Below are 113905 nucleotides of genomic sequence, written 5' to 3'. Positions count from 1 at the left end.
GACCGCTCCCGCCCACGAGGCTTGACCCTTGGGGTGGGGGGACCTAGTGTTTCCCACATCTAGTAGTTACACGGCTGTGGTTCGTCCACAGGTAGTGGTTGTTGGTCCACATGTCATCCACAGGCTGTCCACAGTCCGGCACCGGAGGGAGATCGCGATGCACTGTCCGTACTGCCGTCACACCGACTCCCGGGTGCTTGATTCGCGGGTCAGTGAGGATGGCTCGAGCATCCGTCGCCGGCGACAGTGCCAGAGCTGCGAGCGCCGTTTCACCACCCTGGAACAGATCCAGCTCATGGTGGTCAAGAAGAGTGGTGCCATCGAGCCGTTCAACCGTGAGAAGGTCATCGCCGGCGTCCGCAAAGCCTGCAAAGGCCGACCGGTCACTGACGCCGACCTGGCCAAGCTGGGCCAGAGCGTGGAGGATGCACTGCGCGCCAGCGGAGTCTCCGAAATCCCCGCGCAGGACGTGGGGGTCGCCATCCTCGGCCCGCTGGGCGAACTGGACGCCGTCGCCTACCTCCGCTTCGCGTCCGTCTACAACCACTACCAGTCCGTCGATGACTTCATCGCCGAGATCCAACGCCTGCAAGAAATGTCAGACCCTGCGGGCAGCATCTGACCAGCGTCCTGATTGCTCACCGAGCAGTCGGACGCCACTGACACCAGCACCAGACCCATCACGAAATATGCCATCACCACATGAGGGGACAGCCATGACCGAGACAACGCGGACGGCGCGCCGCACCAGCAACCGCAAGCGCGGAGGGCTGACGATCGAGCGAGTGTTCACCACCCCCGGCGTGCACCCCTATGACGAGATCAGCTGGGAGAAGCGCGACGTCGTCCAGACCAACTGGAAGTCCGGTGAGACCGTCTTCGAGCAGCGTGGCGTCGAGTTCCCCGACTTCTGGAGCCTCAATGCCTCCACCATCGTCACCACCAAGTACTTCCGTGGCGCGGTGGGCACCCCCGCGCGTGAGGACAGCCTGAAGACCCTGATTGACCGCGTCGTCAAGACCTACACCCGCGCCGGGGTGGAGCACGGCTACTTCGCCACCGACGAGGATGCGGAGATCTTCGAGCACGAACTGACCTGGATGCTCGCCCACCAGTACTTCAGCTTCAACTCCCCGGTGTGGTTCAACGTGGGAACCCAGAGCCCCCAGCAGGTTTCGGCCTGCTTCATCCTGTCGGTGGATGACTCGATGGACTCGATCCTGAACTGGTACAAGGAGGAGGGCTTCATCTTCAAGGGCGGGTCTGGTGCCGGCCTCAACCTGTCCCGGATCCGCTCCTCCAAGGAACTCCTGAGCTCCGGGGGCACCGCCTCCGGCCCCGTGTCCTTCATGCGTGGCGCCGACGCCTCGGCCGGCACCATCAAGTCCGGTGGCGCCACCCGCCGCGCGGCCAAGATGGTCGTCCTCGACGTCGACCACCCCGACATCGAGGAGTTCGTCCAGACCAAGGCGCGCGAGGAGGACAAGATCCGCGCCCTGCGCGATGCCGGCTTCGACATGGACCTCGGCGGCAAGGACATCACCTCGGTCCAGTACCAGAACGCCAACAACTCGGTCCGGGTGTCGGATGAGTTCATGAAGGCCGTCGAGGACGACACCACCTTCGGCCTCACCTCGCGCACCGACGGCTCGGTCATCGAGGAGATCCAGGCCAAGGACCTGTTCACCAAGATCGCCACGGCCGCCTGGGAGTGCGCCGACCCCGGACTGCAGTACGACAGCACCATCAACGACTGGCACACCAACCCCGAGACTGGCCGCATCACCGCGTCCAACCCCTGCTCGGAGTACATGAGCCTGGACAACTCCTCCTGCAACCTGGCAAGCCTGAACCTGCTGAAGTTCCTCAACGACGACGACACCTTCGACGTCGAGCGCTTCACCAAGGCCGTCGAACTGATCATCACCGCGATGGACATCTCCATCTGCTTCGCCGACTTCCCGACCGAGTCGATCACCCAGACCACCCGTGACTACCGCCAGCTCGGCATCGGTTACGCCAACCTCGGTGCCCTGCTGATGGCCCTGGGCAAGGGCTACGACTCCGAGGGTGGTCAGGTCCTGGCTGCGGCCATCACCTCCCTGATGACCGGCGCCGCCTACCGTCGCTCGGCCGAGCTCGCCGCTGTCGTCGGTCCCTACGCCGGCTACGCCCGCAATGCTGACGCCCACAAGCGCGTCATGCGCATGCACCGGGACGCCAACGGTGGAGTGAACACCCTCAACGATCTGGACAGCGGAATCCTGGATGCCGCCAAGCAGGAATGGGACAAGGTGGTCGAGCTGGGGGAGGAGAACGGCTTCCGCAACGCCCAGGCATCCCTGCTCGCCCCCACCGGAACCATCGGCTTCATGATGGACTGCGACACCACCGGCATTGAGCCGGACTTCTCGCTGGTCAAGTTCAAGAAGCTGGTCGGCGGCGGCTCCATGCAGATCGTCAACCAGACCGTTCCACGCGCCCTGAAGAACCTCGGTTACGCCACCGAAACCGCTGAGGCGATCGTGGCCTACATCGCCGAGCACGGACACGTCGTGGACGCGCCCGGACTCAAGCCCGAGCACTACGAGGTCTTCGACACCGCCATGGGTCGTCGTTTCATCGCCCCGATGGGGCACGTCCGCATGATGGCCGCCGTGCAGCCCTTCCTGTCCGGTGCGATCTCCAAGACCGTCAACCTGCCCGAGACCGCCACGGTGGAGGACATCGCCGACGTCTACATGCAGGGCTGGAAGATGGGCCTGAAGGCCTTGGCCGTCTACCGCGACAATTGCAAGGTCGGCCAGCCACTGTCCGATGGCAAGAAGACAACCGGGGACAAGCCTGCCGAGCAGGCCGCTTCGCCCGCGCCGACTCCTGAGGTGCGCATCGAGTACCGTCCTCGCCGCCGCCGCCTGCCCAAGTCGCGTTCCTCCCGCACGACCTCCTTCTCCGTGGGCGGGGCCGAGGGTTACCTGACCTCGTCCAGCTACGAGAACGGTGACATCGGTGAGATCTTCCTCAAGCTCGGCAAGCAGGGTTCCACCCTGGCCGGGGTCATGGACGCCTTCTCCCTGGCGATCTCGGTCGCACTGCAGTACGGCGTGCCGCTGGAGACCTATGTCCAAAAGTTCACCAACATGAAGTTCGAGCCGGCCGGTATGACTGATGACGCGGACATCCGCATCGCCCAGTCGCTGATCGACTACGTCTTCCGACGCCTTGCCCTCGACTACCTGTCCTTTGACGAGCGGTCCGAACTCGGCATCTACACCGCCGCCGAGCGTGCCCGCTACGTCGAGACCGGCCGCTACCTCTCCGAGGAGGACGAGGCCCAGATGCCGGAGGCTGAGCAACTCAAGAACGACGAGGTCGACAACCGCAATTTCGACCAGGCCGGGCCTCAGCAGCCCGCCCTGGTGGACGCTGCCCCGGTCGACGGCCCGGCCGCACCCCATAAGTCCGAGGCCCACACCAGCGCCGAACTCATGGAGGAGCTGACCGGAATGTCGGTCGACGCCCCGCTGTGCATGACCTGCGGGACCAAGATGCGCCCCTCGGGCTCCTGCTACGCCTGCGAGGGCTGCGGAGCCACCAGTGGCTGCAGCTGAAGCAAGTTCTCACTGAAAAGTCGCCAGAATCTCACCAAATGTCAGTGGATTCTCACGTAAATGTCAGTGGATTCTCACTTCACGACAGGGTGAAACCCGTTGTGGGAGAAGGGTTCACCGGCCTGGGCGGCTGGTGAGAACTGGAACGACAACTGGACGACAACTTCCCCGGTCCGCTTCGTGCGGGCCGGGGTGTTGCCGTCTATGGGGTCAGTCGATCGTCAGGCAGTAGCGGGTGTCGTTGGTGAGGGCCGCGCGATGGTTGGGGGTCGGCGGTTGGAGTGCTCCGCGGTTGACGAGCATGCCGACTTGGACTCGGTCGTTGTTGCCGAGCTCGCGGGTGGAGAGCGTGTCGGCGTAGGCACGGTAGAGGGTGCGTGTTGCGCTGACGTTCAGGTCCGCTTCGGCGTCACGAAGGAAGGCGAGGCGTTTTGCGGCGTCGTCGGCGTTGGGGTCTTTCCCTCGGTTGAGGATGACGCTGCAGTCTTCGGTGTGGATCAGGCGGAACCCGAGCGCAGCGAGAGGCGCTGCGAGGGTGTCGAGATCCGCTCGAATGTCCGCGATGGTGACACCGAAAACGACAGCGAGATGGTCTAGGGACACGGCCCCTTTGCTGGTGGTGATGAGGCGTGCGAGGGCTGCTTGCCGGTCGGTCGGGTCCAGGTAGACGGTTGGTGTTTCCGGTTGCGGGTCATCGAGCAGGTCGCCCCAGGTGAGGCCGAGTTCGTTGATGAATCGTCGGACGCGGGCGAGGGACGTGGTGGCGTGAATATGCCCGTTCAGGAGGACGCTGCGGGTCGCGCCCGCGCCGAGTCCGGCGCGGCGTTGCAGTTCGCGTTCGGTTAGCCCGAGCCGATGGTAGGCGTCACGGATCTTGTCCACGTTCACGCGCTGAACGGATCGGCTCATGGGGTATCACGTCCGGCAAGGGGCAGCACGCCTATGCGGAGTTTGTCCTGCCATGTGTTGTCCACCGGGCGGCGTTGGTTCTGGATGCCGGGCAGGTTCAGGTCGATCTTCACGCGACGGAACGCTTCCGCGATAGCGGTGGAGTCTTGGGTGAGGAACCGATCATCTGGTCCGGCTCCTTCAAGGATGCGCAGGTGGCGTTGGGCGCGGAGAAGCACGCGGGCTCCGTCTGGGACGCCGCGATTCAGGCCACGCTGGGTGTAACGGCCTTCTTCGTCGACGTTGCGGAGCTTCATGTTCTTCATGTTGAGGAACTCCAACTCCATGTTGCGGACCACTGCGGCTACCGGAATCCACGGTTCCCGGTAGGCACGCATCGCCTTCAGCTCTGCTGGGGTGGCGGGCCGGTGTTCATCGTCACGGACCGCGCGCAGCAACGGATCGATGTGAACGCGTAGCCGCAGCCCTCGTGTGAACAACGCCGCCTGCGCCGCGCGAACGAACGTGTATGCCTGCCCTGCGCACGTGAACGACGCCGCAGAGGCGACGATCTGCGCCCCTACCCTGTCCGCTGTCGGGTCGGGCATGTCAGGAAGAGGGTGAAAGCTTCCCGGTACAGGGCGTCGACTTGCTCGAACTCGTTCACGGGGAGCAGGTCGCGGCAGCGGGCACGGAACAGGTAGAACGCGGCCTGCGGCAGCAACACAGGGAAGTCGTCCGTGTCGTTGGGAGGGCCAACGTCCGGTTCGGTCACGGGGTGCGGGGCGGATGCGGGCAGGAGCGCTTGTAGGTCGTTGACGTCGCCGCTGATCCCCTCAACGGAGTCCAGCCACGCGGCTATGCGAGCAGGGTCGATGTCGTCGTCACAGACGAGTGCGAGGACCGCCCCAGCGGCTTCCACCGCGTCGGTGACAGGGCCGAACCATTGCGGCATGGGGATCATGTCCGCGTGCGCGACAACGACCAGCCGGATGCGGTGGGCGACGATCCATGACTGGAGCAGCATGAGTTCACGTTCCGGGCCGGGCTTCTTCGACGCGCAGAACACGTCATCACGTGCGCCCAAACCAGCCAGCAGATCCATGTGCAGGGCGTACTGGTTGCGGTGCGGCCTGGCGGTGATGATGAGCAGCCCGTCGTCAGGGCCACGCCTGTCACGCGCCAGCGCAGACGTAACCTCATTCGGGACGAGGAACAAGCGGGCGCTCATGCTGCATCACCTGCGCTGATCGCCGCCCGGACAGCCGCCAGATCCTCCGCTGTGACAGTCCGGTCGTTCACGCCCAACGCCCGCAACCACGTCGCCGTTGTAGCCCAGTCACGCATGAGACCGTGAGCGAACAACGCGTCATGGCGGTGAATCTCCCGACCGGGCGTGCCCACCAATCCGGGGTGCAGGTGGCGGGCTGCGGTGAGCACGTGGTCGCCTTTGAGGCGTTCAAACGTGGCGAACGCCATGACCCGTGAACGCAGTTGCGGGTACTGATGCAACGCGGCGTGCACGCCTGAACCGACGACCACGAGCGTGAACGCGCCTTGGGTTGTCTCATGCAACCAGACGAGCTCTTGAAGGGCGTTGGCCTTGCAGTTCTGCAACTCGTCAATGACGAGGATGCCCTTCCAGTCGGCGAGCAGGTCACGCACTTCGTTCCCGAGCGCGTAATGGCTTCCCTCTGGGGCTGGTCCGCCTGCCACGGCCTGGTAGGTGTAGCGGAGCACGTCCAACGGCGCGGGCCGGTGGGTCATGGTGACGACAGCCGCCGGGACCTTCTCCACGTCAGCGGTGTAGACCGCGCATGTGGACTTGCCAGTGCCTGGCTGTCCGTCGATCGCCATGATCCGGCGTGACGCGGCGACGGCGCGCATCTTCACGTGCGCTGCCGCGAACGACGGGGTACTCGTCGGTGTGCCGGGCAGCAGCGCTGACAGGGGTATCTGGGCTCGGTTCGTGAGTGCCATAACAGGTGTCCTTTCTTGCTACCCGCCGGGGAGCGTGTCACCGAACATTTCGGTGAGCGCCCCCAAGTCGAGGGAGTCGGTCAAGGCAGGCTCCGTAGCCTTCGCGGTGTTGTCCTTGCCCGTGTTGGGCTTGGTGCGGCGTTTGCGGCCACGCTTGGGTGCGGGGACCGGATCGGGGAGCACCACGTCGTCCGTGTCGGTGTCCAGGTCGGGGCCGCCTGCGAGGGTGTCGAGGCGTTTCGCGGACGCTGCGACGCGGTTGCGGAAGTGGACAGCGCCAGCGGTGATCGCGCGGTTCTCCCGCTCCACCTCCGAGCGGGCGTCCATGAACGCGCGATGCTCCTGCTCGGAGAGACGATCCACCCGCCATGCCCGACCGACGTATTCGTCGTCCTTGGTGAACACCTCAATGAAGTCGCGGCCCGCGGGCAGATGCCGAATGCGGTACCGCTTGCCGACGTGCGCGCCAGGTAAGACGTAGTGGGCTTTGCCGAACTGGATGCCGCTCTTGGTGACCATGTACGTGTGCTTGCTGGGGCTGAGCATCGCGTCCCGCAGTTCAGCTTCGGAGACGAAACGCTGCTCGGTCGGGTCTGCGGCGTACGCCTCCAACCGGGTCATCCCGCCCAGCCGCTCAACACGAATGGTCGTGTTGATTTCGTCTACCACTTCGGTGAGCGCGGCCTGCAGCGTTGCCATGCTCCACATGCGTTCCGGGTCCGCGTCCTTGCGAAGGTTCGCCACAACCGGCGCTGCCGTTCACGGGTGACGCCGCCGTGCAGGTAACCGGGCGCTCGCGCTGAGAGGCGGTCGTTGACGAGCTGGACGGCGCGTTCGGCTTTCCCGTTCATCCACGAGCTATACGGCGCGGAGGGACTGATGATCCAGCCGAGCTTCTTGGCGGCGTCGGTAACAACACCAGCAAGGTTCTCCCCGCCGTTGTCCACGACCAACTGTTCGGGCACACCGCCGAGCGTGATCCCGTGGTAGTCGTGCTTCGCGGCGGTTTCGATCAGGGCGGCGGCGACCATTTCTCCGGTCGGGCGGGTCGGCCACAGGAACGCGTGAATCAGGCCGGAGTAACCGTCTGTGGTGACGGTCAGGCCCGGCCTGATGGGGGTGCTGCTGCGATGGTCAGCGATGACCCACACGTCAGCGTCGGTGTGGTCGGCGTGAAGGGTGTGGTTGCGGTGCGGGGCGACACGGCGCAGGTACTGACGGTTCCGCACCAGCCCTTGGTAGCCCTCAAGGGCTCCGGCGACACGGGCGGGGTCAGTGCGCTGGATGGCGCGCATGAACGTGGGGTAGGACACGTCAACGATTCCTTTCCGGGTGAGCAGGCTCCATGTGGTGTGCGCGTCTCGGCAGTGGGCGTAGACGGCCAAGTGGAGGGTGTCGATCTCGAAACGGGACCGGCGAGGCGGGACACTGATCGGTTCGGGTTCGCCGTGCCCGTGGATGAGTTCGTCCACGGTTTCCGCGTCGTCCACAGGGGCGGCGGCCTGGTCGTCAGTGGTGTTGGCGGGGCGGGCGGCGAGCCAGCGGTAGACGGTGCGTTCGGTCACGCCGTGACGTTCCGCGACTTGCTTCACATGGTCGGTGAACGTGGCTGATCCGATGCCGAGACGGACGAGCTGGTCTACTGCCGCTTCCACGGAGTCGGTGGCTACATGCGCGGTCACAGGCCACCCCCAACGCTGGAGTTCGTCCCGTGCTCGGTTGTCAGGTTGGCGGGGTCGAGTTCGGAGCCGAACAATGGCGCGACTTCGCCGGTCGGGCGGATGATCCGCGACTCGGAACGTTGACCCAAGGTGATGAGCCGGACACCCGTGAACGAGTCCCCGAAGCAGTCAATGCCTGCGTCGACATACCGGTCCACTTGGGCGAGCACGGCAGCGGTGAGCGGATCATGCCCTTGGGTGGTTTTCAGTTCGTCGTAGAACCAGCCCGCGACGGGGTGGGACCAGAGCAGGTCAGCGCGGCCACCCCGTGCGGGCACCTCAGATCCTTGGAACGAGGCTGTGTGGGGCAGGTAGAGGCGCAGGTATTGGCGGACGAGCCCGGACACGCGGATGCGGGCACGACGCAGGTTCCCGTTCTCGCGACCGGCGACGAACACGGCCACGGCGGCTTCGATGAGGTCGTCGTCCTCCCCGGTGTAGGGGATGAGGGGCGCGAGCCTGGCGATGGTCGCGTGAACTTGCCGGCCTTGCCGTGTCGCGGTCCGGGCGGACGCTTGCGCTGGGGTGGGTTGGTTGTCCCAGATGGGGTAGGGGATGCCGAGGTCGTACAGGGACCCGTTCATGGCTGTTCCGTCGTCGGGTGGACCATGCAGGGTGAGTAGTTCTTGTGGATCGTGTACGAGGCTGACGGGCATCCAAAACCTCCCATAGTGTCCGAGATATAGGACACCCTCCCGTCCCGTCTCCTCCGGACGCAAGTCCCAACATGAACGGACGGGCCACCTCGTCCGCCCACCTCCGTAAGGTGGTCCACGTGAGTGAGCAGACCAACGCGTCGACGCCACGGGAGAGAACCCTCCCGCTGCGTGCCGCGCCCAACGACGGCCTGCCGAACTGGCCCGAAGGGGTCAGTCCAGACCCCGCTGCGGAGAAGGTCCGCCAGCTCGCCGCCACGCTCACAACGGTCATGGCCGAACGTGGGCTGTCCGCTCGTGCGGTCGCGAAACTCGCCGGCATTGGCGTCGGTACCGTCCAAGTGATCCAGCACGGGAACCGTTGGCCGGACACCCGCGCCGTTGCCCGCCTGGAAGTCGCGCTCAACACCGCCCTCTGGCCCGGACACAACCCCACCAACTAGGCGCATCGGCTGACCGCCTGGTGTGCGGTTCCTCCTGTTGAAGTTCTGCGTGTTCGTCATGCCATCGACGATCGCGAACCGGACGGACAGCTCGATGGCGACAAAATGACGACATGCGCGAACCCTTGACGCTTCGTGTCGGTTAGCGGTAGGTATCGGGTTGTCAGGAGCGTCAAACCAAGGGTGAACCCATGCCCCACACGAAAGTCATGTCGTCACTTTGTCGCCACCAGCGAGTGCCGTGACGTACCCCGATGGGGGCCGCTGCCCCGACTGCCGCGACACCGGAATGCCGAACGTCTGGCCCGCACCTGGCAGCACGTACTGCGCCGCGCACACCCGCGCCCGGCGTGCCCACCAGAAACGCCACCATAAACGCGTCGAACGCGCCCGCAAGGACGGGAAACCCCTCCCCGTGCCCGAGCCGTACGAGCCGCGCCCTGCCGCGTTCTACCCCGGTGCGTACCTCACCCCCAACCAAGTCAAGGAAGTCGCTGCTGCCCTCGCCACCGTCCGCAAAGCCGAGGACGCCGTACGGGACGCAATCCGTGCGAACGACCTACGCCGTCTCGGGCTCGCCGCCGATGAACTCCTTGACGCGGGCGGGGCGCTCCGTCAAACCCTCCGCCCGGTCGAGAGAGCGAACACACCGCGCGGCCCATCCCGGTACAACCCCAACCGAGGACGCACCCGCCGACCCCAGACCTAACCCAACCCCGGTCCGCGGTCACGGCCTGTGCGGCTGGCCGTCCGTGAATGTCGGTCCCGGCCGATACGTTCACGGTCGATAGCCTGACCTACGTGAACGGGAACACCATGACGATCACCCTGCCCGAGCTCGAAACACGGCTCTGGGCCGCAGCGAACGCGCTCCGCGGGCCGGTCGAACCAGCAGACTTCAAGACCTACGTGTTCCCCATGCTGTTCTGGAAGTGGATCAGCGACACGTACACGTGGGAACGCAACCAAGCAGTCGCCGAGTACGGCCCGGACGTGGACCCCGAAGTCGAAGCCGACTTCCACCGCTTCACCGTCCCTGACGGCACCCACTGGGACCAGGTGACCAAAGCGACCAGCAACCTTGGCGCGAAGATCAACACCGCGCTCGGCCGCATCCAGCAAGCCAACCCTGACACGCTCGCGGGCATCTTCGGAGACGCATCCTGGGGCAACAAGGACCGGCTCCCCGAGCACGCGCTCGTGAACCTCATCAGCGCGTTCGACGGGCTCGTCCTCAACCCCGACGAAGTCACCCACGACATGCTCGGCCAAGCCTACGAATACCTGCTGAAGAACTTCGCAGACCAGTCCGGTGTGAAAGCGGGCGAGTTCTTCACCCCACGCCAGGTCGTGAAACTTCTCGTCCGCTTGCTTGACCCGCAACCCGGCGAGTCCGTGTACGACCCCGCCTGCGGGACCGGCGGGATGCTCGTGGAGACGATCAACACCGTCCGTGAGGACGGCGGGGACACCCGCACGCTGCGCCTGTACGGGCAAGAGGTGAACCTCACCACGTCCGCGATCGCGCGCATGAACCTGTTCCTGCACGACATTGAGGACTTCAAAATCGCCCGCGGCGACACCCTCCGCCAACCCGCGCTCCGCAACCCTGACGGGTCGCTCAGCCAGTTCGATGTGGTCATCGCCAACCCGCCCTTTTCCCTCACGAACTGGGGTCACGAGACATGGGCGTCGGACCCTCGTGCGTTCTGCGGGGTACCACCCGCAGGCTTTGGTGACTGGGCGTGGATTCAGCACATGCTGGCGTCAACGTCGCGAGACCGCGGTCGAGTGGGCGTGGTGATGCCGCACGGCGTGCTCTTCCGCCAAGCGGAGGCTGCCATACGCACCTGCATCGTGAAGCAGGACATGTTGGAAGCGGTAATCGTCCTGGCGCCCAACCTCTTCTACTCAACGACGATCCCCGCCTGCCTTCTGCTGTTCCGCGCCGATAAATCGACGGAGGACGCTGGTCACGTCCTGTTCGTTGATGCCGCATCGCTGTACGAAAGGGGCAGGAACCAGAACCAACTGTCCGACCAGAACGTCGACGACGTGCTGAAAGCGTTCGGACAACGTGGGGAGGCGCAACAGGTTCGAAGTCGCGTTGTTCCGTTAGCGGAGATTCTGGCGAATGGTTGCGACCTCAACCCTGGACGGTACTTGGAGAGAGCGGAAGATGAAGTCCCATCGGTGGAGGAGGCGCTTGCCGAATACTCGATCGCTCGTGAAGTCCGTGTCGACACAGACGCCCACCTTCAGGCCGTCCTGAGCGCGTACGGGACGAAATGAGCTGTGCAAGCGAAGCCGTCTCGATCGCAGACATGGCTGAACTCGTCTCAGCGAAACGGTCCGATCCTCCGACCGACGCGCCGTATCTGGGCTTGGAGCACCTGGCGTCCAAGTTGGACGTTCCCGCGGCCTGGGGCGAGGCGCGCGACACAACGGGGACCGTCGTTCCCTTCGAGGCTGGCGACGTGCTGTTCGGGCGGCTGAGGCCCTACCTGCGCAAGGTGGCAGTTGCCGACAGGGCGGGGTTCTGTTCTCCCGAGATTCTGGTGTTTCGACCTCGACAGGGCGTTTCCAGCCGCTTCCTGCACACCCTGCTCAGCTCGGACCATGTAATCCAGCACGCGGTGGCGGTCAGCACAGGCAGCAGGATGCCCCGCACTGCTGCACGCGACATTCTCACGATCCGTCTGCGAGCGCCTGAGACCGAGGAAATCGCGAAGCTCGGTGCTCGCCTGGACGCTGTGAGTGAGCACCAAGCCACCCTGTCTGACGAGAGCAGTCACTTAGCCAAACTCCGCAGGTCGCTCGTAGCATCCCAATCGGCGGGGTGCGACCGGATACCGCTCGGCTCCTTGGCATCCGTCACGCAGGGCAAGAGTCTCCCAAAGGCTGTGCAAGGGCGCCGCACCGGCTCGGTATCTTGGTTCAAGATTGCGGACATGACCACGGCCAAGAACTTGTTCGGGTACACCGCTGCCGCCACTCAACTGGATTCCACGGAGATTGTTCGGCTCGGCGGGCGTGTAGCCCCGCTCGGCTCGGTTGTCTTTCCCCGCGTCGGGGCTGCGGTGCTCACGGAGAAAAAACGCATCCTCGACGTTGACGCGGCGGTGGACGAGAACCACATCGTGGTTACACCTCGCCCCGGCGTCTCACCGGAGGAGTTGTTGGCCTGCTTGGAGGTTCTATACCTCAGTGACTACGTGCAATCCGGCGCGGTTCCTTCCCTGAATCTCAAGCTCGTTGGAAGCATGTCAATGCCCTCATGGCTGACGGCAGGCGACGTTCTTGAGGGCGCCCTGGCGGCAACGCGTCAGCACGCGCGCGCTCTGTTTGCAGAACGTGAGGCGCTGGGCCGCGTTAGAGAGGCCATCGTCAGCGCGACTCTGGCGCCCGGATGGGGAACCGACCAAGGAGCAGCATGAGCAAGGGATTCTCAGAGGTACGCACCGTGCAGGCGTGGCTTGTGGAGCGGCTGGTTGAGCTGGGGTGGACGTACGTGCCGGGGGACAAGCTCGCTCGTGAGCGCACGGACGTGATCGTGGAGGACACGCTCATTGAAGCGTTGGAGGTCCTGAACAACGACCTGCACGGGTTCCCCGAACGTGTGGATGAGGTGCTGCCGGAGATCCGCGCACGGGTGCTCGCGGCGGCGACGGATGGGCTGGTGCCTGCGAACGAGGCGATGGTGACCCTGTTGCGTGGGGATCACACGGTCAAGTACGTCGGCACGGACAAGTACGTTCCGTTGCGGCTGATCGACTTCGAGAAGCTGGGCGAGAACGACTTTGTGGTCTCCGATGAGGTGACGTTCGGGCCGCCCGGTCGGGAGCGTCGCTATGACGTGGTGTTGTGGGTGAACGGCATCCCGCTGGTCGTGATCGAGACGAAGACCCCGGTGAACTCGTCGGTGTCGTGGTTGAACGGGGCACGGGACATTGCGAACGTGTACAGCGTGGAGGGGCCGACGTTCTTCGCTCCGAACGTGCTGTGCGCGGCGACGGACGGGAAGGAGTTCCATTACGGCGCGGTCGGGCAACCGGGCGAGCATTGGCTCATGTGGGGGTCCACACAGGACCCGTACTACTTGGACGGGATGCCGCGGGTCAGACGCTCCGTGGAGTTGCTGTTGACGCCAGCGCGGGTGTTGTCGATCCTGCGGGACTTCACGCTGTTTGAGGCAACCCCGGACGGTGGGAAGCGCAAGCTCATCCCCAGGTACCCGCAAGTGGAGGCCGCGGAGGCGATCCACCAGCGCGTGCTCGACGGGGGCCAGAAGGGCCTCATCTGGCACTACCAGGGCACGGGTAAGACCCTGCTCATGGGGTTCGCGGCGCTCATGCTCCTCAACGACGACAACGTGGGCGGGCCGACCGTGCTGGTCGTGCTCGACCGGCTCGACTTGGTCGAGCAGGTGGAGCGGCAGTTCCGCACCGTGGGCCTGCCCCGGCTCACGGTCGCGGGGTCGAAGGCGGAGCTCACGAAAGCGCTCACCGACGACAAACGCGGGATTGTGGTGACCACGATCTTCCGGTTCGAGGACGCCGGTGTCCTGAACGACCGGGACAACATCATCGTCATGGTTGACGAGGCGCACCGCACCCAAGAAGGCCAGCTCGGGGATCTCATGCGGGCCGCTCTCCCGAACGCCCGGTTCTTCGGCCTGACAGGTACGCCTATCTCGGACAAGGACAAGAACACGTTCAAACTGTTCGGTCACGAGGCCGACCCCGGCAGCGTGTTGAACACGTACAGCATGGAGCGTTCCATCGTGGACGGCGCATCCGTGCCTGTGCATGTGGAAACCCGCCTGATCAACTGGCATTTGGACAAGGACGCGCTCGACCAAGCGTTCGATGAGTTCGCGAACGAGGAGAACCTCACCGACGAGGAACGCGACGTGCTCGCCGGTCGGGCAGCACACGTGAAAACGCTCCTGCTCAACCCGGACCGGGTCGCCGCTGTGTGTGGCGACATTCTCGACCACTACGAAGCGAAGGTCGCCCCGCTCGGCATGAAAGGCCAAGTCGTCGCCTACGACCGTGAACTCGTTGTCGCGTACGAGACCGAACTGAACCGGCTCATCGGCGAGCGCGGCCTGCCATACGGGACAGCGGTGGTAATGACCGCGGGCGGGAAGGACGACCCTGCCGAGTGGGCCAAGTATGCGTTGACGCGGCAGCAGGAAGCGGACATCAAAGCCCGGTTCAACAAACCCGCAGTGGAGCCGACGCTGCTGGTCGTGACCGCGAAACTGCTCACCGGGTTCGACGCACCGATTGAGCAGGTCCTGTATCTGGATAAGCCGTTGCGTCGGCACACGCTGTTCCAAGCGATCACCCGCACGAACCGCAGGTACACGAACCCGGTCACGGGGCAGGAGAAGAACAACGGCCTGGTCGTGGACTACATCGGTGTGGGCAACCAGATCGCGCAAGCGTTGAAGGCCGCGGACCCGGAAGCGGGCGGGAAACGACCCGTGGACGTGAACACCCTCGCAGCGGAGTTCACCACGAAACTCGCCGCGTGTCTGGCCCGGTTCGACGGGATCGACCGGACCGACCATTCCTACGACGCGCTGTCCGCCGCGCTTGAACGCGTGAAAGACACAACTCAGCGGGACGCGTACGCACGCGAGTTCACCGCCGTGCAAACCCTGTGGGAGTTCCTGTGGCCCCATGACGACCTGAAACCGCACGAGGCCGACTACAAATGGCTCGCCCAAGTCTATGAGGCGTCCCGCCCGTCGAAGGTCTCCGACGCGTTGCTTTGGCACAGGTTGGGCGCGAAAACACTCGCGCTCGTGCACGGGCACATCACCAACGTCGCCGTCACCGGCACCGGGCTGGAGGAAGTGATCGTTGACCCGGACAGCATCGACGCGCTCCGCAAACTCGCTGAGCAAGGCACCCTTGACCTTGACCCCGACCGGGACTACGCGAAGCAGCCGATCACGCTGGACGAGGTGCTGGACACGATCGACGCGCGCATCAAGAAACGCCTCCACGCCTCCAACGGGCACCCCGTCTACGGCACCCTCGCAGAACAGATCGAAAAGCTCCGCCAGCAGGCCGTGCAGTCCGCCGCCGACAGCGTCGAGTTCCTGAAAAAGGCCCTCGACGTAGCGAAAACGGCGGTGAAGGCTGAGCGGTTGGAAGCGGACGGTCAACTGGACCAGGCGGCGCATCTGCTTGACCCGAACATTGGCGCGCTCACCCAGATCGTGAACGAATACAAACCAGACGGCACCCCCGTCGTCGTCGATGATGTGGTGCACGACATTGACACCATCGTCAAACAGGTTTCCTACTCCGGGTGGGCGGAGAACCAGTCCGGGGACCGGACCGTCCGCAAGGAACTCCGCTCCGTCCTGAAGAAGTACGCCCTCCCGCTCACAGGCGACCTGTTCGACCACGCCTACGCGTACGTCAGAGAGAACTACTGACCATGAACGACGCTGACGGCGCCAACGGGGAGAACCTGGAAGGCGAGGAGTCGCCCGTGCCGAGTGACGGTAAGGACGAATCTGACGCTTTCGCAACGTCTGACGATGCCGACGCGGAAGGCGAGAAGACCCGCGGGGATGGGTCGAAGAACGACCAGGGCGACGTAGCCCCGGAACCGAAACGGCGAAACCCGTCAGGCATACCTCCGGCGCAGCTCCGCGCCATCCAAGACATGGCAGCCCGGGCCAGCGCGTTCCCGCAGGCCGAGATCCGGCGCATCCTGCAGAACATGCCGACCATGAACGACAGATACGCCGAGATCGCCCGGCAGGCCGCGCGTGGGTTCCCCGCGTTGGACGTGTACCAGCGCCTCCCTCGCCTGACATTCGACGCGTCGTTCGCGAAGCTGAACAAGGACCTGTCGGAGAGTTATGCGCAACTCGCCAAGGGAATCCTCGCGGCAACGAAGCCGGACCTTGATGAGAACGTCAGACGCATCGTTGAGCGGCTGCAACAGTCGCTACAGGTTGACCCAGACCTGATCTCCCGTCTGCGGGAGAACATCGAACGACGGGTCCCAGAGAACGTCCGCGGACTGAGCGTCACCGACCTGCTCAAACTCGCGCTCCTAGCTGTCCCGCACAAGCTTGGTGTCTTCTATGCGCTCTCACCCGAACGCGTCCGTGAAGTGCTCGCCGCCGACACCGACCAACAGAAAGTGGACGAGCTGCTAGCAGGGTTCGCTGAACCGGACTGGGCCTACTTCGAGGGCGTGCTCGGGAAAGTCATCGAGACCAAGCCCGCACTGACCGGGCTGGCGACGTTACTCATGGAGGCTGTCGCGGCGCTCCGTGGCGGCTATCCCGCTGCGAGCCAAGCGCTCAGCACAGCCGTGTGGGACACGGCCATAAGCCAAGCCGCAGGCAAGGCCGGCAAAGCGGTGACCTACGCTAAGACGCTGGTGAAGGACGAGAAGGATCTGCTCGATAGCGACAGCCTGGACGACCTTTTCGAGTCCGGGGTCCACGCCCCGCTCGCTGCTGCGTACCAGACACCGAACAACTCACCGCTCTACTCCAGAAACGGGACAATCCACGCGGCCGCGCCACAGAAGTTCACGAAAGCCAACGCTGTCCGTGCTTTGACGATCGCAGTGGGCCTGGTCGCGTGGAGCGCTATGCACAAGAAGTAGCAGCCAGAATCGTAGGACGGTCCCTCTCGCTCGGACCCTTCCTACTGCTGGGCGTTAGGGAAACGTCATGCTCCCCGTGACAGTGTCCCGATCGTGACCGAGCTGTAACGGCCCCCTGCCATCGTCCGCGTGTTCGCGGTCGTGTGGACGCTCATGTCTGTGGCCGTGACGGGGTTCTTCACCTTCGGGTTGCTGGCGAGCGTGATCGTGGGGGAACTGCCTCTGGTTGTGTTTCCGCTGGTCGCCATTCCCGTGACCGTTGGTGTGGTTGCCGTACGGGTGGGCCTCAGCCTTTGGTACTCGGGCGTGTGGGCCGATGGAGATGCTCTCGTGCTGCAGCGCTTCGGAACCCGACGTATCCCGTGGACATCGGTGCGCGGCGCTCGACTGGTTCGCGACCCAGCACAAGCACGCACCGGGACGATGCTAGTTATCGTGACCGACACTGGCGACGAGCGTGTGTTGTGTTCCAGTCTCGTTACCGAAGCCCGAGCCGAGGAGATCAGCCGTAGCGTATGCGCGGCCAAACGCGCAGCGACCGAGTGAATCGCTCCGTTCGACTCAGCACAGCTGGACGCCGCATGGGAATGGTGCCGTCCTATATCTAGGACGCTATGGTCGACTGGTGCTCGGACATGACACCCCGGTGGAAGCCGCCCCAAGCGGCGGGCATGTCCACGAGATCATCACCCTCGGGAACCGCGCCACGGGGGACATGGTGCGGTGGGAGCAATGCGCGACCTGCCCCGAGACGCAGCCGACCACGACATGGACGGACGGCGCGGGGAACAGGCATCTGATCGCGGATGGGACTCACCTCACCATCCCGGCTGGGGTGTCGTTGGAGGAGTGGTGGGCTGCGCACGAATGGAACCCCGCAGACACGGACGACTCAACCACGTACGTGCCCGCCGACTTCGACGCGCTGCGGGAGCTGGACTCCCCGCACGGGCTGGACTGGCAGGAGCGTGACCAGTGGCTGCATCACGTGTCCGGTGACGTGTGGGCACCGGACATGACCGACGACGAGTACCTGGACATGCTCCGCCCGCTGGATGACGACGACGACAGCGACGGCCTGAAGGAGTAGCCAGGCAGGTTTGTCAGGGCGAGTCGATAGCCTGATCTCAGCCGACCAAACGTGGCTGACGAGATAGGCGGAACATGAGACTCAAGACGCTGTACATCCGGTTCTTCCGGTCCTTCAACTTCGACTACCTGCGCAAGAGCCGCGACGGGGCGGAGCCGGACGCGTGGGACGAACTGGGGGAGGACAGCAAGTTCTTCCCGTTCGTGCGTATCCCTCTGGAGTCCGACGTGACAACGGTGGTCGGCGCGAACGAGGCCGGAAAGAGCCAGTTGTTGTACGCGATCGAAGCGCTACTGACGGGCGAAGGTGCTGGTAAGGAGGACTTCTGCCGGTACTCCACTGAGTTCAACGAGGACGACGCACCCGACCTGCCCGAGTTCGGGGGCGAGTTCGTAGACCTGACCGATGAGGAACGTGCCGCCGTCGCAGGCATCAAAGACTGGGAACTGGCTGACTTCGAGTCGTTCCATTTGTTCCGCTTCCATGACCGGGTGGTTGTCTACGTGGGTGATGAGAGCGAAGAGTTGGAGGCGTTGCCCTCTACCGTTGTGCTGCCGAAGTCGTTCCGCATCGACGCTCGCATCCCCTTGCCGGACAGCATCGAGATCGCCTACCTCGCTGGGGAGCAGAACAGCAAGAGCCGCACCCGGCCGGCATGGCTGGACCGTATGCGTTGGGTCCGTGAACACCCCGAATCGCTGGAAGCGGCGGCCTCCGGGGCGAACCGCCCAACCTACGACGGGCCAGATGAGAACCCCGACGACGAACTGCTCGGGCAGTGGGAACTCGCCCGCCGCCTGCTCACGGACGTGGCTGGGATCACCGAAGGCGAGTTCGCGGAACTGAAGACCGCGGTCCACACCTCAGAGGGTTACGCCGAGGCGCTGGTGGACAAGATGAACCAGAAGCTCGCGGATTCCCTGAACTTCAAGCGCTGGTGGACACAAGACACGGACTTCGCCCTCCGTCTGCGCCTGCGGGACTTCGATCTCGTGTTCACGATCCGCGACCGCACCGGAAGCGACTACACGTTCAAGGAACGAAGCCAAGGGCTGAAGTACTTCCTCAGCTACTTCGTCCAGTACCTGTCCCACGACCCGGACGAGGAGGGTTTGCTGCTGCTCATGGACGAGCCAGACGCGTTCCTGTCCAACTCGGGCCAACAAGACCTCCTGCGCATCTTCGAGGCATTCGCTCACCCAGAAGACGACAGCGACCCCGTGCAGGTCGTCTACGTGACCCATTCACCGTTCCTGATCGACAAGAATCACGCCGAGCGCATCCGCGTGTTGGAGAAAGGCGAGGGCGAGGAAGGCACGCGGGTAGTCAAGAACGCAGGACGTAACCACTACGAGCCACTGCGTACCGCTCTGGGTGGGTTCGTCGCAGAAACGACGTTCATCAGCGCCTGCAACCTGCTGGTGGAGGGCCAAGCCGACCCGGTCCTCCTCGCAGGCGCAAGCTCCGTCGCCCGCAAGATCGCGCCCAACGGCAACGCTCTCGACCTGAACACGCTCACCCTCGTCCCCTGCGGCGGGTCAGGGAACGTTCCTTACATGGCCTACCTCGCACGAGGCCGCGATGAGGACAAACCCGCCGTCCTCGTCCTCGTCGACAACGACAAGGACGGACTGGATGCAGCCGAGGCGATCCGCGACATGGAGGGACTCCTGCCCGACTCTCTCGTGTTCACCGTCGCCGCGACCGACGAAGGTGACGACCGAGAAGGGATCGAGGAACTGGAAGACCTCATCCCCATCTCCCTCGCCAACGACGCCGTCCAGCAACTCGCAAAGACCGTCCTCTCACGACAGGACGCAGAGAAGTTCTGTGCAGCATGGAAGCCCGTCAAAGCCGAGGCGGGGCAGAAGCTGTTCAAACGGCTGCAGGCCGCATCGAAAGATGCCAGCACGAGCGCCGGGCTCACGCGACCGTTGGGGCTCGACAAGGTCGCCTTCGCGCGAAGCGTCATCGACCTCGCTCTGGACAAGGAGGCAACCAAGAAGATCCAGAGCGAGTTGTACGAGAACTTCCGACCGCTCCTGGCAGTGATCGAACAGAAGCAGCGCGAGGCCATGCGCGACCACGCCCACGCGAAGATTTCGACCATCCTCAAACGGCTTCGCAAGAACTTCGTGCGGGACCACCCGAACGCCATCCGCAAGAACGAAGCCACCGCGCTGCTGGAGGGCATCGAAGCGCAACTCCCACGTGACGCAGCAGAGGCCGACAGCGTGCTGGACGCTATGCGCAGGATCAGCCGGGACCTCAAGCTGTCCGACGAGCCACGTGCCCTGCTCGCTGACCCCCAAGCGTTCCGCGACGCACTGGACACCCTCGTCTACGGTGTGACCAACTCAGTCCAAGCGCAGTGACAGGCAAGTGAGAACTGGAACGACAACTGGATGAGAACTGGCAGCTGATCGGCCCCGAGCAACACAGAGGCCGCCGTCCCCTCGGGGCGGCGGCCTCTGCCGTAGGGCGAACAGGCGGTCAGTCGATCACTTGCCGAACACGTCCAGCTTGTTGAACTTCTCTGCGAGCAGGTAGTAGACGGCCACCCGTGACTTGTGGCGGTCACCCTTCATGGCAGCGTCAACCTCGGCGAGGGCCGCATCCATGGCGGCCTCGTCGGTGATGCCCAGCTTCTTCTTCAGGAAGTTGGTCTTCACGGTCTCGCGTTCGGTCGCGTCCCCGAGGGCCACCACGGCCGAGTCGGGCTTGGAGAGCACCAGAGCATAGGTGCGAAGCATGGAGGCGATGACGTCGTCGTCAGCCTGTGGAGCGTACTTCTTGATGGCCGCTGCGTGATCAGCCATGGATCACCCTTTCACCTGCGGATCCGGCCCTGTGCCGAACCCTGTACGGCCAAGCCTAGAGCCCACCACCTGCGGCTGGAAGGGTGGTGAAACGCTGTCAGGGGCCCCGCCGCCTATGCTGGCCCGGTGCGGGATGTACTCAACGGCTTCGCGACCATCTGGATGGTCATCGGGGTCGGCTGGGTGCTCGCCGACCGGCGCATCCTCGACGAACGCGCCCAGGACACCCTCTCCCGCGTGAGCTTCTTCGTCGGGTCCCCAGCCCTGCTCTTCCTGATGCTCGCGAAGGCAGACCTTGGCCGTGTCTTTTCCGAGAACGTGATCGTCACCGTGCTGGCGACCTGCTCCGCCGGACTTCTCCACCTCCTCCTGGCGTCCACGCTCCTGCGCGCGAGTCAATCCCTCGGACGCCCAGAGCTGGTGCTGGGGACTGCCTGCGCCTGCTACGTGAACGCTGCCAACCTGGGCCTGCCGATCGCCGCCTTCGTCCTCAAGGACGCGAGCTGGGTGGCCCCGGTCCTCCTGCTGCAGGTGGGTGTCCTGCAGCCGCTGGCACTCAGTCTCCTGGACGCCGACCTGAACAGCGGCGCCCCGGCCTCCCGCAGCCCGTGGGCCTATGTGTCCCTCCCGTTCCGGAACCCCATGACGGTGGGGACACTGGCGGGGCTGGTGGTCAACGTGCTGGGTCTGCGGGTGCCGACCGTCCTGTCCCCTCCCCTGGAACTCCTGGCCGCCCTCTCGATCCCCGGCATGCTGTTGGCCTTCGGCATGTCACTGCGTACCGGGCCACTGCCGGGCAAGGGACCTGATGCGCCGCAGACCGCGCTGGCGGTGGGCATCAAGCTGCTGGTCCACCCACTGATCGCCTGGGGTCTGGCGGTTGCCTTCCAGCTGCCCGGTCCCACGACCCTTGCGGTGGTGGTGCTGGCCGGGCTGCCCACCGCGCAGAACGTCTTCGTCTGGGCCTCCCGCTACGGCCGTGGCGTGGTCCTGGTCAGGGACGCCGTCTTCATCACCACCATCGCCTCGCTACCCACCGTGGCGTTGTTCTCTGCGCTGGTGCACTGACACCCACCTCTGACACCCACCTCTGGCACCCACCTCAGCGCCGACCGTGCCGCGTCCTTGAGGGAGACCGGCCGTTGTGGTTGGGTGAGGGTGGAGGTGGCCGCCTGATGGACAGTCCCGAGTTCGACATCGACCGCAGCATTGCCAGCGCCTGGGAGGAGTTCACCGACCGCCTGGCCGAGGTGGTCTCCGTCATCGACGACGGGGACAGCCTGACCCTCGGCACCAGCAGCACCGAGCCCGCACCCTTCATCAGGTTCACCCACCTCGAGGGGGAGCCTGATCGGGTCATGATGGAAGCCTGCCCCTGCACCTCCGGTCAGCGACACAGGCTGTTCACCGACAGGGAGTGCGAGGCGCTGGTGGGCGCTGGCTGGGAGCGTCCACGCCCGGGCACCGAGTGCTTCTGGCGAATCGCCGACCAGGAGGACGCCCCGACCTTGGCCGCGCTGGCCACCGACACGCTGTGGAACATCGTGGGCGTCCAGCATCCTGTCTTCCTGGCCCCCGACCAGCTGGCCGAAGTGCTCACCCTCGAGGGCGCTGCTGACGACCCGACCGCCGGCGAAACCAGCGCGGCCGTGTCGCCGACCCCGCTGTCGGGCCGTGAACTGGTCGCCGTGATGCCGCGCGACCGCGCCCACCTCGACGAACTGGTCGCCGAGGAGTTCAGCCACCTCTACGGCCATCCACCGGTCCGCGATGCTGATGGTGACATCACCATTCGTGTCGGCTCGGGCATGGTCTTCGTGCGCACCAGCCCGCAGGCCGACGAGGTGGTCCTGTTCTCCCCGATCGTGCACGACGTGGAGGGCCGGTCCCGCGCGACAGAGGTGCTGAACGACCTGAACGTGGAGGCACGGCGCGGGCGATTCGCCCTCCACCGCGACCGGGTCCTGGTCAGCACATCGCTGCCGGCCAAGCCCTTCGTGCCCGCCCACCTCCACCAGGCCGTGGAGGACTTCAATCGACTGGTCGACGAGATTGACGAGCTCCTGGCCGAGAAGCTGCGGGGACGCACCACGTTCAGCGACCCGGCCTGATCCCCGGTGCCCGTTCCGAACGCGCGTGCATAGACTGGGGGGACCACCGACGGAGGGTTGATGATGACCAGCGAGAGCACGGATCCCGGCGCATTCGGAGTGCTGGAGGAGTCGGAGTGCTACGCCCTCCTCCACGAGGGTGTGATCGGTCGGATCGCGTTCACCGGACCCCGCCTCATGGTGCTGCCCATCACCTACGCCTGGATCGAGGGGCGGATTGTCTTCCGCACCTCGCCCGCCTCCTCATTGGCGAATCTCATCGGTCAGGACGTCGTCTTCGAGCTTGATGACCTCGACATCGAGACCGGCGTGGGGTGGAGTCTCGTCGTCGAGGGTCGTGTCGAGAACTGTGAGCCCGAGCTCGCCGCTGGGCTACGGCCGTGGGCCTCGGGTGAGCGGAGCCTTGCGCTGGCCATTCGTCCGCGATCGGTGAGTGGACGCACAGTCTCGCGCCCGGAAGGGGTGTGATCCATGTCTGAGGAACGGATTGTGGCCGGCGTTGACGGCTCCGCCGATGGGCTGCGGGCCGTCGAGTACGCCACCCGCGCGTGCCTGCTCACCGGCGCCACCCTGCACCTAGTCCATGCCGTCGACGATGCGGTGATGGCCGGCGCCTGGGGGGTCGTGCAGGACGCTGCCGTGATGGAGCAGGTCGGCCGCGAGTGGACCGCCGAGGCGGTCACGGCCGCCCAGGCGCTCGGCCTGCCCGCCGACCGCATCCGCTCTGACGTCATGGTCGGCAACGCCACCAGCGTCCTGTCCCACGCCAGTGAGGGGGCCCTGCGCCTGGTCGTGGGACGCCGACGGTTGAGCGGTTTGGAACGCATGTTCGTGGGCTCCACCTCGGCCTCCCTCGCCGCCGTGGCCCGCTGCCCGATTGTGGTCATCTCGGCCGCGTCCAACCCCCACGAGACCCGCCGCCATGGCCGCATCGCCGTCGGCGTCGACAGCGATGGCCGCAGTGACCACACCCTCGCCGCGGCCTGGCGGGAGGCGCAGGTGCGCGAGGCCACCCTGGTGGTCACCCACATCCAGCCGCCGGTACCGGTGGGCATGTTCGGTGGCTACCGACTCACCGACGACGCGCAGCGGGAATTGCTGACCGCAGGTCGGGAAGCCATCGACGAGATGGTCGCTCGCGTCATCGGACCCGATCCTGCCCACCCGGTCCACATCCTGGTGGCCCCCGGCGATCCGGTGGATCGCATGGTGGACCTCTCGCGGGATGTGGACCTGTTGGTGCTCGGAATGAGGCCGCCCAAGGGCTTGGGCATCGCCATCGGTGGGCTCAGCCGCGCGGTCATGGCCCACGCGCAGGCGCCCCTGATGATCGTGCACTCCGCCTGACCTCCTTCGTCAAAAGCAAGGCGCCGGTCGGAAGGACCCCGGGGTGGGTCCTTGCCCCAACGACTAGGCTGGACCGGTCATGAGCGAACAGAGCAGCCGGCCCCGCCCCAGCAGTGAGTCCGGGCCTGTCATCGAGTTCGACCCGGCCCTGCCGATCAGCGCCCACGTCGAGGAGATCGCCGACCTGATCCGCGACCACCAGGTCGTCGTGGTGGCCGGTGAGACCGGCTCTGGCAAGACCACTCAGCTGCCCAAGATCGCCCTCCAGCTCGGACGCCACCGCATCGCCCACACCCAGCCACGCCGCATCGCCGCCCGCTCGGTGGCCGAACGCATCGCCGAGGAGATGCACGTCGAACTCGGCCATGAGGTCGGCTACCGCGTCCGGTTCACCCGCAAGTCGACCCGGGACACCCAGCTGACGCTGATGACCGACGGTGTGCTGCTGGCCGAGATCACCCACGATCGTGACCTGCGCCGCTATGACACGATCATCATCGACGAGGCGCACGAACGCAGCCTCAACATCGACTTTCTACTCGGCTACCTGAAGCAGCTGCTCGCACGTCGCCCCGACCTCAAGGTCCTGATCACCTCCGCCACCATCGACACCGCCCGCTTCAGCGAGCACTTCGACAACGCCCCGATCGTCGAGGTGTCAGGGCGCACCTACCCGGTCGAGCTGCGCTATCGACCGATGGGCGGCGATGACGCCCACGAGGACGCAGACCAGAACGCGGCGATCTGCTCCGCCCTCACCGAACTGATGGCTGCCGGACCTGGCGATGTCCTGGTCTTTCTCTCCGGGGAGCGCGAGATCCGTGACGCCGCCGAGGCCATCGCCGGCATGAAACTGCCCGACCTGGACGTCCTGCCCCTCTATGCACGCCTGTCTGCTGCCGAACAGAGCCGGGTCTTCCAGGCCCACCAGGGGCGTCGCGTGGTACTGGCCACCAATGTCGCCGAGACCTCGCTGACGGTGCCCGGGATCCGCTACGTCATCGACCCGGGCACGGCCCGCATTTCGCGCTATTCCGCCCGCACCAAGGTGCAGCGCCTGCCCATCGAACCGGTCAGCCAGGCCAGCGCCAACCAGCGCGCCGGACGCTGCGGACGCGTCGCTCCCGGCATCTGCATCCGGCTCTACTCGGAGGAGGACTTCCTCAGCCGCCCCGAGTTCACCGAACCGGAGATCCTGCGCACCAACCTCGCCTCGGTGATCCTCCAGATGGCCCAGGCCCGTCTGGGTGCGATCCAGAACTTCCCCTTCGTGGAGGCGCCGGACTCCTCCCAGATCAACGACGGCATCCGCCTGCTGGAGGAACTCGGGGCACTCAAGCCGGGCCACCGCCAGGACGTGCGGCTCACCCACGTCGGCCACCAGCTGGCTCGGATCCCCGTCGATCCGCGGTTGGCACGCATGCTGGTCGAGGCCGAACGCCTGAACTGCCTGGCCGAAGTCCAGGTCATCGTCGCCGCGCTCGCCATCCCCGATGTGCGCGAACGGCCCGCCGAGCACCGGCAGCAGGCCGACGCCCTGCACGCCCGTTTCCACACTGAGGTGCCGGCCCTCCAGGAGCCCGACGAGCGAACCGATCAGCGCCAGCCGCTGCGGCACACCGCCCACACCAACACCCGCAAGGAGGACACCTCCCCGCGACCCGCCGAGGGCGGCGATGTCCTCGCCATCCTGCGACTGTGGCGCTACCTGCAGGACCGCCGCGCCAGCCTGTCCGGCAACGCCTTCCGTCGCCTCTGCCGTGAGGAGTTCATCAACTTCCTGCGCGTGCGCGAATGGGAGGACCTCAACGCCCAGCTGCGCGACATCGGCAAGGAACTGGACTGGAAGCGCAATCGCGATGCCGCGCCCGGCAGCGCCGTGCTGACGGCGATCCTCTCCGGCCTGCTCTCGCACGTTGGCCTGCTGGACGTGCGCGAAACCAAGCCCGCACCAGGAAAGCAGGGTGGCCGGAACTCGCGGCGTCCCGGGCCGCGCGAGTACATCGGTGCCCGCAATGCTCGTTTCGCGATCAACCCGGGCTCTGCGCTCGCCCGCGTCAACCCGCCGCTGGTCATGGCCGTCGAGCTCGTCGAGACCACCCGGCTGTGGGCGCGCACGGTCGCCGAGATCAACGCCGACTGGATCGAGCAGGTGGGCGGCCACGCGCTGAAGTCCCATTACTCCGAACCGCACTGGTCCTCCAGCTCCGCCTCTGTGGTGGCCTACGAGAAGGTCTCGCTCTACGGCGTCCCGATCATCGCCGACCGCCGCGTCGACTATGGACGCCTCCATCCTGCCGAGGCGCGCCAGATCTTCCTGCGCCAGGGGCTGGTCGGAGGGGGCTGGGCCACCCGCCACCCCTTCGCAGCGCACAACGCGGCAGTGCGCGAGGAGGCCGAGGCCCTCGAGGAGCGCACCCGACGACGCGACCTGCTCGTTGATGACCAGACGATCTACGACTTCTACGACCGCCGGATCCCCTCCGAGGTGTATTCCGGCGCCACCTTCGACGCCTGGTGGCGGCGCCTCGACAAGCCCCACCTGCTCGACTTGACCCTGGCTGACCTGATGCGTGATGAAGTCGAGGGCCCGGACGCCAGCGAGTTCCCCGACCACTGGGACGTCAACGGTCTGGAACTCCCGGTGACCTACGTCTTCGACCCCGGGTCGGGGCATGACGGGGTGACCGTGACGATCCCGCTGGCGCAGATCAACCAGCTCACCGCCGAACCGTTCAGCTGGCAGGTGCCCGGACTGCGCCACGAGTTGGCCACCGAGCTGATCCGATCGCTGCCGAAGGGGGTGCGGCGCAACTTCGTGCCCGCCCCCGACCATGCCCACCGTGCGCTCGGCTGGTTGGCCGCCAACCAGCCCGACCGCTCCCGTCGTTTCGCCGACGAGCTGGGTCGTGCGCTGCGGGCGCTGACCGGCGAGATCGTGGAGCCGGCGGACTGGAACCCGAGCGCGGTCCCCGCGCACCTGCAGGTCTCCTTCCAGGTCGTGGGGGAGGGCACCCCGAAGCAGGCCACCAAGGACTTCTCGTCGCTGCGTGAACTGCTGGCCGGTCAGGTCAGCAAGGTGCTCACCAGGGCAGCCTCCAGTCAGCGGGTCACCGGCCAGACCGACTGGACCTTCGGCGAGATCCCCCGCGAGCGGAAACTCTCTCGCGGGGGTGCGGACGCCATCGGCTACCCGGCGTTGGCCGACGAGGGATCCAGCGTGGGGCTGGTCGTCCTCGACAGTCCCCAGCGACAGACCACCTCGCACAGCAGGGGAGTCAGGCGCCTGCTGGTGCTCACCAACCCCGACCCGACCAACTGGGTGGTCTCCCACCTGCCCAACATCGAGAAGGTCGCGCTGGCCCATTCGCCATACCTGAACGTGCCCGCCCTGCTCGCAGATGCCCGACTCAAGGCGGTCGACGCCCTGGCCCGGGCCATTGACCCCGACCTGGCCTCGATCCGCACCCAGGAGGCCTACCAACGGCTGGCACTCGAGGTGCGACAGGGCCAGGCCGATCGGATGAAGCAGGTGGTCAGCATCGCCGCGCAGACTCTCACCCAGCGCCTGGACGCGCTGGAGGCGATCGAAACCCTGCCGGCAGGCAGCCCGATCCGGCTCGACCTGGAACAACAGCTCGCGAACCTGGTCTTCCCACACTTCATCTCGGCCACGCCGGACCCCTGGTACCAGCACCTGCCGCGCTACGTAAAGGGCATGGCCCTCCGGGTGGCTGCCTGGCGCGGCAACCCGAACAGGGACGCCCAGAACCTGGAGGTGATCGAGGATCTGGAAGCCGAGTACGCCGATCTGGTCGATGCCCAGCCTGAGGGCCCGCTCCCTGCTACCGTGGAGGAGGTCGCCTTCCTCCTCGAAGAGCTACGCATCAGCCTGTTCGCCCAGCAGCTGCGGGCCTCAGTGCCCATTTCCCCCAAGCGCGTCCGCACAGCCATCACGAAACTGCGCTGAGAGGCGCGTGGTCAGGGACGCGGCGCGTCTCGCTGTGAGGGACGCCAGCCCTCGCGGGCCGCCGAACCCCCTCTGCATGCCAAGGTGGGCAGGTGACCACTGATCCTGACGCCCTGAATCCCGTCCACCGGAACCCCGCCCCCACGTCCACCGCGGAGCAGGCTGACGAACTCGTCCGCATGCTCACCCTGCACCAGACCGAGGACTACATCTTCGCGGACCCATCGGTCCATGCCGGGACCGAGCGGGAGAACCAGCGAACCTTCGGTGGGCAGGTGCTGGCCCAGGCACTGATGGCGGCCTCGCGGACCGTGGGGGAGGACCGGAGCTGTCACTCCTTCCACTGCTACTTCCTGCGCCCCGGCAGCAATGCCAAGCCGATCACCTACAAGGTCGAGGGTACCCGCGATGCGCGTTCCTTCAGCCAACGCCGGGTGAATGCCTACCAGGACGAGAAGCTGATGTTCACCCTCACCAGCAGCCACCACATCACCGAGTCCGGCTTCGAGCATTCTGACAAGGTGCCCGGGGGCACCCCCGGTCCGGAGGACTGCCCCACCATGGCCGAGGTATTGCGCGATCGTTTCGGCGGTGGCGCCGAGCAGTGGATCGCCTGGCGAGGCCTCGACGTCCGCTATGCCGGTGACTCGGGCAGCGTGGGCAGCGACTCGCACTCCTCACACATGCGCGTGTGGGTGAGGGTGGCCGCCGAATTGCCCGATGACGTGCGCCTGCACCAGTCCCTGGCTGCCTACATCAGCGACCTCACCATTCTGAGCGTGGCGACCATCCCACATCAGGTGCCGATCCTTGCTCCCAACCTGCAGGCTGCCTCCGTGGACCACGCCATGTGGTTCCACCGACCCATCAAGGCCGACCAGTGGCTTCTGCATGACCAGATCTCGCCCTCGGCCTCCGCTGCGCGCGGCTTCTCCTCGGGCCGGATCTTCCAGCACGGGGCGATGGCGTCCTCGGTCTGCCAGGAGGGCCTGCTGCGTCTGGTCGATGAGCCGGTCGCCAACCGTGCACTGTGACGCCCGTTCGACGCCATGACCGCAGACAACGACAGGGGACGCCCAGCTGTGGGCGTCCCCTGTGGTTCGTCTCGGAGGCTCAGGCTGCAGTGGTGGTGCGCAGCTGGGCCAGCGCGCTGCGCTCGATCTGGCGCACCCGCTCGGCGGTGATCCCCCAGACCGCACCGATGTCGGCGAGCTTGGCCTGGCGACCATCCACCAGCCCGTAGCGGCGACGGACGACGTCGGCGGAGCGCTCGTCCAGGTCGGAGAGCATTTCCTCCAGGGCGGACATGTCCTCGGCGTCCAACACCACGGCATCGGGGCCGGGGGTGACGTCACGGGCGATCAGGTCGCCCAGGCTGGTGTCGCCATCCTCGTCCACGGGCGCATCAAGGCTGATGTGCTCACGGGAGTAACGGATCAGTTCCACCACACGCTCGGGCTCGAGCTGCAGTTCAGTGGCGATCTCGGCGATCTCGGGCTCGCGGCCCAGTTCACGCTCCAGGTTGCGACGGGCGGCCGAGACCTGGTTCACCTGCTCAGCGACGTGCACGGGCAGGCGCACGATGCGTCCCTGCTGGGCGATGCCGCGGCTGATCGCCTGGCGCACCCACCAGGTGGCATAGGTCGAGAACTTGAAGCCCTTGGTGTAGTCGAACTTCTCCACCGCACGAATCAGGCCGGTGTTGCCCTCCTGGACGAGGTCCAGCATCGGCATCGGGGCCCGGTTGTACTTGCGGGCGATCGAGACGACCAGTCGGAGGTTGGCCCGGATGAAGTGCTGCATGGCGGCCTCGCCGTCAACGGCCAGCTCCCGGAGCTCCTCCTCGGTTGCCGTCACCCTCGTCGTGACCACGCCGTCGATGATGGCCTGGGCGAAGACGCCCACCTCGATGCGGCGGGCGAGTTCGACCTCGTCGGCGGCGCTCAGCAGTGGCGTGCGAGCAATGGCCTCCAGGTACTGACCGACCGAGTCCTTGCCGTCAATGCCATCTGTGGAGCGATAACGCTGCTTGGTTTCCAATTGACTACCTCTCCTGCGTTGCTACACCCTGTACAACGCTTCGGGCGTGGAAATGATTCTCCTGTGCGTCGATCCGGGCCCGAAGTATGCGGAGAGCTGAAATGGGTCAGACCGCGGTCGTACACGTGGCCCCGGAAACGTTCTGGGTTCAGGCTCAGGACTGAACTCCCTCTGCTCTGCCTCGGCCACCGCGATCAATGATCCACGCCATCTCCCAGGCCAGCTCGCGCCACTTCTCGTAACGTCCGGTGACGCCGGCATGTCCCGCCACCATTTCGGTGCGCAGCAGGATCGGGTTCTGTCCACCCCAGTGGCTGGTGCGGCGCAGCTCCTGGACCCACTTGAGCGGTTCCACGTAGTAGACGCGGGTGTCGTTGAGCCCGGTCGTGGCCAGGATCGCCGGATAGGCCACCTCACGCAGGTTCTCGTACGGCGAGTACGACTTCATGTAGGCGTACACCTCGGCGTCCTCCAGCGGGTTGCCCCACTCCTCCCATTCGGTGACTGTGAGCGGCAGGTCGGGGTTGAGAATCGTGGTGAGCGCGTCCACGAACGGCACCGCCGCATGGACGCCCGCGAACAGCTCGGGGGCCAGATTGGCCACGGCGCCCATGAGGAGTCCTCCGGCCGAGCCGCCTTCGGCCACCATGCGGTCCGGGCTGGTCCAGCCGTTGTCGACCAGCCAGCGGGCGGAATCGACGAAGTCGGTGAAGGTGTTGGTCTTGGCGAGCAGCTTCCCCTCCTCGTACCAGGCCCTCCCCATCTCGCCGCCACCACGGATGTGGGTGATCACGTAGATGAAGCCGTGGTCGAGCAGGCTCAGCCTCGGCACCGAGAACCGGATGGGCATCGACGCCTCATAGGAGCCGTAGCCGTAGAGCACCAGGGGAGCGCTGGCGTCGACGGGCGTGGTCGCCCTGCGCACGATCGACAACGGGATGCGGGTGCCATCGCCTGCCGTGGCCCATGCCCGTTCCTGCACGTAGTCGGCCGGGTTGTAGGGGCCAAAGCGTGGGTGGTCGAGCACCGGGGTCTGCTTCAGGACCGTCTGCACACCGGTGTCCAGGCGCACCTCCCGTACCTGGTGCGGGGTGACCATGGAGGTGTAGTTCAGGCGGATCCGGTCGGTGGTGAAGTCTGCATGCGCCGAGGAGGACACCTCGTACAGTGGCTCCTCGAAGGCGAGGGGTTCAGCCGACGCCGGATCGCTGGCGGGGGCAATCCAGACCGCAGGCAGACCCTCTCGGCGTCCCTCGACCACCACGTGGTCGGCATAGGCTTCGACCTCGCTGATGCGCTCACCCGGTCGGGGTTCGAGCACCGACACCCAGGTGTCGAAGGGGGCTGCGACCTCACCATCGGAGATCGGGGCGCAGGCCAGCTCGAAATCGGGGTGTCGGTCGTTGTGGATGATCCACAGACGCTCGGCGGTGGCCTCGACCTGGTAGTCCAACCCCTCGCGTCGGGGGGTGACGAGGCGCGGGGTGGCGGTCGGGTCCGCGGTGGGTACCAGTCGAGCCTCACCGGTCAGCTTGGAGCCGAGGGTGAGCACGACCCAGGAACGGTCGCGTGAGGTGCCCACCCACAGCCAGAAGCGTTCGTCATCCTCCTGGTGGACCAGCGCGTCGGAGGCCGGGTCACTGCCCAGACGGTGGCGCCAGACCTGGTGGGGGCGCCAGGCCTCATCCACGGTGGTGTAGAAGAGCCACTCGTCATTGCCGAAGGTGACATTGGCGGCGATGCCGCGCTGGATCGACGTGGTCGAACCATCGGCCAGCTGGCGCAGCTTCACGTCGTAGCGTTCGTCACCGGAATTGTCGACGGCCCAGAGCAACCGCGAACCGTCGGGGGAGACCTCCAGGGCGCCCAGCGAGAAGAACTTCTCGCCCTCGGCCTCGACATTGCCATCGAGCAGGACCTGTTCGCCGGGCAGCGACCCGCCGGTCAAGTCGGGCACCTCGTCCTGGCTGCTGGCCGGCACGCGGCACCACAGCGGGTAGTCCTTGCCCTCGATGGTGCGTGAGTAGTACCAGTAGGCCTGGCCGGTCGTGTGGGTCTCATAGCTGGGCACGCTCAGGTCGGTCTCCTGGGTGCGCGCCTTGTAGTCGTCAAACAGGGACGCCCGCAGGCCCGCCAGGTGGGCAGTCTGGCCCTCGGCGTACGCGTTCTCGGCCTCGAGGAGACTGATCACTTCGGGATTCTCCTTGTCGCGCAGCCACTCATAGGGGTCGACGAAGGTGTCGCCATGGTGGGTGCGCTCGACGGGGCGTCGGTCGGCAACAGGAGGAGTCAGGACGGAATCGCGATCAGGCACATCGGTCACCCTATCCGTCTCGTCGGTTGCAGGTCCCCTCATCGGCGTCGGCCGGGAACAGGATCGGGCAGGGTCGCGCACGGCAATGGTCGTTGTCGGTGATTTGGCGGTCATGGCAGAATGGTGCGGAGGCATTGACAACCGCTGGCTTGGCTGTGCCCTGATCAGGATTTTCGACTCGAGAGGCACCCTGTGACCCCGCGTTCCACTGGCGAGACGACCACTTCCACCGCTGAGGAGACGACCAGCGAAGCGGGAACCCCCGCTGCGAAGCAGGCGACCGCCACCACGTCGGCCGCCAAGAAGACTGCCAGCAAGACCACTGCGGCGAAGAAGGCCGCGACCAAGAAGACCACCGCCACCAAGTCGGCCGCCAAGGCCGCCGCGACGAAGTCCGCGGCTGCCAGGAGTGGTGCGTCCACGACGACCGCGGCCAAGAAGACGACTGCTCGCAAGGCCGCCGCGGCAAAGGCGCCGGTCGAGCCCGTTGACGAGGTCGCGGAGGACGTCGAGGTCGAGGAGCCGACCGAGGTCCTGGAGGAGGAGCTCGAGGAGCCCACCGTCGAGCAGGCCCTGCAGCAGGTCGTCGAGGTACAGGCCGATGTCGAGATCGACGGGGATGACCTGGTCATCACCGTCGGAGGCAAGAAGGACGGCAAGGCCCGTCTGGACGACGTCGATGAGTCGGAGTTCAACTCCGAGGAGGCAGCCAAGGACGAGAAGGCCATCACTGAGGAGGTCGGCTTCGTCGTCAGCGAGTCCGATGACACCGATGAGCCGGAGCAGCAGGTCAACGTCGCTGGCGCCACCGCGGACCCGGTCAAGGACTACCTGCGCCAGATCGGCAAGGTCGCTCTGCTGAACGCCGAGATGGAGGTCGAGCTCGCCAAGCGCATTGAGGCAGGCCTGTTCGCCGACGAGCAGCTCAGTGACCCCGCCATCAAGGTGAAGGCTGCCGATGTCGAGGACTACGAGTGGATCGCCGAGGATGGTCGCAAGGCCAAGAACCACCTGCTGGAGGCCAACCTCCGCCTGGTGGTCTCGCTGGCCAAGCGCTACACCGGCCGCGGCATGCTCTTCCTCGACCTGATTCAGGAGGGCAACCTGGGCCTGATCCGTGCGGTCGAGAAGTTCGACTACACCAAGGGCTACAAGTTCTCCACCTATGCGACCTGGTGGATCAAGCAGGCCATCACCCGCGCCATGGCCGACCAGGCTCGCACCATCCGTATCCCGGTGCACATGGTCGAGGTCATCAACAAACTCGCCCGCGTCCAGCGCCAGATGCTGCAGGACCTCGGCCGCGAACCCACCCCGGAGGAGCTGGCCAAGGAACTCGACATGACCCCGGAGAAGGTCGTGGAGGTGCAGAAGTACGGCCGCGAGCCCATCTCGCTGCACACCCCCCTGGGGGAGGACGGCGACTCCGAGTTCGGTGACCTGATCGAGGACTCCGAGGCGATCGTCCCGGCCGATGCGGTGAACTTCACCCTGCTGCAGGAGCAGCTCCACGACGTGCTGGACACCCTCTCAGACCGCGAGGCCGGCGTGGTGTCGATGCGTTTCGGCCTCACCGATGGCCAGCCCAAGACCCTGGATGAGATCGGCAAGGTCTATGGGGTCACCCGCGAGCGGATCCGCCAGATCGAGTCCAAGACCATGAGCAAGCTGCGTCACCCCTCGCGTTCGCAGGTCCTCCGGGATTACCTGGACTGACATGAAGCCGTTGGCAGAGCCCGGACGTTTCCGGATCAAGCAGGCCGCCGTGGAGCAGCTGCTGGACGCTGCGCGCATGAAGGCGGCGGCCTGGCGCGAGACCTACCCACTGCCCGACGAGGCGCTCGACCTGATCGAGGCAGCGGCCACCCGCACTGCCGACTACTGGCAGGAGCAGGTGCGCGCCGGCGCCTACTTCTGGATCGTGGTGGACACCGCCAACGACTCCGAGATCGTGGGCGTTTCCAATGCGGCGGTGGGCCGCGACCTGAACGCCCCCACCCCGCTGGAGCTCACCATGATCTACCTGCTGGACGTCGCCAAGGGCTCCGGCATCGCCGATCGACTCCTGGAGATGACCATCGGGGATGCACCGGCCTACCTGTGGGTGATGGAGGGCAATGACCGCGCCGTCGCCTTCTATCGGCGCCATGGCTTCGAGCTCGACGGCGAGCGTCGCGACATGGGCGGAGCCCTGGAGGGTCACACCGAGGTAAGGATGGTCCGCGGCCTCTGATCCGTGGATCATGGCGCTGCGACGAACACCCTTTCGACGGACGAGTGGAGGCCTCGCTGGGAATAGTCCGGCCCACGCGCGGGTTGGACCCAGTATGAGCACTTCCATCCCACTCTCAGTCCTCGACCTCGCCACTGTCACGGAGGGGTCCACGACCCGGGATGCGCTCCACCGCTCCATCCGGCTCGCCCAGGCGGCCGATGAACTCGGCTATCAGCGATTCTGGGTCGCCGAACACCACAACATGCCTGCGGTGGCCTCGACCAACCCGCCGGTCATCATCGCCGCCCTGGGCGCGAACACCTCCCGCATTCGCGTCGGCTCCGGCGGGGTCATGCTGCCCAACCATGCCCCGTATGTGGTCGCCGAGCAGTTCGCATTGCTCGAGGCGCTCTACCCCGGGCGCATCGATCTGGGGCTGGGGCGAGCGCCCGGCACCGACCAGCGCACTGCGGCCGCCCTGCGACGCAGCACCGACGGCCTGGGCGCCGAGGAGTTCCCCCAGCACGTCCTCGAACTCATGAGCTGGCTGGGTGACAATCGTCTCGAGGAGCCGATGTCGGCCACTCTCAAGGCGACGCCGGCCCCCGGTGACACCCAGCCCGAGGTCTGGCTGCTCGGCAGCTCGGGCTACTCGGCCCAGCTCGCCGGCATGTTGGGGCTGCGGTACTGCTACGCACACCACTTCGGGCAGATGGACGAGGTGCAGGTGGTGGAGGCCTACCGCGCCCGGTTCCAGCCCTCGCCGGTGCTGTCCGAGCCGTACGCGATGATTTGCACCAGCGCCATCACCGCCGACACCGCCGAACAGGCGGAGTGGCTGGCCGGACCGGCCAAGCAGATGGCCCTGGCCCTGCGCACCAACCGGCTGACCCCCGTGATCTCGCCGGAGGAGGCGGCTCGTCGCCAGCTCTCCCCGCTGGAGGAACAGATGCTGGCGCACCTGCCTGCCACCAAGTTCGTCGGCACCGCCGACGTCGTGGCGGAGGGACTGCAGCATCTCATCGACCGCACCGGCATCCAGGAGCTCATGCTCACCGCGACCACGCACGACGTCCAGACCCGGCTCGACACCCTGGCCGCCCTCCGGGATGCCGACCTGCAGGCGCGCTGATCCGGCGCGTCCACGATTTCGTTTGCCCCATGGCCTACCGTGGGGAACAAAGGTCGACGCCGTGGCGTTGTACTGATCGAAGCACCTAGCAAAGAGAGGCCACCGATGAGCACCAGCACTGTGGAAAGCACCCTTGACGCATCGGATCGCTGCGATCGTTGCGGCGCCCAGGCCTACCTGCGTGTCACCCTCAACAGCGGCGGACAGCTGTTGTTCTGCGCGCACCATGGTCGCGCACACCAGGACAAGCTGCAGCAGGTCGCCCTGAAGATCCAGGACGAAACCGCGCGCCTGCACTGATCCCAGCGAACCCAGACCCCTACCGAGAGGCCCCGCACCGACCACCTGGTGCGGGGCCGCTCGCGTGCCGGGTCGGAATTGTCGGGGCCGGCTTGTAATCTCGCGGGGTGGCACAGATCAAGGCGCAGAACCAGGGACGAGACTACGAGGCCAAGCACCTGCTGGTGCTGGAGGGACTCGAGGCCGTGCGGAAGCGCCCGGCGATGTACATCGGGTCCACGGACACCAAGGGGTTGATGCATTGCCTGTGGGAGATCATCGACAACTCCGTCGACGAGGCCCTGGCCGGGTACGGCAACCTGATCACCGTCTCGCTGAGGGCCGATGGCTCGGTCGAGGTGGCCGACCAGGCCCGTGGCATCCCCGTCGACAAGGAGCCGCGCACCGGTCTGAGCGGCATCGAGGTCGTCTTCACCAAGCTTCACGCCGGCGGCAAGTTCGGCTCGGGGACCTACAACGCCACCGGCGGCCTCCACGGCGTCGGTGCCTCAGTGGTCAATGCCCTCAGCTCCCGACTCGACGTCCAGGTCGACCGCAACTCCAAGGTCTATGAGGTCTCCTTCCGTCGTGGCGTGCCCGGTGTCTTCGACGGCGAGGGGCCCGAGGCCCCGTTCACCCCTCAGCCCGGCGTCCGTGAGGTGGGTAGGGCCAAGCGGGGGGTGACCGGCACGCGGGTGCGCTACTGGCCCGACCGCCAGATCTTCCTCAAGGACGCCGAACTCTCCCTGGAGCACCTGCTCAACCGCGCCCGACAGACCAGCTTCCTTGTCCCCGGGCTACGGCTGGAGATCGCGGACCAGCGCCATCCGGGGGAACCGGTGAGTGAGATTTTCCAGCACGATGGCGGCATCAGCGAGTTCTGCGACTACCTGGCACCGGGGGAGAAGGTCTCGGAGGTGATGCGGCTCCAGGGGACCGGCTCCTTCACCGAAACCGTCCCCATGTTGGACCAGAACGGCGCCATGACCCCCACTGACGTCGACCGTGACCTCGACATCGACATCGCCCTGTGCTGGACCAACTCCTACGACACCGTCGAGCGTTCGTTCGTGAACGTCGTCGCCACCCCCAAGGGCGGCACCCATGTCTCAGGTTTCGAGCAGGGCATCACCAAGGCCTTCGCCACGGTGATGGGCAACTCCCGCATCCTCAAGTCAGGGGAGGAGGTTGTCCGCGACGACGTCCTGGAGGGGATGACAGCTGTGGTCACCGTGCGGCTGGCCGAACCCCAGTTCGAGGGCCAGACCAAGGAGGTACTCGGCACCCCACCCGTACGCCGGCTGGTGGCCCGTACCGTCGAGCAGGAGGTCACCGACTGGCTGACCTCCACCAAGCCTGCAGTCAAGACCGTAGCCCGCACCGTGATGGAGAAGGTCGCCAATGCCGGTCGGGCCCGCGTGGCTGCCCGCGTCCACAAGGAGAACCAGCGCCGCAAGACTGCGCTGGAGTCCTCCTCGTTGCCCCCGAAGCTGAAGGACTGCCGCAGCTCCGACACCGACGCCACCGAGCTGTTCATCGTGGAGGGCGACTCGGCCCTGGGCACCGCCAATGTGGCCCGCAACTCGGAGTTCCAGGCGCTGCTGCCGATCCGGGGCAAGATTCTCAACGTGCAGAAGGCCTCGGTGGCCGACATGCTCAAGAACGCCGAGTGCGCCAGCATCATCCAGGTCGTCGGCGGCGGCTCGGGGCGCACCTTCGACCTCGACTCCGCGCGCTACGGCAAGATCATCTTCATGGCGGACGCCGACAGCGACGGTGCCCACATCCGTTGCCTGCTCGCCACACTCTTCTTCAAGTACATGCGCCCCATGGTCGAAGCGGGCCGGGTCTACTCGGCTGTCCCGCCGCTGCACCGGTTCGAGCTGGTCAAGCCCAAGCGCGGTTACGACAAGTACATCTACACCTACTCCGATGCCGAGTACCAGCGGAAGCTGGCCGAGCTCACCAAGCGCGGCCAGTCATTCAAGGAGCCGCAGCGCTACAAGGGCCTGGGCGAGATGGACGCCTCCCAACTCAAGGAGACCACCATGGACCCCAAGCACCGCACCCTGCGCCGCATCACTGTGGACGAGGCCGAGGCCGCCGAGCGGGTGTTCGAGATGCTGATGGGTAATGACGTCGCCCCGCGCAAGGAGTTCATCATCGACGGCGCCTACCAGATCGACACGGAGACCATCGACGCGTGAGTCGTTGCCCAATGTTCACCCGTTGGCCCTAGTGTTCAGCGGGTGAGCAGCCCCCACTTCGGCCAGCCCCCCAAGCCGGCCTCCACTGACGCCGGCCCTTCCCACGAGTTGCCGGAGGTCACCGCCCTCGAGGCGGCACCTCCGAGCCGTCCCGGTCGCGTCATGGCCTGGGCGCTGTGGGACTGGGGCACCCAGCCCTTCGCCACCGTCATCACCACCTTCGTCTTCGCGGTCTACATCACCTCGTCAAGCTTCGGAGCCGGAAACACCCCGGCCCTGGCATTGTCCACCTCCACCGCGATCGCCGGCGTCATCGTCGCCCTCCTCGCGCCGGTACTTGGCCAGCGGGCGGATCGCTCCGGTCATACCGTGCGCAATCTGCGGTGGCAGACCTGGGCACTGGTGGCCATCTCGGCGTCCCTGTTCTTCGTCGCACCCGACCCGAAGTGGCTCTGGCCGGGTCTCGCGCTGCTGGGCATCGGCTCGATCATCAGCGAACTTGCCGGCGTCAACTACAACGCCACCATCGAGCAGGTGGCCTCCCCGAGGAACGTCGGACGCGTCTCGGGGCTGGGCTGGGGGATGGGCTACATGGGTGGCATCGTGGTGCTCCTGCTCATCTACGTCACCCTCATCGCCCCCGACACGCTCGAGAACGGGCTCGACGTGCGGTACGGCATGCTCGTCTGTGCCGCCTGGACGCTGCTGTTCACCATCCCGACCTTCCTGGTCATCCGCGACCGGGAGCAGGTCCGCAGCGAGCGGCGCCCGGTCAGCATCGTCAGCGCCTACCGCGACGTGTTCGGCACCATCAAGGGGCTCTGGCACGAGCAGCGGGAGCTGTTCTGGTTCCTGATCGCCTCGGCGCTCTTCCGCGACGGTCTGGCCGGCGTGTTCTCCTTCGGTGCGGTGATCGCCACCAGCACCTTCGGCTTCACCGCCGGCAGCGTGATCATCTTCGGTGCCGCCGCCAACATCGTTGCCGGCCTGGCCACCATCGCCTCGGGCCTGCTGGACGACGTTCTGGGTCCGCGCACGGTCATCCTGGGGTCCCTGGTTGGCCTGATCGCCTGCGGTGTGGGGGTCTTCGCGCTCCACGACGGCGGCCCGAAGGTGTTCTGGAGCCTCGGCCTGATCATGTGCATGTTCGTCGGTCCGGCACAGTCAGCGGCCCGGAGCTACCTCGCCCGCATCATCCCGGCCGGGCGCAGCGGTGAGATCTTCGGCCTCTACGCCACCACCGGACGCGCCATCTCCTTCCTCGCCCCGACCCTCTTCGGCCTCTCCATCAGCCTAGGTGCGTCCCTGACCGGACGGGAGAACACCCAGTACTGGGGGATCCTGGGCATCGTGATGGTGCTGCTGGTCGGCCTGGTCGCGATGCTCATGGTCCGACCGAACCGGCGGGCCACCGTCTAGCCCCACGCCGGGAGGGGGCACGTAGGGTGTGGCCATGACCGCACGCCTGTTCTCCGCAGTCCTGCCCCCGCTCGACGTCCTGGAGCGGATCGACGCGCATCTCCAACCACGCCGGGCCGCGGGGTCGGGAACGTGGCGCTGGACGCCGATGGAGAACTGGCATGTCACCACCGCGTTCATGGCCTCGGTGCCCGAACGCGCCCGCGAACCCCTTGACGAACTGCTCGCCGAGGCGGCTGCGGCCACCCCCGCCTTCGACATCCGTCTGGCGGGAACCGTCTGCTTCCCGGACCCCAGCCGAGCACGCATCCTGGCGCTGGGCGTGACACAGGGCGCACAGGAACTGGAAGCCCTGGCCCAACGCTGCCGCAATGCTGCCACCAGGGCCGGAACCAGTGCGGATGGCGCACGCTACACCGGTCACCTCACCCTGGCCCGTACCCATCGCGGCACGGAAGCGACCTCATGGGTGCGGATCGTGGATTCCTTCCCGGGCTGGTCCTGGACCGCCCAGGAGTTGGTGCTGATTGAGTCGCACCTGGCCGAGCGCCGTTATGAGGTCGTGGGTCGCTGGCCCCTCGCGGTGGTCCGAGGAGCCCGCTGAGCTGCCTCAGGCGATCGTGATCTCCTCCAGGAGCCCGGAGTCCACGTCGTAGATGAACCCGCCCACGGTGGCGAAGCCGGTGATGAGCGGGTGGCTGCGCAGCGCACGCACGTCGAAGTTGACGGCGCTGGCCTGGTCGGGAGAGGCGCCCAGGGTCATGCCGCGGATGTCGGTGCCATCCTTGGTGAGCACCTTGTCGGCAATCTGCTGGTCGGTGCCGCTTGCCATCGCGCAGCGGGTGTGGGGGACAACCATGATGCGATCCACGTTGAGCAGGTGCACTCCCAGGATGCACCCGACGATGGCGTCCGGGGTGACCCGACCACCGGGGGTGCGCAGGATCTTCGCGTCCCCGAGCTTGAGGCCGAGCATGCTCAGCGGCTCGATGCGCGAGTCCATGCACGTGATCACTAGGACCCCGGCCTGCGCGATGCCGTCGAAGCCGCCCTCGGTGAAGGTCTCGGCGTAGGTCTTGTTCCTCTCCAGCAGGTCGTCAAAGTCACCCATGGGGGACACTCTACGGCCAACGCACTGGGGGGCGTGTCTGCACGTCCCCTCGTCCTCAGTCCTGAATGCTGCGCCTCAGACGCCACGGCGCGAGAACCACCAAGGCGGAATTGCGCAGCATCCTCCCAAAGTAGTTACCCGCTCGACGAAAGAACTTGCTCGACTCGGCTTCCTCGAGCCGCGCGTTGAATCTTCCAAAGCCGTACGTTCGCACGAAGGCGAGATTGCAATCCATCTCGCCTTCACGCGATAGTTGGCGCGTTAGCCAAGTAGCCAAAAGCACGGCGAACAGGAATATGCCCAAAGCGGCCAAGAACAGAGCCCACGTAGGGGCGGGGAGGCTTCCAGCGAACGTCAGCGTTGATCCGTACGACACCAGCATCCAGCCCCCAGAGTTGAGACTCTTAGCCCCGATTTGCGCGTGGACTGAGGAAGGAATCCACGGCAGCAGGCCAGGGCTCTCATAGCCCTCGGCGGTCGGCCACGACTGGCGACGTCGCGCAGCCTTCGTGTTCTGCGGGTCAAGCCGCGCCGCTTGGCGCTGCCACGCCCATGCATTAGCGAGGTCAATCTGAGCCTGAAACGCTGCCGCACAAGCCAACACCGCGGCACCGATGGTTGTAAACCACGCATTTGGCGTCATGGGCACTCCGAAGTCAAAGGAAGTTCAACTCTCACAGCAATGTGGCTTGCGATCCTGCGTCATCAACAGCGGGCTGAGTCTCCACTTTAGAGTCCTCGTCGAAGTCCTCAGCTGGGGCATCCTCGCCAGGGGTCGGGTCGACCCCCGCTGCGGCCCGGGACGCCTCCGAGCTCGCAGGTGCCACGCGTGCCTCCGAGGCAGCAATCGCCCTGCTGGACACTGCGGCGATGGGCTGGGCTGCGGGCGTCCCGGAACCGTCGCGCTTGCCGGTCGCGGGGGGCAGGTCGATCGCCGAGCCCGAGGCGGCGGCAGCGACCGCCGGGGGAGCACCCGCCCAGCCCAGCAGCAGGACGTCTTCGCCCTTGAGGAACTTGTGGCAGCGGATGCCTCCGGTGCCGCGCCCCTTGCCCGGGTACTCGGTGAATGGGGTGACCTTGACCATCCCGCTCTGGGAGCCTGCAGGCACCTCAGAACTTCCCGAGACGGTCACCACCACGTCCCCCTCGCGGGCGGGGCCGAACCAGATCGCCCGCGCTCCCGACCCCAGCCGGATGCCGGCCACGCCGCCACCGGCGCGACCCTGCGGCCGCACCGAACCTGCGGGGAAGTGGAGCAGCTGGGCGTCCGTCGTGATGAAGGTGAGCTCGCTGTCCTCATCAGCCAGCTCGACGGCCCCGACCACCTCGTCCTTCGGCTCCAGGCGGATGTACTCCCAGGAGTCCCGGTTCATCATCTCGGGGTTGACTCGCTTGACCACGCCCTGGGCGGTGCCCACAGCCAGCCCGGACGCGCCTACGCCGAGGGAGGTGAGTCCGATCGCGCGCTCACCCTTCTCGAAGGTGAACAGTTCCTTCGCCCGCGAGCCACCCTTCAACGAGGGCGCATTGGCGGTCAGGGGGACCGTGGGGAGGTCGACGGCCGAAGATCGGAGCACCCGCCCCAGGTTGGTGAGCACACCGAACTCTCCCCGCGTGGTGGACCGAATCGCTGCCACGATCACGTCGTGGCTGACCCGGGAGCCGCCGTGGGGCAGTGCCTCGGCGGTGTCGATCCGTGCCATCAGTCCGGCCGAGCTCATCAGCACCCAACAGGGTCCGTCAGCGATCTCCAGGTCAGCCGCGGTCGTCGGCACCTTGGCCGCAGTCTCCCCCGAGCCTTCCAGCAGGACCGTGCGCCGCGGTGTGCCGTACTTCTGTGCCACCTCGGTCAGCTCATCGGCCACCACGCTGCGCAGCACGTCGTCGTTCTCGAGGATCTCGGTGAGCCGGGCGATGCGCTGCCTGAGTTCGTCGCGCTCGGCCTCCAATCGGATCGAGGATAGCCTGGTCAGCTGGCGCAGCTGCATGTCGAGGATGTGGTTGGCCTGGGCCTCGGACAGCTCGAAGGCCTCCATCAGCCGGGTCCGCGCCTCGGCGGAATCATCGGAGGATCGCACGATGGCGATGACATCGTCGATGTCGAGGATGGCCAGCAGCAGGCCCTCGACCAGGTGCAGCCGCTCGGAGGCCTTTCCCAGCTGGAAGCGGGTTCGGCGGGTGACGACCTCAAGGCGGTGGCCGAGGTAGACGTCCAGCATCTCCTTCAGGGTCATCGTCCGCGGCTGTCCCTCCACCAGCGCCACGGAGTTGATCGCGAAGGAGTCCTCCAGCTTGGTCAGCTTGTACAACTGCTGCAGTAGGGCCTCGGGGTTGATGCCGTTCTTGACCTCGATCACCAGGCGGGTGCCGTGGTTGAGGTCTGTGAGGTCCTTGATGTCGCTGATGCCGGTGACCTTCTTGTTCTGGACCAGCGTCTTGATCTGCTCGATGATCTTCTCCGGGCCGACCATGTAGGGCAGCTCGGTGACCACGATGCCCTTGCGGCGCGGGCCGACCTGCTCGATGCGGGCGGTCGCCCGGATGCGGAAGCTGCCGCGTCCGGTCGCGTAGGCGTCCTGGATGCCGGACAGGCCCACGATCGTTCCGCCGGTGGGCAGGTCAGGTCCGGGGATGAAGCGGGTGATGGTCTCCAGCGTGGCGTTGGGGTGTTTGAGCAGGTGCTTGCACGCCTGAACGACCTCGACGAGGTTGTGCGGGGCGATGTTGGTCGCCATGCCCACCGCGATGCCGGCGGCACCGTTGACGAGCAGGTTGGGGATCGCGGCCGGGAGCACGACCGGCTCGGTCTCCTTGCCGTCGTAATTGGGCCGGAAGTCAACAGTGTCCTCATCCAGACCCTGGGTCATCGCCGTCGCGGGGAGGTCCATCCGGCACTCGGTGTAGCGCATCGCCGCCGGGCCGGCGTCCAAAGAACCGAAGTTGCCGTGCCCATCGACCAGCGGCAGGCGCATCGCCCACGGCTGGGCGATTCGCACCAGAGCGTCGTAGATGGCGTTGTCGCCGTGCGGGTGCAGCACACCCATGACTTGACCCACCACGCGGGCGCACTTCACATGCCCGCGATCGGGGCGGATGCCCATCTGGTCCATCGAGTAGAGGATTCGTCGCTGCACCGGCTTGAGGCCGTCACGTGCATCGGGCAGTGCACGGGAGTAGATGACCGAGTACGCGTACTCGAGGAAGCTCGACTCCATCTCCGCCGTCACGTCGACGTCGATGATGCGCTCGTCGTCCTCCTCGATCATCGGCTGGTCGGTCATCTGGTGCGCCAGTTCCCTTCATCTCGGGGACGCCAGGAGTTGCGCGTCCAACGCCCTAGTCTCCCAACTCGCGTGGGCAGGGCGAAACCGGCGCGCCGCAGGCCTGTTCCGTCCCCGCGACGAAGGCTCAGGACTCGGGCCCCTGCAGCACCTCGGGCTCCTCCACCACCTCGGGCTCCTCGGCTTTCCGATTCTGGGTCGTCTCCGCGTCCCGGCGGTCCTGGTCCCGCTGCTCGGCGGCCAGGGCCTCGACGAGCTTGGGGTGGAGGGCGTCGCCGTCGGGCGCGCGGACCTCGGGGGCGTCGTCGGGGTGGAACTGGACGTCATTGGGGTCGCCCAGCACGGTGGTGGTGCCGTGGGCCAGCACCTGCTGGGCCATGGTCAGCTGGCGGATCGCGATGACCCGCACCTTGTCGGGCTGCAGGTCGGCGAACTCGCGGTAGAGCATGGGGTCGTGCTGGCCGTCATCACCCACCAACAGCCAGCGGATGTGGGGGAAGTCGCGGGCCAGTTCGCGCAGCGAGAGCCGCTTGTGCTCGGGCCCGGAGCGGAACCAGCCGGTGTTGGTCGGTCCCCAGTCCGTGAGCAGCATCGTGCCCTGCGGGTAGCCGTGGCGCTTGATGAAGCGGCGCAGGAAGGGGTAGGTGTTCCAGGCCCCGGTGGACACGTAGATGACCGGCGCGCCCGGGTGGTCCTGGAGGATCTTCTGGTACATGCGTGCCATGCCGGGCACCGACTGGCGGGCCTGCTCGGTGGCCACGAAGGAGTTCCAGGCAGCGATGAACAGTCGCGGCAGCCAGGTGGAGATGATCGTGTCGTCGATGTCGCTGATGAGACCAAAGGTTTCTTCATCACCGACCACCTGGATGGGTACCTTGATCGGCTTGGAGTCCTTGGTCTGCATGGAGATCTCGTGCCAGCCCGGAGGAAGATCGAGGTTTTTGACCCGCACGTCGATGTAGCCCGAACGGTCGGTCTGCACATCGATGGGGGCGTCCCCGATGGTGACGGTCACCGTGTGGCGCCCCAGAGCGACGGCCGCGAAGTTCTTCCAGCCGCGCTGGCGCAGCAGGTCGTCGGCGGCACGCATCAGGTCCGAGCGGGGGCGGTCGGGGCTCAGGGTCACGCGCCCCAGCACCCGCACCTGCGTCGAGGTGCCGTAACCTGCATAGCCCACGACGGTCTCGACCCAGCCACGCCGTCGCAGCCGGTGGGCCAGCCAGCGCGTCCAGGTCTCCTCGAGTCGGGCACCGACAAAGGGGCGATTGCTCATGTGCCGGAAGACTAGTGGGTGCAGGCCGTCCGACTGGGGAAATGTGGCAGGATGGCACGGTGCAGCAGCCCTCCATTCGACCCTCCTCACTGCCCGACGAGGTGCGTCGAAGCATCATCGGGTGCGGCTTCTTCCCCGAGCTGGTGTCCGAGTCGATCGAACTCGCCCTGGGGGAGGAACCCGTCCGGACCCACCTGGTCCACCACGAGGCCACCTTCATGGCTGAAGAGGTGCACCGGCACCTCTCCCTGATGGTGGTCACGCCGACCCGCCTTGTCGTGGGACACACGGATGAGTCCAACGACAACCCTGCCGGTGTGCTCCAGGCGATCACCTCCACCGAGTCCGTGCCGCTGCGCAACATCAACTCGGTCACCGTCACTCGCGTGCTCGCCGAGCCGGAGAAGGGTGCCGGGCGGGTGGTCGAGACCTGGCTCACCATCGGCTGGGGGACGCTGCGCCGACTGGAGCTCGAACCAGCCCATTGCGCCGACCCCACCTGCGAGGCTGACCACGGCTTCTCCGGCACCCAGATCTCCGATGACATCACGGTCCGGATGAGCCCCGCTGCTGACGGGGAGGAGTCCGTCCGACGCCTGGTCGAGTTCGGCTCAACGCTGCAGCAGGCCATCAGCGAGTCCAGCCGATGAGGCTGCGGCGCCCCAGCAGTGACGAGCCGATGCTCCCCGACTGGGGGCACAGCACGTTGGCCGAGGTGCTGCCGAGCATCGGTGCGCACTTGGGGGTCAGGGACGCCGGTGTTCCTGCTCTCCACCTGCCCCCCTCCCATCGCTGGGTGGTGGTGATGGTCGATGGCCTGGGCCACGACCTGTTGCGCCAGCACATGGCCATCGCACCCTACTTCGCCGACCTCTTCGGGGACGGTCAGGAGATCACCGCGACCGTCCCTTCCACCACCGCGACCTCGCTCACCTCACTGGGGAGCGGGACGGCCCCAGGTCGTCACGGCATCGTCGGATACTCCTTCCGCGACCAGGCCGGCGGGAAGGTGTTCAACGCCCTCACCTGGGACACCGAGGCGGTACCGGAGGAAGTCCAGCCCAGCCCGACCTGGTTCGAGAAGGCCTGCGGCTGTGAGGCCACGTGTACCGGGGTCGTGCCCGAGCGCTTCCGTGACTCCGGCCTGACCCGCGCTGCCCTCCGGGGCCAGGTGGTGAGCGGGCTGGTGGATGAGGCCGACGAACAGGACCGGATCGATCGTGTCGTGGCGGCGTCCCGTGATGGCCGGCGCAGCCTGGTCTACGTCTACGAACGGATGCTGGACCACACCGGGCACAGCCTGGGCATCCAGCACCCCGCCTGGCGACAGCAGTTGACCCGCATCGACGACTGGGTGGCCCGACTGCGTGGAGCGCTGGACGACGACGTGGTCCTGCTGATCACCGGTGACCATGGCATGCTCGACATCCCGCTCGACCGGCGCATTCTGGTGCAGGATCACCCCGAACTGATGCGTGGCGTCACCGCCCTGGCCGGTGAGGGACGTTTCCGTCAGCTCTACGCCGACCATCCCGCCGACGTCGCGGCCCGCTGGACGGACTTCCTGGGAGAACGTGCGTGGGTGCGGACCCGCGAGCAGGCCATCGAGCAGAGCTGGTTCGGCCCGAACGTGACCCCCCAGGCCGCCCAGCGCATCGGGGACGTGGTGGCGGCGATGCGTGACGATTGGGCGGTGATGAGCAAAGATCTGCCGCGCGAACTTGCGCTGGTCGGGATGCATGGCTCGCTGACGCCGGCGGAGATGGTGGTTCCGCTGCTCGTGGACGCGCCGGAGCACTACTGAGGGTGGGGGAGAACTGATGGTCGAGGAGCTGGACCCCGCAGCCTGGGATGGTGAGCACCAACCCGGCGAACTGGTCTTCTTCTCCGGGCCAATGGACTGCGGCAAGTCCACCCTCGCCCTGCAGGTCAACCACACCCAGGCCTCCCACGGACGCCGCGGGCAACTATTCACCAGTCAGGACCGGGCCGGCGAATCGGTCATCACCAGTCGGATCGGGCTCAGCAGCCCGGCGCTGGAGGTGAACCCCGATTTCGACTTCTGGAAGTGGGTCGTGGCCCGACTCAGCGAAGGATCCCGCCTGGACTTCCTGGTCTGCGACGAGGCGCAGTTCTACACCCGCGACCAGGTGGACCAGCTCGCCATGGCCGTCGACGAACTCGGCCTCGACGTCTTCGCCTTCGGCATCATGGCCGACTTCCGCACCGAACTGTTCCCCGGCTCACGTCGTCTGGTGGAACTGGCCGACCGGATCGAGATGTTGCAGGTGCAGCCGCTGTGCTGGTGCGGCGCCAGGGCCACCCACAATGCGCGCGTGATCGACGGGGAGATGGTAACCGAGGGCAACCAGGTGGTGGTCGGTGACGTGGGTGATGACGCCCCGCCCACCTCAGTCCACTACGAGGTGCTGTGCCGCAAGCACCACCGACGCCGCGTGACCAAAGAGCTCTCCCGTGCCACCCTGTCGCCCGAGACCCTGCCCTTCGACTCCGACCAGCCCGAGGACACCCCATGACCAGCCCCCTCATCTCAGCGACCGACCTCGCCAGGGAACTCGAGTCGGCCGCGCCCCCGCTGGTCCTGGATGCCAGTTTTGCGCTGGGCATGCCAGATTTCGGCTGGGGCCGCTACAAGGCTGGACACATCCCCGGTTCGATCTTCGTGGATGTCGACCAGATGTTCTCCGGCCCCGTGCGGGAGGACCGCCGGGGCGGACGTCACCCGCTGCCCGATCCGGACAGGTTGCAGCAGGATCTCCGGGCTCTCGGCCTCGACGATGACAGCCGAGTGGTGGTCTATGACCAGGGCCCGTCAATGGGCGCGGCGCGGGTCTGGTGGGTGCTTCGGGACGCCGGTGTGGTCGAGGTCCGGGTCCTCGACGGCGGTTTCGCACGCTGGCAGGCAGCGGGCCTCCCCAGCACCAGCGACACCACGCCCGAGCCGGCAGCCGGATCCTTCACTGTGCGTCCCGGCCGGCTCACCGTCGTGGACGCTCGCGGGATTCTCCAGCACCTCGCTTCGGGGCACCAGGTCATTGACGTTCGCACCGCGGAACGCTTCCGCGGGGAGTCCGAGCCCATTGATCCGGTCGCAGGTCACATCCCGGGTGCGGTGAACCTGCCAGCGGGAGAGTTGTCCACCACCGAGGGCTTCAAGACACCTGACGACCTCCGTGAGGTCTTCTCCGGGGTCGGCGAAGGGGACGTGTTCAGCTGCGGGTCCGGTATCACCGCCGCCCATGCCCTGCTGGCCGCCGAGCACGCGGGCATCACGGGGCTGGGGATCTATCCCGGTAGCTGGTCGGACTGGATCAGCGACCCCGACCGTGAGGTCGCCACCGGGGCCTAGCCCGCCACTGGCGCATCGGTGCGCGGCTCATGTGGTCGATCGGGGTCCGCCGAACATGATCTCGTCCCAGCTGGGAACACTGGCGCGACCCTTGCGGGCACGTGGCCGCGGCTTGGGCGTCGGGGCCTCCACCAGGGGATCCTGCTCCGGCTCGGTGATGGCCGGCTCGTCGGGGGCAGCCTCCTGAGGCTGGTGAACGGGCTGTGCGGGCAGCTGTTCCTCCACCGGCTCCTTCGCCTCTTCCTCCGGCACCTCCCGGGCGGGGAGTTCCTCGGCCTGCCCGGAGGTTTCGTCGGCCAGTTCCTCGATGACCGGCATGTCGAGGTCGGCGTAGATGTTCACCGAGTCCTCATCGAAAGCGCTCAGCATGTCGTAGAGGACGTCGAGCTGGGACTCATGGCCGATCAGGTCGTCATGGGCCTCGTCCACCGTCGTGGCCGGGGGGCTATCGGGAGCCGCGGTCGCGAAGTCGACCGCGCCCCGCTCGGAAGGCTCGTCATGGCCCGATCCGGCGTCCTCGCCCTTCTGGGTCGCTCGCACCAGCGCCATGTCGTCGTCGAGTTCGACGGTCGGCTCGGAGTCGGGGTCGGCGGGCGTCGCGGCGCCGGGAAGGGGCTCACCGATCAACGAGCGAGCAGCATCGTCGGAGGCCGTGCTGAAGCGTCCGCGGGTGTCGAAGATGAACCGCGCCTCGACGTCGGGGGAGTCGGTGTTCGTCTCATCGTCGCAGAAGCGGGCCACCACGCCCCAGCGGCGATCGGGCTCGCGCCAGGAGTCCCACTGCACGTCGTCGATGTCGATGCCACGATGCTGCAGGTGCTCGCGCACCACCTGGCGCAGGGACCGTGCCGAGGACGACTCACCCTTCTTCCGGATGGGGCTGCTCAGCGCCTGGCCGACGACATGCTCCCGTTCGGCCAGGACCGGGGCCGCGAACGGCTCGACGGCCTCGTAGGACATCCCCGAGTCGGACACCAGGTCCTCCACGGATTCCCCGGCGCGAATGCGCGCCTGGATCTCGCGGGGGCTGAGGGTGTTGTCCATCGAAACTCCTGTGCAGCGTCCAGTGGGGGGCCGATTCTACGGTTCCGCGTCAACCTACCAAGACCGCCCGAGCAGCGCAGTATCACGGCCCCGGACCCTGCACCTTGACTTCAGCTGGCGCGGGGGCTCAGCTGGCGCGAGAGGCTGTGGGTCAGGGACGACGTTCGATGTCCTCCACGCGGGTCTCATTGGTGGTGCGGAAGTTCTGGCGCTGGGCCTGGGCGATGAAGGAGAAGATGATGGCGGCAACGCCGGCGATCATCAGGATCCAGCCCAGGATGTCGTCGTCAACGTAGGGGATCTCCACGTTGAGCGCCCACTTGAGCACTGCGCCGATCACGAGGAGGACGATGCCGAGTCCAATCCACATGGTGGTCTCCTGGTCGTGCTGGACCCTCGGAGGTGCCGAAGGTCAGTCGGTCAGCGGGCCATGGGGCTGGCCGGCTCTTTCAGAGGCTAGGGACGCGAGCAGCCATCGCGTGGCGACGCGTGAGGATTCACCCCACCCCTGCGGGTGGGTTGTGCCCTGCAGGGCCCCCATTGCGCAGGCACCTCTTGACCACGCTGGAAGAGGTGATATAAATGCGCACGTCACACACGGGGTTGGTGACCACGACAGCAGGTGGAGGGGTACATGGCGACTGACTACGATGCGCCGCGCAAGACCGACGAGGAGATCAGCGAAGACTCCATTGAGGAGTTGAAGAGTCGTCGCAACGATCAGAAGTCGGGCACGGTCGACGAGGACGAGGTGGAGGCTGCGGAGTCCTTCGAGCTCCCGGGCGCGGACCTCTCCCATGAGGAGCTGACCGTTCGCGTGCTGCCTCGTCAGGCCGACGAATTCACCTGTGCCAGCTGCTTCCTGGTGAAGCACCGCAGCCAGGTCGCCCACACTGACGGAGACCAGGTCTTCTGCGTGGACTGCTACTGAGCACTCCAGGCGACTATTTCCAGATCGTGTGGTTCGAGGGGCACCCGTCCGCGGGTGCCCCTCGAGGTGTCGTGGAGCCGGATGGCTCCGGGATCAGACCTTGAAAGTGGTTCGACGCGGCTTCGGCTTGGAGCCCAGAGCTCCCCAGTGACGGGCTGTGTAGCGCGTCGTCGCCAGCTGGGCGATGCCGATACCGACACCGCTGCTGATCGCCCAGATGAAGGCCTGGAAGGCCGGGACGTCTGGGTCTCCGGGCTCCGGGGGCTCCTCGCCGGTGGCAATCTTCCACGCACTCGTGAGCGCCTTCTGGGTGACCACTGTGATCGTCGTGCCGAGCACCGCGGCGTACACCTTGTACAACACCTTTTCCTGCAGGTCCATGGCCACATCCTAAGGGTGCGCCGCACCGCGAGGGGTGCAGAGACGGGGATGCCCACGGGCTAGATTTGCTCGCATGGACGAGCCAGCCCACACTCCGACAGCTCCTCGGCCCCCTGCGCAGCCCTCCGCCGCCTCGGCCCCGGTCTACACCGAGCGCCTGACCGTCTCGGGGGGATGGTGGGCCATCGTGGGCTTCCTGGTGTTCACCTTCGTCGTCGCGGTCTGGGCGATCCTCGACGTGGTCTGGGCACTGGGTGCGCTGGTCCTCCTGGGCGGCCTCGCCGCGCTCGTCCTCATCACCTACGGAGGCGCGCAGTTGCGCGTCGACGACTCAGGTGTCCATGTCGCCGGCGCGCATCTGGGCTGGGCCTGGGTGGGCGGGGCGAAGGCACTGGATGAGATGGCCACACGCCAGGTCCTGGCCGAGGCCTCCGACGGACGCACCTGGCTGCTGGTGCGTCCCTACCTCAAACGCGCCGTCAAGATTGGCGTGGACGACGCAGCTGACCCCCATGACCAGTGGCTGGTCGCCACACGACACCCCGAAGACTTCGCCGAGGCGATCACTGTGGGTCTGAAGCACCATCGAGCGGACTCGCGGAATGACTGAGCCTGTGATCGGTGTGCGCTTGCTCGACCCCGGCATCCCCGTGCCCGCCTTCGCCCACGCCGACGATGCCGGGGCCGATCTCGTCTGCCGTGAGGACGTCCACCTCGAGCCGGGTGAACGTCGTCTCGTGCCGACCGGCATCGCCGTGGAGATCCCCACCGGGTGGGCGGGCTTCATCCACCCGCGGTCCGGTCTGGCCGCTCGCCACGGCCTCGGCATGGTCAACGCGCCAGGCACCATTGACGCCGGGTACCGCGGCGAGATCATGGTCAACCTGGTCAACCATGATCCACACGACCCCATCGACCTCCAGCGTGGCGACCGGATAGCGCAACTGGTGATCCAGGCCGTCGCGCACCCGCGTTTCGAGGTCCGCCAACGGCTGGGCGACAGCGCCCGGGGGGAGGGCGGCCACGGCAGCACCGGCGGCATCGCCCGTTGGTAGAGTGGCTCCGTCCTAGCAGAGCGCTATCAGACGGGCCCCGAGCGGGTCCCCACCAAGCGAAAGGCCATCTGGTGATCTTCGGTCGCAAGAAGAAGCAGAAGCTCGAAGAAGAGGACGTCCTGGACCCCGCTGAGCTGGAGACCGACGAGGACCTCGAGGATGGGGAGCTCGAGGAGGAGGAGCTCGACGACACGGCGGACGAGGGTATCGAGGGCGAGGAGACCGACGACGACGACAACTCCGACGACGAAGGTGACGCCGACGAAGGGGAGGAACTCGACCAGGACGAACTCGACGAGGACGAACTCGACGAGGACGAGCTCGAGGATGAGGACGCCTTCGACGACGACTCCCTCGAGGCCGACCAGGAGCTGCGCGAGGACGGGCCCTTCGACATCGACGAGGTGGACCTCGACGCCGATGAGATCGATCGCCTCGACTTCGGCAGCCTGATCCTGACCCCCTTCGACGAGATGCAGCTCCAGCTGCAGGTGGACCAGACGTCCGGTCAGGTGCAGTCCGTGTTGGTGGTGTCTGAGCAGTCCGCCCTGGAGGTGGCGCTGTTCGCAGCCCCGGCACGAAGCTCCATGATCAAGGATGTGGCTGATGACATGGTCGCCTCCACTGTCGCGGCCGGGGGCGAGTCCGAGATGCTCGAGGGTCCCTTCGGTCCCGAGATCCGGCGGATCATCCCAGTCGAGGCTCCCGACGGTGAGCAGGCCTGGCATGTCTCCCGCACGTGGTTCGCCCAGGGCCCCCGCTGGCTGCTGCGCGGCGTCCTGATGGGCGAAGCGGCAATGCAGGATGGCTTTGAGGGCGCCGGTGAACTGCTCTTCGAGTTCTTTTGCAATGTGGTCGTGCGTCGCGGCGAGGAGCCGATGGTGCCCGGCGACCTGATCCCCATGCAGCTGCCCGAAGAGCTCATCCAGGCGGACGAGTCGTGAACCAGCCGGTCGGGATGTGGGGGAGGGCGGTCAGGCGACTGGTCTCCTCCCAGACCGAGCTCGAGAACGACGAGTTGGCAAGGGCCTCTCAGGAGTCGGGGTGCGCCACGATTGACCAGTGCGGCGCCCGACAACTGGTCACCCTGCAGGGGCGCATCGGTCTGGTCACCCTCGCGCCCCACTCGGCGCGTGACTGGCTCGAGGCGAAGCTGCAGGACGGCACTGGTGAAGTGACCCTGCTGTGGATGGGACGGCGCGTGATCCCGGGCATTGATGCCGGGCGCATGATGCAGGTCACTGGCCGGCTGGCCCGCCGCGGGCGGGAGCGCGTGCTCTACAACCCGCGCTACACGCTGCTCGATTGACCCCCCGCCCCCCGGGGGCGGGAAGAGGTCAGAGCCAGCTCTCGACGTCCCCCGCCGGAGGGGCGCTCGGTGGGTGGGCCGGTGCCGATCGCGGACCACTCACCCGTGGCACCAACAGGTCGGCCAGTTCGTGCTCGAACTCCGGGCTGACCACGAAGAGCACCTCGTCGCCCTCCTCGAGGGTGCCGTCGGGCTCGGGTCCTCGCGCCATCCCGTCCCGGATGAAGGCGACCATCACCGCGTCCCCCGGCAGGTTCAGGTCGCGCATGGCCCGCCCGATCACCGGGGACTCCTCGGGCATGGTCACCTCGACCAGATTGGCCGACCCCTCTCGGAAGGTGAACAGGCGCACCAGCTCACCCACGGAGACGGCCTCCTCCACCAGGGCACTCATCAGGCGCGGGGTCGACACGGCGACATCGACGCCCCAGGCCTCGTCGAACATCCATTCATTGCCGGGATGGTTGACCCGCCCCACGGTCCGCGGGACGCCGAACTCAGTCTTGGCCAGCAGGGAGTGCACCAGGTTGACCTTGTCGTCCCCGGTCGCGGCGATGGACACGTCGTAGCTCTCGAACTGGCACTCCTCCAGAGAGTCCATCTCGCAGGCATCGGCGAGCACCCACTCCGCCTCGGGCACCTTCTCGCTCTCGATGGCTTTGGGGTTCTTGTCGATCAGCATCACGTGGTGGCCATTGGCCACCAACTCCTTGGCGATGGAGCGACCCACCTGGCCGGCTCCCACGATCGCCACGCGCATCTCGTGCTCCTCTTCTGGCTCGGGTTGTCGTGGTCAGGGACGCCCGGGCGGGTTGCCCAGGACGTCCTCCACCCGTGTCAGGTCATCGGACTCGACCGCCGCATAGACCAGGTCCCCGTCCTGCAGGACCGTGGCCTGGTTGGGCACCAGCCCGCGGCCGAACCGCAGGATGAAGGGCAGGGGGGTGCCGGCTGCGGTCTGGATGGCGTGCACCCTCTTGCCGATCCAGGCGTCGTCGGTGTGTACCTGCACCAGCCGCACGTTCCCGGCCGGGTCACGCCACACCGGTTCCGAACCCTCGGGCAGCAGTCCGCGCAGGACCTGGTTGGCCGCCCAGCGAACCGTCGCCACGGTACGGATACCGAGTCGCTCGTAGACCTCCGCGCGTCCCTGGTCGTAGATGCGGGCAATCACGTTGTGGACGCCGAACTGCTCGCGTACCACCCGAGCGGCGAGGATGTTGGAGTTGTCGCCGCTGGAGACGGCCGCGAACCCGTCGGCCTGCTTGATCCCGGCCTGGACCAGGACGTCGCGATCGAAGCCGACTCCTTTGACCGTGATGCCGCGGAACTCCGGCCCGAGGCGACGGAAGGCATCCACGTCGATGTCGATCATGGCCACCGAGTGGTCGCGACGTTCCAGCGCCTTGGCCAGGGACGAGCCGACACGGCCACAGCCCATGATCACGATGTGCACGCTGCCTCCTCATGCTTGCCCGCCACACGCTACTCCTGAGCGCGCAGGTTCTCGAGCGAACCGGGCAGGACCATGCTGACGATGCATCCGCCAGCAAGTCGGTCTATTGTTCCGGGGTGAACATTGTCGATGGGCTCAAGCGGGTCATCATCGGTCGCAAGCTGGCCTCCACCCAGCTGGGTGAGACCCTGCTCCCCAAGCGTATCGCCCTTCCCGTCTTCGCCTCCGATGCGCTGAGCTCGGTCGCCTATGCTCCCGACGAGATCCTGCTCACGCTGTCCCTGGCGGGGCTGGCAGGCTTTGCCTTCTCGTGGTGGGTTGGGCTGGCGGTGGCCCTGGTGATGTTGGTCGTGGTGCTCAGCTACCGCCAGAATGTGCATGCCTACCCCAGTGGAGGTGGCGACTACGAGGTCGCCACCGTCAACATCGGGCCCAACGCCGGGCTGGTCGTGGCCAGCGCGCTGTTGGTGGACTACATCCTGACCGTGGCGGTGTCGGTCTCATCCGGGGTGCAGAACGCCGAGGCGATGCTCCCCTTCCTGAAGGGTCACGAGGGTCCGGTCGCGGCGGGCATCATCTTCCTGCTGATGCTGGTGAACCTGCGCGGCATCCGCGAATCGGGAACCATCTTCGCGATTCCCACGTACTGCTTCATGATCGCTGTGATTGGAATGACCGTCTGGGGGCTGACCCGGATCTTCATCCTGGGGCAGGCCCTGCACTCACCGACCCAGGACTGGAGCGTCGTCGGGCCGAGCGGCTACGACAACCTCCAGGGCCTGGCGATGGCAGCGCTGCTGGCCAGATCCTTCTCCTCCGGATGTGCGGCGCTGACCGGTGTGGAGGCGATCTCCAATGGTGTGCCCTCCTTCCGGGAGCCCAAGGCCCGCAATGCGTCCACCACCCTGGCGCTGCTGGGCGGCATCGCCATCGCGATGCTCTTCGGCATCATCACGCTGGCCAACCTCACCGGGGTTCGGCAGATTGACGAGCGCGGCGGTTCCTACTTCCTGCTCCCTGATGGCAGCACCAGCCACCACGAGGCGATGACGGTGATGGGCCAGCTCAGCCACGCTGTCTTCAACAACTTCCCGCCCGGCCTGTGGTTCGTGATCACCTGCACCATGATCATCCTGTTCCTGGCGGCCAACACCGCGTTCAACGGTTTCCCGGTGCTCGGGTCCATCCTGGCGCGCGACGGGTACCTGCCTCGACAGATGCATTCCCGTGGCGATCGGCTTGCCTACTCCAATGGCATCGTCGTGCTGGCGGTCGCCGCCATCTCACTGGTGTTGATCTTCAACGCCTCGGTGACCGCGCTGATCCAGCTCTACGTGGTGGGCGTCTTCGTCTCCTTCACTGTCAGCCAGCTGGGCATGATGCGCCATTGGAGCAGGCACCTGATCACCGAACGCGACCCGGTCATTCGCAGCCGCATGAAGAAGTCGCGCATCATCAACGGCATTGGCTTCATGATGACGGCCACGGTGCTCATCATCGTCCTGGTCAGCAAGTTCCTCCACGGCGCCTACTTGGCGATCATCGCCATGGTGGTCGTCTTCCTGGTGATGAAGGCCATCCGACGCCACTACGAGGCGGTCAGTGAGGAAGTGGCCGTCACGGACGCCTCCGAACGCCTCATTCCCTCTCGGGTCCGAGCCGTGGTCATGGTCAACCGTCTCGACAAGCCGACTGTTCGCGCCGTGATGTATGCCAAGGCCACCCACCCCAACACCCTCGAGGCAGTCACGGTTGCCGTCGACGAGGATGCCTCCCGGGAGGTCTTCAACGACTGGGAGACGATGGACTTCGGTGTCCCGCTGAAAGTCGTCGCTTCGCCCTACCGTGAGGTGACCACGCCCTTCATCGACTACGTGAAGGCACTGCGCAGCGACAACCCGCGCGAGGTCGTCATCGTCTACATCCCTGAATACGTGGTCGGTCACTGGTGGGAACAGATGTTGCACAACCAGACCGCGCTGCTCATCCGTACCCGACTGCACTTCATCAATGGCGTGATGGTGACCAGCGTGCCCTACCGCTTGAGTTCCTCGCGTCACCAGCTGGAGCGGCTGCGTGCTGACCACCCCAGCGCTTGGCGTCGCGCCGGTGTGGCCGCGATGCACGCGGAATCGGAGGAGTAGTGGACATCGAGGTCGGCACCATCATTGGTCCGGTCGAGGTTGGACCAGTCGCCCACGGCGGGCACTGTGTCGCCCGCCACGAGGGCCGTGTCATCTTCGTGCGCCATGCCATCCCCGACGAGCAGGTGATGGTGCGACTCACCGACACCAGCAAGCCGCGCTTCTGGCGGGGGGACGCGGTCGAGGTGCTCGACCCCAGCCCTGCGCGCGTGCGTCCACCCTGCCCCGTGGCCGGGACCTGCGGGGGTTGCGACTTCCAGCACGTCGAATGGGCCCACCAACGTGAACTCAAACGGCAGGTGGTCGCCGAGCAACTCCAGCGACTGGCCGGGATCGAGTGGGTCGGGCGGGTCGAGAAGGTGGGGGAGGAGCCGCTCGGCTGGCGCTCCCGGATGCGGTACGTCACCGAGACCGGGCGGGCCGGATTGCGCAGGCACCGATCCCATGAGGTGGTCGAGCTGCCCGAAGGCGGCTGCCGCATCGCAGAGCCTGCCGGCCTCACCGTCGACGAGCTCGACATCCTGGCCCGTGAGGCAGCGGGGGAGGAGATGGTCGTCGCCGTGGCGGACGCTGTCTCCGTGGTCGCGGGACGCGAGGTCCTGCATGGGCGCCCGACCGTCGCCCACGAGGTGAACGGACGCCGGTTGCAGGTGGCGGCGTCCGGGTTCTGGCAGCCCCACCAGGAGGCGCCCCAGCTACTGGTCCGGGCCGTGCTCAAGGCACTGGCGCCGCGCCCCGGTGAGGTGGGGTTGGACCTCTACTGCGGTGTCGGGCTCTTCGCCTCCGCTCTCGCCGAGAAGGGCGTCAGCGTGACCGCCGTGGAGATGGATCGCCGCGCGGCCCGCATGGCGTCCCGCAATGTGCCCGAGGCCGACGTGATTGCCGGCCCCCTGGAGCGCAACCTGCGCGACCTGCCGCAGCAGGTGGACCTGGTCGTCCTCGACCCTCCGCGCACGGGAGCCGGCGCGAAGGTGGTCGAACGGCTGGTCGGGCTGGGTGCGCGGGCGATCGCCTACGTCGCCTGCGACCCGGCCGCGCTCGCCCGAGACTTGAAGACCTTCACCGAGCACGGCTGGGTGGCGAAGAGCATTCGGGCCTTCGACCTGTTCCCGATGACCCACCATGTGGAGTGCGTGGCGCTGCTCGTCCCGGCTCCCGCGGCTCCTTGACGCCCAGTTCCGGGGGGCCGGGTGCGCAGACCGACGCCGTGTAGCAGACTAGGCAGGGACATCCATAGGGTGGTATCTTGATGTCAAGAGAAAATGACGGCTAGCACCCGTGGGAGGTCTCGACCTCGCGTCGGGGCCGAGGAATCGACCTAACGAGGAGACGTATGAGCGTCAACAGTTTCGGTGCCAAGTCCACACTGGACGTGGAGGGCACGACCTACGAGATCTTCAAGCTGGACGCGGTCGAGGGCCACGACAAGCTTCCGTACAGCTTGAAGGTGCTGCTGGAGAACCTCCTGCGCACCGAGGACGGCGCCAACATCACCGCCGAGGACATCAAGGCCCTCGCTGCCGGCGCCCCGACTGGCGAGCCCGACAAGGAGATCCAGTTCACCCCTGCACGCGTCATCATGCAGGACTTCACGGGCGTTGCCTGCGTTGTTGACCTCGCCACCATGCGACAGGCCATGGCTGACCTGGGCGCGGATGCTGGCAAGGTCAACCCGCTGGCCCCCGCCGAGATGGTCATCGACCACTCCGTCATTGCCGAGTACTTCGGCACCGCCGACGCCCTCCAGCTGAACGTGGACGTGGAGTACCAGCGCAATTCCGAGCGCTACAAGCTGCTGCGTTGGGCCCAGGGTGCCTTCGACGAGTTCAAGGTTGTCCCCCCGGGCACCGGCATCGTCCACCAGGTCAACATCGAGAACCTGGCCCGCGTGATCTTCCCGCGTGAGGTTGACGGCGTCCTGCAGGCCTACCCCGACAGCTGTGTTGGCACCGACTCCCACACCACCATGGTCAACGGCCTCGGTGTCGTGGGCTGGGGTGTGGGCGGCATCGAGGCAGAGGCCGCGATGCTGGGCCAGCCGATCTCCATGCTCATCCCCCGCGTTGTCGGCTTCAAGCTGTCCGGCAAGCTCAACGACGGGGTCACCGCCACCGACCTGGTGCTCACCATCACCGAGATGTTGCGCCAGCACAAGGTCGTCGGCAAGTTCGTGGAGTTCTACGGCCCCGGCGTCTCCGAGGTGCCACTGGCCAACCGCGCCACCATCGGCAACATGTCCCCGGAGTACGGCTCCACCATCGCGATCTTCCCGATCGACGACAAGACCACCGACTACCTGCGTCTGACCGGTCGCGACGAGAAGCAGATCGCCCTCGTCGAGGCCTACGCCAAGGCCCAGGGCCTGTGGCACGAGGACGACCGCGAGCCGGTCTACTCCGAGTACATCGAGCTAGACCTCAGCACCGTGGTCCCCTCGATCGCCGGCCCGAAGCGTCCCCAGGACCGTATCGTCCTGGCCCAGTCCAAAAACGCCTTCCGCGAGGTGTTGCCGTCCTACGTCGCCGACGAGGTGGCCCCGGTCAAGGGCAACCTGGACAAGGCGATCGAGTCGACCATGTACGGCTCTGATCCCATCAAGCTCTCTCCCAACAGCGTGGACACCTCCAAGCCTCCGGTAGAGCGCGGCTCCGAGCCCGTCGCGGCACGCCCCTCGAAGAAGGTCCCGGTCACCCTCGCCGATGGCAGCCAGTTCGAGCTGGACCACGGTGCCGTGACCGTCGCTTCGATCACCTCGTGCACCAACACCTCCAACCCTTCGGTCATGATCGGCGCCGCCCTGGTCGCCAAGAAGGCCGTGGAGAAGGGCCTCAAGCCCAAGCCCTGGGTCAAGACCACCGTCGCCCCCGGCTCGCAGGTCGTCACCGACTACTACGAGAAGTCCGGCCTCCAGCAGTACCTGGACCAGCTCGGGTTCAACACCGTCGGCTATGGCTGCGTGACCTGCATCGGAAACACCGGGCCGCTGATCCCCGAGGTCAGCCAGGCCATCAACGACAACGATCTGGCCGTCACCGCGGTGCTCTCGGGCAACCGCAACTTCGAGGGACGCATCAGCCCCGACGTGAAGATGAACTACCTGGCCAGCCCGCCGCTGGTCATCATCTACGGCCTCGCCGGGACCATGGACATCGACCTGGCCAGCGAGCCGATCGGCCAGGATGCCGAGGGCAACGACGTCTTCATGAAGGACCTGTGGCCATCCACGAGCGAGATCGAGGAAGTCATCGGCAGTTCCATCAGCGCGGAGATGTACGCCGACCGTTACGCCGACGTGTTCAAGGGCGATGAGCGCTGGCAGAACCTCGACACCCCCGAGGGCAACCTCTTCGCCTGGGACGAGAACTCGACCTACATCCGTCGCGCGCCCTACTTCGACGGCATGCCGGCTGAGCCGACCCCGGTTGAGGACATCGAGGGTGCTCGCGTCCTGCTGAAGCTCGGTGACTCGGTCACCACCGATCACATCTCGCCGGCCGGTTCGATCAAGTCCGACTCTCCGGCTGGCAAGTACCTGGTGGAGCACGGCGTTGCCCAGCGTGACTTCAACTCGCTGGGGAGCCGCCGCGGCAACCACGAGGTGATGATCCGGGGTACCTTCGCCAACATTCGCCTGCGCAACCAGATCGCTCCGGGCACAGAGGGTGGCTTCACTCGCGACTTCACCCGGGCCGATGGCCCCGTCACCACCGTGTTCGAGGCATCCGAGGCCTACCAGGCTGCCGGTACCCCGCTGGTCGTCCTGGCCGGCAAGGAGTACGGCTCGGGTTCTTCGCGTGACTGGGCTGCCAAGGGCACCGCGCTGCTGGGCGTGAAGGCGGTGATCGCCGAGAGCTACGAGCGTATCCACCGCTCGAACCTCATCGGCATGGGCGTCCTCCCCCTGCAGTTCCCCGACGGGGAGAGCGCTGACTCCCTTGGACTGAGCGGTGAGGAGACCTTCTCGATCTCCGGTGTCACCGAGTTGAACGAGGGGCGAACCCCGCGCACCGTGAAGGTCGTGGCTCAGAAGGCTGACGGCTCCACCGTCGAGTTCGACGCGCTGTTGCGCATCGACACCCCCGGGGAGCGTGCCTACTACACCAACGGCGGCATCATGCAATACGTCCTGCGCAACCTCGCCAAGTCCTGACCCCTTGTCGGTCGCCGCTGGGCGTTGACAGGAAGAGTTCGTCCCCTGCACCGTGAGGTGCGGGGGGCGAACTCGTTCGGGGGAGAGTAGGGCTCGGGTGGTCAGGCTCTGGACGGCTGAGGAGCTATCGAGTACATTGGAACACATGTTCGATGATGTGCCGGGGATGCCGGCCATCACTACTCGAAGGGGGACGAGCATGACCGCACTACCCGCCACCAGCCCCAGGTTCCGTCGGGAGTGGAATGCCTCCGGGGGCCGCACCCAGTACGGGCAGCGCAGCAAACCCGTGGCAGAGCACAATCGTTCCTGGACGCCGCCCGGCTGGCCGGACCAGGTGCTGCCACCCAGCGAGGTGGATTGGGAGCAGTCAGCCGTCAACTTCCTTCTCGACTGCTGCCCGCCGGACTACCGCGCCTACCCGCTGCTGCGACGACAGCCCGTGGTGCTGGCTCGGTTCGCGGCCCAGCACGTGGAGAGCCAGTTCCGTGCCGCGCGTGAGAGCATCGCGCAGGCGCGATCCAGCCTGGGCGGGTACGTCGACGCGCCGGTCCTGGATGACTCGGTGGAGGTGCTGCACCAGGAGGAGGCCCGTCTCGCCCGCCTTCGTCGAGCAGTGATGCTGGTGGAGGAGACGTTGCGCGGCAAGATTTTCATCGCCCGTCTGTAGACTGGAACGTATGGCTCTGCTCGACTCCATAGACAGTCCCGCCGACCTCCGTGGTCTGTCGAGGGCCCAGATGGAGACGCTGGCAGGCGAGATTCGCCAATTCCTGGTCCACAACGTCAGCCGCACCGGTGGTCACCTCGGCCCGAATCTGGGCGTGGTCGAACTGACCCTCGCGCTCCACCGGGTCTTCGACTCCCCACGGGATGCCATCGTGTGGGACACGGGCCACCAGAGCTACGTGCACAAGATCCTGACCGGTCGTCGTGACCAGTTCGGGGGCCTTCGCCAGAAGGGTGGCCTGTCGGGCTACCCCTCGCGCGCTGAATCCGAGCATGACTGGGTGGAGAACTCCCATGCCAGCACCTCCCTGTCCTGGGCTGAGGGCATGGCTCAGGCCTTCCACCTGCAGGGCCAGGACCGCAGCGTGGTGGCCGTGGTCGGTGATGGCGCCCTCACAGGCGGGATGGCTTGGGAGGCACTGAACAACATCGCTGACCACCCCGAGCTGCCGTTGGTGATCGTCGTCAACGACAACGGCCGCTCCTACACCCCCACGGTGGGTGGCTTGGCCAACCACCTGTCCGCGCTGCGCACCAACCGCCGCTACGAGCAGGCACTGGGCGTGATCAAGCGTGGCGTGATCAAGGCACCCATCGTGGGGCGTCCCACCTATGACGTCTTGCACGGGGTGAAGACCGGCATCAAGGACGTCCTGGCACCGCAAGGAATGTTCAGCGACCTCGGCCTGAAGTACGTGGGCCCCATCGACGGGCACGACGTGGAGGAGGTCGAAACCGCGCTGCGTCGTGCTCGCGAGTTCGGTGGCCCGGTGATCGTGCACTGCATCACCCGCAAGGGAAAGGGCTTCTCCCATGCGGAGGAGCACGAGGAGGACCAATTCCACGCTGTGGGAAAGATCGACGAAGTGACTGGGCAGCCTCTGGTCGACTCGGTCCAGGCCACGTGGACCGACGCCTTCGCCGAAGAAATGGTGCGCATTGGGGCCGAACGGTCCGATGTCGTGGCGTTGACCGCGGCCATGCTGCACCCGACAGGACTGGCGCGATTCGCGGCAGCCTATCCAGACCGCACCTTCGACGTGGGCATTGCCGAACAGCACGCCGTGACCTCCGCCGCCGGCATGGCGACCGCCGGTCTGCACCCCGTCGTCGCCGTCTACGCCACCTTCCTCAATCGTGCTTTTGACCAGGTGCTGCTGGATGTGGCCCTTCACAAGCAGGGCGTCACCTTCGTCCTCGATCGAGCCGGCGTCACCGGCACCGACGGCGCCAGCCACAACGGCATGTGGGACATCTCGCTCATGGGGATCGTGCCCGGCCTGCACCTGGCTGCGCCGCGTGACCAGCCCCGACTGGTCGAGGCGCTACGCACTGCCATCGACATCACTGACGCCCCGAGTGTGGTGCGCTATTCCAAGGAGAAGCTGCCCGACCCCATCGAGGCTCTTGAACACCGAGACGGCTACGACCTGCTGTTCGAGCACCCTCGGCGTGGCGGCCAGCAGGTCGAGGTGTTGGTCGTGGGCTACGGGCAGTTCGTTGGGCTGGCCCTGAGCGTCGCGGAGCGCCTGCAGGAACAGGGGATCGGTGTCCGGGTGGTTGACCCGCTGTGGACCCTTCCCGTGAACCCCGCCTTGGTGGAACTGGCGGGCCGGTCCCGTCTCGTGGTCACCATCGAGGACAACGTCGTGGTCGGGGGAGCGGGCGACCAGTTGGCCCAGGCCATGCGCCAGCAGCAACTCGAGACGCCGCTGATGGATTTCGGCATCCCGGACGAGTTCCTGGACCATGCCTCGCGCAGCCAAGTCCTCGAGGCCACCGGGCTGACGCCACAAGGCATTTCCAGAGCCGTCATCGAACGACATGCCCGCCTCGCGCAGGATGATGCCTTCCGGTACCAGCCTTCAGAAGGCTGAATCCAGGTTTCTGCCTTCACCATTCCTGTCCGCCACTGACAGTGCCTGGGTGAGAGTGCCGATGACCAGCCCTCGCTGCCAAGGCCTCACGCCCAACCGGACCAGGGCGGCGTCGAGGGCGTCGGGGCTCTCGTCGGCCGGGGGCCGGTAGCTGATGCGCCGTACGGCGTCGGGGCTGATGAGATTCTCGGCAGGCAGCTCCAATTCCTCGGCGAGGGCATTGAGCGCCGGACGCACCCGGTTCCAGCGCTGCCAGGCCTCCGGCTCATGACGTTCCCAGGAGCGCGGGTTCGGCACCTCATCAGCGCTGCGTGGCGCTCGCACCGGGGGGAGGTCCCCAGGTGGGAGCCTTTCCACTCGAGCGAGCGCCTCGACCCACGCCCCCTCCCGACGCTGGGCCTGGCGGGGGCGAAATCCTTCGACAGCGCGCAGCTGTGGCCGTCCGGGGACCGCACTGCCCTTGCGCACCGGGCTCGCCAGCTCACTGATGGCGCGATCGGGCAGGATCTTGCCGGGGGCCAGGTCCAGTTCACGGGCGATCCTGTCGCGCTCCTCCCAGAGTTCACGCACCACCGCCATGCCCAGCGGTGACTTCACCGCGTTGATGCCCGAGGTCCTGCGCCAGGGGTCGACCCTGGGAGGGGCGGGGGTGGCGAAGCTCTCCAGGACATGCGCGAACTCCTGCTCAGCCCACTCCAGCTTTCCCGCCTCCTGGAGGTCTTCGGCCAGACGGTCACGCAGACCGATGAGCAGCTCCACGTCGAGGGCCGCGTAGAGCAGCCAGTCCTGGGGGATCGGGCGGGTCGACCAGTTGGCGGCGGAGTGCTCCTTGAGGAGCCGCCGGCCGAAGTATCGCTCGACCATCGCTCCCAGGCCCACACGATCGAGACCCAGAAGCCGGCCGGCCAGTTCGGTGTCGAACAGGCGTGTGGGGTAGAGCCCGGCCAGTCGGAGACAGGGGAGGTCCTGGGAAGCGGCGTGGATGATCCACTCGGTCCCGGCGAGGGCTTCGTTCAGCTCAGGAAACCTTGCGAGGCCGTCCTCGTCGACGAAGGGGGCCGGATCCACAAGGTGGGTACCGGAGCCGGAGCGCCGGAACTGGAGGAGCCACGCTTCCGAGCCATAGCGGAAGCCCTGCGCGCGTTCGGTGTCGACCGCGATCGGACCGCTTCCCTGGGCCAGGGAACGAGTGGCCTCAGCCAGGGCGTCGGCGTCGGCAGCGACGGGCGGCATGCCGTCCATCAGCGTGTTGAGGACGGGCAGCTCGGCAACCTCGTCAGCGGAATCCTGCCCTGGGTCAGCGGGCACGATGGGAACCCCGAGAAGTCAGGAAGACGACGCCCTCGGGCAGGGGCGGCAGGCCGGCGGTCATGCAGAGCAGGTCCTGCCACGCGCTGAGGTGTTCCGTGAGTCGAGAGCCCTGGCTCAGCAGGGGCGTCCAGGAGGCGCGGATCTCAACCTCCGCCCGATCGGGCTCCGTGGCCATGCCGCCGAAGCAGCGGCTGGAGACGGCGGTGACCGTGCCGGAGGCAGCGGTGTAGGCGCATCCGCGCTGGTCCAGCGCTTCGGTCAGCCAACCCCAGCCGACCTCGGCCAGGAGTGGGTCGGTCACCATCTCCAGGTCAACATCTGCGCGGGCGTAGCTCACCAGCCGGTAGGTGCCCTCCCAGGCGTCGTTGCCGGCCGGGTCGTGGAGCAGCACGAGACGGCCACTGCCCACCTCGGCGTCCGCGACGATGACCTCGGCGGAGACGGCGGCGGAATGCGGTGCGATGCGTTGTGGGGAGGGGATTTGCGTGACCTGCACCTCCGGGCGCCAACGATGGTCGTGCAACTCCTGGAGTACGTCGCCGAAGCTGGCGCCGTGCTGGATCAGGGGAGGATTGGTCACGGGAAAACCCTAGGCCGCCTGCCCCGTCCGATCCCGGAGCCGCGCCGCCGCGGCTCCGGATTCACGGTCGGAGGGTCAGGACTCTGCGGGCTCGAGGGTCAGACAGACCGAATTGATGCAGTAGCGCAGATCGGTGGGGGTGTCATAGCCCTCGCCCTCGAAGACGTGACCCAGGTGGGAATCGCAGGTGGCGCAGCGCACCTCCACTCGGGGTCGCCCGGGCAGGGAGTCATCGGTCAGATACCGCACCCGCTCCTCTGCCAGCGGGGCAAAGAAGCTGGGCCATCCGCAGTGGGAGGAGAACTTCTCATTGCTGCGGAAGAGCTCTGCGTTGCACGCGCGGCATCGGTAGACGCCCTCAGTGGTGGTGTCGGTGTACTCGCCGGTGAAAGGTCGCTCGGTGCCCGCCTCGCGCAGTACGTGGTATTCGAGATCATTGAGCTGGGCTCGCCACTCGTCGTTGGTCTTGACGACCTTGAAGGGCGCGTTCTCCGTCATGGGGTTGCCTCCTGTCTTGCCTGTTCACCAGTGTGCCGCAGCGGGTGAAATCCGGACGCGGGAAGTCCAACGGGGTCGGGGCTCCTGCGCAAGAATGGTTGGATGGCAACCACACAGCAGGCATCACCCGCACCGCGCCCAGGTGTCGTTCCCGAAGGGGGACTGGCCGCCCAGCTGCGCCTCCCCAGGGGGAAGGTCAACATGGGGTCACTCGACCCGCGCGCGAAGACCGGCTTCCCGGGCAAGGACAAGAAGGATGCGGCGAAGATCGCGGACGAGATGTTGGCCCCACTCTCGGACCTGCAAGAACGAATCTTCGCACGCGGGCGCTCCCAGCCGGAGACGGCGCCTCGGGTCCTGCTCCTGCTTCAGGGCATGGACACCTCCGGCAAGGGTGGGGTGATCCGCCATGCGGTCGGGATGGTGGATCCCCAGGGCACCCGCATCCACAGCTTCAAGGCGCCGACCAAGGAGGAGCTCGCCCACGACTTCCTCTGGCGCATCGAGAAGCAGCTTCCGGCACCCGGAATCATCGGGGTCTTCGACCGCTCCCAGTATGAGGACGTGCTGGTGGTCCGGGTGAATAACCTGGTCCCGCAGGAGGAATGGGAGAGCCGCTACGAGCGCATCAACGCCTTCGAGGCCGACTGCGTGGCCAAGGGCATCACGCTGATCAAGTGCTTCCTGAACGTGTCCTACGAGGAGCAGTTGGAGCGTCTTCGCGAGCGTGTGGAGCGTCCCGACAAGTACTGGAAGTACAACCCGGGGGACCTCGATGACCGAGCCCAGTGGCCCGCTTTCCAGGAGGCGTACGCGGACGCGCTGGAACGCTGCAACACCGATGTCTCGCCCTGGTACGTCATCCCTGCGGACCGCAAGTGGTATCGCAACTGGGCCGTCGCGCAGTTGTTGCTGGAGCACCTCGAGGCCATGGGGCTGGAGTGGCCGGCTGCCGATTTCGATGTCGAGGCCGAGAAGAAGAAGCTGGACGCCCTGCAGGCCGAGGCCGAACGAGAAGCCTGAAGCCCGGCGATCAGAGGGACTCGTCGAGGCTCAGGTTTTCAGCCTCGTCGGGCCCCAGCTGCACTTCGGGCATGTCCAGCAGTTCCATGGCTGCGTAGCTGTAGCGCGCCATGACCAGTTCGAGCAACCGGTCGTCGGGCCCAATGGGGGCGCCGACGGCGGTCGCGCCCGAAGCCACCGCCAGTTCCGCCTGGGTGACCCAGGGCTCGTTCTCTGCGATGAAGAAGCTGCCGACGGCGATGTGTCGGCGTCCCTGAGCACGCAGCGAGGAGATGGCGGATGCGACGTTTGGGCCCGAACCGTCAGCGACCGCCACCACCACGGGAAGCCGATGATGATTGGACCATTGCCGGGCGCGACGGGACACCAGCGTGTTGCCACGCACGTCCCCGGAACGGGGCAGCGACATCACCAGCCCATCGAGCTCCACGGTTCTGGTTGCTCGCAGCGAGGTGCGGAGGCGCTCATCCAGGACGTTGAGGAGGGTCGAGGACGGCCCCAGGGGGCGGGAAACCCCGACACGCATGTCGGGCACCGCAGCCTGCAGGGACGCCAAGGTGGCGCACGTGGTTTCGTCCGGCTCAACGGCGCGGGAGAGGTCGAGGGGAACACACGCCATCTCGTTGCGTCCCTGAGCGAGGAGCTGCTCGGCCAGCGCCGTGATGTCGCTGACGTCGTCGACGAAGGCGAAGTGGGAGGAAATCGCGGGGCGCCACCGAAGCAGACGCTGGCGCAGGGACTTCGCGAGCTGCTGGACGTTCGGTTCCCGGTGGCCGCGAGCGAGCATGACGAGCGTTGGAGCTGTCATCCTCGGATCCCTTTCACGATGCGAACACCCACCATCGGAGTGGGTGACGGTGACATCCTTCCGCCGACACCCCGGGGCGGCAAGTTGCCGTGACCTGATCGTGAACTTTCCCAAACAGTCGCGGCGCCCGCCGGATCAGGCCGAGGCGGAATTGTCCGGCGTTCCCGGCGGGTCGGGAATCTGGCGATGTGACAAAGACGACACCCCGGGCCAGACCGCACTGACCGACGCATTGAAGGCTGCGCCGATGAGAACCGAGAGCGAACTGAGGTAGAGCCACATCAGGAGCGTGATGGGGGCCGAGAGAGGTCCGTAGAGGGAACTCGAGTCGAAGGAGGCGCTCAGGGCGGCGCGCAGTGCCCAGGAGCCGACCAGCCACATGACGAGCGTGAGCAGTGCGCCCGGAAGCTCCGCGCGCCAACGGCGGCGCGCGGGCACAGCGAAGGAGTAGACCGTGGTGAGCAGCAGCACCGACCCGATCAGGACCACCGGCCAGTAGAGCTGCATCAGTCCGGCCAGGCCGTGGGGGAGCAGTCGGGTGAGCAGCCCCGGACCGGCGAGGACCAGAGGGGCCACGATGGCGGTCAGGGTGAGCAGGATCAGGTAGAACCCCACGCTCAGGGCGCGGTGGCGGATGATGCCGCGGCTGCCCCCGTGGCCGTACATGATGGTGACCGTGTCCATGAAGACCGAGAGCGCGCGGGATCCGGACCACAGGGCCAGCAGGAAGCCGATGGACATGACCTCCACGCGACCCTGCCCGAGAACGTCGTCCAGGGTCGGGGCGATGACGTCGTCGATCGTTCGCTGGCTGAGGACGTGGCCGGCAAGTTCGAGGATCTGGTTGCGGAAGTTGCTCACCGACTGCCCACTGAAGCGATTTGCGATGAAGCCGATCGATCCGGCGACACCGAAGAGCAGAGGAGGAAGCGAGAGGACCAGGAAGAAGGCCGATTCTGCGGCAAGGCCGGTCACCCGATAGCGCATCCCGGCTTGGATGGTCCTCCAGACAACTTTGGCGAGCTTCGAGGGCAGCGTGAGGGCATCGTTGTCTGGGTGGACGCGGCGCTTCACGGCAGGATGCATGGCAACAACGGTCCCGGTGAGCATGGGGACAATCTCCTGGACTGAGGTGGAGGAAGAAACCTCATGCCCAAGGGTCGCATGCAACCCTGCTGATCACCTGATGGCGCTCCGGGGGAACTGTGAAGGCTGATGCGGCGGTGGCCCAGCGATTGCACGGAGAATGCCCGGAATCAGGAAACCGGCCCGAGTACTCCCCGTGGTCAAAGCCGGTGTCACGTGGTGGTCGTTACTGGGTTCGAACCAGTGACCTCTTCGGTGTGAACGAAGCGCGCTACCACTGCGCCAAACGACCGTGCGAGGGAACACTCTACCGCAGGCCAGATGGGCGCGCCAACTCGACGTCCCCTCTTGCTACTACGCGCCGTAATTTTGAACTCGGACCGGCGACGTCGCTGGTCCGAGTGTGCAGAGCCGGTGCCGATTTGGGTAATGGGGCTCCGAGGCTGGGGCGGTCAGGTCACGACGTGCGCTCCCGCTAGTTGGTCACCAATAGCAACTCGTTGACAAGGGGAAATGCGCTCACGGGCACCCTGATTTGCATCCTGGTTCAGGGCTGGGCTATGGTTTTCAACGCCCCGAAAACGGGAAGCCGCAAGGCAGAACGGCACAGGGCATGCGGACGTGGCTCAGTTGGTAGAGCATCACCTTGCCAAGGTGAGGGTCGCGAGTTCGAATCTCGTCGTCCGCTCGGAAGGGTCTCAGCCCAGTCCATGGCTCGAGGTCATTTCTCCTTGGTGGAGTGGCCGAGAGGCGAGGCAACGGACTGCAAATCCGTGTACACGGGTTCAAATCCCGTCTCCACCTCGGGCGGTTGGCGCAGTTGGTAGCGCGCTTCCCTGACACGGAAGAGGTCATCAGTTCAAGTCTGGTACCGCCCACCAGGAGTCTGAAAGCCCCGGTTCACATGAGCCGGGGTTTTTTCGTTGTCGGCCCAGCGAGCGTTCCCCTCCCATGGCTGCCGGAAAAGCTCTGAGGCGGACGTTGAGGGATGTGCGCCTCATCAGGTCCAGTCGCGGTCCATCGGCGGTGAGGCCGCGGGGGTCGGCTGGCCAGCTGGCCGGGGGCGCGACATGCATGGCCCTCCCGCCCGCGATGGCAGGCCACTGCGTCAGGACTAAGACTGGTGAACTCCACACGGAAGGATCTAGTGCACGATCGCTAGCGAACACGGAAACTAGTGTGCTAGCATGCGTGCATGGCCACGGACGAGAAGACCAAGAAGGTCCAGTTCAACGTGTACCTCCCACCAGACCTGGTGCGCGAGGTCAAGCACCGCTCCATCGACGAGAACACCAGCCTCTCCGCACTCGTGGAGCAGGCCCTGCGCGACTACCTGGAAAGGGCAGTGAAATGAGCTTCCGCGTCAACCCCTACCGCTTCAGCAATGACCCTGGCGCCATGATCGACTTCCTGCAGGCACTCGGTCTCCGGGTCCGCACCACCGCCGCCGATGGTCGCAGCTGGGCACTGCTCGAGGGACGCGCCGGCGCCGTCGCAGTCCACCATTCCGCCGGGTCCACCACGGGTGCCACCCCGGGTCAGACCCAGCTGGTCCTGTTGACTGAATCGGTGGACTCAGCCGCTGACAAGATGCGCACCAATGGCGTGGAACTGACCGTCTGGGATGAGTCCTATGGTCGCCAGGGTGGCATCACCGATCCCTTCGGTGGCGGCATCTGGGTCAATGAGGAGATGCAGGACCTTCACGGCTATGCCGAGCCAACTTCCCCGCAGGAGGCCTCCGACATGACGGTCTGCGCTGTCCGCTACAGCCCCGACTTCGCCGCAGACGCGGCCTTCTTCGCGCCCTTCGGTTTCTCCCCGCGGCCCGCTGCCGACGAGTGGTGGACGCCGCTGGTTGCCTCGGCCACCTCCGGCACGATCGGCCTCCACAAGCCCTCGGGCGAACCCATCACCGCCCCCGCCAAGGAGAACCCGGTGGGGGAGAACCCCGTCGTCCACCTTGCCTTCGAGACCGCCACCCCGTTGGAGCAGGTGCGGGACCGCCTCACCGCCGCCGGCTACCAGGCCGCCCTCGTGCAGGACGAGTTCCTCACCCAGGTCACGGTTGTCGACCCCGACGGCTGCGAGGTCCAGGTCCACCGCGTCCGCTGAACAGCCTCGAGCCTCCCACCCGGGGCGTTCGCCACGCCCGCGGGGGGTGGGGCAGAATGTGGGGTGGCCTGTCCCATGGCCCGCACAGAGAGGAACCCCCGGTGAGCATCACAGTCTCCGTCGTCCGCGCAGGTGAAACCAGGCAGCAGGCGGTCGAGACCACCACCACCGGGCTCGACCTCTTTGGGGAGGATCGCTCCATCGTCGCCATGCGCGTCAACGGCGAGTCCCGCGACCTGGCCCGCGAGCTCGCCGATGGCGACGTCATCGAACCGATCGAGGTCACCAGCGCCGAGGGCCTGTCGATCCTGCGCCACTCGGCCGGGCACGTCACCGCCCAAGCCCTGCAGAGCCTCTTTGCCGAGGCCAAGCTCGGGATCGGCCCGCCCATCATCGACGGCTTCTACTACGACTTCCAGGTTTCCCCGCTCACCCCGGAGGACCTGAAGACGATTGAGAAGCAGATGGGCCGCATCATCAAGGAGCGGCAGCGCTTCGTGCGGCGAGTCGTCACCGAGGAGGAGGCCCGCGAGGAACTCGCCGGCGAGCCCTTCAAGCTCGAACTGGTTGCCGACAAGGGTTCGGCCTCCGATGACGACGGCAGTTCGGTGGAGGTCGGCGCTGGAGAACTGACCATCTACGACAACGTCCGCCGCAATGGTGAGGTCGCCTGGAAGGACCTCTGCCGCGGCCCCCACGTCCCCCACACCGGCTACATCAGCGCCGTCACCCTGATGCGCAGCTCTGCAGCCTACTGGCGCGGCGACCAGCGCAATGCCTCGCTGCAACGTGTCTACGGCACCGCCTGGGCCACCAAGGAGGACCTGCAGGCCCACCTCACCCGACTGGAGGAAGCGGCCAAGCGCGACCACCGCAAGCTCGGCGCCGAGTTAGACCTGTTCAGCTTCCCCGACGAGATCGGCTCCGGCCTGCCCGTCTTCCACCCCAAGGGCGCCATGATCCGCATGGAGATGGAGGAGTACAGCCGCGCCCAGCACGTGGCCAATGGCTATTCCTTCGTCACCACCCCGCATCTGACCAAGTCGAAGCTCTACGAGGTCTCCGGCCACCTCGACTGGTACGCCGAGGGCATGTACCCGCCCATGCACATGGACGAGGAGGTCGACGCCCAGGGCAATGTCACCCGTCAGGGCGCCGACTACTACATGAAGCCCATGAACTGCCCGATGCACAACTTGATCTTCGCCTCACGCGGACGCTCCTACCGCGAACTGCCGCTGCGACTGTTCGAGTTCGGCACCGTGTACCGCTACGAGAAGTCCGGTGTCGTCCACGGTCTCACCCGCGCCCGCGGCTTCACCCAGGACGACGCCCACATCTACTGCACCCGCGAGCAGATGCGCGACGAACTGGCCCGCCTGCTCACCTTCGTCCTGGACCTGCTGAAGGACTACGGTTTGGACGACTTCTACCTTGAACTCTCCACCCGCAATCCGGAGAAGTCGGTTGGTGACGACGCGACCTGGGAGGAGGCCACCGAGGTCCTCCGCGAGGTCGCCACCAGTTCTGGTCTACAGCTCGTTCCTGACCCGGGCGGCGCCGCCTTCTACGGCCCCAAGATCTCGGTGCAGGCCAAGGACGCCATTGGCCGCACCTGGCAGATGTCGACCATCCAGCTCGACTTCAACCTGCCCGAGCGCTTCCAGCTGGAGTACACCGCCCCGGACGGCACCCGGCAGCGACCGGTGATGATCCACCGAGCCCTCTTCGGGTCCATCGAGCGGTTCTTCGGGGTGCTCACCGAGCACTACGCCGGCGCCTTCCCGGCCTGGCTGGCACCCACGCAGGTGCTGGGAATCCCCGTCGCTGAGGAGTTCAACGAGCACCTCGAGATGGTCGCCGCCAAGCTGCGCGCCCACGGCATCCGCGTCGAGATCGACCAGTCCGACGACCGCTTCGGCAAGAAGATTCGCAACGCCCAGAAGCTGAAGGTTCCCTTCATGCTGATCGCTGGCGGTGAGGACCGGGACGCCAACGCCGTCTCGTTCCGTTTCCGCGACGGCTCCCAGCGCAATGGCGTCCCGGTCGACGAGGCGGTTACCGAGATCGTCGAGTGGGTCCGGTCCCGTCGCAATGACGAGCCGACAGCCGAGGCGGGTAGCGCCAGCCATGAGTGACGAGCTCCAGGTCGAGCAGCCCGGCGACCTGCCCGGCGTGCCCGACGCCTTCCAGCGACTGTGGACCCCGCACCGGATGGTCTACATCAAGGGCGAGAACAAGCCGAAGGACGCCGAGCAGGGGGAGCAGTGCCCCTTCTGCCGCGCCCCCGGCGGCGAGGACGCCGGAGGTCTGGTCGTGCGCAGGGGAGAACACTGCTTCGTGGTGATGAACCTCTACCCCTACTCGCCAGGACACCTGCTGGTCTGCCCCTACCGCCATGTCGCCGACTACACCGAGCTGACACCGGAGGAGACCGCCGAACTGGCACGCCTCACCCAGCAGGCGATGACGACGCTGCGCTCAATTTCGCGGCCGGCCGGCTTCAACCTGGGCATGAACCAGGGCGCGGTCGCCGGCGCGGGTATCGCCGCACACCTGCACCAGCATGTGGTGCCGCGCTTCCAGGGCGACTCGAACTTCCTGCCGATCATCGCCCAGACCCGGGCGCTGCCGCAGCTCCTCGAGGACGCGCGTCAACTACTCAGCGAGGGTTGGGTCACCAGCACCAGCCAGGAGGCCTCTGCGAATGCTTGAAAAGTTCCGTGCCGGGTGGGCGGCCGCGATGACCCCGCCGGCACGACTGCTCCTCAAGCTCGGCGTCCACCCGGATGCCGTCACGTGGGCGGGAACGCTGATCACCATTGCCCTTGCCTTCGTCTTCTTCCCCCAGGGCTGGTTGTGGCAGGGGACCCTGCTCATCACACTGTTCATCTTCAGCGACGGCCTCGACGGCCAGATGGCACGCATGATGGACCGCAAGTCCACCTGGGGAGCCTTCCTCGACTCCAGCCTTGACCGGTTCGGCGATGGTGCCCTCTTCGGCGGTGTGGCGCTGTACTACGCCGGCCCGGGCGACTCGGTGTTCTGGAGCGCCATGGCCCTGGGTGCACTGGTCTGCGGTCAGGTCACCAGCTATGTCAAGGCCCGCGGGGAGGCTCTGGGCATGACCGTGAGGGGTGGCCTGGCCGCACGCGCCGACCGCATCCTGGTGCTCTTCCTGGGTACCCTCCTGACCGGACTGGCACGCTCCGGGCATGTTCCGGAGGTCCTGCACTGGGCCCTTCCCGTGGCGCTGTGCTGGCTGGTCTTCGCCGGCCTCGTCACAGTGGGCCAGCGGATGGCCCAGGTTCACCGCCAGTCCCCGGCGCCGACCTCCTTCAACGCCCAGGCCGCGCGTCCCGAATCGCCCCGCGCCGATGGCACCGTCTGACCGCTCGGCCGCTCTCGCGGTGGTGGCGAGAGTGCCATGGAGCTGCTGGCGTCCGCTGGTCTGGCTCGTGGCCGCCGGCGCCAGCCTGCGACCGCCGCGCCGGGTGCGCGACTGGCAGGTCAATGCCGCAACTCTCACCGGTTCGACCCCCTCGCGCCGTGACACCGTCCGGGCGATCATGTCGTGGGCACGCAACTGGATCGAAACCCTACAGGTCCCCCGGTGGGGCGCCGCCCGCGTCAATCGCACAGTCCTCATCGACCCCGCCCAGGAACGACGACTCCTGGCCACCGCCGCGGAATCCGGCGCAGTGATCGCGCTCCCGCACTCCGGGTCCTGGGACATGGCCGGCGCCTGGGCCTGCGCCAACGGGCTGGCGGTCTCCAGCGTGGCCGAGCAACTGGTCGGCGAGGAGTACCGCTTCTTCCTGGACCTGCGGGAGGCGTTGGGGATGCGCATCCATTCACACGCCGACCCGCGCGCGATCGCCAAGTTGATCCACGACGCCAGGCAGGGACGCACCGTCTGCCTGCTCGCCGATCGGGACTTCTCCCGCCACGGCCTCCCGGTGACCTGGTCGACGGCCCGCGGGCCGTTGCCAGCCACCATGCCGCCTGGCCCTGCTGAGGTGGCGCTGCGCTCCGGTGCGGCTCTCCTGGGCGTCGTCTCCACCTACGAGGGACGCAGGATGCGCCTGCGGATCGGTGAGCCCATCACGCCCCGCAACCCGGATGCGGATCGCCGCGAACAGGCAGCCGACATGACCCAACAGTTGTGCGACTTCTTCGCGGCCCAGCTGCGCGAAAGGCCAGTCGACTGGCACATGTTCCGTCCCTTCTTCGGACGCCCGGAGTCAGCATCGTGAGGTCGGCTTCCCCTCCCAGCATCGGGCTGGTCTGTCCCTATTCCTTCGCCCACCCCGGCGGTGTACAGAACCACGTTCTGGGGGTCGGGGGATGGCTGAAGTCCCAAGGACATCGCGTCCACCTGATGGGTCCGGGGCGTCCTGACCGCGAGGCCCTGGAACGCAACGGGCTGGATGGGAGCGAATTCACCTCGGCTGGTCCAGCGATCCCGGTCCCGTACAACGGATCAGTGGCCCGAGTGAACTTCGGCTGGTTGGAATCCCGCCGCGTTCGCCGCTGGCTGAGGCAGTGCATGCCCGACGTGCTGCACGTCCACGAACCCATCACGCCCAGCGTCTCGCTCCTGAGTGTGTGGGCCCAGCACGACATTCCCGTGGTGGCGACTTTTCACACCGCCACCCCCGGGTCGCGCACGATGGCCCTGGCCCAGCGCCTGCTGCCGGAGACGATCGCCGGAATCGACCGGGGCATCGCGGTGTCCTCAGTGGCCCGGCAGGTGGTGAGGGACCACGTCGGGCTCGACCCGCAGGTGATCGGCAATGGGATCCATCTGGTCGATGAACCCGCCGATCTCCGCCGGACGACCTGGCGCGGGGGAGCCCAACCCCGGATCACCTTCGTGGGTCGCTATGACGAGCCGCGGAAGGGCTTCGAGGTGTTCGTCGAGGCCCTCCCGCTCCTGCGCGCCCGGTACCCTCGGGCGGACTTTGTCGTGGTGGGGGAGGGGGCTGCTCGCTCACTGCCCGGGGTCCGCTTCGTCGGCTACCTCAGTGACCCGGAGCGGGACCAGCTGTTGGCGCAGAGCGACGTCTACGTGGCGCCCCACACCGGCCGCGAGAGCTTCGGGATCGTCATCGTGGAGGCGTTGTCGGCAGGCGCCGATGTGGTTGCCAGCGATCTGGCGGCCTTCCGGGAGGTGATGACGGACGCCGACGGTGAGCTGGTGGGCAGCCTGGCTCGGGTGGGTGACCCCGTTGACCTTGCGGCCCAGGTCATTGCGACGTTGAGCCATCCGGATCCGGAACGGAGACGGCGAGCACGCCATCATGCGGCCACCTTCGACTGGTCGGTGATCGGCCCGCGCGTGGCCGAGGTCTATGCCGCTGTGAGAACGACATAGTGTTGAGGACATGACAGTCCAGCCGTATGACACCGACCGGGTGCTCACCCTGCCCAACATGCTGTCATTCCTGCGGCTGCTGGGGGTTCCCGTCTTCTTCTGGCTGGTGGTCGGCGCCCGCGCGGACGTCTGGGCCGTCGTCCTGCTGGCCGTGGCCGGGGCGACGGACTGGGTCGATGGCTTCCTGGCCCGTCGATGGCACCAGACCTCCCGTGTGGGGCAGCTGCTCGACCCGATCGCGGACCGGCTCTACATCCTCACCATCGTTCTGGCTCTGGTGCTGCGTGACATTGTCCCCTGGGCTCTCCTCGCGATCCTGGTGGCGCGTGACCTGGTCCTGGCGGTGATGATGTCAGCCCTGAAGCGTCGAGGCGTCACGGGCCTACCGGTGAACTTCGTGGGCAAAGCCGCGACGTTCAGTCTGCTCTACGCCTTTCCGCTCGTCCTGCTGGGGGCCGGCGGGGAGCAGGTGTGGCGCGTGGCCTGTCTATGGCTGGGTTGGGGATTCGCGATCGTGGGAACGGCCCTCTACTGGACAGCTGGTGTGATGTACCTGCGCCAGGGGACCCACATCCTCCGAGAGCCTCTGCCCCCGACCCAGACCTAGACTGGCCGCCATGCCCAGCCCCAGACCCGGCACCAGGCCGGACAGCATGTCGCTGTTGAGCGACCTGGTCGAGACCAGTCTCGACCCGGGCTATGCCCACGCCCATTCCCAAGGGGTTCCCCCTCGCCGCTCCCGCGTCCTGATGCTGGTGACCTTGCTGGTGGCCGGCGCCATGCTCGCGATTGCGGCGGTCACCGACACCCGGGACCAGCCCGCGCAAGCTCGTGAACGCGCGGCCCTCATCGATCAGGTGAAAGGACTGCGCGAGGAGAACGAGCAGTTGCGTCGCCAACTCGCCGAGGTCGAGGGGGACGTGGAAAAGCTGCAGGCACAGGCGCTCGGCAAGGACTCCACGCCAGCGGCTGAACTGTCCCGGCAGGCCGCCCAGACCGCTGCGGCGGCAGTGACTGGCCCGGGAGTGGTGGTCACCGTGGATGACTCCACGACCCTCGACGGCGCCGATGCCGAGGTGCTCGACCAGGACCTGCGCATTCTGGTCAATGGGCTCTGGCTGGCCGGGGCAGAGGCCATCGCCATCAACGGTCACCGCCTCAGCGCACGCACGGCCATCCGTGGCGCCGGACGCGCCATCACCGTGGACTACACCTCCTTGACGCGCCCGTACGTGGTGGAGGCCATCGGCAACCCGAAGGCCCTCCCGGGCCGGCTGACCGCCAACAGCGGCGGGAGGTGGTGGGTCTACCTGAAGCAGAACTTCGGCATGCGCTACGACATCACGACGTCCACGTCGATCACCCTCCAGGCTGACCCCGGCCTGGGCGTCCGGAAGGCGAGGCCCCATCCATGATTGCCGTTGTGGGACTGGCGCTGGGCATCCTGTTGGGCCTGGTCCTTGAACCCACCCTGCCTGCCTTCCTGGCGCCCTACCTACCGATCATGATCATTGCTGCACTTGACGCCCTCTTCGGCGCCGCTCGGGCCTACCTCGAGGGGACATTTGCCGACCGGGTCTTCGTCGTCTCCTTCTTCAGCAATGTCCTCATCGCAGCGCTGATCGTGTGGATCGGTGACCAGATCGGGGTCGGGGGGCAGCTATCCACCGGCGTAGTGGTCGTTCTCGGGATCAGGATCTTCAACAATGCTGCGGCGATTCGACGGGCGATCCTCCATGCCTGAGCAGCGGCGGAGCCCCGGCGAGGTCCTCAAGGCCTTCCTGACGCCGAACCGGGCCCAGGGGGTCATCGCAGTCATCCTCTGCCTGGTCAGCATGGCGGCGGTCTGGCAGATGCGCGCCAACCGCGAGGACCAGACCTACAGCGCCCTGCGACGGGATGAACTGATCGCCCTCCTCGACCAGCTGAACACCAACAACAACGAGCTTCGGCGCGAGATTGACGAGCAATCCGAACAACGTCGCCAGCTGCGCTCCGGTGCCGCCAGCGAGCGACTCGCCCAGGAACAGGCCAGGAAGCGCATTCAGGAACTCGCAATCCTGGGAGGTACCGCGCCCGCGCAGGGGCCCGGCATCACCATCCGCATCACCGATCCGAAGAACGCTGTCACCGCCCAACTCCTGCTGGACGCGGTGGAGGAGATGCGCGATGCCGGCGCCGAGGTGATGGAGCTCAACGGAGTTCGCATCGTCGCGTCCTCAGCGTTCGGCGGCGACCCCGGTGAGGTCACCGTCGACGGGTCTCCGATCCGGGCCCCCTACGTGCTCAAGGTCATCGGTGAGCCGCATGCGCTGGCCGAGGGTGCCCGATTCCGCGGCGGCCTCGTCTCCCAAGCACAGGCGCCCGAGGTGGGGGCCGACGTCACCATCACCCCCAGCGACCTTCTCATCATCACCGCGCTCCACACCCCGGTGGACCCGCGCTACGCCAAACCTGCCTGAGGCGAGGCCGTGAACCGGCGGGGTGGCGGGCCAACCGATAGTCTGGCAGTGTCCGCACCCGAGGAGGCTCCCTGTGTCCCGCTTTCCTGACGACGTCAGCTACACCCGCGACCACCTGTGGCTGCGCCTGAACGATGGACGTCAGGTTCGCGTGGGGGTGACCGATGAATGGACGCGCTCGCTCGGCATCGTCGTCCACGCCGACCTGCCCCCGGTTGGCTCGGAGATTTTGCGCGGCGACCACGTCGGCCAGCTGGTCGGACCCACCGGGAGCGAGCCTCTGGTGTCGCCCCTGTCCGGCGTGGTGGCAGCGATCAACCAGTCCGTGAGCGAGCAGCCTGACCTGATCCGCAGTGACCCCTACGACGCGGGTTGGATCTTCGAGGTGGAGGTCCCCGAGGGCTTTGACCGCAGCACTCTCGCACTGCTGGATGCGGGGAGCTACGAGGACCTGGTCGGCCCCGGGCTGCCCACCGACGAGTGAGGCGGACGGTCTCGCGGCTTCCGCGAGCCGCACGACTGCCGGTTTGATTGGATCACTACACTGAACCCCTGCAGGTGGATGCCTGCTCCGACCATCGAGGAAGATGAACACCATGGTTGATTGCCCGGCCTGCGGCCACCAGAACGGCGTCGGCAGCAACTTCTGCTCTCAGTGCGGTGAGAAGCTCACCCGCCTCGGTGACACCACCCGCACCATCCCCGTCGTGGTCGAGGACTCCACCTCCCGACCTCGTTCCGAGGTCTCCACTGAGGTGCAGCGTGCCATCCAGGACTTGCCCCCGAACAATGCCCTGCTGATGGTCGAGCGTGGCCCGGACACTGGCGCGAGGTACCTGCTCGACACCGACCGCTCGACCGCCGGGCGCCATCCACGCTCGGACATTTTCCTCGACGACATCACTGTCTCCCGCCATCATTGCTCCTTCATCCGCACCGACAGCGGCTTCGCCATAGAGGACCTCGGTTCCCTCAACGGCACCTACGTCAACCGCGTTCTGGTCGACCAGACCACCCCGCTGCGACAGGGGGATGAGGTGCAGATCGGCAAGTTCCGCATGATCTTCTGCGTGAGCGACGCGAGCCTGCGCTGATGCCCCCACCGATGCGCAGCATCGGGCAGGTACTGAACACCCTGAAGCCCGAGTTTCCCGACATCTCGATCTCGAAGATTCGCTTCCTCGAGAGCGAGGGTCTGCTCTCCCCTGAAAGGGCCCCCTCCGGCTATCGCAAGTACGCCCAGGTGGACATTGACAGGCTGGCCTACATCCTGCGAGTCCAGCGCGACCACTACCTTCCACTGAAGGTCATCAAGGAACACCTCGACGTCATGGACGCGGGGGGAGAACCACCCACGTTGGAGGCACCCCCGTCGCAACCGACCCCCCTCGCCACGCCCGCCCCTGAGCACCGACCTGATTCGGGCCCTACCCGTTCGAAGAACACCCCCATCCGTCTCACTCGCCGTGAGCTAGTGAGCACGAGCGGGATCTCGGAGGCCCTACTGCTGGACCTGGAGCGACAGCAGCTGGTGGCCCCCAAGCGGGGCGCGAACTACTACGGGCGTGAGGCGCTCACGATCTGCGTGGTGGCCCAACGGCTGGCTCCCTACGGCATGGATGTGCGCCATCTGCGTGCGATCAAGCAGGCCGCTGAGCGTGAGGCGGGTCTGGTGGAGCAGGCCATTGCTCCCTATGTGCGCAGGCGCGCCCACGCAAGCGAGGCTGCCTCCGAGGTCACCCGTCTGGTCCTTCATGCCCACGCGGCGATGATGCACACCCTGCTGGAGAGGTGAGCAGCGCTAGGCTGGGTCCATGCCGAAGCTGGACGTGATCAGGGTTGCCATGGACTGGGCAGGGCGTTCGCCCATGCTGCTCCTGCGGGAGCAGGACGGACCGCGTCTGCTGGCGATCTGGGTCGGGCACGCCGAGGCACGTTCGGTGCTGACCGCGCTGGAGGGGCATGTACCGCCGCGCCCGCTGACCCATGACCTCATGGCAGAACTACTGTCCGAGCTCGGGCACACGGCCCTGGAGGGACGCATCACCAGCGTCGAGGAAGGCGTCTTCAACGGCGAACTGGTGGTCGACGGTCATGTCATTCAGGCGCGTCCCTCGGACCTGGCCGCCCTGTCAGTGCGGTCCGGTATGACCCTCAGCTGCCCCGAGGAGGTCCTGGCCGAGGCCGGCATTCTGGAGGAGGCCGAGCCCGAGGACGATGTCGAGCGTTTCCGCGAGTTCTTGGACCACGTCAATCCCGACGATTTCGAGGGCTGAACCCCGCAAACCCTCAAGATGTAGTTCACCTTCCCCGGGTGATGGAGAATTGGCATCGCCCCTAGTCAAAACCAAATTCAGCGGTCCTGAAGTGAGGCCGGCGTCGCCGGCGGCGTGTCCGGTGAGCATCCGCGCCACCCAACGTCTAGGTTCATGACTGCGCCTACCGGCGCAGGCGATGAGGACTTCCAGAAGGGGAAGATGATGAACGCAGCAGCAGAGAATCTGCACGACGCCGACGCACGGCGTCCTCAGGTCGACCTGCAGGATGCGCTGTTCGACGGAGACTTCTCCCCACTGCCCCAGGACCTGGGCTTCCGTGGTCCGGTGGCCTGCGGTGCTGCCGGCATCACCTACCGCCAGCTGGACTACTGGGCACGCACCGGGCTGGTGGCGCCCGAGGTGCGCTCGGCAGAGGGCTCCGGCACCCAGCGTCTCTACTCCTTCCGCGACATCCTCATGCTCAAGGTGATCAAGCGACTGCTGGACGCGGGCATCTCGCTGCAGCAGATCCGGGTCGCGATCGACCACCTTCGTGAGCGCGGGGTGCGCGACCTCACCGAGGTCACCCTGCTCAGCGACGGGGTGTCGGTCTATGAGTGCACCTCCAACAACGAGATCATCGACCTCCTCAATGGCGGTCAGGGGATGTTCGCCATCGCCCTGGGTGGAGTCTGGCGTGACCTGGAAGGTTCGCTGGCCCAGCTGCCCGGCGAGCGCGCCGAGGAGGCGCCGGCCGAGCAGGCTGAGGACGAGCTCTCCCGTCGTCGTCGCAAGAAGATCAGCTGACACCTCCCGGCGTCGATAGCCTGTAGGCAGTCGCTCTGGGAGGAACCCGTGAAGAAGAAGTTGGACGCCATTCTGGCGACCCCCTGGATCGCGCACCTCGTGCGAGCCTGGACCCGCTTCGGCAACCGGCTGGGCAACCAGTTCGCCGCCGCCATCACCTATTTCTCGGTCCTGGCCCTCGTGCCCCTGCTCATGTTCGCATTCGCAACGCTCGGCATGGTCGTGACCACCCTCCACCCTGAGATGCTGGATTCGATCACCCGCAGGCTGGACACGGAGCTCGGTGCCGTGGGTGCGGGCGGCAAGGTCACCGGCCTGATCGAGGACTACCTCGTGAACTGGCGTGGCGTGGGTATCGTTGGCCTGCTCTCCTTGGCCTATGCCGGGTCGGGGTGGGTGGGCAACCTTCGCAGCGCCATCAATGCGCAGTGGCGCCCCGAGTTTGAGCACCAGGAGGACCAGAAGAACGTCGTCATCCAGACATTGGCGAATGTGGGCGTGCTGTTCGTGCTACTGATCGGCGTTTTCGGAACGATGGCCGTCACCGTGATGGGCCAGACGATGAACGACACCCTTGCCCGCTGGTTGGATGTTGCCCACTGGCCCGGGGGACACCTGTTGCTGCGGCTGATGGCCTTCCTGCTCACGGTCGCGGCCAGTTGGCTGCTGTTCCTGTTGCTGTTCTGGATCCTCCCCCAGGAACACCGGGTGACACGGGTCACCATGGTGGGTGCGCTCATCGGCGCAGTCTTCTTCGCGCTGCTGCAGGTGGGTGCTGGCACCCTGGTCGGAGCGTTCCGTTCCAACAAGGCTGCCTCCCTCTTCGGACCGGTGATCGTGCTGATGCTGGTCATGAACCTCTTCGCCAGGGGAGTGCTCCTCGTCGCCACCTGGATCGCCACCAAGCACCAGCCGGCCGTCGCCTTCCACCACAACGCCTGCGATGACCCGCTGCGAGACGATCCGTTGGCCGAGACCGCCCCCGACCACTGGCGCCTTGCGGACGAGGAAAGGGAGGAGAAGTCCGGCTCGTCGGTGACCTCCGACAGGCAGACCGACGAGAGACCCGCTGCGGAACCGGTGCTGCCGCGAGATGCCGGCCGCTACCGGCCCAAGATCGTCACACTCGAGGAGTACCCGCACCCCGATCCCAGCCGCAGCGTGTCCGAGCCGGTTGCCGCCCGCTCGGTCAAGGTGGGCATGGCTTCGGGCTGGGCGGTCGGCATCGGCACAGGACTCGGGCTCGGCGCGCTGGTGGCGTCCGGCCTGAACAAGGTGCGCAGACGCTGACAGCCGCCCCCGGGGAGCGGCTGCCAGGTGTCGGGGGCGGGTCATCCGCGCTCGTTCAGGCGTCGAGGTGCCCGACCTGACCACCGGCCACGTCATGGCGCCAGCGGTCGAGCAGATCCTGCACCCCTTCGAGGGCACTGAGCTGGCCTGCGGCGATGCGCCGTTCCAGCTCCGCGCGGCCGTCCTCGACCGACGGGCTGCGGTAGAGACTCGAACGAACCTCCTCCTCGGCCATCGCCCACAGCCAGTCGACCTGCTGCTGGGCGCGACGTTGTGCCAGGCCACCGGATTCCTCGAGTCCCTCGCGGTGTCGCAGGACAGCCTCCCAGAGGTCGTCCAGACCCATGCCGGTATACGCCGAGCAGGGCATGACCTCGGGAATCCGGTCGTCGTTGGAAGAGGAGATCAGCTTCATGGCGATCCGCATTTCGCGGGCCGCCACGCGGGCGTCGCCCTCGCCGTCGCCGTCGGCCTTGTTGATGCCGATGACATCGACCATTTCGAGGATGCCGCGCTTGATGCCCTGGAGCTGGTCACCAGCTCGTGCGAGCGCCAGCAGCAGGAAGGTGTCAACCATGCCTGCCACGGCTACCTCGGACTGCCCCACGCCCACCGTCTCCACGATGATGACGTCGAAGCCAGCCCCTTCCAGGATGAGCATGGACTCCCGGGTCGCCCTGGCCACGCCACCGAGGTGGTTTCCGCTGGGGGAGGGTCGAATGTAGGCGTTGTCCCGTGACGCCAGCTGGGCCATGCGGGTGCGGTCACCCAGGATGGAGCCGCCGGTCTTCGACGAGGACGGGTCCACCGCCAGCACGCCGACCTTGTGCCCGGCGTCGACCAGCCGTGAGCCCAGAGCGTCGGTGAAGGTTGACTTGCCGGCACCGGGGACGCCGGAGATACCCAGACGCACTGCGTTCGTGCCGCTGGTGGAAGCCAGCTCCCTCAACAGTTCCCTGCTGCGCTCGCGATGGGCGGGCAGCTTCGACTCGACCAGGGTGATCGCCCTGGCGATGTGCGGGCGGGACCCCTCACGGATCCCGCCTAGCAGCTCGTCCAGATCGTAGGGATCAGGCACGGCTCTCATCCAGACGCTGGCGCAGTCGCGTGATCAGCGATGCGGCAGCCTCGGGAATCACGGTGCCCGGCGGGTAGATGGAATCGGCACCGCTGGCGCGCAGTTCCTCGAAGTCCTGCTCCGGGATGACGCCTCCGACGACGATCATGATGTCCTGTCGACCCAGCTTGTCCAGTTCCTCGCGCAGGGCGGGGACCAGGGTGAGGTGACCGGCTGCCAGCGAGGAGACACCCACGATGTGGACGTCGGCCTCGACGGCCTGGCGAGCAGCCTCCTCAGGGGTCTGGAACAGCGGGCCGACGTCAACGTCCATGCCGAGGTCGGCATAGGCGGTGGCGATCACCTTCTGGCCGCGGTCGTGGCCGTCCTGACCCATCTTGGCGACCATGATTCGGGGACGCCGCCCCTCGACCTTCTCGAACTCCTCGACCAGCTTGCGCGCCTCCGACACCGCGGGGGTGTCGCCCGATTCCTTGTTGTACACACCAGAGATCGTACGGATCTGGGCCTGGTAGCGGCCGAACTCCTTCTCCAGCGCGTCGCTGATCTCGCCCAGCGAGGCCTTGGCGCGGGCAGCGTCGATGGCCAGCTTGAGCAGGTTGCGGTCCGGATCGGTGGGGTCGGGGTTGGCAGCCGCCCAGGTCAGCTTGGTGAGGGCCTCCTCGACGGCATGCGCGTCACGCTCGGCGCGCAGCTTCTCAAGCTTGGCGATCTGCTGGCGACGCACACCGGCATTGTCGATCTTGAGGACGTCCAGGGGCTCGCTGTGGTCCAGTTGGTACTTGTTGACCCCCACCACGGGCTGGCGACCGGAGTCGATGCGGGCCTGGGTGCGAGCTGCAGCCTCCTCGATGCGCATCTTGGGAATGCCGGCCTCGATGGCCTTGGCCATGCCGCCGGCCTGCTCGACCTCCTGAATGCGTTCCCATGCCTTCCGGGCAAGGTCGTGGGTGAGGCGCTCCACGTAGGCCGACCCGCCCCACGGGTCGATGACCCGGGTGGTGCCCGACTCCTGCTGCAGGAACAGCTGGGTGTTGCGGGCGATGCGGGCAGAGAAGTCGGTCGGCAACGCGATGGCCTCATCCAGGGCGTTCGTGTGCAGGGACTGCGTATGCCCTTGGGTTGCGGCCATGGCCTCGACGCAGGTGCGGGTGACGTTGTTGTACACGTCCTGTGCGGTGAGCGACCAGCCCGAGGTCTGCGAGTGGGTCCGCAGGCTCATCGACTTGGGGTTCTTGGCCCCCGCATCGCGGGTGAGGCGTGCCCACAGCAGGCGTCCGGCACGAAGCTTGGCCACCTCCATGAAGAAGTTCATGCCGATCGCCCAGAAGAAGGACAGTCGGGGGGCGAACTTGTCGATCTCCAGGCCCACCGACTGACCCGCACGCAGGTACTCCACGCCGTCGGCCAGGGTGTAGGCGAGCTCGAGGTCGAGCGAGGCCCCAGCCTCCTGCATGTGGTAGCCGGAGATGGAGATGGAGTTGAACTTCGGCATGTTCGCGCTGGTGAACGCGAAAATCTCGGAGATGATCCGCATCGAGGGCAGCGGCGGGTAGATGTAGGTGTTGCGAACCATGAACTCCTTGAGGATGTCGTTCTGGATCGTGCCGGCGAGCTGCTCGGGCTTGACGCCCTGCTCCTCGGCAGCGACCACGTAGAAGGCCAGCACCGGCAGGACGGCGCCGTTCATGGTCATCGAGACCGACATCTGGTCCAGGGGGATGCCCTCGAAGAGCTGCCGCATGTCCAGGATGGAGTCAACCGCCACACCGGCCATGCCGACGTCACCGGTCACGCGCGGGTGGTCGGAGTCGTAGCCGCGGTGGGTGGCCAGGTCGAAGGCGATGGAGAGGCCCTTCTGGCCGGCCGCCAGGTTGCGCCGGTAGAACGCATTGGACTCCTCAGCGGTGGAGAAGCCGGCGTACTGGCGGATCGTCCACGGCTGTGAGGTGTACATGGTGGCGTAGGGGCCGCGCAGGAAGGGTGGGATGCCCGGACGAGTGTCCAAGAAATCCAGGCCCTGGTAGGCAGTCTCGTCGTACTCCACCGGGACGTCGATCAGTTCCGGGGTCTCCCACGGAGCGGGCTGACCGGCCAGGGCCTCGAAGAGCTCGTGGGAGTTGTCGGGGACCTGGGCTTTGCCCAGGTCGATGCCGGAGAAATTGGGAATGCTCATTCTGCAGCCTCCGCAGTGTCGAGGATCTCGTTCAGGTGGGCGGGCACGTCCATGCCGTCGAAGACGAAGCCGTCGATGATTCCGTGCCAGTCCTGGCCACCCAGTTCCTTGTCGCGTCCGGCCAGGTAGACCTTCTTGGCGCCTGCCTCCTTGAGGGTGCGGGCGACGGGGAGGGCGTGGTCGGCATAGACCTTCGTCGAGGAGCACAGGACGGCAACCTTTGCCCCGGAATCCTTGAAGGCCTTCTGGAAGGCCAGCGGATCGGTCCCCTCCGCAGTGGGGATCGCGAGCCCGGCCACGGACTCCAGGTTCTCGACGAAGCCGAGGCGCGCACCGAAGTCACGGCGAACACCCAGGGCAGCGAGGAAGACCGCTGGCCTCCCGGCAGCAGCGCTGCGATCACGCAGCTTTTCGAACAGCTCGGCCTCGCGGCGGATCGGGAACTTCTGGTCACGCTCGATGCCCCGGGGGCGCGGCTTGGCCTGGATCGGCTCCTCGTCGCGCATGGGGAACATGCTCACGCCGGTCAGCGGGATCTTGCGGGTGGCCAGCAAGGAGGTGCGCTTGTCGACGGTCTGCTGGATCCAGGTGGGGAGCTGGGCCTCGAACACCTGCGCGAAGCCTCCGGCAGCCTCGATCTCCTGGACGCGCTTCCACGCGGCCTGGGCGATCTGGTCCGTCAGGGACTCCACGTACCAGGAACCGCCGGCCGGGTCGTTGACGCGACCGATGTTGGACTCCTCGGCCAGGACGACCTGCACGTTGCGGGCAATGCGGCGGCTGAACTCGTTCGGCAGGCCGACGACCTGGTCGAAGGGCAGCGTGGTGATGATGTCCGCGCCACCGACCGAGGCGCCAAAGGTGGCGGTGGTCGCACGCAGGATGTTGACGTAGGGATCGTCTCGGGTGAACATCCGCGGGCTGGTCACCGCGTGAGTGAGGGCTCCGCGCTTGTCGGCCTCGACGCCGCACTCCTCGGTCACGCGAGCCCACAGTCGGCGAAGCGCCCGCAGCTTGCAGATGGTGAGGAACTGGTCGGCGGTGGCCGAGACCCGGAAGGTGATCCGGTCGAGGACGTCCTGCACCGGGACGTTCGCCGCCTCGAGCGCACGCAGGTACTCGATGCCGGTTGCGATGGCGAAGGCGACCTCGTCCACGTCACCAGCGCCGGCCTCGTGGTAGACGAGGACGTCGACCGTGATGGCGCGGGCAGCGGGGAACTCGTCGCGGGCACGGGTGACCCACTTGGCGAGGGGGGCCAGGTCGACCGGCTTGCTGCTACGAGCCGACAGCGCGAACGGGTCGATCCCCAGGTTGCCCACCAGCTTGTCGGCGGGGCGTCCGCTGTTGGCCCAGACCTCGGCCATGGCTGCGGCAGCGGCCTCCTGGTCCTCATGGGAGGAGACCGACACCGGGGCCAGGTCAAGGATGATCTCGCTCAATTCCTCGGCGAGGACCTCGGGCTTGATGGCGTCCTCGTCGACGCGGAGCCACAGTGAGGTGGCGCCGCGCTCGATGTCGGCCATGATGTGCTTCTTGGTCTCGGCGACATCCGGATCCTCGTGGAGCTGGCGAATGTCCCAGGCGATCGGGTCGCCGGTGCGCACCCGGGTGCCACGCGTGAAGGGCATGACGCCGGCGTCGCCGAGCCTGGGCTCACTCTCGCGCACGTAGAGCGGTTCGATCACCAGCCCGTCCGGCGTGGTCGTGCGCAGCTTGCTGAGACCCTGTTCGAGGCTCAGCTGCTTGTCTTCAGGACGCCCTCGGTTGAGGACCTTCAGGACCTCGGCGTACCACTGCTCATCGGTCGGAACCGGGAAATCCCCGGCCAGCGGGAGTGCACCCGCCTCGTCGACACTCATCGGCGACCCCTCTCTGGGTAGCTGTTGCTTGGGCGTTGCCCAGGCCACGTGAAAGCAGCCGGAGACACCCTGTGACACCAAAAACCCTAGTCCATTGCAAAGTCGTGCGGGCATGGGGGGAACCCTTCTGGACGATCGTGCAGACACCGTGGTTGTGAACTCCTCAGTACGCTGGCGGGGTGAGCAACGTCGAGGTGGGTCTGCTTGTCCTGGCCGTACTGATCTGGGCCGTCGTGGGGGGTGTCCACCTGCTGACGCGACAGTTCGGGCGCGACCGGATCTTCCGGGGAGTGACTCCTGGCCAGCTGCCGGGCCCCAGCGCGTCCACTGAGGTGGAGCGGGTGAAGGGCGGGCGGGAATACCGCGGCGAGGTCGCGGTACAGTTCCATCCCCCTCGTGGTCTGACCCCCGGCCTGGTCGGCACGGTGGTGGACGGCAGGGCCGAGATGCGGGATGTCACCGCCACCATTCTCGACCTCGCGGTGAGGAAGTACCTGAGGATCACCCCTGTCGAACAGGGCCCCTCAGCCCCTGCGGGGGGACGGCCGCGGCAGCAGATGGGGCAGCGTCCCGGCCAACAGGGCAAGGACTGGCTCATCACCCTGCTGCGTGATCCGGAGCATCCCGCACCGGGGGAGCGGCCACTGCTGCCGTTCGAGCAGCGCCTGGTCACGGCTCTGTTCTCCCGTCGGCCCGAGGTGCGCATGTCAGAACTCGGCAGCCGCTTCGGCACCGCGATGCACGCGGCACAGAATGACCTCTACGACGCCGTTCAGCGACTCGGCTGGTACTCCGGCCACCCGCAGTCACGAGGTGGTTGCCTCGGGGTTGTCGCCGTCATCGCGGGCATCCTGGGTGGCGTCATGTTCTGGGGAGCGGGCGGGGGCAGCATCTGGTCGGCCATCTCGGGAATCCTGGTGGCAGGGGCAGGCTTCAGCCTGGCGAATGCGCTGAAGTGGCGCACCCCTCGCACCGCCGAGGGGACTGCGGTCCAGATCCAGACCCTGGGCTTCAAGAAGTACCTGGAAACCGCCGAGGCGGACCAGATCAAGTTCGAGGAGGCAGCCGACATCTTCAGCCGCTACCTCCCCTACGCCATCGTCTTCGGCGTGGCGGACCATTGGGCCAAGGTCTTCGGGGAGGTCGCCGCTCGTGCCCAGCTTCAGGGCGTCGAGATGCCGCTGGTGCTGGACTGGTTCGACGGCCTGTACCTCGGCATGCTCGTCGATGACCTCCTCTTCGACGCCGTCGACGGCATGGGCATGCTCGACATGGTCGACGGCTTCGACCTGATGTCCCTGGGCGGGGACGCCGTCGGCGGCCTGGGTGAAATCGCCGGCAACCTGGGGGACTTCGTCGGCGGCCTCGACTTCGGCGACTTCGACTTCTGACCGGTCCGGCGCGTGGACGCTCGGCACTGTGACCGGGCGGGGGCTCAGGCGAAGCGGGTCCCTTGGGGGGCCGGCTCCTCCAGCGCGGACTCCTGTTCGCTCGGGCTGAGGGCATGCTCCGGCTCGATCGGAGGGATCGGGCCCTCGTCAGCCGGGGGGACGTCGGTGGGCGGGGGATCCCCGGCGGCTTCCTTGTGCAGCCGGCGCCGTTCCCGGCGGCCCTCGACCAGATGGTAGAGCACCGGCACGAGCACCAGGGTCAACACCGTGGAGCTCAGCAGCCCCCCGATCACCACGATCGCCAGCGGCTTGGAGATGAAGACGCCACCCCCCGACAGGCCCAGCGCCATCGGAACCAGAGCCGCGATCGTGGCCAGCGCTGTCATGAGAATCGGACGCAGGCGTCGGCGCGCACCATCGACCAGCGCAGTGTCGACCGACTGGCCCGCTGCTCGGTAGTGGTTGACCAGGTCGATGAGGACGATGGCGTTGGTCACCACGATGCCCACCAGCATCAGCATGCCGATCATCGATGGCACACCCACAGGCGTGTCAGTGATCAGCAACCCGAGCAGCGCGCCGGTGGCGGCGAAGGGGATGGACACCGCGAGGATCAGTGGCTGCACCAGCGACTTGAAGGTGGCGACCATCACCACGTAGACGATGGCGATGGCGGCCAGCAGAGCGAGCCCCAGTTGCCTGAAGGCGTCATTCTGTTCGGCGGTGATGCCCCCGATTGTGGCGTCGGTTCCAGAGGGCAGCTGGAGCGCTTCCAGGGCTCGGCCCACGTCACCGGAGGCTCGTCCCAGGTTGTCTCCCACTGGGGTGGCGGACACGGTCACGCTGCGCTCCCCATCGCTGTGGGTGATGGAGGCCGGAACGCTGACGCGGGTCACGGTGGCGACTTGGTCGAGGCTCACCGGGCCGGATGCGGTCATGATCTGCAGCTTCTGCAACCCGGCAAGCCCCACCGGCGCGACGCCAGTCTGGAGCGTGACATCGATCGGGGAGCCCGAAGCCGTTTCCACCTGACCGATCTGGGCGGGCGTGAGCGCGCCGGCGAGCAGCTGGGCCACCATCGCTTCGCTCACCCCGGCCGCGCTGGCCTGGGGCTGCTTGAGCCGAACGCTGACCTGAGGGCGATCGGCGGCCAGCGAACTCTTCACGTCGGTCACGCTGGACAGCCCCTTGAGCTTCGCCACGACCATCTCCGACGCCTGCGTGAGCTTCTGGGTGTCGGAGCCGGTCAACGTGACACTGATCGTGTTCGCGCCACCCATTCCTGAGGATCCGACGCTGAGCTCCTCGCCCTCCAGAGTCGCGAGCTTGCGGCGGACCTGGTCCTGCAGCGCGGCCTGGTCAGCGTCCGGGTCGGTGGTGACGTTGAAACTGGCCTGATCGCCCTGGCTGCCGAAGAAGATGTTGCCGCTGTTGCCCACCGTCAGCTGGACGGTCTGGACGCCCTTGACCGACCGGAGCGCCTCCTCGACCTTCTGCGCACGCTTCTCCTGCTCCTTCAGACTCAGGGCAGGCGGGAAGCTCTGGGTCACCGTCATGGTGTTCTGCCCGGAATCGCCGAGGAAGTTGGTCTTCAGCTGGGAGGCCAGGGCAACGGTGCCGCCGAGGAGGAGCAGACTGAGCAGGATCACGATGATCGGGTGGCGCAGGGACCACCGAATCGTCGGGACGTAGAGCCGCTGCAGCCAGTCCCCATGCTCCTTCGCCTCAGCCTCAGCGCGGACCCGATCAGCGTCCACCACGTCACGGGGAGCCTTGAGGAACCAGTAGGCCAGTACCGGCACGATCGTCAGCGACACCAGTAGTGAGGCCAGCAGCGCCAGTGTCACGGTCACGGCGAAAGGCCTGAAGAGCTCGCCGGTCTGTCCGCTCACCAGAGCGATTGGTGCGAAGACTGCGACCGTGGTGATGGTGGCTGCCGTGACCGCAGTGGCGACCTCACGGACAGCGGTGAGGATCGCCTGCCTCTTGGGCGTCCCATAGGAGAGGTGGCGGTTGATGTTCTCGATGACCACGATGGAGTCGTCAACCACGCGACCGATCGCGATGGTGATCGCGCCAAGGGTCAGGATGTTGAGGGAGTAGCCGAAGATCCGCAGGCCGATCATGGTCGCCAGGATCGACACCGGGATGGACACGGCGGTCACCAGCGTCGAGCGCACAGACAGCAGGAACAGCAGGATGACGATGATCGCGGCCACCAGTCCCAGGCCGCCCTCGGTGAGCAGGTCGTGGATCGACTGGGTGATGAAGGGGGCCTGGTCGAAGACGGTCGTGAAACGAGCTCCCTGACCGAGTTGCGATTCGATGTCAGGCAGTTCGGCCTTGACGGCGTCGGCGACGGCGACGGTATTGGCATCTGCGGTCTTGGAGATCGACAGCGTCAGGCTGGCGCGTCCGTCGGTGCGCGAGACGGAGGTGGCCGGCTTGGGCTGCTGCGTCACGTCGGCGACCTCGGACAACTTCACCGGAGAGGCTCCCGGCGACTGCGGCGTGATCACCACGTTGCCGACATCTGCGGCAGAGGTGAAGCGCTTGCCGACGGTCACCGAAACAGTTCTGGTCCCATCCTGCAGGGCGCCACCGGACGCAAGCTGTCCCGCTGCGCCCAGAGTCTGCATGACCTCCAGGGCAGAGAGCTTGGCCCGGGCCAGCCGGGCAGCGTCCAGCGTGACCAGCACCTCCTCCTCGGGAGCTCCGAGGACCTCGACCGCGCGAACCCCCGACAGCTTCTGCAGGCGGGGGACGGTGGTCTCGTTCAGGTGGCGGGCCAGTTCTTGCGGAGATCCTTCGGAGGACACCGACATGACCAGGACCGGGATGGAGTCGAAACCTCCGGTGATGACCTGGGTGTCGGCCTCGTCAGGCATGAGCTGCTTGATGCGGGAGAGTGCAGCCTGGATCTCCTGCTGCACGTTGGACATGTTCGAGCCGTACTTCATCGTGACCGTAATGGTCGCCATGCCGGCGGTCGAGGTGGATTCGGATGACTCAACCCCTTGAAGGGTGAGCACAGCCTGTTCGATGGGGGTGGTGACGCGCTGCTCGACGACTTGGGGACTGGCGCCGGGGTAGGTGGCCACGATGAATGCCTGGGGGAACTGCATCGAGGGGATGAGTTCTTGCTTCAGCTGGCCGGTGGTGATGACTCCGAAGACCATCACGAAGGCGGTGATCAGAGCGATCAGTGCCCGGTTGGCCAGGCTCATCGACGCCATCTTGTGCACGGTAAGGTCCTCTCGCGTTCACCCGCCCGACTGGGCCACGGTCAGACTACTAGAACACTTCAACCACGCACTTGCCCGCGCAAGCCGGGGATGTGCACAACGGGGAGCGGTGCAGGTCCGACGTGCGCGGGCACGTAGACGAAGGCCGGGGACGTGGGGTCAGTGCTGGACGTCCACCTTCTGTGGCACCGGCTGGCCGATGTGGTTCAGCAGGTCGACGTACCAGTCAGCGGAGATGTCGAAAGCCTTGCCACCGGCGATCCGGTCGAAGGCAATGTTGGTCAGCACGTCACCGTTCTCCTCGTCCTGGCCGATGACACCGGTCTTGCCCTCCAGGGCACAGTCGACGGCGAGGTCGGTGCACTGCTTGATCAGGTCGAGGTCAGCCTGGTTGGAGGCAGCCGAGCGGGCGAAGTAGCCCGACTTCTGCACCATGACCTTCTCCGCGCCGAGCAGCTGGCTGAACTGGTCACCGAACCACTTGCCGGGGTTGATCTTGTCGAGCTTGACGTGGCCGAAGGGATCGCGGGGGATTTCCTGACCGGCCCTCTCCATCTCGGCGAGGATGGAGTCCAGGCCCGCACCCTCGGAGAGGAAGATGGTCACATTGCCGACCTCGTCCATGACCTTCTTGAGGCGCTCGGCCTCGGCCTGCAGGTCGATGTGGCCCTCGGGCACGTAGACGGCGTGCACGTCCCAGGCCTTGCGGTCCAGACCGATCTCGGGCAACCACTCCTGGGTGTCGAGCCACTCCCGGTACTTCTGTGCAGTGGCCGCGGTGAGCCAGCCGCAGTTGCGTCCCATGACCTCGTGCACGATCAGCATGCGAGAGCCGGAGTTGTGCTCAGCCACGATGTTCTGGGCGAAGATGGAACCCTGCTCGGCAGCGGTCCAGGCGCCCAGCGACTGCTTGATGGGGATGACGTCATTGTCGATGGTCTTCGGCAGCCCGACGACAGTGAGCTCGTAGTTGTTCTCGTGCAGGTACTTGGCCAGGTCGGCAGCGGTGGTGTTGGTGTCGTCGCCACCGATGGTGTGCAGCACGCTGACGCCATCCTCGACCAGACGATCAGCGGCGACCTTGAGCGGGTCGTCGCCCTCCTGGACCAGGCCACGCTTGACGAGGTCCTTGGCATTGGTGAGCTTGACGCGGGAGTTCCCGACCGGCGACCCGCCGAAGAGCTGCAGCAGGTGGGCCTTCTCGCGCACCTCGGGGGTGACGGTGAGGTAGTCGCCCTGCAGCAGGCCCTGATAGCCGTGCTTGTAGGCGATGATCTCGGTGTCGGGGGAGAGCTCGGTGTACCGCTGGATGAGCCCACCAATCGCCGTGGACAGGCACGGGGCGAAGCCCCCGGCGGTGAGCAGGGCAACCTTGGTGACCATCAGGAATCGGCCTTTCGTCGATGCGAAGTTGTACTTGGCCAACACTAGTGCCGACCTCCGGGTGGCGTGGGACACCCCGGCATCTGCGTCCCAGGGGGCCGTTGTCCACAGATTCTTCGCAGGGGGACGCCCATGACCCGCGCTCTTGGGAGACTTCCCTGGTGCGCACCCCTGATCGCGGTTTGAGCCTGTCGACCCTCGTCGTCCTGCTGTTGCCCGTCCTCTTCCTCACGGTGGGGCTGGTGGTCGATGGGGGCGCCCAGACCACGGCAGCTGCCGAGGCGAACACCGTCGCCAACGAGGCGGCCCGAGCGGGGCAGAACGCCGCGGCGTCCCTGGAGTTGCACGGCCTCGACGGGAGTGCCCAGGCCGTCAGCGCAGCCCGTGAGGTGCTCAGCCGCCGTGGGGTCGACGGTGAGGTGACCATGGTCAACCGCGAGCTGACGGTCACCACGCGAACCTCCGCGCCCACCACCTTCCTCAGCGCGATCGGGATCAACGAGGTGCGCGGCAAGGGGCGCGCCACCGTCCACCTGGAACGCAGCTGAGCACTAGAGTTTGCCCATGGCACGATATTTCGATGTCCACCCCGACAACCCCCAGCCACGAGCGCTGCAGCAGTGTGTCGAGATCCTGAGGGAGGGCGGGTTGGTGGCCATCCCCACCGACTCCGGCTACGCGCTGGTGTGCACCCTGGGCAACAAGGATGCCCTGGAACGGATCAGACGCATCCGCAACCTCGACCAGCACCACCACTTCACCCTGCTGATCAGTGAGTTCGTCCAGGTCGGCCAGTGGATCGACATGGACAATTGGGTCTTTCGTGCCATCAAGGCCAACACCCCGGGTCACTACACGTTCATCGTGAAGGCAGGTCGTGAGGTCCCGAAGCTCATGCAGCATGCGAAGAAGAAGACCGTCGGCCTGCGCATCCCGACCCACACCACCACTCTTGCCCTGCTGGATGCCCTCGGGCAGCCGCTGGTGAGCACCACGCTGATCATGCCGGGCGAGGAGTACCCGATGAGCGACGGCTGGCAGGTCAAGGAGGAACTCGACCACCAGGTCGACGCAGTCCTTGACTCCGGGGATGCCGGCGGGGTGGCAACCACGGTGGTTGACCTGTCCGGTGAGGAACCAGACGTCCTCCGCAAGGGCGCCGGCGACGCCGAACCCTTCGAGGCATGAGCGTGGCACAGACCCGTAGCGCGTTGATCGTTTTCGAGCACGGGGACGCCTCCGTGCTCCGCGTCGAGGACCAGCCCGTCCCTGGCCTCTCCCCAGATCAGGTGCTGGTCCGCGTCGCGGCGACGGGGGTCAACTTCATTGATGTCTACGACCGCCGCGGCACCTATCCGCACGACACGCCCTTCGTCCTCGGTCGTGAGGGGGCCGGAGTGGTCGAGCAGATTGGTGCGCAGGTCACCGAGGTCTCGGTCGGCGACCGGGTCGCGTGGGCGATGCAACTCGGCAGCGCAGCCAGCCTCGCGGTCCTCCCTGCGCAGGCGCTGGTTCCGGTGCCGGAGGAGGTCGACCTGGAGACCGCGGCGGCAGTCCTGCTGCAGGGGATGACGGCCCAGTTCCTGGTCAATGACACCTTCCCGTGTGGACCCGCAACCACCGCACTCGTTCATGCCGCAGCCGGGGGAGTGGGACAGCTCCTGGTCCAGTTGCTGGCGGAGAAGGGCGCCACGATCATCGCGACTGCGGGGAGCCCGGAGAAGCTGGAGCTGGCACGCGCCCTGGGGGCGGAGCACCTCATCAACTATCGCGACCACGAATCACCGGCTGCACTCGCGCAGGCAGTCCGGGCCGCCGCGGGTGGGGGCGTCGACGTGGTCTACGACGGCGTCGGGAAGTCGACCTTCGATGCCTCATTGGCCAGCCTGCGCCGACGGGGACTGATGGTGCTGTTCGGCGCGGCCAGCGGACCGGTCGAGCCCTTCGACCCACAACGGCTCAACAAGGGTGGCTCGCTCTACCTCACCCGGCCCAGCCTGGGCGACTACATCGCCACCCGGCAGGAGCTGGTGGACCGGGGACGCGCGGTACTGGAACTGGTCGCGAGTGGCAAACTCAGGCTCCGCGTCGACTCCCGCGTCCCCCTCGATGAGGCAGCCGAGGCATACCGGGCCCTGGAGGAGCGCCGGACCAGCGGGAAGGTTGTGCTGATCCCCTAGGGTTGGGCCCATGTCGAACTCACTGCTGAGCCCCAGCACTTTGCCCTACCAGCTGCCCGATTTCGCCAACCTCAGCATCGAGGACTATCGCGAGGCCTTCGCGGAGGGCATGGCGCGCAATCGGGAGGCGATTGAGCAGATCGTCACCAACCCCGAGCAGGCGACCTTCGACAACACCATCGCTGCCCTGGAACGCGCCGATGAGGACCTCTCCCGCGTGCAGCACGCCTTCTACACCGTCCACGGATCCCACGGCACCGAGGAGATCCGCAACCTCGCCAAGGAACTGGCTCCGAAACTGTCCGCCCACTCGGACGCCATCTGGATGGACCCCCGCCTGTTTGCGCGCCTCAAGGCTGTCGTTGAGGGCGACCAGTCCCAGCTGCACGAGGACGCGCGGTTCCTGGCCGAGAAGTACCTGACCTCTGCCCGACTCGCCGGCGCAGAGCTCGACGACCAGGCGCGGGAGAAGATGTCGGCCCTCAACGCCGAGATGGCGCAGCTGCGCACCGAGTTCACCTCACGGCTCCTCAAGTCGACCAATGACCTGGCCGTCCACTTCACCGAGGCGTCCGACCTGGATGGGCTGAGCCCCGAGCAACGTGACCTGTGCGCCGATGCCGCGCGCGAGCGAGGGCTCGACGGCTGGTTGGTGGCGCTGGTCAACACGACCGTCCACCCGTGGCTGAGCGTGCTCACCAACCGTGGTGCTCGCCGCCGGATCTATGAGGCGACTGCCCAGCGTGGGCGCCAGGGCAATGAGTTCGACACCACCGAGCTGGTCACCCGCATGGTGGAGCTGCGGGCCGAGCGCGCCGCACTGCTCGGCTACCCGACCCACGCCCATGTGCGGACCGCGGACCAGACGATCGGGAACCCCGAGACGATCCGCGAGCGCATCTACCCGCTGGCCGCCCCCGCGCTGGCCAACATGTACCGCGAGGCCGAGGCCCTGCAGGAGCTGATCAACAAGCGACAGGCCGAGCTGGGGGAGCAGACCTTCGAGCTGGCACCCTGGGACTGGTCCTACTACACCGAACTCCTGCAGCAGGAACTCTTCGACCTGGACAGCTCGCAGCTGCGGCCGTACCTGGAGTTCCGCAAGGTGCTCGAGGACGGCGTCTTCTTCGCCGCGACCAGGCTCTACGGCATCACGTTCTCGCCCCGGCAGGACCTGAAGGCCTACCACGAGGATGTGCTCTTCTACGACGTCCTCAACGAGGACGGCTCGGTGCTCGGCCTGCTGCTCTACGACCCGTATGCGCGTGAGACCAAGAATGGTGGCGCGTGGATGAACTCCATCGTCGTCCAGTCGGGGCTCCACGGGACGCTGCCGGTGGTCACCCAGAACCTCAACTTGGCCAAGCCGCGCGAGGGCGCCCCCACGCTGATGACCGTGGACGAGGTGAACACCGCCTTCCACGAGTTCGGCCACGCCCTGCACGGGTTGTTCAGCCAGGTGTACTGGCCCACCCAGTCCGGAACGGCCGTGCCCCGTGACTTCGTGGAATACCCCTCACAGGTCAACGAGCTGTGGATGACCTGGCCCAAGGTGCTCGCGAACTACGCAGTCCACCACGAGACCGGGGAGCCACTCCCCAAGGAGCTGGCCGAGAAGCTGCAGGGGCTGGGCACCTTCAACGAGGGCTTCATGACCGTGGAGTATCTGGGCGCCGCCCTCCTCGACCAGGAGCTTCATGCCCTGGCACCGGGGGACACGGTGGGCGACTTGGACACCTTCACCGCCCGGGCCCTCGAGCGAGTGGGACTGGGGAACCCCTACGTGGCGCCGCGCTACCGACCGCACTATTTCGCCCATATCTTCGGCAACTCCTATGACGCCGCCTACTACTCCTACATCTGGAGCGAGATGCTCGACGCGGACACCTGTGACTGGTTCCGCGCGAATGGTGGGCTGAGCCGCGAGTTCGGCGACACCTTCCGCCGAGAACTGTTGGGACGCGGCAACTCACGCGAGCCGATGGCTTCCTTCGAGGCCGTCGTGGGCCGTGGTCCTGACATGACCCCGCTGCTGAAGCGCCGCGGGCTGGTGGAGGAAACCGCCTGAACCGATCCCGTCAACTGGCCCTTCTGTCCCCGCAGCTATTCGCGGTTTGCCCGCCTCCCATGCTGCTGCCCACGATATGTCGCGGGCAGCAGCACGGGGCACGGGCGAACGCGGCCAGGCTGGCTCAGGCGCCAGCTGGCTTGGGGCAGATCGGGCCAGCCGGCTCGGTATCAGAAGTGGTAGGTGTCGCTCGGGGCGTGGAAGACGTCCTCGTAGCCGGCCGGCAGATCGAGGCCGAACTTCTCGGCGAGCCCGAGGATCTTGTTGGCGCGCGCAAGACGCGGCAGGTCAGACCCATTGCGGATTTCGTTGCCCGACTCCTTGAATTCGGTGAGGAAGTCCAGAGCCCATGACATGTCCGGGACCGAGGGGGAAAGGATCTCGTTGACTGTCGCGCACTGCTCGGGCATGAGACAGATCTTGCCCGTCATGCCGAACTCGACGGTCACTCCGGCAGAATCGGCGAGTGCCACGCCCACGGCTCCGACGGCGGGGCCGTCGATGGGGCCGGGGAGGTTGGCCGAGCGGGAGGCAATGGTGAACTGGCTACGGGTGTAGGCCAGCGCCTGCGGGCTGTCCCCGAAACCGGTGTCGCGGCGGAAGTCACCCAGACCAAAACCGAGGCGGAAGACATCCTTGGCTCGGGCGATGGCCTTCAGGTTCTCCACGCCTCGGGCAGTCTCGACCAGGCCGACGATCTTCACACCGGGGAGCTGGGCCGAGGTGCGCTCGATGTGTTCGGGGGACTCGACCATGGCCAGCATCACGCCGTCCAGACCTTCCACCTGGGCGAGCCGCTTGCAGTCCTCAGCCCACCAAGGGGTGCCGAAGCCGTTGATGCGCACCCAGGCCCGGTTGCCCTGCTGGGAGAGGTACTCGACCACGTTCTCGCGGGCCCTGTCCTTGTTGTCCGGCGCCACGGCGTCCTCGATGTCGAGCAGGACGACGTCAGCGGCGCTCGCTGCGGCCCGGTCGAAGCGATCGGGTTGGAAGCCGTTGACGAGGAGCCACGAGCGGGCGAGCTCGGGGCCTACCTGGACCTTGGGGGACAAGGCGGTTCCTTTCGGTGGGGGTGGGCGAGTCCACAATGTATCGAGGACCTCTGAGATGTGGAGCTACGTCCTGTCCCATGGACACCTACGCTGGGAGCATGACCCCCGCATTCGCTGCCCTGATCGCGATCTGTCTGGCCCTGGTCGGTGTGGCAGGCATCATCGTGCCCGTGCTGCCAGGTTCGCTCAGCGTCCTGGTTGCCCTGGTGGTATGGGCGATCTGGGGTGGCAGTACCCAGAGCCTGGTGGTCGGCATCGTCGGAGCCGTGCTGGTGGTGTGCGGAATGCTCGCGTCCGCTGTGTTGACCCAGCGCCGGTTGGGAGCTCGACAGATTCCGCAGTGGCCCATTGCGTTCTCACTTGTCGTGGGCGTGGTGGCCGGCTTCTGGATCCCCGTGATCGGCCTGCCACTCGGATTCATCGTCTCGCTGCTGCTCATTGAATATGTCCGGGTGAAGGACCTCAAGGCTGCGTGGTCGACCAGCGTGGTCGCCATGAAGTCGGTCGGTACTGGAATGTTGCTGGAACTGGCTGCAGCTCTGTTGGCCGTGACACTGCTGGGTGCCTCGGTGTTCGCCTCGCTCATCCTCTGAACCCAAGGAGCCACCATGTGTCGCAACATCCGTCCGCTGTTCAACTTCGAGCCGGAGGTCACCGACGACGAAGTGCGCGCTGCAGCCCTGCAATACGTGCGCAAGGTGAGCGGCTTCACCAAGCCCTCACAGGCCAATCAGGGCGCCTTCGACCGGGCGGTCGCCGAGATCGCCCACATCACACGTCACCTGATGGATGAGCTGGTCACCTCGGCACCGCCCAAGGATCGCGACGCCGAGGCAGAGAAGGCAAAGGCCCGGGCCGCCCAGCGCTACGCGAATGCTTGAAGCAGAGGCGTTAGCGCTTGACGATGAGCGCGTTCAGCTCGCCCACGTCGACCTGGCGACTGCTCGATCGTGGAACAGTGACAGTCCCGGACTGGCCGAGTGCTGCCCAGGTCACCGTCCACGTGGTGCTGACGGTGATGGTTCGGTCGCCCTTGGACGTGTAGGTGTGCCCGCAGTCGGGGGACGCGGTCGGTGAGCTCATCGGAATCTGGGGTGGCTGTGACATCGTCGTGCAGGTCAGTGAAGTCCCGTCGCCCCACGTCACGAGCACCGGTCCCCGTCTGGCTTCCATCTGGATCGTGATGCCCTGCTGGGTCGTGGACGCGGACTGCGAGCTGGATGTCGTGGTCCAGAGCCACAGGGGGTTCCCCACGGCGACCATGTTCCACCGATTGATGCTCGGATCCGGGTAGAGGTTGACATCTGGAAGCGGCAACCTCATGGCAAGGGCTGCAGATCGCGAGACGGCCGGCACGTTCACCGGCGGAGCGGCAGGTCGCCCAGGTTGCTGGGAGCCCCCGGGGGAGGCGCAGGTGTCAATGCTGGGGTCCTTGAGACAGTCCTGGGTGATCGGGACGCGTGGACCGGCGGGTGCCCCTGGAGTTTCGCGACCGGGCATGTTGGCGCGGGAATCACTCGATGGAGGTCCTGGTTGTTGTCCACCGGCGCCGCCCGACTTGGAACCATCGTCGTCGCTCACGCACGGCACTACTACGAGACCAGCACTTGTCTCCTGATGGCATACAGCACTGGCGGTAGGGGCGTTCGCCCCGGTGAGCACGAGCGCCAAGAAGATCGCCAGAGTAATCAACCTGCGCATTTTTCAACCGTCCTGGTTTCCGAGCTGTTGATCTTCAGGATCCCCTGTTCGTCACGCTTGAACATTGCGATGTACTGGATATTGCGACCCGGCGTGGAGCTCCCGTCCCTCGCCACCATGCGAGCGTTTGATCCATCGTTGCAGAACGTCATGCTCACTAGGTGGCCAGATCCTAGCCCCGCGAAAACAGCTGGCTCAGCCCTCACGACGAGGGGACCGTCAAACTCAGTTCGGATCCCCTGAGAATGGAGTGCGTTCATGATGGTTTCCTGTCGGGCGAGCTCCTTACCGGAGATGTATTTCGTCAGCGAAGCCGGTAGCTTTCCTTTCACCCCGCCCTTGGATTCCAAACGTGACTGCTCCTTCACGAAGGCCCGGTAAACCTGCTCAGCTTCTTTCGCAAGCGCCTCCTCCTCAGCCTTCGTCGTCGGCTTCGAAGTGATCAACGACGGGGAGGGACTCGCGGGGCGGGAAGCCGCGGTTGGTGCCGTCGTCCCCACGCTGGGCGCCGTCGGCGTCGACGACGGCAGCGCAGTCGGTGAAACCGGGGGCCCGGACACTTCGGGCTTCTGGCACGCAGTCAACACCAACCCTGCGGCGAGGGCTGCTGCGAACAGTGGAGCAGGTCTTGGCACGGGGTCATCCTCCCCTGCCTACGGTTCACCGCGCCACCCTGTTCACGAAGTCTGTGGATAACTAGGCGATCATCCCACTGGCAACGAGAACTCCGACGGTCAGTGCCAGGATCAGGCCGATCTCGATCCACTGCGTCTGATCGGAGGTCTCACGCCGGAGTCGACGAGCGATCGCCCACCCGATCCCCGCACCAACGACCAGCCCACCGATATGCGCCTGCCAACCGATCCCGGGCAGCATGAAGGAGATCGCCAGGTTGAGGCCGAGGATGGGGAGCAGGTTCCCAGCCTGGATCATCTTGTAGGCCTGCAGCACCACCAGCGCGCCGAACATCCCGAAGATGCCCCCGGACGCGCCGCCGAACATCGCATCCAACCCCTGCCCGGTCATCGCAGACCACATCAGCGTCAGCGCGCTACCGCCCAGCACCGCCCCCAGGTACAACACCAGATACCGAATGGGACCGAAAAGCGTTTCCAGAGCACGGCCGAGCATCCAGAGCGCCAGCATGTTCAGGCCGATGTGGAAGATCCCGAAATGCACCAGCGAACTGCTGAGCAGGCGCCAGGGCTCGGCCAACCCCATGGCCGGGAACAGGGCGAGGTCATAGGGAACCCGAGGCCAGACGAGTCCAGCCATCCACGCCAGCACATTGATCACCAGGAGCGCCCAGGTGACAGGGGTTGCCGGCTGTTTGCGCTCGACGTAGTAGACCTGCTGGGAGGGAGAGGGTTGGTGGGGGCCTGGTGCAGCGGTCACAGTACGTCCTTGATTCGTGAGGGATCACCGGCGAGCCGGGTGTCGCGTTCATGGGCAAGATTCCGGCGGGCAGCAGCCTCCCAGAGGCGCTCGCCCTCGGGGGTGAGGAATAGTCGCGGGCGGTTGAGCAGGGCACCTGTGAAGGCGATGCGTCCCCGGTCCCATTCGGGCTCTGCCAGTTGCGAGAACTCTGCGCGAATCGACTGTACTGTCCGGGCATAGTCGCTGGGTTCTGCCCCGAGAACGGCCAGGTCGGCGTCACTCACACGAGCGCCCGCACCATCACCAGGGCGCGGGTCATGGTTGATGGTGACCAGCACGAGCCTGGCCACCTCCTCGACCTGGTCGGGCGGCAGCACGCCCTCCAGCAACTCCCGCGCCATGACCGCCGAAGCAAGCTCATCGCTGGGGGTGTCGTTGTGGTGGACTGCATCGTGGAACCAGAAGGCCACATACTCCAGCGGCGCAGCCCCCAGCTCCTCCAGACGATCCAGTCCGTAGGCCAGGTGCGTCTGCCCGTGGTAGTCACGGTGGGGCTCGTTCCAACGCTCCAGAAGTTGGACGCCGATCTCCGGGTGTCCGGGCACCAATTTCTCCCACGCCGCCTGGAGGCGTCGGCGCAGGTCCTCGGGCTGCTCGAGCATGGTCGCTGTTCTCCTTGGTCGACGTCGGGTCAGGTGAGGCTGGTCAGCCAGAGCGCCACTGCGCCGCCGGCGATGGCAAGCAGGATGCTCAGGAAGGTGCCGATGATGAAGCGTTCGGAGACCCCTGGTTCCTGACCCTTCAGGTCGGGAAATCGGGCCAGGCCCTTGATCGCCACCACGATCGGAAGACCGCCCATGAAGTGGCCGATGAGACACAGGAAGGTGGCGAGGCGTTCCAGGGCACCGATCCAGGCGCCTCCCTTGAGCCTGTCGGCCGCCCGCGCCTGCTCGGCCGGAGGAGCAGAACTCGCGAACCGCAGGATGGAGGCGACCGGTCGGACACCGAAGAGCACGACGACCGTTCCGATGAGCAGGTTGATGCCCGAGTCGATGCCGAACTCGGCCCAACGGCTGTGCACCAGCATCGGATTCACTGCAGCACCTCGTCGACGAGACCGTCGAGCAGCGCCTTGCCCTGCAGGCCCGCCTGGTAGCCGGCGGCCCGCAAGCGCTGGGACACGGCGGAGGGACTGATTCCGAGCCGGTTCGCGGCCTCCCGCCCGGTCTCGACCTCGTTCATGACGTCCACCACGTCCCATCCTTCGCGCGTCCGACGGCTCCACACCTGGTGCAGGAGGACTGCTGCGGCATGCGCCTGTGACACGCGGCGTTCACGCCCGTCGTCCTGTACCCCTCGAGGGTAGTCGGCGGCCCCGACAACTCCGTGCGGCGTGGCGAAGCTGATCCCGGACGGGTCCGCGCCGGCTGCCCCGATGGCTTCGCGCGCCGCAATGAAGGCAGCGCCACGAGCTTCCCGGACGCTCGCGGGCACGGGGGTTTCCACAGCCCCAAAGCCCACCCCGACGCGCCAGTGCTCCGCGCGGACGAGGACCTCCAGCAGATCGGCCAGGGACTGGCCGGGCTCCACCAGAAGCTGGACCTCGTCCCCGGTGGTCCGTTCCGCGCCCGAGTACCCGGCTCCACGCAGAAGCTGCAGCAGGCTGGGGACGCGGTCGGGGGACCGTCGCGAGTGCCGCTGGTCAACGTCCACGACGCAGTGCCAACGTGTAAAGCTACTGGGCTTCATAGACACACATTAAGCCACAAACCTGAACCGATACGGCCGATCATGCCGATGGTCCAGCAATCCCATCAGGGCGCCGGCCAACCCGGGCCAGCCTGGCCCCCGTCCTCGTCAGCGCGACCGTCCTCGTGGCGCTCCTCGCCCGCCGCATGCGCCCGCAGGAAGGCTTCCGCCTCGGCAGCGATGTCGTCGCCGGTGGGAAGGTCCTCCGGCGCAGCAGCCAGGCGTCCGCCTTCGCGGCGTTGCTGGAACTCGTCGTACTGCTCCTCCAGCGTCTGGACCAGCTGCTGTGCCTCCTCGGAGGACTGGATCTCAGCACCGATCTGTGCCCGGGCAATGCCCGCGCGCACCGCCAACTCCGTGGTGGGGACGCCGTGGCCGGTGGCCTGGGCGAAGGCCTTCACCAGGGCGACGGCCGCGTCCGGGTAATCAGTCTGGGCCAGGTAGTGCGGAATGTGGGCAGTCAGCCCGATGACCTTCTTCCCCGACTCCTGCAGACGGAACTCCAGCAGCGCAGGAAAGGAAGCGCCCAGCATCAGGCGTCCGAAAACTGGCTCATTGCCCGGGATCAGTGAGGGATCACTCGCATGCCGGGTGATCAGGACCGGGCGGGTGTGCGGTGTCGGCATCGGTACCGATCCCACGAACACGATCGTGTCGATCATGGTCTGGTCGATCACATGCTCAATCGCCTTCACCAGCGCTTCCCAGCGGAGGTCCGGCTCGGAGCCGGCCAGCAGCAGGAAGGGAACACTCGTCTCATCGACCACATGGTGCAGGGCCATGGTGGGCTGCTCGTACTCGGTGTACTTGTCGACGTCGAAGGTCATCACGGGGCGCTGCCCGCGGTAGTCAATCAGCTGGTCCATGTCGAAACGGCCGAGCTGGTGATGCGGGAGCGTGTCGAGCAGGTGCTCATCAATCAGCCGCTGGACATGCCCGGCGTCGAGGAAACCGGTCAGCGTGACCACCAGCGTCCGCGCACGGATCGTGCGAAGGTCGACGTGCGGTTCAGTGGTGAACAGCGTGTCTGGGGTGGGCATTTCGCTTTCAACTCCTGCGGTTGTCCGGACTGACCTCGGTGGAACACCTCGTCTCGTGCCGGTGTTCCCGGGATGCCCACTCTATCGCCGAGGGCGAAAGCTCAGGCATTCCACGTCGACGGGCCGGTCGAGCCGGCGTTGTATTCGTCCATCGGCACCTTGTTGTCAGCCCAGGCATCGAGGACCGGTCCCAGGATTCGCCAGCACTCCTCGGCCATGTCGCCACGGACGCTCAGCAGCGGGTCCCCCGCGAGGATCAGGTCGAGGATTTCGCCATAGGGACGGATGGGGGACTCGCCCAACTCGCTGTACAGGGTGGTGTTCTCCAGGTCCCACCTGTCGCCCTCGGCATTGGTGACCATGGTGAGTGAGAGCGTCTCCGGAGTCAGACCGATCGCGAGCACGTTCGGCTCCGGCGCATTGCGAAAGCCCGTGGGCGGATGCAGGACGGGACGGAACTTGATGATGATGCCTCGGAACCCGTCGCCCAGTGCCTTGCCCGAGCGCAGGCGGAAGGGGACACCGGTCCAGCGGGCGTTGCGCACCTCCACGGTGACCTCGGCCAGGGTCTCGGTGTTGCGGGAGGGCTCCACCCCCGGCTCGTCCACGTAGTCGGGGATCTCCTTGCCGTTGATGGTGCCCGCGGTGTATCGCGCGCGCCGCGATGCCTTGACCGGGTCCTCACCCCAGAGCACCGTGGCCCTCAGGGTGTGCACCAGCAGGTCGCGAAGTTCCAGCTCATCGATGCGTGCGGGTTCCTCCATGGCGATCAGCGCCATCACGAGGAGCAGATGGCTTTGCAGCATGTCCTTCAGAGCTCCGGCGTGGTCGTAGTAGCCAGCGCGGCCCTCCAGGGCCAACGTCTCGTCGGCGATGATCTCCACGCGCTCGATGTTCGCGACATTCCAGATCGGTTCCAGGATGCGGTTCCCGAAGCGCAGGCCGATGAGGTTGAGCACCGTCGCCTTGCCCAGGTAGTGGTCCACGCGGAAGACCTGCTTCTCCGGCACGAGGCTGGTGAGCAGCTGATTGAACTCGTGGGCCGTGTCCCAGTCCGACCCGAAGGGCTTCTCGATTGCCAGGCGCAGGCCCTCGGGCAGTTCGCAGCCCTGGAGCGCCCGGCATGCCTTCATGCTGACCGCCGGCGGCAGGGCGAAATAGAGCACGATGGGCCGGCCCGGTTCGCGAAGCTCATGGAGGAAGTCGCATAGCTGGTCGGGGGCGGTGACGTCCAACTGGCGGTACTGGGTGGTGTTGACCACCTGCTCGAGCCGGTCGCGGTGGCAATCGCCGTCAGAGAGGCCCTCCCGAACGCGCTGCGCCCATGCGTCCTGCGACAGCTCGTCAGCGGAGGCTCCGACCAGCTTGACGTCGCGACTGGGGTGGTGGCGAAGCAAGGTTCCCAATCCGGGCAACAACAGCCTGTGGGTGAGGTCGCCAGAAGCGCCGAGGATGACCAGGGTCGACAGGCTGCGTTCCATGTCTCGAACTCTAGGCAGCTGGACAGACTCCAGGGGCCGATTACAGTGAGGTCCGTGCCCGAGCAAGAAGCCCCCGTCTCCGCCATCTCCAACGTCTCCAGCCGACTGGAGGTCACGGTGACCCGGCCGGCCGACATTGTCTTCTCAGTGGCCGTCAGCGCCGGGCACAAGCCCCTGGAGGAGTCGCTCCGGATGAGCGTCGACGACAAGGCCCTCGAGTACCACCAGGTGCTGGCCGCCGGACGCGCGCGGCTTCATCGGGTCCGCGACATCCCCGCCGGCACGTTCGTGCTGGAGTACTCAGCGAAGGTCGAGGCCCCGGGAGAGCCCGCCCCGCATTCCGAGGCCGACGAGATCCTCTACGGACGCCCCTCGCGCTACTGCGATTCCGATCGTCTCTTCCAGGTGGCCCTGTCGACCTTCCCTGACCTGACCGGCCTGGAACTGGTCGAGGCGATTCGGGAATGGGTCCAGACCAAGGTCGTCTACATGCCGGGCAGCAGCCGGGTCGTCGATGGTGCCCTGGAGACCTATCTCAGCCGCCGGGGAGTGTGTCGGGATTTCGCCCACCTGGTCGTCACCTTCTGCCGTGCCAAGGGCATCCCGGCGCGACTGGTCTCGGTCTACGCTCCCGGCCTGGCGCCGATGGACTTCCATGCGGTCGCGGAGGTCTGCGTGGACGGTCACTGGTACGTGGTGGACGCCACCGGGCTGGCGCCTCGGGCGTCCATGGTGCGGATCGCCACGGGCAGGGATGCCAGCGACACTGCCTTCATGACCACCGTCTCGGGACGCACGCAGCTCAGGAGGGTCACAGTTTCTGCCGCCACCGAGGGCGTGCTGCCCTCCGATGACCCACGGGAGTTGGTCCAGCTCAGCTGACCGGTTCGTCCTCCACGGCCCACTCCGGAAGCGGGACGTTCGGGTCGTCGAGGCGCAACACGTCGACCCCGACGGTCAGGTTTGAACTGGTGGATTCGGTGAAGATGACACCCTTCAACGGCGACACGTCCTGGTAGTCGCGTCCCCAACCGTTCACGATGTACCGCGAGTCGGCAAAGTGGGCATTGGTGGGGTCGATGTCGACCCAGACGTGGTCTGGCGTCAGCACGCTGGTCCAGGCGTGGGTGGCGTCCGAACCCTGCAACTTCGGCTTGCCCGGTGGGGGAGCGGTCTCGATGTACCCGCTGACATAGGCGGCCGGAAGCCCGACATGGCGCAAGCAGCCGATGGCGAGGTGGGCGAAGTCCTGACAGACACCCTGGCGCCGGGCCAGCAGTTCAGTGAGGGTCGTGCGAGTCGTGGTGGACCCCGGCTTGTACTCGAAGTCATCCCTGATCCCCACTGTCAGCGCGGTGAGAGCCTGGCCCAGCGGCCGGTCCTCGGGCAGCTTCTCGCGGGCGTACTCGGCGACGTCCTCCCCGGAGGCCACCTTCGCGGAATCCAGCAGGAAGAGCGCACGACCGATCGCCATGTCGCGGTTCGCGGCGATGAGATCGGCTGCCTCACCCACCGTCCACTGGTCGAGGTGGGCCAGGGAGATCTCCGGCCAGGCAACGTCCACCAGAAAGGTCTTGGTGATCTCCAGGGTGGAGTGGTGGGTTGGTACCTCGAGGTAGTGGGTCAGGTTGCCGAAGTAGTCGGTGTGTTCGTGGCTGAAGTGGGCGGCTGGCTCGACGGTGAAACCCGCCTCGACGATGCTCTGGGACGAGGTGGGTCGCGGCGCCAGCATGCCTCGTTCGTAGCAGCCGGTCACCGGCTGGTTGTAGGTGTAGGTGGTCCGATGCACAACCTTGTACCGGCGCGGCGTCATGTTCTCCGGACGCTGTTCCATGGTCATCGACGGTCCCCCTCGGGGCGCGGTGGCACGGTGGTGACCCACTGGGCCTGGGTGACCATGCGCGGGCGGCTGCGTCCGAAATGTCGAGTGGACAAATCGTCAGACAGCCTGCGCAGCCGAGCCTCAGCGGCGCCGAGCACCTCCAGGGCCGCGGCGGTGTCGTCGCTGAAGAGGGTATGCCTGTGGGCGCGGAGGTCGGCGGCAAGTTCTCCGGCAGCCGTCACGCAGCTGTCGTCGCCCAGTAGTCGCATGTCGTCGGCGAAGCGCCGTAGCAGGTGCACGACCGCGCGGGGGTTGGCCTCGTCGAGGACGAGCAGGGAGATGGCGGCGTGCAGGGGCCGGGCCGGGTGCTCCCCAGCGGCTGCGCGCCGATGGTGAGTCATGGCGGACTCGCAGACCCGTGCCAGCGAGTCGACGAGGTGCCCCTCCACACCTGAGGACAGGTCCTCCGTGAAGAGCGCACCCATGAACCACAGCGTATTGAGCGCGCGCTCCAGGCGGATGCCGGAGTCGAGGAAGGCCCAGCTGCTGTCACGGACCATGGACTCACTGGTGATGCCGGCAAAGGCCAGGGTGGCCTGGCGGATCTCCTCGAAGTCGGGGGACCCCTCGGCCTCCGTCATCAGGCGCTGGAGGCGGGCGAGCAGCGGCCAGACGTCCTCGGAGAGTCGGTCAGGCACCTCGTGTGCGGCGCGATGGAGATTGGCCACGTCGTGGGCGAGGCTTCCGACCAGATCAGGGTCTGTGGCGGCGCGTCGGAGCACCTGACGAGACGAGTGGCCCGGCACGGTGGGGTCCGCCGGAAGGGCAGTCAGCGCAGTGATCGCCTCGAAGACCTGATGCATGACCTGGTGGCCAGCAGTACCCGGTCGGTTGCCGAAGTCCTCCGACAGGTCGAGGGCGACCACGAGCAGCCGATTGGTCGCGTCCGCCCGTTCGCTGTAGCGGCCGACCCAATAGAGGTTGTCGGCGGCACGTGGGGGCAGTGGGCGCGGATCATGGCCCTCCACCCAGAGCTGTTCGGGGCCCGGCCGGGCGCTGGCCAGAGTGGGCAGAGCATCGCCTGAGTCGAGTACCCAGACATCCTTCACCAGGGCACCGGTCATCGTGGAGACGGTGAAGGAGTCATCATCGGCGGCCACCCGCGCGAGACCGCCGGGCATGATCGCCCACCCCTGCCCGGTGGCGACGCCGAAGGTGCGCAGCACCGTGCGCCGGGGCACCAGCCCCTCGCGCGTGACCACCGGGGTGGTCGAGGTGTGTACCGGCTCCTGGCCCACCCAGGCCCAGGGCTCCTGCCGGACCCGGGCAAGCAACTCCTCGCGCTCTGAGCTGCTCAGCGTCCAGCCCGGTACCGAGCCGCCGGCCCGCCCGCGATGGATGGGCTTGAGGACCAACGCCTCGACGTGCTGCAGCACCTGCTCGAGGGACGCCGGGTCCCCGCACCACAGGGTCTCCGCCGAGGGGAGCAGTTGGTCCTCCCCGAGAAGCCGGCGCGTCACCTCGGGAAGGAATGGCAGCAGACCGGGGTTCTCCAGGACACCGGAACCGAGCGGGTTCGCAATGGTCAGGTTGCCCAACCGCGCGGTGGTCAGCAGCCCGGCCACCCCGAGTTGGGAGTCGGAGCGCCACTCCAACGGGTCGGCGTAGTGCGAGTCGATGCGACGCACCAGGACGTCCAGCCGGCTGCGGCCCTCCGGGTCCTCAATCCACAGGCGACCATCATTCACCGTCAGGTCCTCGGCTTCGACCAGCGAGAAGCCGAGCAAGGAGGCGAGGAAACCCTGCTCATAGGCTGTCTCCGAGGCCGAGCCGGACCACAGCAGCGCTCCTTTCACCGCGTGGTCCTCGTGGGGGGCGGCCTGGTGCAGGGCCGACCGCATGGTGGTGAAGAAGCCGCGCAGACGGTGCAGCCGGGTGACGCGGTGCAGGTCCGCCATCACGCGGCTGGTGATGCGGCGGTTGACCATTGCGTAGCCTGCCCCGGAAGGCGCCGAGGTGCGGTCGGACATGACGCACCAGGCACCATCTGCCGTGCGTCCCAGGTCGGTGCCCGACAGGGTCAGGTGCAGACCGTCAGGCACGGGGACGCCATGGGCCTGGTGCAGGAAGTCCTGGTGGCCGAGGATGACCTCGGCGGGAATCACTCCCTCACGCAGCATCCGCTGGGGACCGTAGATGTCGGCCAGCAGCAGGTCGAGGACGCGGTTCCGCTGGGCCACGCCCTCCTCGAGGGAGTGCCATTCCTGCGCGCCAACCACCATCGGGACGGGGTCGATCGTCCAGGGCCGGTTTCTCCCGGCGCCCCCGTAATGCACCCCGTCGTCGTCGACGAGGCGCCGCGCCTCGGCACGGGCAGCCAAGAGGCCGGACAGTCCCATGCCCTGGACGGCCGCCGAGACGAGTTGCTGCTCATCGCGGATCCCGCCCGGGCCGATCACCTCGTCGAACTGGGGAGTACCCGCAACCAGCTCCGAATACGGTGCCAGCGCGCTGTCGCTCCACTCGAGTTCCTCAGCGGTCACGCCTGCCAGCGTAACTCGCGCGGTGGGCGCGGGGGGTTTGCTGTCTAGGATGATCGCGATGTCCAGTTCGCCGCCCAGTACCCGCTTCGTGGACGCCGTCGAAGTGGTTCTCGCTGCTGCCCTCGCGCCACTGGCCACCCTTGCCTGGTATTTGCCCGGCGGGTTGCTGTCCCCCTTTCGCTGGGTCGTCCTCGGACTGCTGGTGCTGGCGGTCCTGCGTCTGGTCCGGGGTCCTCGCAGGCCATGGGGACGCGGGGAGCTGTTGGCTGTGGCCGGTTTCGCCGCGCTGGGCGCCCTGGCGCTTCTCGGACGCCTGCGCTACCCCTCCCTGACTCATACTGCAGATCTCAGCCATGTGGTCGTGGCCCTGTCGGGGTGTTTGGCGATGCTGGTGCTCTCGCGTCGTCGAGTCGTCCTGTGGGGGTTGCTGGCGGGGTGGCTGTTCGCGGCGGTGATGGCGATGACGGTGGGCCTCTGGGAGACGTTCACCCACCGTCACCTCCCGGGCAATGGGCCGGCAAAGTATTACGGCCGTTGGAAGGGTTGGAACCAGATCAGTTCCTTCTTCGACAACCCGAACCTGTACGCCTACATGCTCGTGGTCGTCATCCAGCTGGCCCTGCTCGCCTTTCTGGGGGCCCGCGGCTGGTGGAGGTTGCTCGCCGTCGCGGTTCTCGGGCTGGCGTTGCAACAGCTGTGGTGGACCGATGGCCGCACCGGGGTGATCGTGGTGGTTGCCACCGTCATCCTGCTGGCATGTCGACATCGAATCGGACGCTGGAGCGTCGTCATCGCGGCCGTGCTGCTGGGGTTGGGAATGTGGTGGCGCATCGGGATTGCCGACGACATTCGCTTCCACCTGGTGCACATGTGGGAGGGCAGGTTGCGCGAGGGCGACTCCACGATGGTGCGGGCCACCCTCTTCAAGGCCGCATGGACGATGGCCCGGGACAGCAGCTGGTTGGGGGTGGGGCCGGGAGGTTTCGCCGAGCGTGTCCTGCTCGCGTCCAATCCCCACAAGGCCAAGCGGTACACCAACCCCCACTTCGGGATGAGCGAGGTATTGGCTGAGCTGGGACTGGTGGGGCTCCTCATCCTGCTTGCGCTCCTGGTTGGGGCGAGCATCGCCTGCCTGGCCGCGCTGAGGCGGGGTCAGGCTGGAGCGCGCGGGCGCCGAGCCCTGGCGTCCATGACCGCAGTCATGCTGGTGACGGTACCGATGCTCACGCTGGCGAACTCGAGTTGGCTGCGCCAGCCCTTGACCGCCGCCCATCTGGCCACCCTGGTGGCGTTGGTGGTGCAGGCCACCGCGAGCGACAGCAAAGGTGCTCAGGAACTCGCCTCGAACTGGTAGCGTCGCTGCGACAGCTCCCGCCCCCCAGAGGAGGACCCCGTGGCCGGTGGACTCGCCGCCCTGCTCGACGACGTCGCGGTCATCGCGAAGATGACCAGCGTCACCGGTACGAAGGCGCTGGGCGTCGTGGTCGATGATGCCGCGGTGACCCCCCAGTACGTCCAGGGTTTCTCCCCGGCACGGGAGCTGCCGATCATCGCCAAGATCGCCCGCGGATCGCTGCTCAACAAGGCGATCCTGATCGTGCTGCTGCTGGTCCTGGATCACTTCCTGCCCGTGGTGCTGACCCCGCTGCTGATGCTGGGTGGTGCCTACCTGTCGTTCGAAGGAGCCGAGAAGCTCTGGGAAGCGCTGCGCGGTGGGCACGAGCAGTCGGAGAAGACTCCCGCGATCGAGGCGGGGCCCGACATCGAGAAGAAGATGGTTCGCGGCGCGATCACCACCGACTTCATCCTGTCCGCGGAGATCATGGTCATCTCGCTCAATACCCTGAACGAGAGTTCGGGCGGCTTGTCGTTGACCATGAAGGCCCTCACGCTGGTCTCCGTCGCAATCGCCATCACCGTGTTGGTGTATGGCGTGGTGGCGCTGATCGTGAAGCTCGACGATGTCGGTCTCAAGCTTGCCGAGCGCCCCCACGAGGCCTCGCAGCGGCTCGGCGGCCTGATGGTCGCCGCGATGCCCAAGATCCTCACCATCCTGTCAACAGTGGGGATCGCCGCCATGCTCTGGGTGGGCGGCCACATCCTGCTGGCGGGCACGGACAAGCTGGGCTGGGACGCCCC

At 66.5% G+C, this 113905-nt stretch carries 107 protein-coding genes and 4 tRNA genes (1 of these 111 only partly in view); 69 read left to right on the top strand and 42 right to left on the bottom strand.

Features of this window, described 5'->3' with window-relative positions; genetic code table 11:
- Positions 1–157: 157 nt before the first annotated feature.
- Together nrdR and M3G03_RS05960 are read left to right on the top strand one after the other, a co-directional pair.
- The gene (gene nrdR, locus M3G03_RS05965) at positions 158–622 is read left to right on the top strand and encodes a transcriptional regulator NrdR (RefSeq protein ID WP_259808770.1); all 465 of its coding nucleotides are present in this window, start codon (positions 158–160) and stop codon (positions 620–622) included.
- 94 nt (positions 623–716) lie between these two features.
- Complete coding sequence (locus M3G03_RS05960) at positions 717–3611, top strand: vitamin B12-dependent ribonucleotide reductase (protein ID WP_259808769.1); 2895 nt, start codon at positions 717–719, stop codon at positions 3609–3611.
- Positions 3612–3821: 210 nt separating this feature from the next.
- Here the strand turns inward: M3G03_RS05960 and M3G03_RS05955 are convergent, their stop codons facing one another.
- Genes M3G03_RS05955 through M3G03_RS05925 form a run of 7 tightly spaced genes read right to left on the bottom strand, consistent with a single transcriptional unit; the run spans position 3822 to position 8784 of the window.
- Positions 3822–4520: a hypothetical protein gene (locus M3G03_RS05955; RefSeq protein ID WP_259808768.1), complete on the bottom strand. Its 699-nt coding sequence runs from the start codon at positions 4518–4520 to the stop codon at positions 3822–3824.
- Positions 4517–5107, bottom strand: coding sequence for a hypothetical protein (locus tag M3G03_RS05950; protein WP_259808767.1), 591 nt, complete (start codon positions 5105–5107; stop codon positions 4517–4519). The genes M3G03_RS05955 and M3G03_RS05950 overlap by 4 nt, the downstream gene beginning before the upstream one ends.
- A complete protein-coding gene (locus M3G03_RS05945) occupies positions 5080–5730 on the bottom strand; it encodes a hypothetical protein (protein WP_259808766.1) in 651 nt (216 codons plus the stop codon). Before M3G03_RS05945 ends, M3G03_RS05950 begins: the two co-directional genes overlap by 28 nt.
- Complete coding sequence (locus tag M3G03_RS05940; protein ID WP_259808765.1) at positions 5727–6479, bottom strand: ATP-binding protein; 753 nt, start codon at positions 6477–6479, stop codon at positions 5727–5729. The genes M3G03_RS05945 and M3G03_RS05940 overlap by 4 nt, the downstream gene beginning before the upstream one ends.
- Positions 6480–6497: 18 nt before the next feature.
- On the bottom strand, positions 6498–7178 hold the full coding sequence (locus tag M3G03_RS05935; RefSeq protein WP_259808764.1) for a hypothetical protein: 681 nt from the start codon (positions 7176–7178) through the stop codon (positions 6498–6500).
- On the bottom strand, positions 7142–8161 hold the full coding sequence (locus M3G03_RS05930) for a hypothetical protein (protein WP_259808763.1): 1020 nt from the start codon (positions 8159–8161) through the stop codon (positions 7142–7144). Before M3G03_RS05930 ends, M3G03_RS05935 begins: the two co-directional genes overlap by 37 nt.
- Positions 8158–8784 (bottom strand): hypothetical protein, encoded by a 627-nt coding sequence (locus M3G03_RS05925; protein ID WP_259808762.1) that lies wholly within the window; start codon positions 8782–8784, stop codon positions 8158–8160. Before M3G03_RS05925 ends, M3G03_RS05930 begins: the two co-directional genes overlap by 4 nt.
- A gap of 191 nt (positions 8785–8975) precedes the next feature.
- Between M3G03_RS05925 and M3G03_RS05920 the strand changes: the two genes are divergently transcribed.
- The 9 genes from M3G03_RS05920 (at position 8976) to M3G03_RS05880 (ending at position 20414) form a co-directional block, all read left to right on the top strand.
- Positions 8976–9299, top strand: coding sequence for a helix-turn-helix transcriptional regulator (locus M3G03_RS05920; RefSeq protein WP_259808761.1), 324 nt, complete (start codon positions 8976–8978; stop codon positions 9297–9299).
- Positions 9300–9714: 415 nt separating this feature from the next.
- Positions 9715–10008, top strand: coding sequence for a YfbM family protein (locus M3G03_RS05915; protein ID WP_259808760.1), 294 nt, complete (start codon positions 9715–9717; stop codon positions 10006–10008).
- Positions 10009–10100: 92 nt separating this feature from the next.
- Positions 10101–11591, top strand: coding sequence for a class I SAM-dependent DNA methyltransferase (locus tag M3G03_RS05910; RefSeq protein WP_259808759.1), 1491 nt, complete (start codon positions 10101–10103; stop codon positions 11589–11591).
- Between the two features lie 32 nt (positions 11592–11623).
- A complete protein-coding gene (locus tag M3G03_RS05905; RefSeq protein WP_259808758.1) occupies positions 11624–12736 on the top strand; it encodes a hypothetical protein in 1113 nt (370 codons plus the stop codon).
- The gene (locus M3G03_RS05900) at positions 12733–15756 is read left to right on the top strand and encodes a type I restriction endonuclease subunit R (protein WP_259808757.1); all 3024 of its coding nucleotides are present in this window, start codon (positions 12733–12735) and stop codon (positions 15754–15756) included. Before M3G03_RS05905 ends, M3G03_RS05900 begins: the two co-directional genes overlap by 4 nt.
- Positions 15757–15758: 2 nt before the next feature.
- Positions 15759–16949 carry a hypothetical protein gene (locus M3G03_RS05895; RefSeq protein WP_259808756.1) on the top strand — a complete coding sequence of 397 codons (1191 nt, stop codon included), beginning with the start codon at positions 15759–15761 and terminating at the stop codon, positions 16947–16949.
- A gap of 153 nt (positions 16950–17102) precedes the next feature.
- The gene (locus tag M3G03_RS05890) at positions 17103–17495 is read left to right on the top strand and encodes a hypothetical protein (protein WP_259808755.1); all 393 of its coding nucleotides are present in this window, start codon (positions 17103–17105) and stop codon (positions 17493–17495) included.
- A 79-nt stretch (positions 17496–17574) separates the two neighbouring features.
- The gene (locus M3G03_RS05885; RefSeq protein WP_259808754.1) at positions 17575–18039 is read left to right on the top strand and encodes a hypothetical protein; all 465 of its coding nucleotides are present in this window, start codon (positions 17575–17577) and stop codon (positions 18037–18039) included.
- 74 nt (positions 18040–18113) lie between these two features.
- Positions 18114–20414: an AAA family ATPase gene (locus tag M3G03_RS05880; protein ID WP_259808753.1), complete on the top strand. Its 2301-nt coding sequence runs from the start codon at positions 18114–18116 to the stop codon at positions 20412–20414.
- A gap of 126 nt (positions 20415–20540) precedes the next feature.
- Here the strand turns inward: M3G03_RS05880 and M3G03_RS05875 are convergent, their stop codons facing one another.
- Positions 20541–20858, bottom strand: coding sequence for a DUF2853 family protein (locus tag M3G03_RS05875; protein WP_259808752.1), 318 nt, complete (start codon positions 20856–20858; stop codon positions 20541–20543).
- Between the two features lie 126 nt (positions 20859–20984).
- Between M3G03_RS05875 and M3G03_RS05870 the strand changes: the two genes are divergently transcribed.
- The 6 genes from M3G03_RS05870 (at position 20985) to M3G03_RS05845 (ending at position 29320) form a co-directional block, all read left to right on the top strand.
- Positions 20985–21926, top strand: coding sequence for an AEC family transporter (locus tag M3G03_RS05870; RefSeq protein ID WP_259808751.1), 942 nt, complete (start codon positions 20985–20987; stop codon positions 21924–21926).
- 107 nt (positions 21927–22033) lie between these two features.
- A complete protein-coding gene (locus M3G03_RS05865) occupies positions 22034–22969 on the top strand; it encodes a YbjN domain-containing protein (protein WP_259808750.1) in 936 nt (311 codons plus the stop codon).
- A 63-nt stretch (positions 22970–23032) separates the two neighbouring features.
- Positions 23033–23437: a pyridoxamine 5'-phosphate oxidase family protein gene (locus tag M3G03_RS05860; protein ID WP_259808749.1), complete on the top strand. Its 405-nt coding sequence runs from the start codon at positions 23033–23035 to the stop codon at positions 23435–23437.
- 3 nt (positions 23438–23440) lie between these two features.
- On the top strand, positions 23441–24316 hold the full coding sequence (locus tag M3G03_RS05855; protein WP_259808748.1) for a universal stress protein: 876 nt from the start codon (positions 23441–23443) through the stop codon (positions 24314–24316).
- Positions 24317–24395: 79 nt separating this feature from the next.
- Positions 24396–28286, top strand: a complete 3891-nt coding sequence (gene hrpA, locus M3G03_RS05850) for an ATP-dependent RNA helicase HrpA (RefSeq protein ID WP_259808747.1) — start codon at positions 24396–24398, stop codon at positions 28284–28286.
- 92 nt (positions 28287–28378) lie between these two features.
- Complete coding sequence (locus M3G03_RS05845) at positions 28379–29320, top strand: acyl-CoA thioesterase II (RefSeq protein WP_259808746.1); 942 nt, start codon at positions 28379–28381, stop codon at positions 29318–29320.
- Positions 29321–29399: 79 nt separating this feature from the next.
- Here M3G03_RS05845 and M3G03_RS05840 read toward each other — a convergent pair whose 3' ends face one another.
- Positions 29400–30326: an RNA polymerase sigma factor RpoD/SigA gene (locus M3G03_RS05840; protein WP_259808745.1), complete on the bottom strand. Its 927-nt coding sequence runs from the start codon at positions 30324–30326 to the stop codon at positions 29400–29402.
- Positions 30327–30480: 154 nt separating this feature from the next.
- Positions 30481–32640, bottom strand: a complete 2160-nt coding sequence (locus M3G03_RS05835; protein WP_259808744.1) for a S9 family peptidase — start codon at positions 32638–32640, stop codon at positions 30481–30483.
- Between the two features lie 192 nt (positions 32641–32832).
- Here M3G03_RS05835 and M3G03_RS05830 point away from each other — a divergent pair, with 192 nt between their 5' ends.
- From M3G03_RS05830 to thpR, 7 genes are all read left to right on the top strand, one after another.
- Positions 32833–34356, top strand: coding sequence for an RNA polymerase sigma factor (locus M3G03_RS05830; RefSeq protein WP_259808743.1), 1524 nt, complete (start codon positions 32833–32835; stop codon positions 34354–34356).
- A 1-nt stretch (position 34357) separates the two neighbouring features.
- Entirely contained in the window at positions 34358–34873 is a 516-nt protein-coding gene (locus tag M3G03_RS05825; protein WP_259808742.1) for a GNAT family N-acetyltransferase, read from the top strand.
- A 94-nt stretch (positions 34874–34967) separates the two neighbouring features.
- Complete coding sequence (locus tag M3G03_RS05820) at positions 34968–35987, top strand: LLM class flavin-dependent oxidoreductase (protein ID WP_259808741.1); 1020 nt, start codon at positions 34968–34970, stop codon at positions 35985–35987.
- Positions 35988–36092: 105 nt separating this feature from the next.
- Positions 36093–36287, top strand: coding sequence for a hypothetical protein (locus M3G03_RS05815; protein WP_259808740.1), 195 nt, complete (start codon positions 36093–36095; stop codon positions 36285–36287).
- Positions 36288–36394: 107 nt separating this feature from the next.
- The gene (locus tag M3G03_RS05810) at positions 36395–38473 is read left to right on the top strand and encodes a type IIA DNA topoisomerase subunit B (RefSeq protein ID WP_259808739.1); all 2079 of its coding nucleotides are present in this window, start codon (positions 36395–36397) and stop codon (positions 38471–38473) included.
- Between the two features lie 162 nt (positions 38474–38635).
- Positions 38636–39892, top strand: a complete 1257-nt coding sequence (locus M3G03_RS05805) for an MFS transporter (protein ID WP_259808850.1) — start codon at positions 38636–38638, stop codon at positions 39890–39892.
- A gap of 34 nt (positions 39893–39926) precedes the next feature.
- A complete protein-coding gene (gene thpR / locus M3G03_RS05800) occupies positions 39927–40496 on the top strand; it encodes an RNA 2',3'-cyclic phosphodiesterase (RefSeq protein WP_259808738.1) in 570 nt (189 codons plus the stop codon).
- A 6-nt stretch (positions 40497–40502) separates the two neighbouring features.
- Here the strand turns inward: thpR and M3G03_RS05795 are convergent, their stop codons facing one another.
- The 4 genes from M3G03_RS05795 to M3G03_RS05780 all read right to left on the bottom strand — a co-directional run bounded on the left by M3G03_RS05795 (position 40503) and on the right by M3G03_RS05780 (position 45557).
- On the bottom strand, positions 40503–41003 hold the full coding sequence (locus M3G03_RS05795) for a carbonic anhydrase (RefSeq protein ID WP_259808737.1): 501 nt from the start codon (positions 41001–41003) through the stop codon (positions 40503–40505).
- Between the two features lie 55 nt (positions 41004–41058).
- Entirely contained in the window at positions 41059–41646 is a 588-nt protein-coding gene (locus M3G03_RS05790) for a hypothetical protein (RefSeq protein WP_259808736.1), read from the bottom strand.
- A 31-nt stretch (positions 41647–41677) separates the two neighbouring features.
- The gene (locus M3G03_RS05785; RefSeq protein ID WP_259808735.1) at positions 41678–44284 is read right to left on the bottom strand and encodes a DNA topoisomerase (ATP-hydrolyzing) subunit A; all 2607 of its coding nucleotides are present in this window, start codon (positions 44282–44284) and stop codon (positions 41678–41680) included.
- 127 nt (positions 44285–44411) lie between these two features.
- Positions 44412–45557, bottom strand: a complete 1146-nt coding sequence (locus M3G03_RS05780) for an App1 family protein (protein ID WP_259808734.1) — start codon at positions 45555–45557, stop codon at positions 44412–44414.
- 59 nt (positions 45558–45616) lie between these two features.
- On the opposite strand from M3G03_RS05780, the gene M3G03_RS05775 reads away from it, so the two are divergent.
- Genes M3G03_RS05775 through M3G03_RS05760 form a run of 4 tightly spaced genes read left to right on the top strand, consistent with a single transcriptional unit; the run spans position 45617 to position 48927 of the window.
- Complete coding sequence (locus tag M3G03_RS05775) at positions 45617–46207, top strand: DUF5998 family protein (protein WP_259808733.1); 591 nt, start codon at positions 45617–45619, stop codon at positions 46205–46207.
- Complete coding sequence (locus M3G03_RS05770) at positions 46204–47361, top strand: alkaline phosphatase family protein (protein WP_259808732.1); 1158 nt, start codon at positions 46204–46206, stop codon at positions 47359–47361. Before M3G03_RS05775 ends, M3G03_RS05770 begins: the two co-directional genes overlap by 4 nt.
- Positions 47362–47377: 16 nt before the next feature.
- Complete coding sequence (locus M3G03_RS05765) at positions 47378–48094, top strand: thymidine kinase (RefSeq protein WP_259808731.1); 717 nt, start codon at positions 47378–47380, stop codon at positions 48092–48094.
- Positions 48091–48927, top strand: coding sequence for a sulfurtransferase (locus M3G03_RS05760; protein ID WP_259808730.1), 837 nt, complete (start codon positions 48091–48093; stop codon positions 48925–48927). The genes M3G03_RS05765 and M3G03_RS05760 overlap by 4 nt, the downstream gene beginning before the upstream one ends.
- Before the next feature lie 27 nt (positions 48928–48954).
- Here the strand turns inward: M3G03_RS05760 and sepH are convergent, their stop codons facing one another.
- Complete coding sequence (gene sepH, locus M3G03_RS05755; RefSeq protein WP_259808729.1) at positions 48955–49971, bottom strand: septation protein SepH; 1017 nt, start codon at positions 49969–49971, stop codon at positions 48955–48957.
- A 151-nt stretch (positions 49972–50122) separates the two neighbouring features.
- Positions 50123–50341, bottom strand: a complete 219-nt coding sequence (locus tag M3G03_RS05750; protein WP_259808728.1) for a DUF6458 family protein — start codon at positions 50339–50341, stop codon at positions 50123–50125.
- Positions 50342–50605: 264 nt separating this feature from the next.
- On the opposite strand from M3G03_RS05750, the gene M3G03_RS05745 reads away from it, so the two are divergent.
- Positions 50606–50902: a DUF4193 domain-containing protein gene (locus M3G03_RS05745; RefSeq protein WP_259808727.1), complete on the top strand. Its 297-nt coding sequence runs from the start codon at positions 50606–50608 to the stop codon at positions 50900–50902.
- Between the two features lie 93 nt (positions 50903–50995).
- Here M3G03_RS05745 and M3G03_RS05740 read toward each other — a convergent pair whose 3' ends face one another.
- A complete protein-coding gene (locus M3G03_RS05740) occupies positions 50996–51283 on the bottom strand; it encodes a DUF4235 domain-containing protein (RefSeq protein WP_259808726.1) in 288 nt (95 codons plus the stop codon).
- Positions 51284–51356: 73 nt separating this feature from the next.
- On the opposite strand from M3G03_RS05740, the gene M3G03_RS05735 reads away from it, so the two are divergent.
- From M3G03_RS05735 to M3G03_RS05720, 4 genes are all read left to right on the top strand, one after another.
- On the top strand, positions 51357–51893 hold the full coding sequence (locus M3G03_RS05735; protein WP_259808725.1) for a DUF3093 domain-containing protein: 537 nt from the start codon (positions 51357–51359) through the stop codon (positions 51891–51893).
- A complete protein-coding gene (gene dut, locus M3G03_RS05730; protein WP_259808724.1) occupies positions 51886–52338 on the top strand; it encodes a dUTP diphosphatase in 453 nt (150 codons plus the stop codon). The genes M3G03_RS05735 and dut overlap by 8 nt, the downstream gene beginning before the upstream one ends.
- 74 nt (positions 52339–52412) lie before the next feature.
- Positions 52413–53282 (top strand): DUF3710 domain-containing protein, encoded by an 870-nt coding sequence (locus M3G03_RS05725; RefSeq protein WP_396121907.1) that lies wholly within the window; start codon positions 52413–52415, stop codon positions 53280–53282.
- Entirely contained in the window at positions 53279–53647 is a 369-nt protein-coding gene (locus tag M3G03_RS05720) for an OB-fold nucleic acid binding domain-containing protein (protein ID WP_259808723.1), read from the top strand. The genes M3G03_RS05725 and M3G03_RS05720 overlap by 4 nt, the downstream gene beginning before the upstream one ends.
- 28 nt (positions 53648–53675) lie before the next feature.
- On the opposite strand, the gene M3G03_RS05715 is transcribed toward M3G03_RS05720, so the two are convergent.
- Together M3G03_RS05715 and M3G03_RS05710 are read right to left on the bottom strand one after the other, a co-directional pair.
- Complete coding sequence (locus tag M3G03_RS05715; protein ID WP_259808722.1) at positions 53676–54407, bottom strand: TrkA family potassium uptake protein; 732 nt, start codon at positions 54405–54407, stop codon at positions 53676–53678.
- Between the two features lie 33 nt (positions 54408–54440).
- Complete coding sequence (locus tag M3G03_RS05710) at positions 54441–55088, bottom strand: TrkA family potassium uptake protein (protein WP_259808848.1); 648 nt, start codon at positions 55086–55088, stop codon at positions 54441–54443.
- Positions 55089–55219: 131 nt separating this feature from the next.
- On the opposite strand from M3G03_RS05710, the gene M3G03_RS05705 reads away from it, so the two are divergent.
- From M3G03_RS05705 to dxs, 5 genes are all read left to right on the top strand, one after another.
- Positions 55220–57247 carry an APC family permease gene (locus M3G03_RS05705; RefSeq protein WP_259808721.1) on the top strand — a complete coding sequence of 676 codons (2028 nt, stop codon included), beginning with the start codon at positions 55220–55222 and terminating at the stop codon, positions 57245–57247.
- Positions 57247–58416 carry a class I SAM-dependent RNA methyltransferase gene (locus tag M3G03_RS05700; RefSeq protein ID WP_259808720.1) on the top strand — a complete coding sequence of 390 codons (1170 nt, stop codon included), beginning with the start codon at positions 57247–57249 and terminating at the stop codon, positions 58414–58416. The genes M3G03_RS05705 and M3G03_RS05700 overlap by 1 nt, the downstream gene beginning before the upstream one ends.
- Positions 58417–58580: 164 nt before the next feature.
- Complete coding sequence (locus M3G03_RS05695) at positions 58581–61397, top strand: aconitate hydratase (protein ID WP_259808719.1); 2817 nt, start codon at positions 58581–58583, stop codon at positions 61395–61397.
- 199 nt (positions 61398–61596) lie between these two features.
- Positions 61597–62067, top strand: coding sequence for a hypothetical protein (locus tag M3G03_RS05690; RefSeq protein WP_259808718.1), 471 nt, complete (start codon positions 61597–61599; stop codon positions 62065–62067).
- 10 nt (positions 62068–62077) lie between these two features.
- A complete protein-coding gene (gene dxs, locus M3G03_RS05685) occupies positions 62078–64003 on the top strand; it encodes a 1-deoxy-D-xylulose-5-phosphate synthase (protein ID WP_259808717.1) in 1926 nt (641 codons plus the stop codon).
- On the opposite strand, the gene M3G03_RS05680 is transcribed toward dxs, so the two are convergent.
- The 3 genes from M3G03_RS05680 to msrB all read right to left on the bottom strand — a co-directional run bounded on the left by M3G03_RS05680 (position 63992) and on the right by msrB (position 66392).
- Entirely contained in the window at positions 63992–65311 is a 1320-nt protein-coding gene (locus tag M3G03_RS05680) for an HRDC domain-containing protein (RefSeq protein WP_259808716.1), read from the bottom strand. The genes dxs and M3G03_RS05680 overlap by 12 nt on opposite strands.
- Positions 65301–65894, bottom strand: coding sequence for a DUF3000 domain-containing protein (locus M3G03_RS05675; protein ID WP_259808715.1), 594 nt, complete (start codon positions 65892–65894; stop codon positions 65301–65303). Before M3G03_RS05675 ends, M3G03_RS05680 begins: the two co-directional genes overlap by 11 nt.
- 75 nt (positions 65895–65969) lie before the next feature.
- Complete coding sequence (gene msrB, locus M3G03_RS05670) at positions 65970–66392, bottom strand: peptide-methionine (R)-S-oxide reductase MsrB (RefSeq protein WP_259808714.1); 423 nt, start codon at positions 66390–66392, stop codon at positions 65970–65972.
- 102 nt (positions 66393–66494) lie between these two features.
- On the opposite strand from msrB, the gene M3G03_RS05665 reads away from it, so the two are divergent.
- The gene (locus M3G03_RS05665; RefSeq protein ID WP_259808713.1) at positions 66495–67415 is read left to right on the top strand and encodes a PPK2 family polyphosphate kinase; all 921 of its coding nucleotides are present in this window, start codon (positions 66495–66497) and stop codon (positions 67413–67415) included.
- Positions 67416–67425: 10 nt separating this feature from the next.
- Here the strand turns inward: M3G03_RS05665 and M3G03_RS05660 are convergent, their stop codons facing one another.
- The 3 genes from M3G03_RS05660 to M3G03_RS05650 all read right to left on the bottom strand — a co-directional run bounded on the left by M3G03_RS05660 (position 67426) and on the right by M3G03_RS05650 (position 69601).
- The gene (locus M3G03_RS05660; RefSeq protein ID WP_259808712.1) at positions 67426–68223 is read right to left on the bottom strand and encodes a sirohydrochlorin chelatase; all 798 of its coding nucleotides are present in this window, start codon (positions 68221–68223) and stop codon (positions 67426–67428) included.
- 135 nt (positions 68224–68358) lie between these two features.
- Entirely contained in the window at positions 68359–69333 is a 975-nt protein-coding gene (locus M3G03_RS05655; RefSeq protein WP_259808711.1) for a YihY/virulence factor BrkB family protein, read from the bottom strand.
- Positions 69334–69526: 193 nt separating this feature from the next.
- Positions 69527–69601, bottom strand: a tRNA-Val gene (locus M3G03_RS05650).
- Between the two features lie 323 nt (positions 69602–69924).
- On the opposite strand from M3G03_RS05650, the gene M3G03_RS05645 reads away from it, so the two are divergent.
- The 20 genes from M3G03_RS05645 (at position 69925) to M3G03_RS05550 (ending at position 83618) form a co-directional block, all read left to right on the top strand.
- Positions 69925–69997, top strand: a tRNA-Gly gene (locus tag M3G03_RS05645).
- 45 nt (positions 69998–70042) lie between these two features.
- A tRNA-Cys gene (locus M3G03_RS05640) sits at positions 70043–70113 on the top strand.
- Position 70114: 1 nt separating this feature from the next.
- Positions 70115–70190 (top strand) — tRNA-Val (locus M3G03_RS05635).
- A 314-nt stretch (positions 70191–70504) separates the two neighbouring features.
- Positions 70505–70663 (top strand): CopG family transcriptional regulator, encoded by a 159-nt coding sequence (locus tag M3G03_RS05630; protein WP_259808710.1) that lies wholly within the window; start codon positions 70505–70507, stop codon positions 70661–70663.
- A complete protein-coding gene (locus tag M3G03_RS05625; protein WP_259808709.1) occupies positions 70660–71424 on the top strand; it encodes a glyoxalase/bleomycin resistance/extradiol dioxygenase family protein in 765 nt (254 codons plus the stop codon). Before M3G03_RS05630 ends, M3G03_RS05625 begins: the two co-directional genes overlap by 4 nt.
- Positions 71425–71525: 101 nt before the next feature.
- Positions 71526–73562 carry a threonine--tRNA ligase gene (gene thrS, locus M3G03_RS05620; RefSeq protein WP_259808708.1) on the top strand — a complete coding sequence of 679 codons (2037 nt, stop codon included), beginning with the start codon at positions 71526–71528 and terminating at the stop codon, positions 73560–73562.
- Positions 73555–74139, top strand: coding sequence for an HIT domain-containing protein (locus tag M3G03_RS05615; protein ID WP_259808707.1), 585 nt, complete (start codon positions 73555–73557; stop codon positions 74137–74139). Before thrS ends, M3G03_RS05615 begins: the two co-directional genes overlap by 8 nt.
- On the top strand, positions 74132–74815 hold the full coding sequence (gene pgsA / locus M3G03_RS05610; RefSeq protein ID WP_259808706.1) for a phosphatidylinositol phosphate synthase: 684 nt from the start codon (positions 74132–74134) through the stop codon (positions 74813–74815). Before M3G03_RS05615 ends, pgsA begins: the two co-directional genes overlap by 8 nt.
- The gene (locus M3G03_RS05605; protein WP_259808705.1) at positions 74802–75680 is read left to right on the top strand and encodes a hypothetical protein; all 879 of its coding nucleotides are present in this window, start codon (positions 74802–74804) and stop codon (positions 75678–75680) included. The genes pgsA and M3G03_RS05605 overlap by 14 nt, the downstream gene beginning before the upstream one ends.
- Positions 75677–76801: a glycosyltransferase family 4 protein gene (locus tag M3G03_RS05600; protein ID WP_259808704.1), complete on the top strand. Its 1125-nt coding sequence runs from the start codon at positions 75677–75679 to the stop codon at positions 76799–76801. The genes M3G03_RS05605 and M3G03_RS05600 overlap by 4 nt, the downstream gene beginning before the upstream one ends.
- 10 nt (positions 76802–76811) lie before the next feature.
- Positions 76812–77408 (top strand): CDP-alcohol phosphatidyltransferase family protein, encoded by a 597-nt coding sequence (locus M3G03_RS05595; protein ID WP_259808703.1) that lies wholly within the window; start codon positions 76812–76814, stop codon positions 77406–77408.
- A gap of 10 nt (positions 77409–77418) precedes the next feature.
- Positions 77419–78216 (top strand): DUF881 domain-containing protein, encoded by a 798-nt coding sequence (locus M3G03_RS05590; protein WP_259808702.1) that lies wholly within the window; start codon positions 77419–77421, stop codon positions 78214–78216.
- Positions 78213–78545, top strand: a complete 333-nt coding sequence (locus tag M3G03_RS05585; protein ID WP_259808701.1) for a small basic family protein — start codon at positions 78213–78215, stop codon at positions 78543–78545. Before M3G03_RS05590 ends, M3G03_RS05585 begins: the two co-directional genes overlap by 4 nt.
- Positions 78538–79263, top strand: coding sequence for a DUF881 domain-containing protein (locus M3G03_RS05580; protein ID WP_259808700.1), 726 nt, complete (start codon positions 78538–78540; stop codon positions 79261–79263). The genes M3G03_RS05585 and M3G03_RS05580 overlap by 8 nt, the downstream gene beginning before the upstream one ends.
- A 73-nt stretch (positions 79264–79336) precedes the next feature.
- Positions 79337–79747, top strand: coding sequence for a glycine cleavage system protein H (locus tag M3G03_RS05575; protein ID WP_259808699.1), 411 nt, complete (start codon positions 79337–79339; stop codon positions 79745–79747).
- Between the two features lie 112 nt (positions 79748–79859).
- On the top strand, positions 79860–80357 hold the full coding sequence (locus M3G03_RS05570; RefSeq protein WP_259808847.1) for an FHA domain-containing protein: 498 nt from the start codon (positions 79860–79862) through the stop codon (positions 80355–80357).
- Positions 80357–81058 carry a MerR family transcriptional regulator gene (locus M3G03_RS05565; RefSeq protein WP_259808698.1) on the top strand — a complete coding sequence of 234 codons (702 nt, stop codon included), beginning with the start codon at positions 80357–80359 and terminating at the stop codon, positions 81056–81058. The genes M3G03_RS05570 and M3G03_RS05565 overlap by 1 nt, the downstream gene beginning before the upstream one ends.
- 19 nt (positions 81059–81077) lie before the next feature.
- Complete coding sequence (locus tag M3G03_RS05560; RefSeq protein ID WP_259808697.1) at positions 81078–81539, top strand: bifunctional nuclease family protein; 462 nt, start codon at positions 81078–81080, stop codon at positions 81537–81539.
- Positions 81540–81743: 204 nt separating this feature from the next.
- Positions 81744–82328 carry a MerR family transcriptional regulator gene (locus tag M3G03_RS05555; RefSeq protein WP_259808846.1) on the top strand — a complete coding sequence of 195 codons (585 nt, stop codon included), beginning with the start codon at positions 81744–81746 and terminating at the stop codon, positions 82326–82328.
- Positions 82329–82376: 48 nt separating this feature from the next.
- Complete coding sequence (locus tag M3G03_RS05550) at positions 82377–83618, top strand: YhjD/YihY/BrkB family envelope integrity protein (RefSeq protein ID WP_259808696.1); 1242 nt, start codon at positions 82377–82379, stop codon at positions 83616–83618.
- Positions 83619–83673: 55 nt separating this feature from the next.
- Here the strand turns inward: M3G03_RS05550 and meaB are convergent, their stop codons facing one another.
- The 3 genes from meaB to mutA are packed head-to-tail and all read right to left on the bottom strand — an operon-like array spanning position 83674 to position 88734.
- Entirely contained in the window at positions 83674–84696 is a 1023-nt protein-coding gene (gene meaB / locus M3G03_RS05545) for a methylmalonyl Co-A mutase-associated GTPase MeaB (RefSeq protein WP_259808695.1), read from the bottom strand.
- Positions 84689–86872 carry a methylmalonyl-CoA mutase gene (gene scpA, locus M3G03_RS05540; RefSeq protein ID WP_259808694.1) on the bottom strand — a complete coding sequence of 728 codons (2184 nt, stop codon included), beginning with the start codon at positions 86870–86872 and terminating at the stop codon, positions 84689–84691. The genes meaB and scpA overlap by 8 nt, the downstream gene beginning before the upstream one ends.
- Positions 86869–88734: a methylmalonyl-CoA mutase small subunit gene (gene mutA / locus M3G03_RS05535; protein ID WP_259808693.1), complete on the bottom strand. Its 1866-nt coding sequence runs from the start codon at positions 88732–88734 to the stop codon at positions 86869–86871. The genes scpA and mutA overlap by 4 nt, the downstream gene beginning before the upstream one ends.
- A 179-nt stretch (positions 88735–88913) precedes the next feature.
- Between mutA and M3G03_RS05530 the strand changes: the two genes are divergently transcribed.
- Positions 88914–90125: a DUF2207 domain-containing protein gene (locus tag M3G03_RS05530; RefSeq protein ID WP_259808692.1), complete on the top strand. Its 1212-nt coding sequence runs from the start codon at positions 88914–88916 to the stop codon at positions 90123–90125.
- 44 nt (positions 90126–90169) lie between these two features.
- On the opposite strand, the gene M3G03_RS05525 is transcribed toward M3G03_RS05530, so the two are convergent.
- Together M3G03_RS05525 and M3G03_RS05520 are read right to left on the bottom strand one after the other, a co-directional pair.
- A complete protein-coding gene (locus tag M3G03_RS05525; RefSeq protein WP_259808845.1) occupies positions 90170–93361 on the bottom strand; it encodes an efflux RND transporter permease subunit in 3192 nt (1063 codons plus the stop codon).
- 168 nt (positions 93362–93529) lie between these two features.
- Positions 93530–94756, bottom strand: coding sequence for a pyrophosphate--fructose-6-phosphate 1-phosphotransferase (locus M3G03_RS05520; protein WP_259808844.1), 1227 nt, complete (start codon positions 94754–94756; stop codon positions 93530–93532).
- Positions 94757–94914: 158 nt separating this feature from the next.
- Between M3G03_RS05520 and M3G03_RS05515 the strand changes: the two genes are divergently transcribed.
- From M3G03_RS05515 to M3G03_RS05500, 4 genes are read left to right on the top strand one after another with little or no spacing between them, the layout of a single operon-like run.
- The gene (locus tag M3G03_RS05515) at positions 94915–95301 is read left to right on the top strand and encodes a pilus assembly protein TadE (protein ID WP_259808691.1); all 387 of its coding nucleotides are present in this window, start codon (positions 94915–94917) and stop codon (positions 95299–95301) included.
- A gap of 16 nt (positions 95302–95317) precedes the next feature.
- Positions 95318–95941: an L-threonylcarbamoyladenylate synthase gene (locus M3G03_RS05510; protein WP_259808690.1), complete on the top strand. Its 624-nt coding sequence runs from the start codon at positions 95318–95320 to the stop codon at positions 95939–95941.
- Positions 95938–96933: a quinone oxidoreductase gene (locus tag M3G03_RS05505; protein WP_259808689.1), complete on the top strand. Its 996-nt coding sequence runs from the start codon at positions 95938–95940 to the stop codon at positions 96931–96933. Before M3G03_RS05510 ends, M3G03_RS05505 begins: the two co-directional genes overlap by 4 nt.
- A 10-nt stretch (positions 96934–96943) precedes the next feature.
- Positions 96944–99001, top strand: a complete 2058-nt coding sequence (locus tag M3G03_RS05500; RefSeq protein WP_259808688.1) for a M3 family metallopeptidase — start codon at positions 96944–96946, stop codon at positions 98999–99001.
- Between the two features lie 170 nt (positions 99002–99171).
- Here M3G03_RS05500 and M3G03_RS05495 read toward each other — a convergent pair whose 3' ends face one another.
- Entirely contained in the window at positions 99172–100053 is an 882-nt protein-coding gene (locus tag M3G03_RS05495; protein ID WP_259808687.1) for a CoA ester lyase, read from the bottom strand.
- A 98-nt stretch (positions 100054–100151) separates the two neighbouring features.
- Here M3G03_RS05495 and M3G03_RS05490 point away from each other — a divergent pair, with 98 nt between their 5' ends.
- Both M3G03_RS05490 and M3G03_RS05485 read left to right on the top strand, forming a co-directional pair.
- Positions 100152–100646 (top strand): DUF456 domain-containing protein, encoded by a 495-nt coding sequence (locus tag M3G03_RS05490; RefSeq protein ID WP_259808686.1) that lies wholly within the window; start codon positions 100152–100154, stop codon positions 100644–100646.
- Between the two features lie 15 nt (positions 100647–100661).
- On the top strand, positions 100662–100934 hold the full coding sequence (locus M3G03_RS05485; protein WP_259808685.1) for a DUF2277 domain-containing protein: 273 nt from the start codon (positions 100662–100664) through the stop codon (positions 100932–100934).
- A 10-nt stretch (positions 100935–100944) separates the two neighbouring features.
- Here M3G03_RS05485 and M3G03_RS05480 read toward each other — a convergent pair whose 3' ends face one another.
- From M3G03_RS05480 to M3G03_RS05440, 9 genes are all read right to left on the bottom strand, one after another.
- The gene (locus M3G03_RS05480) at positions 100945–101376 is read right to left on the bottom strand and encodes a hypothetical protein (RefSeq protein WP_259808684.1); all 432 of its coding nucleotides are present in this window, start codon (positions 101374–101376) and stop codon (positions 100945–100947) included.
- 365 nt (positions 101377–101741) lie between these two features.
- On the bottom strand, positions 101742–102200 hold the full coding sequence (locus tag M3G03_RS05475) for a hypothetical protein (RefSeq protein ID WP_259808683.1): 459 nt from the start codon (positions 102198–102200) through the stop codon (positions 101742–101744).
- A complete protein-coding gene (locus M3G03_RS05470; RefSeq protein WP_259808682.1) occupies positions 102169–102330 on the bottom strand; it encodes a hypothetical protein in 162 nt (53 codons plus the stop codon). The genes M3G03_RS05475 and M3G03_RS05470 overlap by 32 nt, the downstream gene beginning before the upstream one ends.
- A 120-nt stretch (positions 102331–102450) precedes the next feature.
- The gene (locus tag M3G03_RS05465) at positions 102451–103149 is read right to left on the bottom strand and encodes a rhomboid family intramembrane serine protease (RefSeq protein WP_259808681.1); all 699 of its coding nucleotides are present in this window, start codon (positions 103147–103149) and stop codon (positions 102451–102453) included.
- Positions 103146–103793: a hypothetical protein gene (locus tag M3G03_RS05460; protein ID WP_259808680.1), complete on the bottom strand. Its 648-nt coding sequence runs from the start codon at positions 103791–103793 to the stop codon at positions 103146–103148. Before M3G03_RS05460 ends, M3G03_RS05465 begins: the two co-directional genes overlap by 4 nt.
- 29 nt (positions 103794–103822) lie before the next feature.
- Complete coding sequence (locus M3G03_RS05455) at positions 103823–104227, bottom strand: hypothetical protein (RefSeq protein WP_259808679.1); 405 nt, start codon at positions 104225–104227, stop codon at positions 103823–103825.
- Positions 104224–104844, bottom strand: a complete 621-nt coding sequence (locus M3G03_RS05450) for a hypothetical protein (protein ID WP_259808678.1) — start codon at positions 104842–104844, stop codon at positions 104224–104226. The genes M3G03_RS05455 and M3G03_RS05450 overlap by 4 nt, the downstream gene beginning before the upstream one ends.
- 101 nt (positions 104845–104945) lie before the next feature.
- Positions 104946–105920: a proteasome assembly chaperone family protein gene (locus tag M3G03_RS05445; RefSeq protein ID WP_259808677.1), complete on the bottom strand. Its 975-nt coding sequence runs from the start codon at positions 105918–105920 to the stop codon at positions 104946–104948.
- 101 nt (positions 105921–106021) lie between these two features.
- Complete coding sequence (locus M3G03_RS05440) at positions 106022–107401, bottom strand: glucose-6-phosphate dehydrogenase (protein WP_259808676.1); 1380 nt, start codon at positions 107399–107401, stop codon at positions 106022–106024.
- 54 nt (positions 107402–107455) lie between these two features.
- Here M3G03_RS05440 and M3G03_RS05435 point away from each other — a divergent pair, with 54 nt between their 5' ends.
- Complete coding sequence (locus M3G03_RS05435; protein ID WP_259808675.1) at positions 107456–108283, top strand: transglutaminase family protein; 828 nt, start codon at positions 107456–107458, stop codon at positions 108281–108283.
- On the opposite strand, the gene M3G03_RS05430 is transcribed toward M3G03_RS05435, so the two are convergent.
- Positions 108276–109241, bottom strand: coding sequence for a transglutaminase family protein (locus M3G03_RS05430; protein ID WP_259808674.1), 966 nt, complete (start codon positions 109239–109241; stop codon positions 108276–108278). The genes M3G03_RS05435 and M3G03_RS05430 overlap by 8 nt on opposite strands.
- Positions 109238–111766 (bottom strand): circularly permuted type 2 ATP-grasp protein, encoded by a 2529-nt coding sequence (locus M3G03_RS05425; protein ID WP_259808673.1) that lies wholly within the window; start codon positions 111764–111766, stop codon positions 109238–109240. The genes M3G03_RS05430 and M3G03_RS05425 overlap by 4 nt, the downstream gene beginning before the upstream one ends.
- A gap of 58 nt (positions 111767–111824) precedes the next feature.
- Here M3G03_RS05425 and M3G03_RS05420 point away from each other — a divergent pair, with 58 nt between their 5' ends.
- Both M3G03_RS05420 and M3G03_RS05415 read left to right on the top strand, forming a co-directional pair.
- Positions 111825–113120 carry an O-antigen ligase gene (locus tag M3G03_RS05420; RefSeq protein WP_259808672.1) on the top strand — a complete coding sequence of 432 codons (1296 nt, stop codon included), beginning with the start codon at positions 111825–111827 and terminating at the stop codon, positions 113118–113120.
- Positions 113121–113159: 39 nt separating this feature from the next.
- Positions 113160–113905, top strand: partial view of a DUF808 domain-containing protein gene (locus tag M3G03_RS05415; protein WP_259808671.1) — the 5' portion only. 205 nt of this gene lie beyond the right edge of the window; only the first 746 of its 951 coding nucleotides appear in the window; its start codon is at positions 113160–113162; its stop codon lies beyond the right edge, outside the window.

This window comes from Aestuariimicrobium sp. p3-SID1156 (genome assembly GCF_025144225.1).
In the GTDB taxonomy this organism is placed as follows: Bacteria; Actinomycetota; Actinomycetes; order Propionibacteriales; family Propionibacteriaceae; genus Aestuariimicrobium.
This window is presented reverse-complemented; position numbering and strand designations above follow the sequence as displayed.

Excerpts from the sequence above, each read along its gene's own strand:
- nrdR (WP_259808770.1), top strand. The coding sequence starts at position 158 with ATGCACTGTCCGTACTGCCGTCACACCGACTCCCGGGTGCTTGATTCG.
- M3G03_RS05960 (WP_259808769.1), top strand. The coding sequence starts at position 717 with ATGACCGAGACAACGCGGACGGCGCGCCGCACCAGCAACCGCAAGCGC.
- M3G03_RS05955 (WP_259808768.1), bottom strand. The coding sequence starts at position 4,520 with ATGAGCCGATCCGTTCAGCGCGTGAACGTGGACAAGATCCGTGACGCC.
- M3G03_RS05950 (WP_259808767.1), bottom strand. The coding sequence starts at position 5,107 with ATGCCCGACCCGACAGCGGACAGGGTAGGGGCGCAGATCGTCGCCTCT.
- M3G03_RS05945 (WP_259808766.1), bottom strand. The coding sequence starts at position 5,730 with ATGAGCGCCCGCTTGTTCCTCGTCCCGAATGAGGTTACGTCTGCGCTG.
- M3G03_RS05940 (WP_259808765.1), bottom strand. The coding sequence starts at position 6,479 with ATGGCACTCACGAACCGAGCCCAGATACCCCTGTCAGCGCTGCTGCCC.
- M3G03_RS05935 (WP_259808764.1), bottom strand. The coding sequence starts at position 7,178 with ATGGCAACGCTGCAGGCCGCGCTCACCGAAGTGGTAGACGAAATCAAC.
- M3G03_RS05925 (WP_259808762.1), bottom strand. The coding sequence starts at position 8,784 with ATGAACGGGTCCCTGTACGACCTCGGCATCCCCTACCCCATCTGGGAC.
- M3G03_RS05905 (WP_259808758.1), top strand. The coding sequence starts at position 11,624 with ATGGCTGAACTCGTCTCAGCGAAACGGTCCGATCCTCCGACCGACGCG.
- M3G03_RS05900 (WP_259808757.1), top strand. The coding sequence starts at position 12,733 with ATGAGCAAGGGATTCTCAGAGGTACGCACCGTGCAGGCGTGGCTTGTG.
- M3G03_RS05895 (WP_259808756.1), top strand. The coding sequence starts at position 15,759 with ATGAACGACGCTGACGGCGCCAACGGGGAGAACCTGGAAGGCGAGGAG.
- M3G03_RS05890 (WP_259808755.1), top strand. The coding sequence starts at position 17,103 with ATGTCTGTGGCCGTGACGGGGTTCTTCACCTTCGGGTTGCTGGCGAGC.
- M3G03_RS05880 (WP_259808753.1), top strand. The coding sequence starts at position 18,114 with ATGAGACTCAAGACGCTGTACATCCGGTTCTTCCGGTCCTTCAACTTC.
- M3G03_RS05875 (WP_259808752.1), bottom strand. The coding sequence starts at position 20,858 with ATGGCTGATCACGCAGCGGCCATCAAGAAGTACGCTCCACAGGCTGAC.
- M3G03_RS05865 (WP_259808750.1), top strand. The coding sequence starts at position 22,034 with ATGGACAGTCCCGAGTTCGACATCGACCGCAGCATTGCCAGCGCCTGG.
- M3G03_RS05860 (WP_259808749.1), top strand. The coding sequence starts at position 23,033 with ATGACCAGCGAGAGCACGGATCCCGGCGCATTCGGAGTGCTGGAGGAG.
- M3G03_RS05855 (WP_259808748.1), top strand. The coding sequence starts at position 23,441 with ATGTCTGAGGAACGGATTGTGGCCGGCGTTGACGGCTCCGCCGATGGG.
- hrpA (WP_259808747.1), top strand. The coding sequence starts at position 24,396 with ATGAGCGAACAGAGCAGCCGGCCCCGCCCCAGCAGTGAGTCCGGGCCT.
- M3G03_RS05825 (WP_259808742.1), top strand. The coding sequence starts at position 34,358 with ATGAAGCCGTTGGCAGAGCCCGGACGTTTCCGGATCAAGCAGGCCGCC.
- M3G03_RS05820 (WP_259808741.1), top strand. The coding sequence starts at position 34,968 with ATGAGCACTTCCATCCCACTCTCAGTCCTCGACCTCGCCACTGTCACG.
- M3G03_RS05815 (WP_259808740.1), top strand. The coding sequence starts at position 36,093 with ATGAGCACCAGCACTGTGGAAAGCACCCTTGACGCATCGGATCGCTGC.
- M3G03_RS05805 (WP_259808850.1), top strand. The coding sequence starts at position 38,636 with ATGGCCTGGGCGCTGTGGGACTGGGGCACCCAGCCCTTCGCCACCGTC.
- thpR (WP_259808738.1), top strand. The coding sequence starts at position 39,927 with ATGACCGCACGCCTGTTCTCCGCAGTCCTGCCCCCGCTCGACGTCCTG.
- M3G03_RS05795 (WP_259808737.1), bottom strand. The coding sequence starts at position 41,003 with ATGGGTGACTTTGACGACCTGCTGGAGAGGAACAAGACCTACGCCGAG.
- M3G03_RS05790 (WP_259808736.1), bottom strand. The coding sequence starts at position 41,646 with ATGACGCCAAATGCGTGGTTTACAACCATCGGTGCCGCGGTGTTGGCT.
- M3G03_RS05785 (WP_259808735.1), bottom strand. The coding sequence starts at position 44,284 with ATGACCGACCAGCCGATGATCGAGGAGGACGACGAGCGCATCATCGAC.
- M3G03_RS05780 (WP_259808734.1), bottom strand. The coding sequence starts at position 45,557 with ATGAGCAATCGCCCCTTTGTCGGTGCCCGACTCGAGGAGACCTGGACG.
- M3G03_RS05770 (WP_259808732.1), top strand. The coding sequence starts at position 46,204 with ATGAGGCTGCGGCGCCCCAGCAGTGACGAGCCGATGCTCCCCGACTGG.
- M3G03_RS05765 (WP_259808731.1), top strand. The coding sequence starts at position 47,378 with ATGGTCGAGGAGCTGGACCCCGCAGCCTGGGATGGTGAGCACCAACCC.
- M3G03_RS05760 (WP_259808730.1), top strand. The coding sequence starts at position 48,091 with ATGACCAGCCCCCTCATCTCAGCGACCGACCTCGCCAGGGAACTCGAG.
- sepH (WP_259808729.1), bottom strand. The coding sequence starts at position 49,971 with ATGGACAACACCCTCAGCCCCCGCGAGATCCAGGCGCGCATTCGCGCC.
- M3G03_RS05750 (WP_259808728.1), bottom strand. The coding sequence starts at position 50,341 with ATGTGGATTGGACTCGGCATCGTCCTCCTCGTGATCGGCGCAGTGCTC.
- M3G03_RS05745 (WP_259808727.1), top strand. The coding sequence starts at position 50,606 with ATGGCGACTGACTACGATGCGCCGCGCAAGACCGACGAGGAGATCAGC.
- M3G03_RS05740 (WP_259808726.1), bottom strand. The coding sequence starts at position 51,283 with ATGGACCTGCAGGAAAAGGTGTTGTACAAGGTGTACGCCGCGGTGCTC.
- M3G03_RS05735 (WP_259808725.1), top strand. The coding sequence starts at position 51,357 with ATGGACGAGCCAGCCCACACTCCGACAGCTCCTCGGCCCCCTGCGCAG.
- dut (WP_259808724.1), top strand. The coding sequence starts at position 51,886 with ATGACTGAGCCTGTGATCGGTGTGCGCTTGCTCGACCCCGGCATCCCC.
- M3G03_RS05715 (WP_259808722.1), bottom strand. The coding sequence starts at position 54,407 with ATGCGCGTGGCGATCGTGGGAGCCGGCCAGGTGGGTCGCTCCATCGCC.
- M3G03_RS05710 (WP_259808848.1), bottom strand. The coding sequence starts at position 55,088 with ATGGGCTGTGGCCGTGTCGGCTCGTCCCTGGCCAAGGCGCTGGAACGT.
- M3G03_RS05695 (WP_259808719.1), top strand. The coding sequence starts at position 58,581 with ATGAGCGTCAACAGTTTCGGTGCCAAGTCCACACTGGACGTGGAGGGC.
- M3G03_RS05690 (WP_259808718.1), top strand. The coding sequence starts at position 61,597 with ATGACCGCACTACCCGCCACCAGCCCCAGGTTCCGTCGGGAGTGGAAT.
- dxs (WP_259808717.1), top strand. The coding sequence starts at position 62,078 with ATGGCTCTGCTCGACTCCATAGACAGTCCCGCCGACCTCCGTGGTCTG.
- msrB (WP_259808714.1), bottom strand. The coding sequence starts at position 66,392 with ATGACGGAGAACGCGCCCTTCAAGGTCGTCAAGACCAACGACGAGTGG.
- M3G03_RS05665 (WP_259808713.1), top strand. The coding sequence starts at position 66,495 with ATGGCAACCACACAGCAGGCATCACCCGCACCGCGCCCAGGTGTCGTT.
- M3G03_RS05660 (WP_259808712.1), bottom strand. The coding sequence starts at position 68,223 with ATGACAGCTCCAACGCTCGTCATGCTCGCTCGCGGCCACCGGGAACCG.
- M3G03_RS05655 (WP_259808711.1), bottom strand. The coding sequence starts at position 69,333 with ATGCTCACCGGGACCGTTGTTGCCATGCATCCTGCCGTGAAGCGCCGC.
- M3G03_RS05630 (WP_259808710.1), top strand. The coding sequence starts at position 70,505 with ATGGCCACGGACGAGAAGACCAAGAAGGTCCAGTTCAACGTGTACCTC.
- M3G03_RS05625 (WP_259808709.1), top strand. The coding sequence starts at position 70,660 with ATGAGCTTCCGCGTCAACCCCTACCGCTTCAGCAATGACCCTGGCGCC.
- M3G03_RS05615 (WP_259808707.1), top strand. The coding sequence starts at position 73,555 with ATGAGTGACGAGCTCCAGGTCGAGCAGCCCGGCGACCTGCCCGGCGTG.
- pgsA (WP_259808706.1), top strand. The coding sequence starts at position 74,132 with ATGCTTGAAAAGTTCCGTGCCGGGTGGGCGGCCGCGATGACCCCGCCG.
- M3G03_RS05605 (WP_259808705.1), top strand. The coding sequence starts at position 74,802 with ATGGCACCGTCTGACCGCTCGGCCGCTCTCGCGGTGGTGGCGAGAGTG.
- M3G03_RS05595 (WP_259808703.1), top strand. The coding sequence starts at position 76,812 with ATGACAGTCCAGCCGTATGACACCGACCGGGTGCTCACCCTGCCCAAC.
- M3G03_RS05590 (WP_259808702.1), top strand. The coding sequence starts at position 77,419 with ATGCCCAGCCCCAGACCCGGCACCAGGCCGGACAGCATGTCGCTGTTG.
- M3G03_RS05585 (WP_259808701.1), top strand. The coding sequence starts at position 78,213 with ATGATTGCCGTTGTGGGACTGGCGCTGGGCATCCTGTTGGGCCTGGTC.
- M3G03_RS05580 (WP_259808700.1), top strand. The coding sequence starts at position 78,538 with ATGCCTGAGCAGCGGCGGAGCCCCGGCGAGGTCCTCAAGGCCTTCCTG.
- M3G03_RS05570 (WP_259808847.1), top strand. The coding sequence starts at position 79,860 with ATGGTTGATTGCCCGGCCTGCGGCCACCAGAACGGCGTCGGCAGCAAC.
- M3G03_RS05565 (WP_259808698.1), top strand. The coding sequence starts at position 80,357 with ATGCCCCCACCGATGCGCAGCATCGGGCAGGTACTGAACACCCTGAAG.
- M3G03_RS05560 (WP_259808697.1), top strand. The coding sequence starts at position 81,078 with ATGCCGAAGCTGGACGTGATCAGGGTTGCCATGGACTGGGCAGGGCGT.
- M3G03_RS05555 (WP_259808846.1), top strand. The coding sequence starts at position 81,744 with ATGAACGCAGCAGCAGAGAATCTGCACGACGCCGACGCACGGCGTCCT.
- scpA (WP_259808694.1), bottom strand. The coding sequence starts at position 86,872 with ATGAGCATTCCCAATTTCTCCGGCATCGACCTGGGCAAAGCCCAGGTC.
- mutA (WP_259808693.1), bottom strand. The coding sequence starts at position 88,734 with ATGAGTGTCGACGAGGCGGGTGCACTCCCGCTGGCCGGGGATTTCCCG.
- M3G03_RS05525 (WP_259808845.1), bottom strand. The coding sequence starts at position 93,361 with ATGGCGTCGATGAGCCTGGCCAACCGGGCACTGATCGCTCTGATCACC.
- M3G03_RS05510 (WP_259808690.1), top strand. The coding sequence starts at position 95,318 with ATGGCACGATATTTCGATGTCCACCCCGACAACCCCCAGCCACGAGCG.
- M3G03_RS05505 (WP_259808689.1), top strand. The coding sequence starts at position 95,938 with ATGAGCGTGGCACAGACCCGTAGCGCGTTGATCGTTTTCGAGCACGGG.
- M3G03_RS05500 (WP_259808688.1), top strand. The coding sequence starts at position 96,944 with ATGTCGAACTCACTGCTGAGCCCCAGCACTTTGCCCTACCAGCTGCCC.
- M3G03_RS05490 (WP_259808686.1), top strand. The coding sequence starts at position 100,152 with ATGACCCCCGCATTCGCTGCCCTGATCGCGATCTGTCTGGCCCTGGTC.
- M3G03_RS05485 (WP_259808685.1), top strand. The coding sequence starts at position 100,662 with ATGTGTCGCAACATCCGTCCGCTGTTCAACTTCGAGCCGGAGGTCACC.
- M3G03_RS05480 (WP_259808684.1), bottom strand. The coding sequence starts at position 101,376 with ATGAGGTTGCCGCTTCCAGATGTCAACCTCTACCCGGATCCGAGCATC.
- M3G03_RS05460 (WP_259808680.1), bottom strand. The coding sequence starts at position 103,793 with ATGCTCGAGCAGCCCGAGGACCTGCGCCGACGCCTCCAGGCGGCGTGG.
- M3G03_RS05445 (WP_259808677.1), bottom strand. The coding sequence starts at position 105,920 with ATGCCCACCCCAGACACGCTGTTCACCACTGAACCGCACGTCGACCTT.
- M3G03_RS05440 (WP_259808676.1), bottom strand. The coding sequence starts at position 107,401 with ATGGAACGCAGCCTGTCGACCCTGGTCATCCTCGGCGCTTCTGGCGAC.
- M3G03_RS05430 (WP_259808674.1), bottom strand. The coding sequence starts at position 109,241 with ATGACCATGGAACAGCGTCCGGAGAACATGACGCCGCGCCGGTACAAG.
- M3G03_RS05420 (WP_259808672.1), top strand. The coding sequence starts at position 111,825 with ATGTCCAGTTCGCCGCCCAGTACCCGCTTCGTGGACGCCGTCGAAGTG.